This is a genomic window from Flavobacterium sp., assembly GCF_017744675.1.
Classification (GTDB): Bacteria; Bacteroidota; Bacteroidia; order Flavobacteriales; family Flavobacteriaceae; genus Flavobacterium.
The window spans coordinates 288,358-403,700 of the sequence record NZ_JAGIAV010000006.1; the positions used below are offsets into that span (position 1 = coordinate 288,358).

The window sequence follows — 115,343 nt, forward strand, 5'->3', positions numbered from 1 at the left end:
AAATAAAAATGCTCCAATAGCAAAAACTAGTAAACCTGTGATAATACTGTTTTTGTAACCAAACCTTTTAATTAGCATTCCCGCAGGAATCGCCATAATAAAATAAGCAAAGAATACAGAAGTATCGATAAGAGTAGATTGGCGATTGTTTAATTCACACGCTTTCTTCAAGTGCGGAATCAAAACAGAATCAAGATTATGGGCCATTCCCCATAGAAAAAATAGGCATGTAACTAAAATAAAAGGAAGAAGATATTGTTTTTGATTTCCTCCTTCTGTTGGCACTTCGTGTTGATCGCCAGCTTGGTTTGTAATTTGCATGGTTTAGATAGTTTTTTAGTTTTTTTTGAGTTGTTAAGTTTCTAATTGCTTTTATACATCAGCTCTTTCAAAGGAATGCCTAAATTAGGTTGGTTTGGAAGAGGACTTAAATTTTGCTTTTTGGTTTTGAAATATAGTGTTTTATTTACACTTCATCAAAAGAAATACCGCCATTTTTATTGCTGATGTAGCAGGCTTCCACAACTTTCATGGTACCTAATACATCTTGCACGCTCGCAGATAATGTAGAGTCAGAACCTTCTTTAAAACGCATCAGATTAGACATTGCTCCAATAAAAGCTTCTGGAAACCAAGAACCTTCCAGTTTAACTTCTGTCCATTGGTATTCGTTTTCGCCTTCTTTTATTGGCAAAGCATATTCGAAAACATCAGGAAGTCCGTCAGGATAATTCATTAGCAAACCCATTTTTGCTTTAATGGCACCTTTTGTTCCTTCCCATTTGATGTAACTTTCTTCGTGTTTCGGACCAAAATGATGATCGTGGTTTGTATTGATTACCACATGCATATCTTCACCATAATCTAAAATAATAGTAGATCGGCTTGATGATAATTTTTTAAGCGGATGCCTAGCCGTTTTTGCCATTACACTTTTCGGATTTCCTAGAAAAGAACGAATGCAATCAATGTAATGCACACTGTGAAAAAGAATCTCCAATCTTGGATGCTCTTTAATCAGCGGAAACAATTCCCAAGGCGTATTTACAGTCACTTTAAATTCAAAATCATATAACTGACCCAAGATTCCTTTGTTAATTAAATATCGCGCAGCGCTTATAAAAGAAGCAAATCGCAACTGAAAGTTAATTGCGGCAACCAGATTTTTTCTTTCGCAGACTGCTACAATTTCGCGAGCTTGAGCCAAATCATTCCCCATTGGTTTCTGAATCAAAACCGCAGCCCCGTCAGGCAATTGTTCTAAAATTTCGATGTATTGATCTGGTAAGACCGTAATATCATAGACGGCGTTTGAGGGTGCATTTTTAACAGCTTCGGCCACATTTTCAAAAACGTGATCGATTTTAAATTCTTTCTGTAAATCGTATGCTTTTGAAATGGTTCTATTGGTAATGCCAAAAACTCTAAAACCGGCCATTTTATAAGCAGGCAAGTGGGCATCTTTTACTATACCGCTTGCCCCGATAATGATGATTGGCTGTTCTTTTTCAGGTAATAAAGGCTTATAAGGAATATTCATTTTTTTAATATTTGATGTTAATCGCTACTTTGTCAAATTTGAAACTTTTACAAAGTTTTCTACTCTATTTGTGAATAGATTTATAGCGATAGTGGGTAATATGTAATCGATTGTATTTATAAATGTAAAAAGTACAATTACAAAAGTAGGAATAAGATTGATATGAGCAAGAAATCCTCTATTTTAAAAAATATTTTTTTACATAAAATGGCAATTTGTGTCTTAAATTTTACAAAACAAATAAAAAAAGTTACAGAAGTTTAAAGTTTCACTACTTTTTTACGAAGAAAATAAAATATATCTCGGATATTAATTTTTAAAAAGTATTTTTGTAATTGTACTTTTTACATTTATTATTTTTGATACGGATTTTTTGACAGATGTTGAATTTGATGAATGAAGAACAGATCTTAACGGATAGAAAATAGCTTTTTGTTTTTGAAAAAGAGGCAAAACGAAAGCGCTTGGTAAGAAAAAACAAACTAAAAATAAAATGCATGCAAACAGAAAGTTGTAGCATATCAAAGTAAAAATTAAGAAAGTATAAGATGAAATATATTGTTTGCGAAAAACCGCAGGAATTTCTACTAAAAGAAACAAATATGCCAGAACCAAAAGAAGGTGAGGTTTTATTAAAAATTAAAAGAATTGGAATTTGTGGGACTGATATTCACGCTTTTGGCGGAACGCAGCCGTATTTTGAATACCCAAGAATTTTAGGCCACGAATTGGCTGCAGAATATGTAAAAGGGAATACCGAAGATTTTAAGCCAGGAGATAAAGTAACTTTTATTCCGTATTTCAATTGCGGAAAATGTGTTGCCTGCAGAAACGGATTGACAAATTGTTGTGTAAATATCAAAGTTTTTGGAGTGCATATCGATGGCGGAATGGCCGAATATGTTTCGATTCCAGAGCAGTATTTACTGTACGGTCAAGGTTTAGATTATGATGAATTGGCTTTGGTTGAGCCTTTGGCAATTGCAGCGCACGGAGTTAGAAGAGCGGCTGTAAAAGCTACAGATACGGTTTTGGTGATGGGAGCAGGGCCAATTGGAATTGGTTTAATTCAGTTTGCTAAAATTGCCGGAGCAAAAGTCATCGTAATGGATATCAATGATTATAGATTGAATTTCTGTAAAGAGCAACTGCAAGCAGACGAAACAATTAATCCGTTGAATGATGATGTTGCCGCAAAATTGGCTGAATTGACTAACGGCGATATGGCAAATGTGGTAATTGACGCGACTGGAAATCAGAAAGTAATGAACAGCGCCTTCAATTATATTTCGCATGGCGGAAGATTTGTTTTGGTCGGGCTTCAAAAAGGCGAATTAAGTTTCAGTCATCCTGATTTCCACAAAAGAGAATCGACCTTGATGAGTAGCCGAAATGCAACCATCGAAGATTTCGAATATGTAATGAAATGTTTGAAAGAAGGAAAAATCGATCCGAAAAAATACATTACGCACAGAACAAGTTTTTCTGAAATGATTAATGATTTTGGAAGCTTAATTGATCCTAAAAACAATGTGATCAAAGCGTTGATTGAAATTGATTAATTTGTGAAAAGTGAAAAGTAATATGTGATATGTGGCTTTTGTTTTAAAATACAAAGTGGCTCTATTTTAGATTCCGCCTTTCACATCTTACATCTCACAAATAACATCTAACATAAAAAGAAATGGATTTAAACTTAAAAAATAAAATTGTCGTTGTTTCTGGTTCGGCTGGAAAAGAAGGCAGTATCGGAGAAACGATTGTAAACAGATTAGCAGATGAAGGTGCGATTCCAGTTTTGGTAGATCGAAACGCAAGAGGTTTTGAATATGTAGAAAGACTTCAAAAAAGAGGCGTTAATTCCTTATTTGTGCAAACAGACGTAACTGATCCTGTTGCAATGGAAAGTGCTGTAAAAGTAATCGGAGCTAAATATGGAAGAATCGATGCTATAATTAATAATGTTGGTGTGAATGATGGCGCAGGATTAGATTCGAGCTACGAAGATTTCATGAATTCTTTGAAATTGAATGTGGCAAGTTATTTTCTGTTAGCTAAATATTCATTGCCCTATTTGAAAGAATCAAAAGGGAATATTCTAAATATTGGTTCAAAAGTGGCTTTGACAGGTCAAGGCGGCACTTCTGGTTACGCTGCTGCGAAAGGTGGAGTTTTGGGCCTAACAAGAGAATGGGCAGTCGATTTGATTCAGTTTGGAATTCGTTCGAATGCTATTATTATTGCCGAAAGTTATACGCCAGCTTACGAAGATTGGATTAGGACATTGCCAGACGGTCAAACGGTTTTAAATAAAATCAATAAAAGTATTCCGCTGGAAAGCAGAATGACCAAAACAGAAGAAATTGCAGATACGGCACTTTTCATCATTTCAGAAAAATCATCGCATACTACTGGACAATTTGTTTTTGTAGACGGAGGTTACGTACATTTAGACCGCGCATTAATCAGTGATGTTAACTAAGAAATTATGAGTAAAAGAATTGATTCCCATCAGCATTTTTGGAAATTTGATCCCGTTCGCGATAGCTGGATTGATGGAACGATGCAGAACATTCAGAGAGATTTTCTTCCTGAGGATTTACAGCCAATTTTAAAAGAAAATCAATTTGAAGGCTGTGTTGCAGTTCAAGCAAGCCAATCAGAAGAAGAAACAAATTTCTTATTGGATTTAGCATCTAAAAATGATTTCATAAAAGGCGTTGTCGGCTGGATAGATTTGAGAAATGAAAATATTGAAGAACGTTTGCAATTCTTTTCTAATCAAAAAAAACTGAAAGGATTTAGACACGTTGTTCAAGGCGAACTAGACGATTTTATGTTTGGAGAAGCTTTTAGAAACGGAATTCAAGCTTTAAAAACATTCGATTACACTTACGATATTTTGATTTTCGAAAGACAATTGCCAGCAGCTATCAGTTTGGTTCAGGATTTCCCGAATCAGCGATTTGTGATCGATCATATCGCAAAACCTGACATCAAATCAGGAAGCATTAATTCTTGGAAAAAAGGCATCGAAGAAATTGCAAAATACGACAATGTTTGGTGCAAGATTTCCGGAATGGTCACAGAAGCCGACTGGAAAAACTGGAAACCAGAAGATTTAAAACCATACTTAGATGTAATATTTGAAAATTTCTCAACCGATAAATTGATGTACGGATCGGATTGGCCTGTTTTAAACGTAGCTTCCGATTATAATGAAGTGGTAAAAATATTAGAAGATTATATTGCAGGATTTTCAATCGAAGACCAGAATAAGATTTGGTTTGAGAATGCGAAAACATTTTACAAGCTATAATTTTTTTTGAACCATATAAGTGATATAAGTTCATTTAATTAAATGCAAATAAAAAATCTCGCAAAGACGCCAAGTCGCAAAGTTTTAATATTTTTTGGACGTAACATTTGCGATTCGCCTTTCTAATATTAATAGGATCCTCTTTCAGCCGAAATGACAGAATTGCCGAAATTCTATCTTTTTTAAACATAGCCCACGGTTTCAACCGTGGGGACACAGGATGATTACGTTACGTACCCAAGGTTGAAACCTTGGGCTATGTTTATAAAGAATTTCGCAAAAAGAGACGCCAAGTCACAAAGAATAAAAAACTTGGCGTCTTTGCGAGAACTAATTAAGAACCGGGCTAAATTGAACTTCTATCACTTATATGGTTTAAAAATTAAAATTTAACCGCTTTCTTAGCAACATCCTTCCCAATAGTAGTAGTTTTAGATAAGCCACTTAAATCGATATTTTTACTTGCTCCGCCATCAATTGTAATTGCATTTGAAGAAGTAGGATTGAACTCAACATTCTTTAAAGAAAGATTCTGAGCGTTGTAGATTTCAAATGCATTTTTAGCCGCTATATCTAATTTTAGATTGCTGATTTTTATTCCATTTGCATCAATTATAGAAAAGCCTTTGTCTGCTTTTGCGATCAAATTGGTAATCTCGATATTTTCTAAATTCATTTCAGGAAGACCTTGCAAAAATACCGCTTGTTGAGCACCTCTAATGGTAATATTTTTGATTGAAATGTTTTTAAACTGAGGCGTTTCTTCGTTTACAGGAACTAGTTTTGTAGTTTTCGTATTTCCGCCTTCAGCCAATGTTTCTGCAATTGATTTTCCGCCATAATACAAGTCAAAAGAAATAGCTTGAGACGGAATATCAGTCATAAAAACATCTGAAATAAAGATATTTTCTACAACTCCGCCGCGTCCGCGTGTGCTTTTGAAACGAAGTCCGACATCAGTTCCCATAAAAGTACAGTTTGAAACGTGCAGGTTTTTTACACCGCCCGACATTTCGCTTCCAACAGTAACGCCGCCGTGACCATGATAAACAACATTATTTTTTACAATAATATTTTCGCACGGAACACCTCGGTCACGTCCGTCTTTATCTTTTCCAGACTTAATGCAAATCGCATCGTCGCCCACGTCAAAACTTGAATTTTCAATCACAACGTTTTTACAAGATTCAACATCAAGTCCGTCACCGTTTTGTGAAAACCACGGATTTCTAACCGTTACATTTCTAACAATTAAATCTTCAATTAATAAAGGATGAATATTCCAGGCGGGAGAATTTTGAAAAACCGGTCCGTCAAATAGTACTCTTTTGCTGTTTTGAATGCTCACCAAAACGGGACGAAGAAAATCGTGAATTGCTTCAAAATCTTCCTTTGTTTTTAAGTCAGGTCGCACATTTTGATCTGCGCCTTTTGCACCTTTCATATATTGTTCAGAAGGATACCAACTGTCTTTCTTTTCGTTTAAAACTCCACCAGAAGCTACAAATTTCTTCCATTGTTCGTCTGTCAGTTTGCTTTTCTTTACTTGTCTCCAAGCTTCGCCAGAACCATCCCAAACACCATTTCCGGTAAAAGCTATGTTTTCAAGGTTTTTACCATAAATAGGAGAGATGCATCGCCAAGTATTTAAACCTTCAAAACTGGTTTCGATAATGGGGTATAAAGTTTTATCTGTAGAAAATTTGATTAATGCACCAGTTTGGGCATGAAGTTCGATGTTGCTTTTTAAAATGATCGGACCAGTAAGCCAAATTCCAGGCGGGATAATTAATTTTCCGCCTCCTTTTTTAGAAAGCGCCTCAATTGCATCTGCAAAAGCTTTTGTATTCAAAACATAACCGCCATTTACTGCTCCAAAGTCTTTTAGATTTACTGTATTAGCAGGAATTACAGGTTCATTAACTTTTGGCATTTTGAATTCGACATTGGCATAAGTATCGTAAGATGTACTTTGAGCACTTGCATTTTGCAAACTCAGACAAAGCATAATTGCCATTCCAAGAGAAAAGAGATGTAGTCGGTTGGTTTTCATTGTTAGTAATTTTTTGGTGTCATTTTTATCTATGTGAAAAATTCTATCTCGCATAAATAATAACAGTTAAATGTAATCGATTACACAAATCTATTAAAAAATTTAAAAGATAGCCACGAATTCACGAATTTAATTTCTAAAATCTTTGCTATTATTTATTCGAATTAATTCGAATAATACTAGACAAAGTATATAAAAATAAAATTCGTGAATTGCTTCGCCTGTTCGCTATCGCTCGAGTCGTGGCGAAAAAAAAACTCAAACAGGAGGGTACAGGATACATATATCTTTATGTTCAAGTAAATTGGACGAATTATTTGGTAATAGTGTTAAAAATACATTTATGTATGAATTATAGATGCTTAAAATTAACTGCCTAATAATTTTTTACCAAAAAAAATCAAAATATTAAATAATGCGTTTGAATTCATTTACTAAAATCCTGAGCTTCTTTTTAATCCTCTGCGTTTCGTTTTCTATAAATGCTGGTGAAATATGGGTTTCTCCAAAAGGGAATGATAAAAACTCGGGGACAAAAGAAAGTCCGCTGGCAACGGTTCACATGGCGATGAGAAAAGCCAGAGAACTTCGTCGTTTAAAAGATTCTTCTATAAAAGACGGGATTCGTATCATCGTGATGAACGGAACGTATTATTTAAATGAACCTTTATTCATTAGACCTGAAGATTCTGGAACAGCAGAAAGTCCAACCACAATTGAAGCTGATGCAAATGCAAAACCAATAATCAGCGGCGGAATCGAAATCAAAAACTGGACAAAATCGACAACCGTTATCAACGGACTTAAAAAAGGTGCAGTTTGGGTGGCAGATGCTCCTAAAAAAGCCGGAAGCCTTATCGATTACAGACAATTATGGGTAAATGGTAAGAAAGCCGTAAGAGCCAAAAATACTTCCGGAACCACAATGGAACGTATTCTGTCTTGGAATCACGAAGAACAGACTTGCTGGATTCCGTTTAAAGATAAATCGGTTAAGTTCGAACCGGGAATGGAAATGTTTATTGTACAATGGTGGTCAAATGCCAACCTGCGAATCAAAAATATTGAAGTACAGAAAGACAGTGCTAAACTTTCGTTTGAAGAACCAGAAAGCCGTATTCAGAGCGAACATCCTTGGCCAGCACCGTGGATTTCTAAAAACAACGGAAATTCGGCTTATTTCTTAAACAATGCTTTTTCACTTTTAAACGAACCTGGAGAATGGTATTTGGATAAGAAGAATGCTAAGATCTATTACATTCCAAGAGCTGGAGAAGAAATTAATTCGGTTACGGTTATGGCTCCAGTTTTAGAAAATTTGGTTGAAGTAAAAGGAACAATCGATTCACCTGTGCATCATTTTAGATTTAAAGGAATTTCGTTTCAATACAGCAATTGGCTTCGTCCTTCGCAGCAAGGTCACGTGCCGTTGCAGTCAGGTTTGTATTTGTTAGATGCTTACAAATTGAAACAGCCGGGCACTCCAAATCAGGCGAATTTAGAGAATCAAGCTTGGGTAGGAAGACCTCGCGCAGCGGTTGAAGTCAATTATGCGAATAACATTCAGTTTAAATCCTGCCGTTTTGAGCATTTGGCTTCGACAGGTTTAGATTTAAATAAAGGAACAAATCACAATACTGTGAAAGGAAATTTATTTAAAGATATTGGCGGAAGTGCCATCAATGTTGGGATTTTCTCTGAAGAAGCTTTTGAAGCGCATTTGCCTTTAATCATAAAAGATGAAAGAGAAATGTGTTCTGATGAAGTGATTGCTGATAACTTAATTACCAACGTAACCAATGAAGATTGGGGAACTCTGGGAATCAGTGCTGGTTTTGTTAGAAATATTACCATTGAGCACAACGAAATTTCAGATGTATCGTACTCTGGAATCGCAATGGGCTGGGGTTGGACGCATACGCCAAATGTGATGCAGAACAATAAAATACTAGGAAATAAAATTCATCACTACGCGAAACATTTACACGATGTTTCTGGAATCTACACACTTTCCGCACAGCCAGGAAGCCGAATTGAAGAAAATTATATTGATAAAGTTTATAACAGTCCGTATGCACACGATCCGTTTTTATGGCTGTATTTGTATACCGATGAAGGAAGTGAAGGGTTTACCATTAAAAACAATTGGATTGCTGAAAAGAAAATCCTTAAAAACCATAACGGTCCAAAAGGAAATATCTGGGAATACAACGATCCTTATGTAAGCACTAAAATTAAAGATGCTGCAGGAATTAGAGCGCCTTACAAAGATCTAGAAAAAGAAGTGGTAATCGACGAAAAATGGGGATTGCAGGAAATGCCAAAACCGTATGCAATCGAATTAATCGGTTCTGATTTTGATATCGAAAAAATCAAATCGACTTTAGTTGGATTTAGAATCGTGGGTCAGGAATTGTACCAATGGAAAAATCATTTGGTGATTTACGGAAAAATGAATCAGCCGGAAAGAACAAAGCGAAAACTGGCGAGTGCTTTTCCTTCTTTAGAAATAAAAATCTATGAAGATCTGGTTTACGATTTCCAAAACTTCGAAAGATGCAAAGATTCAAAACCAGCCTCAGATTGGGAAAATGTGGTTTTAACAGCGAATCTACCTGCTGATGAAAAACTGCAAAAGGAATACGTAGAATATCACAAAACGCAATTCGAGAAATGGCCAGAAGTAGCAAAAGGTTTCTGTAATGCCGATTTCCAACAATTGCAAGTCTTTAAAAAAGACCGTCAGTTAATCTTGGTCATCAGTATTCCGAAAGGGGAGAATCTGGATAAACTAAATCCGAAAACAACACAAAACAATCCTCGTGTAGACGATTGGAATGCCTTAATGAAAAAATACCAAAGCGGAATCGATGGTACAAAACCAGACGAAACTTGGATTTTCTTGAATAAAGTAGAAACAAAATAAAAGAGATAGCCACGAATTCACGAATTATTTTTTTTACAATCTAAACGGAATATTAATTCGAATTATTCGAAAAAATAATCGCAAAGATTTTCAAAAAATAATTCGTGAATTCGTGGCGAAAAAAAAACTATCAAAAACCTAAAATAACAACCAATGTTAAAAATAGCCATTCTGGGACTTGGAGAAGGACGAAGCACCATGTCGGCGGCTTTAGAAAGTTCAAAATTAGAACTTGTAAAAGTGTGCGACAGAAATGAAGAAATCTGCAAGCAGAGAGCAAAGGAATTCGATTTTCATTCGTACACTACCAATTACGATGATTTACTAAACGACGATTCAATTGACATTATCGCAATTTATACACCAGACCATTTGCACGCACAGCACGTAAAACAAGCATTATTGCATGGAAAACACGTCGTTTGTACAAAACCGTTTATCGATGATCTTTCTGATGCTAAAGAATTGTTAGAACTAAGCAAATCGACAGGAAAAAAAGTTTTCATTGGACAAAGTTCCCGTTTCTTCGAACCAGCAAAAAGACAAAGAGCCGATTATGAAGCTGGATTAATTGGAGATTTAATTACCATTGAAGCCCAATATCACGCTGATCATAGATGGTTTTTAAAGAAAGAATGGTCTTTATTGCAGTCCTTTAAATGGCTTTATGGAGGTTTGAGCCATCCTGTAGATTTCATCAGATGGTATCTGCCAAACATTCAAGAAGTAATGGGTTACGGAATGATCAGCGCTAACGGACAATCGGCTGGATTGAAAAATGAAGATACTATGCATTTTATCTTCAAAGCAACTGACGGAAGAATTGCACGAGTAAGTGGTGTTTATACTTCGCCAACTCAGCCAGCGCAACGTGACAGCGGCATGAGTACCATTTTAAGAGCAACAGAAGGAGCAAGCCAAGCCGATTATCACGAATTGCGTTATGCAGTTACGGATAAAACGGGTGAAGAAAAAGTGATTACTTGGGGCGATAGCACTTTAAAATATTATTTCCGTTTTGAAGGACAAAGTCATCACGGCGGAGAATACCAGAATTATTTAGAATATTTTGTAGACAGTATCGAACAGAATTTCGAAGCGTATCCAAATATGGAAGAGGGAATTGGAACCGTAGCTTTATTGCAAGCAATGGACAAATCGCTGCAAACTGGAATGCCGGTTAAAATTGCCGATATTCTTAACGAATACGGGCTATGAACAGTATCTACAATAAATTAACGACACTTGATTTTGTAATTGTGGCTGGTTATTTGGTCGCATTATTAATCATTGGTTATGTGGTAAGTGTCAAGCAGAGAAAGAAAAACGAAACGCTTTTCCTAGCTGGAAATTCATTAAACTGGTACAGCATTGGGTTTAATATGTGGGGGACAAATGTTGGTCCGTCTTCTTTATTAGCCTTTGCCAGTATTGGTTATGTAACGGGAATTGTAGCAGGAAATTTCGAATGGTACGCTTTTGTTTTTTTACTGCTTTTGGCGATGGTTTTTGCACCACGTTATATTGCGAGTAAAGTAAGCACCATGCCCGAATATATGGGAAAACGCTATGGCGACAGTACCCAAAACATTTTGGCTTGGTATGCTTTGGTAAAAATTCTGGTAAGCTGGTTGTCTTTAGGATTATTCAGCGGAGGCGTTTTAGTGCGTCAGATTTTGGGAATTCCGATGTGGCAGAGCGTTACCGTTTTAGTGATTTTCTCTGGAGTTTTCACTTTTGCTGGAGGATTAAAAGCAATTGCTAAAGTCAATGTTTTTCAAATGATTCTGCTGATTGTAGTTTCATTAACGCTTTCATATTTAGGATTGCAGAAAGTGGGCGGAATCGAAGCTTTAGCAGCAAAAACACCATCTAATTTTTGGAATTTAGTTCGCCCTTTTGATGATGCTCATTATCCGTGGCCTGCCATTTTATTAGGATATCCCGTTGCTGCAGTTGCTTTTTTCTGTACCGATCAATCGATGGTGCAGAGTGTTTTAGGAGCGAAAAACTTAGAACAGGGACAACTTGGAGTGAACTTTATCGGATGGCTGAAAGTGATGGCGCTTCCGTTATTTATTTTACCTGGAATTTTGTGCTACGCTTTATATCCAGAATTAGGAAGCAACTCCGATTTGGCTTATATGACAATGGTTACAAACCTTTTCCCAAGCGGAATGAACGGTTTGGTAATTTGCGTTATGATTGCCGTTTTGGTAGGAACAATTGGTTCTTCGCTGAATGCTTTAAGCACCGTTTTCACGAATGATATTTATGTAAAGAAAATCAACCAGACAGCGACTATTAAAGATCAAATTAGAATTGGGCGTTTAACGATTGCTGCAGGTTGCGTATTTGCGATTTTGATTGCCGTTGCAATTGACAATATCAAAGGACAGAATTTATTCAACATTTTTCAGGCGGTTTTAGGTTTTCTGGCGCCTTCGTTATCTGTTGTCTTCCTTTTGAGTGTTTTCTGGAAAAGCACTACTAAAAAAGCGGTTAATGCAACACTTTCTTGGGGTTCTGCTTTTAGTTTATTTGTTGGTGTCTTATATCTGTGGATTTTCCCAGCCGATAAATATCCAGTTTGGCCTCACTTTTTATTGATTTCGTTTTACATTTTTGCGGTGCTTTTAATTGCTGCAGTTATTATTTCTTTAGTGGATAAAAATCCTGAGGTTAATGTTTCAGATGAAACGGATATTCCTAAAACTAGTAAGAAAGTGAAGTTGTTGTTTGGATTGTTGGGGTTGGTGATTTTGGCTTTGTATTTGATTTTTAATGGGAATTAGAATTTAAAATTTCATATAAATTATTTGAACGCTTTCTCTTAAAGGAAGCGTTTTTTTATATATTTATAAATGATTAAAATGTATGCAATTTTGTATGTATACAAAGATATTAAATAGTAGTGATAAGCATTGAGGAATTTTTTAAAATAAGAAATGATAACAATTGAAAACTTAGAATTAGACGAGGATAATATAGAGTTTAATTATGCTTATGATTTTGTAAAGCATACAGATAAACTTGTTTATTTGACTGGAAAAGCTGGAACAGGAAAAACAACTTTTTTAAAATCATTAAAAGATAACACATCTAAAAAGGCTGTTATATTAGCTCCAACTGGAGTTGCAGCAATAAATGCTGGAGGGCAAACAATTCATTCTTTTTTTCATTTGCCTTTTGGACCATTTGTACCTAATGATAAAAGATTAAGATTGAATAAAGAATTTGACGATTTGGATAGCACAACGATTTATAATACTTTTAAATACAATGATGATAAAAAAACTATTATAGAAAAACTTGAACTTCTCATTATTGATGAAATTTCAATGGTAAGATGCGATACACTTGATGTCATTGATAGAATATTAAGAGTTTTTAGAAAAAAGAGATTTTTACCATTTGGAGGTGTGCAGGTTATCTTGATTGGCGATACATTTCAGCTTCCTCCGATTGCAGATTTTGAGCAGTGGCAAATTTTAAAAAATTATTATGACAGTCCTTTCTTTTTTAGCTCAAAAGTTGTTGTTGAAAATAGGCCAGTTTATATTGAGCTTAAAAAAATCTATCGACAAAAAGAGCAAGAGTTTATTGAATTATTAAATAAAATAAGAGTAAATCAAATAAATGAATTTGAGCTTAATGAATTAAATAAAAAGTATAATCCAACTTTTTCATCGAATGGAATCGATAATCATATAATTCTTTCAACGACAAATGCTCAAGTAAATCAAACTAATGCTACAAAATTACATGAATTAGAGACTGAAGCTAAATTTTTTGAAGGAGAAGTTATTGGAATTTTTCCAAAAGATAGTAAGGGAAATTTTGTATTACCTACAGAACAAAACTTGCATTTGAAAATTGATGCTCAAGTGATGATTTTGAAAAATGACTCTGGAGATCTTAAAAGATATTTTAATGGAAAAATTGGAAAAATTTCATCACTTGAAGAGAATAGAATAATTGTTGAATTTGCTGATCAAAGTAAGGTGCAAATTGAAAAAAAATCTTGGAATAATATACAATATATTTGGAATAAAGAAAAGAGAATAATTGAAGAAAAAATAATAGGAACTTTTACACAATATCCTTTAAGATTAGCTTGGGCTATAACTGTACACAAAAGTCAAGGGCTAACATTTGATCGGGTTTATGCTGATTTAGGTTCTGCATTTGAAGATGGTCAAGTTTATGTTGCTTTGAGTCGTTGTACTTCATTTAGTGGTCTTGTCTTAAAATCACAAATTCCAAGAAATAAAATAAAAACAAACAGCAAAGTTCTTGAATTTGCTAAAACTGAAACACCTAATACTTTAATAGTTGAAGAACTGAATTCTGGTAAAGCAGATTATTTTTATAGAAAAATCAGGGAAGATATTAAAATATCAAATTTTCATGAAGTATATAATAATTTTATTAAAGCCCTAAGGTTTAGAAATGATATTGAAACAGATATTTTTAGAAAGTACTTTATTACAACTGCCAATAAGTTCGTTTCATACAAATCAAAACAAGAACGATTTTGCATTGATCTTAAAGATATAAAATCAAAAAATAAAGAAATTAAATCAAAGTTGTTTATCAATGAAAATGAAAACATTGAATTAAAAAATAAAATCGAAGAACAGAACAGAGGATTGAAAATTTTGTTAGACAAAATTAACGATTACGAAATAATAATTAAAAATGAATTAGAGAAAAGTAAATATTTAAATAGTGATATTGTACAGTTAAAAATTGAAGTAGATTCAAGTAAGACTGAAAATTTGACTTTTAAAGAGAAAATACGACATTTAGAAAATAAAAAAAATGAATTAAAAAGGATTAAAGAAACTAAAATATTAGAAATAAAATCTTTAAGTATTGATAATGTTAAGCTTGAAAGTAAGGTATTGCACTTTGAAAATGAAATTGTAGAACTTAAAACCAAACTAAATATTTTAGAAGATAATAACCGAATAATGAAAAATGAGATCGAAAGACAAAAAAAAATTAAATGGTATCATAAATTAATGGGAAATGAATGATTATTAAATTTTTATGACCTAACTAAAAGACTTTTCTTATTTCGTAGAAACCAACAACTCCCGAATATCAACCTTCAAATATTTAGAAATCTCATAAAGTGTTTCAATAGAAGGTTGAGCTTCATTTGTACACCAGCGCGAAACAGTAGACACCGTTTTACCTAAATGATTGGCTAAATCTTTACTTTTTCTATTGTTTTCAATTAAAACAATCTTTATTCTATTTAACTTCGGTTTCGACACAATGTTAATTTATTGCTATTTCATGCAAATATCTTATAATTTAAATATAATAAAAAATGATATTATAAATACTAAAAATTGCCCTAAAACAATAATTTATAGTCTTATAAATATTATTTATATTAAAATTCCTACTATATTTGCTTTTTGAAATAAATAATAAAATGAAACAATCAGCAAAAAGACAATTAAAAATTCATAGAAAATACATTTCAAGATCATATAGTCGTTATGTTATATTTCCTGAAATTCGTCTTTGCGGAAAATGGCTTCAGGAACTTGGTTTTAATTGCGGGAATTCTGTTACGGTTGAGCAGGAAAAGAATAAAATTGTTATCACATTAAATAATGAAATTGATATAAAGTAATTTTTAAAATAAAGATATCTGGTTTTCTGAATTGCCTCCAGTTTTAACTGGAGGTATAAAACAAGAATAGAAAAAGGCTTCAGCCAAAATATCTACAATTTGGCTAAAGCCTTTGAGCTCTGATTATTTTTTCATCCAGCTAAAGCTGGACGCAATTGAATCATAATATTTAAAATAGACTTTGTGTCTTAGTGCTTTAAAAATAAAACTGTTTTTATTATCTAAGACTCTAAACCACTTTTGCTATTTGTGTGTTTACACGAATATTATTAGGAGCGTCCAAACCTGGATTTTCATAAGTGGTGAAATCTAAATTAACACCCGGTCTAAAAATTAGGCAGTGTGTTGAACCTCCAAAATGGAACATTCCTAGCTCGTCACCTTTCTTTACAATGTCGCCTGCTTTTACTGTTATCTGACAGCTTGAAACCTCTGCCATACCCACAGGTATTACACACATAAGTCCAATCGCTGGGTTATTTGCCTCGATAAATATAAGGGCTCTGGTCGCAACTGCTGTTAAAAAGGGTTGTGAATTGTTAGGTGCGCTCGAATCAGGTCCATCTGGATTGTAGAAACCTTGATATAAATTTTCTAAATAATAAGTACCGTTTACAATTTCCGTTTTTACGATTTTTCCGTTTACAGGACTGTGCCAGCGGTGGTAGCTCAAAGCACTTAAAAAGGCTTGGTAAACTGTTCCACCATCAAACTGAGGTGCTAATTCATCAAAATTCATCATGTTTTCTAACGAATACGGTTGCCCTTTCAGCCAAAATTGATCAGACAAAGAGACATTAGTAGCCACTTGCAATGGTGCCGACTCACAGGCATTTGTAATAATCGAATCGTCATTAGGCGCGGTAACAGGGCGTACATTTGGGCAAAATAATCTTGTGAAAAAATCGTCCCAGCTTTTGAATCCGTAATATGGATCTGTAGGATCGGACTGAAAAACATCAGAAAATGTGGCGTAAGGAGGAATAGGATTTGGTTCTAAACCTAAAGCTCCTTGGGCAACTTGCATCATTTCAGATTGAGCTAATTCGCTCAACCATGCAATTACGTTCTCTGAAGGATCATTTTCTATTAAAACGTATCTCGAATCTTCCGAAACCAAAAATTTAGACCAATAGTTTAGTATTTTCTTCAACTGTTGATTTACCAATGCATTTGAAAAAACATCATACCCAAAATTGGTTGCCATTGGCCAAGCTAAAAGTGCATTGATAGGAAAACCAATCATACCCGCAGGTGTTTGATTTCCAGGAGCGCTAGTTTGGTAAGCTTCTGGAGCAGTTTGCATGATTCCGTTGAGTAAAACAAGGAAATCTTCAAAAGTCATAGGTTCTGGTTCCCAAATTAACGGAGTTTGCTTTTTTAAAAAATGAGCTTCGGCAAACATTCCCTGTACATTCGCATACAAAACAGGGTCTGAATATACTAGATTTTGAAATTCGGCAATTTGAGGAATAAGTGGTGTTGGATTTTTTTGTGTAAAGTCCTTTATTTTTTGAATCCAATTTTCAATAATTTGTGGGTCTTGGGGTAACCAGCTTCCCAGCAATTGTTTTGCTTTGTTGAATGTAGTTGCTTCCATAATTTTTTAGGTTAAATTAATATCTAAGGTATTTCAGAAAACAATTCGAAAATTTTAATTTGTTACAAGAGCGTATTTTTGTGTTACAAGAGCTTGTTTTTGTGTCATAAGATCTCATATTGATTGAAAATTATCTGTTTTTTTATGAATTGTCTCTAGCTAGAGTTGTTACTACACTTCAGTATTTTAAAATAAACTTGGCACTTACATCTATATATAATTTTATTTGGTAATATATTATTAAGTAATAAAATGATTACATTTTTTACATGTAATATGTTTTTATTGTAGTTTTTGTATTACATTTGTTTCGTTATCAAACAAAATGTTTAACGATAAAAAATGTAGATTATGTTAAAGAATATTTTAGGCCTTTTAGTTTTTTTTCTAGTAAGTTTCAACTCCATTATTTCCCAAAATCAGATTTATGTAACCCGTGTTAAAAATTCAGATAATAGTCTTGAATTTAAATATACTAAGGTAGTGCCAGGTAATTTTTTTATAGAGTTCAACTTAGAAAATATCTCAAATGTTGATGATGTGTCAGCATTTAGAAAAATTTATAACCTTAATCTTACTAGCGATTCAGGTACGCTTTTCAAGCTTTATCCTATAGATAAAGAAAAACCAATTAACTGCTCTTACAGTTATAGCTATTCTAGAGGACTTATTAAACCTCAAATAGATAATTCTGTTGCTTATCTGCTTCCGTTTAAACCAAATAAAACGATAACGATTAATGAATCGAACAGATTTAATGTAAAGCCTGAAATATGGAAAAATTATCTTGTGTTTTCTAAAACAAAAGATACAATATACGGTATGAGAAAAGGTATCGTTACTGATATTAGAAAAATTGCACTGGACAATAACGGAAATACTGTTTTTAAAACAGAAATTATTGTTGATCATGCAGACGGAACAAATGCATCGTATATTGGATTGGATGATAAGTTATTGGCTGTAAAATTGAATGACGAGATTTTTCCTGGTACGCTTCTTGGCGTAATGGATGATATCATGGACAGTGGAAAAAATCGCAACTTTAAATTCAATATTTATTATTTTTCAAATGAAGAAATAGATGGATTAGACGGAAAAAATATCAAAATAATTGAAAGATCTGTTATGCCAGTTTTTTATACCTCTGAAGGCTATCAAAATTTAATTGCTGATAAAAAGTATACTGTGAAATATGCGGACGAAGTTTTGTTTAAAGAAATTACTCCGCAAGAAAAAACAAAATACAAGTCTTAAATACAAGCTGTGTTAGAACAAAAAAAATGCTCCAAGATTCTGGAGCATTTTGTTTTTTATAAAAAGTTTAAGAAGCTTTTTTTCTTCCTTCAATATTTGGCAAGAATCCAGTAATTACACCAATTAACGGCAAGAATGCACAAATTTTAAATACATATTCTATACTTGTGGCATCGGCGATTTTTCCTAAAACAGCAGAACCTAATCCGCCCATTCCGAAAGCGAATCCAAAGAAAAGACCAGCTACTAAACCAACTTTTCCTGGCATTAATTCAGTTGCATAAACTAAAATTGCAGAGAAAGCAGAAGAAAGAATCAACCCGATAATTACAGATAAAGTTCCAACCCAAAATAAAGAAACATACGGTAGCATCAAAGTAAAAGGCGCAACTCCAAGAATAGAAACCCAGATTACATATTTTCTCCCAAAACGATCACCAATTGGTCCGCCAATTAAAGTTCCTGCTGCAACAGCTCCAGAGAACAAGAATAAATATACTTGCGATTGCTGAATAGAGATATGAAATTTATCAATCAAAAAGAAAGTATAGTAGCTCGTAATACTACTCATGTAGAAGTATTTAGAGAAAATTAAAACCAATAAAATGATTAAGGATGCAATTACACGGTTTTTAGATAAATGATGTGTTTCAATTTTCATTGCTGCTTTATTCGCATTTCTTTCAGATAAATGGTTTGTGTACCAAATTGCAATTCTGTACAAAGTAAAAACGCCAATTAATGCAATAATGCAAAACCAAGCCACATAACTTTGTCCGTTTGGAATGATGATAAATGCGGCTAATAAAGGTCCGATAGCACTTCCTGCATTTCCTCCTAATTGAAAGATAGACTGCGCCAATCCTTTTTTTCCTCCCGAAGCTAAATGTGCAACGCGTGAAGATTCTGGGTGAAAAATCGAAGATCCAATGCCGATCAAACTTACTGATAATAACAAGAATGTGAAGCTAGTAGCGATTGAAACCAGAAATAATCCAGTCATTGTAAAACACATTCCAACAATTAACGAATAAGGTTTTGAATTTTTATCGGTATACATTCCTACAAATGGCTGAAGGATAGAAGCTACGATTTGGTAAGTAAAAGTGATGATTCCGATTTGTGTAAAACTTAATCCGAAATTGTCTTTAATAAGCGGATAAATTGACGGAACTACAGCTTGTAAAAGGTCATTAATTAAATGCGAAAAGCTAATTATAAAAAGTATCGAATAGGTTGTTTTTTTTATTACTTCTGGTTGTACTTTAACGGTTTCCATGAGTGTTTTTTAGGTTAATGGTATTATTTAAAATTACAGCTGTATTAATTTTTTACAAAATTGAAACAAATAAGGATGTCGAAATTGCTATATTTGGACAATGAATAATCAATATCGGACATATAGAGTAGCAACCGATCATGGATACAAAATTGATCCATCAATACCTGTTGTAGGTTATACTGAAATGGTAACCAATGAAATGTGCTTCTCACATTCACATCCAAGAGGGCAATTAATTTACGCAACACGAGGTGTAATGAATGTTGTGGTGGGAAATAATATTTGGGTTGTGAATCCGCTTCAGGGGTTGTGGCTCCCCAGTGGAGTAGAACATCAGGTAACGTTTCAGAAAGATGTCAATTATTATAGTGTTTTTATTGATCCGTCTGTGATGGAAGGATTGCCAGCAAATAGTTTTTCATTTGATATTCCGATGTTTTTGAAGCAATTGGTTTTCAAAATAATTTCTTTTGGAACAAGCGGCAATTTAACAGATTCGCAAAGAAGAATAATTGCAGTTTTTCTGGATGAATTAGCCTTAATCGTTCCAAGTGCCACTTTCCTGCCAACTACAAACAACGAGAGACTTCAAAAAGTAGTGGAACTCTTAATGAATGATGTTTCAAGCAAACAAACAATTGATTATTATGCTGAACTTTCTTTTATGAGCAGCAGAACTTTATCGCGTCTTTTTATTAAGGAATTAGGAATGAATTTCAGCGATTGGCGTACGCGAATGAAATTATTAGAAGCCATTAAAAGATTAGGCGAAAAACAATCTATAAAAGAAATCGCTCTAGATTTAGGTTACGAAACGGCTAGTGCTTTTATTTATATGTTTAAAAAGCATTTAGGAACGACACCTTCTAATTACATTTTAGAAGATGAAAATGAGTCTGAAAAGCTTATTGCTTAGATTTTAAATATGCAATTGAACGCTGATGAAACGGATTTACTTCGTAAAGACGCGGATTTACACGGATTGTAATTATATCAACGCAGCAAGCTTTGTCAAAGTTTAAAACTTTGACAAAGCTTTTGATGGTGAACAAAAAAAAGAAATCCGCGTTTATCCGCGTCTTCGCGATAGCGAATCCGTTTCATCAGCGTCCCATAAAAAATCGTAACATCATTTATTTTAATACTAAAAAAGTGATAACTCATAATTTTTCCCTTAAAAAATTATCAAAAAGTATTGTTTTTTATGAAATAGCAGGATAGTACAGGGTGTGAAATGTGATGGGAACACTTAACTTTAGTCCCAAAATAAACTTACTATGTTAAACCGCTTTTCCATTTTTAACCTTTTATTGGTTCTTATTATTTTCTGTCCTTCCGTTTCTTTGTCAGCGCAAGAGAAATCAAAAGAGGCGACATGGATTTGGTATCCAGGCGATTTCGAAGTTTGGTTAAGCAATAAAATGCAGGTAAGACGCACAGAACGAGAAGCAGTATTTCCGCCACTTTGGCAATATTATAGTCCTTATGCTTTGGTAACTTTTCAAACAGAAGTGGACATTCCAAAACCAGACGTGGTGAAAATCTTCTCAGAAGGACCTTTTCAATTACTTTTAGATGGCGTTCAGATTTACGGACAACCAAAATCAATTACAGTTCCTGCCGGAAAACATAAAATTTCCTTTAAAGTTTACAATCAAGAAGTCTTGCCAGCCATTTATATTTCGGGTCAATATGTTAAATCGGATGCTTCTTGGAAAGTAACCAACGAAGATAAACTTTGGATTGACGAAGCAGGAAAAGCACAGCAATCGGGTACGCCATGGGTTACTGTTGGTTCTTGGAATTTTAATTCACCAGAAAGTAAACCTTCAGAATTCAAACTAACAACAAAACCTTTAAGTGCGAAAAAAAGAGAAAAAATAGCAGGTGGTGAATTGGTCGATTTTGGAAAAGAAACTTTTGGATATATTAAAATTCACGGTTTAAAAGGAAAAGGCAAGATCGCACTTTATTATGGTGAATCTCGTGAAGAAGCGTTGGATTCTGCTAAATGCGAAACATTAGATCATTTATTTTTTGATGGAAAACAGTCTGAAACGTATACGCACGATAGATCAAAAGCATTTCACTATGTTCAGGTTCAAGCTGATGCAGGGGTAAAATACGATTCGATTTCGATGCTTTATGAATATCTGCCATTAGATTATCGTGGTGCATTCAAATCTTCAGATCAATTATTGAATAAAATTTGGGATGTGTCGGCTTATACGATGCATTTAACGTCTCGTGAATTTTTTATAGACGGAATCAAACGCGATCGTTGGGTTTGGTCTGGCGATGCGTATCAAAGTTATTTAATGAATTATTATTTATTCTTTGATTCGCCTTCAGTAGAACGAACGATGTCAGCGCTTCGCGGAAAAGATCCCGTAACAGCTCACGTAAATATCATTATGGATTATTCCTTGTATTGGTTTGTGGGTGTTTATGATTACTACTTGCATACTGGCGATACTAAATTCATTAAAACCTATTATCCAAGAATGAAATCGCTTATGGATTTCTGTTTAGAAAGAAGAAATAAAAACGGATTCTTAGAACCTCTTGAAGGCGACTGGGTTTTTATTGATTGGGCTGACGGATTACCAAAAACAGGCGAGGTTAGTTTCGAACAAATGCTTTTAGCGAGAAGTTTAGAAGCGATGGCTGTTAGTGCTGAAATCGCAGGTAAAAATGAAGACCAAAAACAATATCAAAAATTAGCAGCTGATTTAAAGACAAGCTTATTTGATGTCTTTTGGGATAAAAAAGAAAACGTAATGAAGCACCAGCGTATCGATGGTAAAATGCAGAATATTGTAACCAGATACGCCAATATGTTCGGTATTTTTTTCAATTATTTTACGGAAGAACAAAAACAAAGTGTAAAAAATAAAGTGTTGCTGAATAAAGATGTTCTTCAAATTACAACGCCATACATGCGTTTTTACGAGTTGGAAGCCTTGTGCGCTATGGACGAACAAAAATTTGTTTTAGATGAAATTCGCGATTATTGGGGCGGAATGCTAAATCTGGGAGCTACTTCATTCTGGGAAAAATACGATCCAAAACAAAGCGGAAAAGAGCATTTAGAAATGTACGGTCGCCCTTATGGAAAAAGCCTTTGCCACGCTTGGGGAGCAAGTCCGATTTATTTATTAGGAAAATATTATTTGGGTGTAAAACCAACCGCTCCAGGATATTCAGAATATGAAATCAAACCAAATTTAGGAGGTTTAAAATGGATGGAAGGAAAAGTGCCAACACCAAACGGAGAAGTTGCGGTGTATTGCAGCACTAAAGAAATTAAAGTAAAAGCAGGCGAAGGAGAAGGAAAATTAATTTTCAAAAGTGCAAGCAAACCAAAAGCAAATTCTGGTACGATTACAGAATTAGCAAAAAATAAATATCAGTTGATTGTAAAAGCGAATGTGGAGTATGTAGTGAGTTATAAAGCGATTTAAGTTCTTAGTGATTAGTGTTTAGCGCATAGTTTATAACGCACAGTTTGTCATTGCGAGGAACGATGCAACCTCACTAATAATTACGCAATGTTTTATATAGCAAATGGGATTGCTTCGTTCTCGCAATGACGCAAAAACTAAAAAAAAAATAAAAACCAATGTTTTCAATAAGTACCAAATACAATTTCAAATTAAACACAACCATTTTCTTTGTGCTGACATTTTGCGTTCAAGTCACAGCCCAAAATACCGCATGGAAACCAGCTTCATTCGAAATCATAAAATCAAATTACAAGACTTTCAAAACGACTCAATACGCTCACGTTTTTTCAGGAAGCAAACACAATATTGTTCGTTTAGCACCAGAATTGCAAGGGGTGACAGGAATTGAACTTCCTTTAGATAAATATAAAAACGGAACTAATACTCCATTACAATTAAAATTTAAAGAACCTGTAACGGTTTTGGTTGGTGTTTTTCAAGATAAGAGCACTGAATATCTTCAATCTGAAAATTTTAAAGATGCCAAATTGGTTTTAGAAAATGGAGTTACAATTACGGGATTGCCTCCAGTAAATGTTTATGCACTCTCTTTTTCAAAAGGAATTCAAATTATAAATCCAAACGGGAAAGGATTATTTGCTATTTTGGGAGTTGTAAAAGCTTCCGAAAGTCTAAAATCAAGAGATGCAAAATTACCAGACGGAAAACTTTGGAATCCAACATTTATCGTAGAAGGATTTTCAGATGAAAAACCGCTTTTCGAAATTATTGGTGGAGAAAACAAACCCGTTATCGACGAAGGAATGACTGGTACAGAAGGAATCCAAGGAGGTTTTGAAGGTGGACGTGTAGTAAAAGTGGGTGATACCTATCATATGTTTCCAACAGAAAGAGCAGGAGAAAAAGGCGTTGATTATTATTATGATCGTGTAAAAACCAAAATCGGACATTGGACAAGTAAAGATGCAATCCATTGGAAAAGAGAGTCTACGATTTATCAAGCAAGCGGAACTTACGCTGTAACTGAAGACGACAACCCAATGAACGATCGTCGCGCTGCGATTTGGTCGTATATGCCTGTTTTTAATGAAAAAGCAAACAAATGGTACGGTTACTATTTGGCGTATACTGTTAATAAAGAGATAGAACCAAATCACTCATTTGGAAGAATTTGGCGTTGTGAATCGACGGTAGAGGGAATCGAGGGAATCGGCGGTCCGTATAAAGATATGGGAATCATTATGGAACCAGGGTTAGATTCTCAGCCTTGGGAAGGTCGTCAAGGTGTGGCTTCTTTTTTCCCATACCAAGTAGGCGACAAGTATTTCGGATTTTACAGTGGTGCATATCCGTTTAATTCTTGGGCAGATTATCCGAAGAAATCAGGAAAAGGCTGGTTTGTGGCTTTAGCCGAATCCAAAAGTTTAGAAGGTCCTTGGTTGAGAATGAACAAAGGTTTGGAACCCATTAAAACTATGCACCCGCTTTTTGTTGAAAATCCAATTGTAAGTCAATTACCAAACGGTTTGTACATCGCAATTTTCGACGGAGGTCCAGACGGCTGGGGACATCATTTACCAAATATGATTGCGTATTCGTTATCAGCAGACGGAGTTAATTGGGCGGAAGCGCATTATTTGCCAATCGAAACCAAAGTAGAAAAATGGTGGGATATTATGAGAACTCCGCTTTGCCTAATCCCAGAAGGAAACGATGTTTACACGATAGTTTATAATGCAATCGATTTGAAAAGAAGATTTCATCCAACAGGAATGGTAAAAGTAAAATTGAATAAAGACGTGATGGAATCGAAGTTAAAAGAATTGAAGAAGTAAGACGGGGGTAGAGGAAAGAAGCAAGATGCAAGATTTTTTTTGTATTAAGAAGATAAAAGATCAGCTAAATCTGCAAAATCTGCGAGAGAAAATAAAAATAATTTCACGCAGATTTTAGGAGATTGAAGCAGATAAACACAGATTATTTAAAAAAAAAATCTAATTAAATCGGCATAAATCCTTTTAAATCTGCGTGAAACAAAAATAAAAAACTTTGAGTCTTAGTGCCTTCGTGGCAAAAGCAAACAAAACATAACCAAAAAATGAAAATTAAATATCTCCTTATTGCTGTTTCAGCGCTTTTTATAAGCAGTTGTGCAACCAAATACAAAAAAAGAGAAATCACCGACAGCGTCATGCAGGAAATTTACGAAGAAGTAAAAACGCCTTACAAATACGGTTTGGTGATGGTGCCAACAGACAACTCTTATAAAATGGATTGTCCAAGTGTTTTTAGAAAAGATGGCAAATGGTACATGACGTATTTAATTTATGACGGAAGAGGATATGAAACTTGGTTAGCAGAAAGTGATAATTTGCTAGACTGGAAATATTTAGGAAAAGTAATGTCGTTCTCAGAAAATGAAAAACACTGGGACGTCAATCAAAAAGCTGGATATATTTCGCTGCAAGATATGACTTGGGGCGGAAGCTACGAATGGGAAAAATACGATGACAAATATTGGATGAGCTATTTCGGAGGAGACAGCAAAGGTTACGAAGCAGGCGTTTTGTCAATCGGAATGGCATATACGAAAGAAGCTCCGACAAAATCACACGAATTTCAAAGATTAGAAAATCCGGTTTTAACACCAAAAGATAAAGATGCTAAGTGGTGGGATAATAGCACAATGTATAAAAACAGTGTAATTCGTGATAAAGATAAAGTAACTGGACACAATTTTATCATGTATTATAATGCCCGTGGTGACAGCATAAATCCTGCTAAAGGCGCAGAACGTATTGCTATGGCGGTATCAAACGACATGAAACACTGGGAGCGTTATGGCAATAAACCGCTAATCAATCATCATAAGGGAATTTCGGGAGATGCTTATATTCAACGTATTAACGATACTTGGGTAATGTTCTATTTTGGAGCTTTCTGGACAGGTTGGAATCAAGGTGCATTTAACCGTTTTGCCGTTTCCAATGATTTAGTAAACTGGACCGACTGGAAAGGAGACGATTTAATCAAGTCGTCTGAACCCTACGATGATTTGTTTGCCCATAAATCTTTTGTGGTAAAACATGATGGAGTAGTATATCATTTCTATTGTGCAGTGAACAAAGCAGAACAAAGAGGAATCGCAATAGCTACTTCTAAAGATTTAGGAAAAAGCAAATTGAGTTTTGTGGCTCCGCCGGAGAAGAAAAAGAAGAATTAAATACAAAGTACAAAGTACAAAGTACAAAGTACAAAGAATTAAGATATAGTACGTTTTAAACCTGACAGGTTTTAAAAACCTGTCAGGTTTAATAATCACGAAATAAAACACCCAGTTTGTCATTTCGACGAAGGAGAAATCTTCACAAGTAACTCCATAATGCGAGTCAATCTTTGTAGAGCTCCTCGCGGAGATTTCTCCTTTGTCGAAATGATAAAAAAGCGAGTAAAAAATATAAAAGAATGTCCAAGTCAGTTCAAAATAATCACTTTTCAAGGTTTCGATTTTCGATACCAAAATCAGTATTCACATTTCACATTTTACTTCTCACAATTTTCACAACCCAAGCACAATCCGTAACGGGAGAACCTGCAGGAGTTCCAGAACTTCATAAGAAATACGAATTTGCACCTTGGGAAGATCCAACGATAACAAATATCAACAGACAGCCGTCTAGAGCGACTGCTTATTCTTACACAAGTGTTGAAGACGCATTAAAAGGCGACAGAACCAAAAGTAGAATCCAAATGCTGAATGGCGATTGGGATTTTAAATATGCAGTAAACTTAAAAGAAGCCTCAAAAGATTTCTATAAAAACACTGTTTCAGGCTGGGATAAAATCGAAGTGCCATCCAACTGGGAAATGAAAGGTTATGATAATCCGATTTATAAAAGTGCCGTTTATCCGTTTAGACCTATAAATCCGCCTTATATTCCTAAAGATTATAATGGAGTTGGTTCTTACCAAAGAAGTTTCACCGTTCCTGAAAACTGGAAAGATATGACGGTTACGTTACATTTCGGTGCTGTAAGTTCAGGTTTTGAAGTGTGGTTAAACGGAGAATTTTTAGGATACGGAGAAGACAGTTCTCTGCCATCAGAATTTGATATTACACCTTATTTAAAAGCGGGAGAAAATGTAGTTTCAGTTCGCGTAATTCGTTGGACAGATGGTTCTTATTTAGAAGATCAGGATCACTGGCGTATGAGCGGCATCCAGCGTGAAGTTTTCATTATGGCCGAACCAAAATTACGTATTCAGGATTTCTTTGTTCAAACGAAACTGGACAAAGAATACAAAGACGCGATTTTCAAATTAAGACCAAAAGTAGAAAATTTGACAGGAGAAAAAATCAAAGATTATACGATGAATGTTCAGTTGTACGATGCCAATAATACGGCAATATTCAAAGAACCGCTTCAAAGACCTGTAATTGATTTAATCAACGAAAGTTATCCTCGTTTGGACAATGTTCGCTTTGGATTCTTTCAAGAAAACATTAAAAATCCAAAAAAATGGAGTTCAGAAGAGCCGAATTTATACACAATGGTAATTTCGATAAAAGACAAAAACGGAAATGTTACAGAAGCGAAAAGCTGTAAAGTCGGTTTCCGTTCTATTGAATTCTCGAAAGAAAACGGAAAAATGCTCATCAACGGAAAAGAAACGTATGTCTATGGCGTAAACCGTCACGATCATCATCCAACAAGAGGAAAAGCCGTTACAAGAGAAGATATCAAACAAGATATTACGACGATTAAAAAGTTCAATTTCAATTTTATACGTACAAGCCATTATCCAAACGATCCTTATTTTTACGAATTATGCGATCAATACGGAATCATGGTGATGGACGAAGCCAATCAAGAAACGCACGGAATTGGCGGTAAATTAAGTAACGATCCGCAGTGGACAAATGCTTATATGGAGCGTATGATTAGAATGGTAGAGCGTGATAAAAACCATCCATCGGTTGTAATGTGGAGTTTGGGTAACGAAGGTGGAAAAGGACCAAATCACGCAGCAATGTCGGGTTGGGTTCACGATTTCGATATTACGCGTCCCGTGCATTATGAGCCAGCGCAAGGAAATGCAAAATTAGAAGGTTATATCGATCCGCTTGATCCAAGATATCCAAAAACAATCGATCACGCCTATCGATTCGAAAATCCACAAGATGATTCATATGTCGATATGGTAAGCCGTTTTTATCCAGGCGTTTTCACACCGAAATTTTTAGTAGATCAAAAGAAAGATACGCGTCCGATTATTTTCGTTGAATATTCTCATGCCATGGGGAATTCGGTTGGAAATTTAAAAGAATTATGGGATGAATTTCGTTCGCTTCCAAGAGTTATTGGAGGTTGTATCTGGGAATTTAAAGATCAAGGTTTAGTGAAATTTGATTCGAGATCAGGTCAGAATTATTTTGCTCACGGAGGAGATTTTGGAGAAAAATACCATGACGGAAATTTCAATACAAAAGGAATTGTAGATTCTAACGGAAAACCAAAAGGCTCAATTTTTGAAAATAAATGGGTCTATCAGCCAGCGATTTCAACTTTAAACGGAAATCAATTAGAAATTAAAAATCGTCAGGCGGTTAAATCTTTAGAAGGATATATTCCTGTTTTGAAAGTATTGGAAAACGGAAATGTAATCAAAACTCAGATTTTAAAACCTTTAAAAGTAAAAGCAGGGCAATCGACAACAATAGATGTAAGCTCATATCTTCCAAAGATGAAAAATGATGCCGAATATCTTTTGAATATTGAATTTCAGCTTTCAGCAGATGAACTTTGGGCTTCAAAAGGATATGTGGTTGCTGAAGATCAATTTCAGTTGAAAAAGAAAGAAGCTTTAGTTTTGAATGCTAAAAAAGAAGTTTTAAATGTTTCTGAATCGGATTCAGAATTTAAGATCAAAGGAAAAACTTTTGATATTACGATTGGAAAAACAAACGGAGCTTTGAGCTCGTATGTTTTCAACGGAGAAGAACAGGTTTTTGCGCCGTTGCTGCCTAATTTTGTAAGACCGCTTACAGACAACGACAAACGTGGATGGAAATCGCAAAAGCTGTTGAAGCAATGGTACAAAGCGAAACCAAAATTGGTTAATGTGAAAATCGATAAATCGGCTTCTGAAATTAAAGTGATAAGCGATTACGAAATTATAAAAGACAGCGCAAGCGTAAACGTAGTATACAACATCAGCCCAGACGGAGTGATAAAAGTAGATTACAGTTTGAAAGCTTCAGACAAACTGCCAAACCTTCCAAAAATCGGAATGCAGATGGGAGTTCAAAGAAAATTCGATCAGATTTCGTGGTACGGAAAAGGAGAATTGGAGAATTACAGCGACAGAAGTTTTGGCTCGTTTGTTGGGAAATATTCGCTTCCAATTAATGACTTTATCGAACATTATCCAAAACCGCAAGAAAACGGAAACCGATGCGATGTAAGATGGATGGCATTGACAACTCCGCAGAAAAATCAAGGTTTTATGGTAGTTAATGATGACAAAGTTTTAAGTATGAGCGCTTGGCCTTACACACAGGAAAACTTGAGTGGAGCAGTTCATACTTATGATTTAAAAGATCCAGGATTTTTGACTGTAAACATCGATTTAATTCAGATGGGAGTGGGAGGAAATGACAGCTGGACAATTGTAGCTCAACCAATTGAACAATATCAGATCAAATCTGGAAATTATCAATATAGTTTTTATTTAACGCCTTTCAGCGGTTCGAAGAATCAGTTAGAAAATAGTTTGAAGAAGTTTAAGTATTAATGAAGTCATTGTGAGGAACGAAGCAATCTCAAGACATAAGCAACTAAGCGTGATTGCTTCGTTCCTCGCAATGACAAAACAATGACAAAATGTTTCAAAAAAAACACCTCTTTTTTATCCTTCTTCTCGCAAGCTTCGTCTCTGGGCAGGAAGTCCATAAAAAAGAATCTTTTGAGCCAACACTAGAATCCTCCAAAACTTGGGTGTATTGGTATTGGATGAAATCGGCGTATTCTAAAGTTGGAATCACGGCCGATTTAGAAGCCATGAAACAAAACGGAATTGCAGGCGCTTATTTAATGACCATTAAAGGTCCAGCAAATCCGCCATTGATCGATCCGCCGGTTTTACAGTTGACTCCTGAATTTTGGGATATGATTAACTGGGCTCTTAAAGAGGCAGATCGTTTAGGTTTAAAACTCGCTTTTCATGGAGCCGACGGATTTGCCGTTGCAGGCGGTCCGTGGATTACACCTGAAATGGCGATGCAAAAAGTAGTTTGGTCAACGACAGAAGTTTTAGGAGGGAAAAAAGTCGCTTCAAAACTTCTTGTTCCAGAGCATTACAAAGATTATTATAAAGACATTGCAGTTTTTGCAATTCCGATAAAAGAATATCAAACTACGTCTCAAATTCAATTACCTAAAGTAACGACATCAAACAATTCTGATGCTTCGTTTTTGGCTGATCCGAAGAAAGACGAAAACTTCAAATTGGCAGATGCAGGTTGGATTCAATACGAATTTGCCCAGCCTTTTACCTGCAAATCGATTGTAATTGAAACCAAAGGAAGAGATTATCAGGCGCAACGTCTGATTGTGGAAGTTAGCAATGACGGAGTTCATTTCAAATTTCATGAAAGATTGATTGCACCGCGTCACGGCTGGCAGGATATGGATTTTCCAAATACGCATACGATTACGCCAGTTACAGCAAAATATTTCAGATTTGTTTATGATCCAATTGGAACAGAACCAGGTGCAGAAGATTTGGATTTTGCGAAATGGAAACAAAATCTGAAAGTGAGTAAAATTACGCTTTCAAATCAGTCCTTAATCAATAATTACGAAGGTAAATCAGGATCAATCTGGCGTTTGACTCCAGAAACAACGGAGAAAGAAATTCCGAATTCAGATGCATTTAAAAAATCAGAAATCGTTAATATTTCGAGTTTTGTGGATGCTGAAGGAAATCTAAATTGGAAAGCGCCAAAAGGGAAATGGAAAATTATCCGAATGGGGCATACTTCTACAGGACACGAAAATGCAACAGGTGGAGCAGGAAAAGGTTTAGAAGTAGATAAATTTAATCCAGAATTAATTCGTTTTCAACTAGATCATTGGTTTGGGGAAGCGGTTCGTTCTGCTGGTCCTGAATTGGCTTCAAGAGTTTTGGCAATTCTTCATTTTGACAGCTGGGAATGCGGAAGCCAAAACTGGTCTTCAGTTTTTCAAGCCGAATTTAAAAAGAGACGCGGTTACGATATTGTTGAATATCTTCCTGTAATGGCAGGGATTCCAGTAGAAAGTGCCGATTTCTCAGAGAAAGTTTTATACGATATTAGAAAAACAATTGCCGATTTAGTGGCAGATAATTTCTACGGAACTGTCGCTCAGATTGCCAAAGAATATAAAGTCAAATTAAGTTCTGAAAATGTCGCTCCAACCATGATGAGCGATGCTTTGTTGCATTATAAATATGTAGATTATCCGGGCGGTGAATTTTGGCTGAAAAGCCCAACACACGACAAACCTTTCGATATGGTCGATGCCATTTCGGGCGGACATATTTATGGGAAAGACATTATTCAGGCTGAATCTTTTACGGCTTTGCGAATGGATTGGGACGAGCATCCAGGAAATCTAAAAACAACTGCAGATCGCAATTATGCTTTAGGAATTAACCGTTTATTCTATCATGTTTTTGTACATAATCCGTGGACGGATAGAAAACCGGGAATGACTTTAGACGATATCGGAACTTTTTTCCAAAGAGATCAAACGTGGTGGAAACCCGGAAAAGCGTGGTTTGATTATTGTCAAAGAGTGCAGTTTCAATTGCAGAAAGGAAAACCTGTAATTGATTTGGCGGTTTTCATTGGTGAAGATTTTCCTTCGCGTTCTTTCGTTCCAGATCGTTTGGTGCCGTTTATTCCGAATGTTTTTGGAAAGGAAAGATTGGAAAACGAGAAAATCCGTTTAGAGAATGAAGATCAGCCGACTGCAAAAATGCCGAAAGAAGTGACCTATTCTAAAAACATCACCGATTTGTCGCAATGGATTAATCCGCTGAATGGTTATCAATACGATTCCTTTAACGCTGATGTTTTAATCAACAGAGCAAAAGTCGTAAAAGGAAAAGTAACTTTTGAAGGCGGAATTGAATATGGAGCTTTACTGTTTCCCGGAAGTCATAAAATGGCGCCGAATAAAATGTTGTCTTTGGCTTCCGCCGAAAAAATCCTGCAATTGCTAAAAGATGGAGCAACGATTTTTGTGGACGAAAAACCAACTATTCAACCGGGAATTCAATCAGAAGCCGATAAAAAGAAATGGCAGCATGTGATTGATGAGATTTGGAATAATTCTAATTCCACTTCATGGAAAATTGGAAAAGGAACCGTTGTCAAATTACCCTATTTAGGAAATGATTTTGCTTCCATCGGAATCACGCAAGATGTTTATTTTCCAAACTTAAACAGAGCAGATGCTGAAACAATTGCTTGGGCGCACAGAAAAGCAGATAACGAAGAAGTCTATTTTCTTTCGAATCAAAAAGAGCAAAAAAGAACATTTGATGCTTCCTTTAGAATAAATGGAAAAGTGCCTCAATGGTACAATCCCGTTACGGATAAAACATCGGCTTTAGCCAATTGTAAAATAGAAAACGGAAGAACGATTGTTTCTTTGACTTTAGAAGCTAATGAATCTGGTTTTGTGATTTTTAAGGAAGAAACCAAAGAAGTTTTAGCTCAAGGAAAACCAACTGAATTTGAAAAAGTTCAGGTTTTAGATGAAAATTGGGAACTTCAGTTTGATCCTGAATTTAAAGGCCCGAAAGAAGTCATAAAAACAAATAAACTTTTTGATTGGAGTACTTCTGAAAATGATCAGATTAAGTATCATGCAGGAACTGTGGTTTACAAAAAAGAGTTTGTTTGGAAAGGAAAAGACACCAACAAAATATGGCTGGATTTAGGCGAAATCGCCAATATTGCTGAAGTTTCAATTAATGGTAAAGATTGCGGAACACTTTGGACTTTTCCATTCAAAACAGATATTTCGAATGCCTTACAAAAAGGGAAAAATACAATCGTAATAAAAGTGACCAATACATGGGCAAATCGTTTAATAGGCGATCAAAAACTGCCAAAAGAAGAAAGATTAACCTGGACAACAGCACCATTTAGATTGGAAGGAAATCCATTGCTAAAAGCAGGATTATTAGGACCGATTGTAATTTTAAAAGAAAAATAATTTTTTTTCGCCACGACCGAGCGATAGCGAACGGACGAAGGAATTCACGAATTTTTTATAATCAGATTTGAGATTAATTCGTGAATTCGTGGCTAATAAAACACAACGAAAATGAGAAACTCAATTATAGCATTTGTGGTTGCTTTAGCAAGCCTTCAAATCAATGCAAAAATCAAAATGCCAGCATTGTTTACAGACAATATGATGTTGCAACAAAAATCAAACGCGCCAATTTGGGGCTGGGCAGAAAAGAATGCAAATGTCATGATCAAAACATCATGGAATTCTAAAATTTACAAAACAAAAGCCGATGCTTCGGGCAAATGGAAAACAGCATTGCAAACGCCAACAGCAGGCGGACCATTTACAATTGAAGTAACAGAAGGAACGGAAAAAGTAACCATCAAAAACATTTTAATTGGTGAAGTCTGGCTTTGTTCGGGACAATCGAATATGGAAATGCCATTAAAAGGTTTTCAAGGACAACCAGTAAAAAACGGAAACGAAATCATTGTAAGATCAACTAACAAAAACATTCGTTTAATTACGATTCCGCGTGCGACGGTTTTAGAACCAAAAGACGATTTCGAAGAAAAATGGGAAGAAGCTTCTCCAAAATCAACTTCCAATTTTAGTGCGACGGCTTGGTATTTTGGTTCGCTTTTACAGGAAGTTTTAAATGTCCCAGTGGGATTGATTCATGTTTCTTACGGAGGTTCAAGCATGGAAGCGTGGATGAATGCGGAAATGCTGAAAGATTTTGCAAGCGCTAAAATTCCGACTACAAAAGAAGAATTGGCTAAAGATCCGAATCGTGTTCCGACAACTTTATTTAATGGAATGCTTTCGCCTGTTATTGGTTATGGAATAAAAGGTTGCATTTGGTATCAGGGAGAATCGAATTACGAAAGAGCAAATGAATATACAGCTTTAATGAAAAAGATGGTAAGCAGTTGGAGAACAATGTGGAATCAAGGAGATTTTCCTTTTTATTTCGCTCAGATTGCACCGTTTAATTACGCTTCATTTCACCCGAAAGATTATTTGGAGAAATACAATTCGGCTTATTTGAGAGAGGCACAGTTTAAGGCTTCAAAAGAAATTCCGAATTCGGCAATGGCAGTTTTAATGGATGTTGGAGAAGAAAACAACATTCATCCAATGGACAAGGAAAAAGGAGGAAACCGTTTAGCTTTTCAGGCTTTAGCAAGAACCTACGGAATTGAAGGTTTCGAATTCGAAAGTCCGAAATACAAGAGCATGGAAATTAAAGACGGTGCTGTAACCGTTTCTTTTGATGATGTCGCTAACGGAATTACGTCTTACGATAAAGAAGTGACAGGTTTTGAAATAGCAGGAGAAGATAAAGTTTTTTATCCTGCAAAAACGGTTGTAAGACGAAAATCAGTGGTTTTAACTTCTGATAAAGTGGCTAAACCAGTTGCAGTACGTTATTTATGGAAAGATTTCGCTAAAGCGGAATTATTTAGCGCAGGAGGTTTGCCGGTTTCTTCTTTTAGGACAGACGAGTGGTAGTTATGAGTTATAAGTTATGAGTTATGAGTTATGAGTTTCCACCTAGTTTGTCATTTCGACGTAAGGAGAAATCTCCGCAAGTAGCTCTACAAAGATTGAATTATGTCTCCCGCAGATTTAGCAGATCTTGCAGATAAAATTAAATCAGCTAATCTGCGAAATCTGCGAGAGAAAAATAAAAAATAATACCTGCAAGATTTTGAAAACTTTGCAGGAAACGAAAATGATGAAATACTTTAAATACATACTTCTCTTCACCACGCTTTGCATCAAAGCACAGATTCCTGTACTCGATAGTTATAATCAAGTTTGGACAACACAAAGCGCAAATTCATCAGAATCTATGCCTTTGGGCGGCGGTGATATTGGTACGAATGTCTGGGTCGAGAAAGGAAATTTGTATTTTTATTTTTCACGAAGCGGGACTTTTGACGAACATAATACTTTATTGAAATTAGGTCGCGTGAAAATTACTTTAAGTCCGAATCCGTTTGAAGGGGCAGCTGGTTTTCGTCAGGAACTGAAACTAAAAGACGGTTATATTTTGGTCGGACAAAATGACACTAAAATCAAACTTTGGGTGGATGTTTTTAAACCGATTATTCATGTCGATTTAGAAAGCAAAAATCCGCTGAAAATGACGGCTTCTTATGAAAGCTGGCGCCATCAAAACCGTATTTCAAAGGGAAAAGAAAATAATGCTAATTCCTATAAATGGGCACCTCAGGGTGATGTTGTCATTTTTAAAGATTCGATTGCTTTTGAAAATAACGGACTTAAATTCTATCACCGAAATCGCGAACAAACTGTATTTGATGTTGCTGTAAAACAGCAGAAAATGGAATCGGTTAAAGATCAAATGTTGAATCCGATTGCGAATTTGACTTTCGGTGGATTCATGAAAGGCGATAATTTAAAACCAGACGGAACGTATCGAGGAAAATATCAGGATACCGATTTCAAAGGTTTTAATTTAACGAGTACTAAACCTTCAAAAAAACATTCGCTAGAAATTTATTTAAACACAAGTCAATCAGATTTTTCAACTTGGAATAATGACTTGCAAAGTTTGATTTCATCGAATAAAAAAACAGCAAAGCAAGCCGAGAAAAACACGATAAAATGGTGGAACAATTTCTGGAACCGCAGTTTTATTTTCACACAAAAAAATCAATCTGCAGTCAAAGATTCCGTTTATCAAATTGGGCAGAATTATCAATTGTTCCGATACATGCTAGGATGCAATGCTTACGGAAAATATCCAACCAAATTCAACGGCGGACTTTTTACGGTTGATCCTGTTTACACGAATAAAGAGTTGAATTTTACACCTGATTTTAGAAATTGGGGCGGAGGAACGATGACAGCTCAAAACCAGCGTTTGGTTTATTTTCCGATGGTAAAAAGCGGTGATTTTGACATGATGAAATCACAATTGGATTATTATGTAAGTCTTCAAAAAAATGCCGAATTACGCAGTAAAGTCTATTGGAAACACAACGGAGCATCGTTCACAGAACAATTAGAAAATTTCGGACTTCCAAATCCAGCTGAATACGAATGGAAACGTCCCGCAGGTTACGATCCGGGAATGGAATACAATGCTTGGTTAGAATACGAATGGGACACCGTTTTAGAATTCTGCCAAATGATGTTACAGCAGAAAGAATATGCTCAAGAAGACATTCAGAAATACAACCAATTCATTATTAGCTGTCTTCGTTTTTTCGATGAACATTATCAATATTTAGCGAAACAAAGAGGTCGAAAAGCCTTAGACGGAAACGGAAAATTAATTCTTTTTCCGGGTTCAGCTGCTGAAACTTACAAAATGACGAATAACTCAAATAGTACGATTTCGGCTTTACAAGTTATTACAGAACAGCTTTTAAATCTTTCGCAGAAAGAATTATCAAAAGAAGATGTTGATTATTTGAAAGCATTTCAAACGAGAATTCCGCCTTTGAATTTTGGGCAGATTGAAAATCATAAAGTTTTGCTTCCTGCGAAGACTTGGGAACGTGTTAATAATTCAGAAGTGCCCCAATTGTACCCTATTTATCCGTGGGGAATTTACGGCGTTGGTAAACCAGATTTAGAAACCGCTTTGAATACATGGAAATATGATCCTGATGCTTTAAAATTCAGAAGTCATGTGGGTTGGAAACAAGACAATATTTTCGCTGCTCGTTTAGGATTGACCAATGAAGCAGCAAAATACAATACGTTGAAAATGGCGAATTCTGAACGACGTTTTCCTGCGTTTTGGGGACCAGGTTTTGACTGGGTTCCAGACCACAATTGGGGCGGTTCGGGAATGATTGGCATGCAGGAAATGCTTTTGCAAGAAACAGCTGGAAAAATCTATCTTTTTCCAGCTTGGCCAAAAGAATGGAATGTTCATTTTAAATTATATGCAAAACAAAATACTACCGTTGAAGCCGAATTGGTTAATGGAGAAGTAAAGGTTTTAAAAGTAGTTCCAGAAGAAAGAAAAAAAGACATTATAAACCTGATTGGAAAATCAGAAACTGAAAAGATTAAACTAACTATTACCACACAAAAATGATTAAGAAATTAATAAGTGCTTCGGTTCTTGCGATGCTTTTGGCGACCAACGGGCAAGCACAGAATACCGACAAACAAGTCGTAAAAGTCGATTTTGACTTTTTTCAAAGACGATTAGAAGAAGTTCACGATCCGAGTTACGATTCGTGGGTAATTAATGAAAACAAAGAAGACCAAAAAACTTTTAATGGAGTCACCTTTAAGTTAAAAGGAAACTTTACTTCAAAATGGTACAAGGTCGGAATGAGTGCTCCATATTACAATAGATTAGGTTCTGACGGATTGGTTACAGCCGAAAATTTAGAACTGAAAATTAGCGGTTTAGTAGCAGGAAAACATACGCTGTTGACCTTTCATAATGCATTTGATGTCATTACAGGAAAAACTTTTTCACCGATTAAAATCTTTGTAAACGGAAAACTTCAGGAAACCGTAAATGCGAGTCAGAGAGCCAATGCTAAGGTGGATGCTTCGATGGCCTATATTTCATTCAACACAGAAAAGGGAAAAGATGTAATTGTTCGTTTTGAAATTGATCCAACCAACAATCCAGATGTTGTAAAACAAATTGTGGTTAACGGTTTTGAAATCGATACACCAAACTTGATGAATCAGGCACGCACTCCAGAACCAAAAAACAGAGACGAACATGTTGAAGTTAATAAAAATGTTATTTTAAAATGGGATGCTCCAAAAAATGTTGTGGCGCATAAACTGTATTTCGGTTTAGATCAAAATGCGGTGGCAAATGCAACAGAATCTTCAAAAGAATTCAAAGGAAAATTAACTGATAAAAATTTCTCTGTTTCAGAATTGTATAGTGGTTCAACCTATTATTGGAGAGTAGATGAAGTCGATAGCAACGGTCAGGAAACTTTAGGAAATGTTTGGTCGTTTAAGCCTGCTCAATTGGCTTTTCCGGGTGCTGAAGGTTACGGACGTTATGCTGTTGGAGGACGTGGCGGAAAAGTAATCGAAGTTACAAATCTAAACGATGACGGCCCAGGAAGTTTACGTGATGCTATTAATCAGGAAATTGGACCTAGAACGATTGTTTTTAATGTTTCGGGAAATATTAAACTGGCTTCGAGATTGGTTGTGAATCAGCCTTATATTACCATTGCGGGACAAACTGCACCAGGCGAAGGAATTACGGTTACTAGAGCGCCAATTGGATTAACGGGAGATGACGGAGTTATTCGCTTTTTGAAGGTGAGAATTGGTGGTGGAAAAACGTTTGACGGAATGGGATTAACGGGCGCTAATTTTAGTATTATCGACCATTGTTCCATCAGCTGGACTATTGATGAATCGTTTAGTTCCCGTGGTGCGCATCATATTACTTTGCAAAGAACTTTAATTTCTGAGGCCTTAAACGTAGCGGGACACGATAAATACGAAGCAGGAAAAATGCACGGATATGCGGCAACAATTGGCGGAGATATCGGAAGTTTCCATCACAATCTGTTGGCTCACAACGAAGGTCGTAACTGGAGTATTGGCGGTGGTTTAAGCGGCGACGGATTTTATACTGGAAGATTGGATATTCGTAATAACGTAGTTTATAATTGGGGAAAAAGGGCCACAGACGGTGGTGCAAACGAAGTTAACTTTGTAAACAACTATTATAAACCAGGAGCTTCAACTAAGATTTTTGTGGCTTTGAATGCACAGCATGAAGGCGTTGGAAAAGGAATGCAGCGTTATTACTTTGATGGAAATGTCATGCCGGGTTATTTTGATGAGAAAACACAGGACAAAGGCAGAAAATTTACTGTAACCAATAAGGAGAAAGTGGAGTATGAAACTTTCGTAAATAAGCCGTTTTTTGAATCTTATGTAAATACACAATCGGCTAAAGGAGCTTATAAAAATGTACTTTCAGATGTTGGTGCAAATCAGCCGTATTTTGACAAACACGATAACCGAATTATAGATGAAACTTTAAAGGGAACATATACTTATAAAGGAAGTAAAAGCGGTTATGGCGGAATGATTGATAGTGAAGAAGATGCTGGAGGATGGCCAAATTTTCCGTCAGAAACTCGTTCTGCAGATTGGGATACCGATCATGACGGATTGCCAAACTGGTGGGAAAAAGCTTTTGGTTTAAACGAAAATTCACCAGCAGGAGATTTCTCAGATGCAAATTCAGATGTTGATAAAGACGGATTCACACAACTGGATAATTATTTAGACTGGCTGGCTCAACCTCATTATTTTATCAATTTAAAGGATAAAAAGGTTTTAGCTGCTTCCGATCTTTTCAAAGGATACGACAACAAACCCGTTTATACTTTAACTGAAGTTAAAAACGGTAAAGTAAGTTTAAAAGGAAAAGAAATTCAGTTCACTTCCGAAAATAAAGGATTTGCATCATTTGTACTAACAGTAAAAGATGCTGATGGAGATTCGATGAGCAGAACTATTAATTTCTTTGTGAAGTAAATATTTAAACCATATAAGTCATATAAGAAATTTTAAGTTTTACTTAAATGAACTTATATCAATCTGGTTAAATTGGAAAAAGTTTAGTTTAAATGAACTTATATGACTTATATGGTTCAAAATTATAGTAGAATGAAAAATTTATTAAATGCTTCCCTTAGCTTATTTTTTATTAGTGTTGGAGTAGTGGCTCAAAACAAAGGTTTGGTTGCGAATTCACAAAGTCCGTATTCTAAATTGCAAAGCGTAGGCTTACAAGATGTAAAATGGACCAACGGATTCTGGAAAGAACAATTTGATGTAGAAACTAAAAACACTTTGCCATACATGTGGGATTTGTATCATAGCGAAACTTCTCATGCTTATAAAAACTTCGAAATTGCGGCAGGATTAAGCAAAGGAACTTTCAAAGGACCTTCTTTTCATGATGGTGATTTCTACAAGATTTTTGAAGGAATGGCAGCGACTTATGCTGTTACAAAAGATAAAAAACTTGATGCTGAAATGGATAAAGCCATTGCGCTTTTCGCGAAAGTACAGCGTAAAGATGGTTATATTCATACTCCCGTTTTAATTGACGAACGTTGGGGAACGTTAGGCCCGGAAGAAGTTAAAAAACAACTGGGTTTCGAGAAATACAATATGGGACATTTAATGACGGCAGCTTGTATTCATTATCGTGCTACTGGAAAAACAAATTTCTTGAATATTGCCAAAGGAGTTGCCGATTTCTTATATGATTTCTACAAAAAAGCATCGCCAGAATTGGCTAGAAATGCGATTTGTCCGTCTCATTATATGGGAATTGTCGAAATGTACAGAACCGTAAAAGATCCGAAATATTTAGAGTTGGCTAATAATCTGATTGACATTCGCGGAACTACGAATGATGGAACCGATGATAATCAAGATAGAGTTCCGTTTAGACAGCAGACCACCGCGATGGGGCACGCTGTAAGAGCTAATTATCTATATGCAGGAGTTGCAGATTTATATGCAGAAACGGGAGAAAAGAAATTATTAGACAATTTAGAATCTATTTGGGATGACGTTACATACCGTAAAATGTACATTACAGGAGGCTGTGGTTCGTTATATGATGGAGTTTCACCAGACGGAACTTCTTATGATCCAACTGTGGTGCAGAAAATTCATCAGGCGTATGGAAGACCTTTTCAATTGCCAAATGCAACGGCTCACACCGAAACTTGCGCGAATATTGGGAATGTATTGTGGAACTGGAGAATGCTTCAAATTACTGGAGATGCCAAATATGCTGATATTGTAGAATTAGCGCTTTATAACAGTGTACTTTCCGGAATGAATTTAGAAGGAGATAAATTTTTGTACAACAATCCGCTGAATGTGTCAAACGATTTGCCTTTTCACCAAAGATGGGGAAATGTACGTGAAGGTTATATTGCATTATCAAACTGTTGTGCGCCAAACGTAACCAGAACGGTTGCCGAAGTTGGAAATTACGCTTATAACCTTTCAAAAGAAGGTTTATATGTGAATTTATACGGAAGTAACAATTTGAATACAAAAACATTAAGCGGAGAAGCATTAGAAATTGAACAGCAATCGAATTATCCTTGGGACGGAAAAGTAACTTTGAAAATTGTTAAAGCGCCAAAAGATTTACAGGCTCTCTTTTTAAGAATTCCTGGTTGGAGCCAGGACACAGAAGTTTTAGTTAATAATGTGAAAGTTTTAGATCAAATCGTTTCAGGAACTTATTTGAAATTAAATCAAAAATGGAAAAAAGGTGATGTGATCGAATTGAATATGACAATGCCTGTTGAATTGATGGAAGCGAATCCGTTAGTGGAAGAAGTGAAAAATCAGGTGGCTGTAAAACGAGGTCCTTTGGTGTATTGTTTAGAATCAGATCAGTTGCCTGCGAATACAAGTGTAAATGATGTGATTTTGAACCTGAGTTCTGATTTTAAACCTGATTTTACGGAATTGAAAAACAGAAAATTAGTTACAATTGAAGCGACTTCAAAAATTGCTGCTGATAATTCTTGGAATAAAACACTTTACAAACCTATTTCAACAAAAGACGGAAAATCTTTGACTGTAAAATTGATTCCGTATTTTGCATGGGGAAATAAAGGACAAGGAGAAATGACGGTTTGGATGTCGCATTAATCAAACAATAAAAATACTAGAATTTACAGTTTTTAAGAATTATTTTTTGATTTAACATTATTAGTTAAAGTATTATATTTTTTTTACAAGTTATATATTTAACAAAAATGAATTATTTGTATATATATTCTTAGTATTATTTTTATTTTAAGACGTAATAGTTTATATATTTACTTTTGTTTAATAATAAGAAATGACTGCCTTAATAAAAACAAATTGCATAAAGCTTTTTCTGTTGACAAGTGCTCTATTTTTGAGTTTGGTTTATAATTACAATGCAGATTTTTGGATTCAGAAGGAATTTGAATACTACAGGTTATTTTTTGTTCTTGTCACTAGTGCTTTACTTTTTATAATTTGTAGCAAACCTGTAAAGTTGGGTAAAATCGATATCCTCATTGTTTCGGTTTTAATTTTAGTGTTGCTTTCGCGTGTTTTCAGATTGCGATCTTTTAATGATATATACATCTTAAATACAATATCTCTTCTAATTTATTATCTCTCAATTAAAACAATTAGTTTAGATAAAGAAGAAATCATATACTATTATAATTGTGTCATTGGAGTAGGGCTTTTATTATCATTTTATAGTTTACTTCAATTCTATGGATACGTTGACTCAGGGAATTATTATTGGAAAATGTTGGGTGGTTTTTCTAATCCTGCTCCTTTGGGAGGATTTATTGCACTTGTTTTAACTTTAGTACTTTATCAGCTTTTTCAAAAAGAGACGATACAAAAATATTCAAGATTACTGCTTTATGTTTTAATCACTCTCTTTTTGTTGTTTGTGCTTATTAAAAGTGCTTCAAGAGCAGCAATGTTGTCAGTACTGGTTGCTTTTTTCATTTTACTTTTAGCAAAAGGTATTATAAAATTGAAAAAATTAAGGTATGTTCTTTTCATAATACCTGTCTTTTTATGTTTGATAATTTTTCATAAAGGAATGGATTCTGTCTATGGTAGATTACTAATATGGAAAATAACATTTTTATCATTTTTAAACAATCCTATTACAGGTATTGGATATGGCTTTTTTGGAGCGCATTATCTTGATTTTCAGTCTGAATACTTTATGAATGGAGGAACAGATCGGGAGATGCTTCTTGCAGGGTTTACTGAACAGACATTTAATGAGTCTTTAAAATTTTTAATTGAAAATGGTCTTACAGGAATATTGTTAATCCTTTTATGTCTTTTGTGGATTTTAAAATCAGATGAAAGTTTTTGGATTTGTGTGAAAAAAAATTCATCATTAGCTTCATTAACCTTTTTTTCGGCAATTTTTGTTTTTTCACAATTGTCATTTCCGTTTCAATTTTTATCATTTAAATTACTTTTTCTTAATCAGATTGGTTTGCAAAAATATTCGCCAGTTGTATTTGTAAATTTTGATATAAAAAACAGATTACAAAAGCTATTATTTTGTCTAGTAAGTGCTATAATACTTTTTTTGGTCAATTATAAGTACGAAGGTTTTAGATTTTGGAAAGAAGCAAGTGAATCACAATTTTCTAATCCTGAATTATCACGTACTCTTTATAGTAATGCTGCTTTAAGGTTAGGAAATGACGCAGGATTTTTAATTAATTATGCAAACTCTTTAGAAGAAACGAATCCGAAAGAAGCATTAGTTTATTACGAAAAAGCAAAACTTTTTTCAGGCGCTTCAATACTATATAAAAAAACTGCAAATCTTAATGAAAAGCTCAGAGATTATAAGTCTGCAGAGAATGATTATTTAAGAATTCATTATGTTTCTCCTCATTTGTTTGTACCACTAGAGCAATTATTAGATTTCTATAATAGAAAACATGATGCAAACAAGTCTGCTTATTATGCAAAAAAAATTTTAGAAACTACTATAAAAGTTCCGAGCCCAGAAGTAATGCGAATCAAGCAAAAGGCAAGGAATCAATTAACTTTAAAATAATTAATAACCAAACCTTATAATTATGATGAAAAATTTACAAAAAATTCAAATTCTTTTTATGTTCCTGTTATTAGCATCTTGTGCAGCTGATAAAGTTGAAAAAGATGAAATAGAAGTAACTAACCCCAAAAATGTTTGGGTTTATAATGGAGACAATATAGTTTTAAAAAATGTTATTGAAGAGCTGAAAGAAAGTGAATATGCTGCATCATTGGAAAGAAGGCTTTCTAAAAATGAAGTATTATGGCAAGAAGCAAAATTTTTGTTAATTGAAAACAAAAAAAGAATTCTTGTGCCTTTTTTAAGTACTGATAAAGAAAATGTAATAGGAGTACTTGCTTTAGTTAAAGACGGTAAAGGGAAAACTACTTTTGATATGACTTCTCGTACGCAATTAAAGACAACTAACAAACTGCCTTTTTGGAATAAAGGAACGTGGAGGGGATATTTTATGGCTTTGGATGCAAAAATTTTAGGAATAAAAAATGGAAATCCAGGATTAGTTCAACGAAAAGCAAGTGAAGAAAAGTTATCTGAAATGTTTGGAACATCTACTGCTAAATCACTTAAAATTTGTGCTCAACGTTGGACAGGTTTTTATGTGTCATTCTATGCGACAGAAGAGGAATGTGATGGAGATCTTGAGTCAACATATTGCTATTACACTACCAGATTAATCGTACTTCCTGAATATGAACAGGTTTGTTGGGAAGATGATCAACCTGCTCCACCAGATCCACAGCCACCGTTACCTGGTATTGAGAACCCTGAGAACCCTAATTCTGGAGTGTTTTATAATAATATGAATTTTTCTCCAGCTACATTTTTAGGTTATGTGAATGCAGAAACATATGAAATAAGTCCACCCGTTATTAACAATATTTATGGCGAAGGCTGTACAACAAATGTTAAAATTGTAACAAATGTTTTTACTTTGAATATCGAAATAGAGCAACTACTTAATAGAAGTTCAACTATTCCATTTTATTATGTAAATGGAGTATCTCCATCACCTTTAACTAATTTTTCGTCGCATTGGGTAGATTCAAATAATACGGATCATTGGATGGGATCATATAATAATTATTTTGAAAATTCAATTTCAATAGTAGAATATGAAGGAGAAAATAAGTATAAAGTTAATGGAGGCAGTATATTATACAATGTTCCTGTCAAATATAAAATTGAAATAAATTCTCATACGGGAGAAATTTTATCAATTACAAGAATTGATTAGTAAAAAGTTTTTTTAGTTTAAAACAAATCTTTATTGACAAAACCAAGTAGGTGTAACAATAACAGAAGTTCCAAATGTTAGCAAGTTTGGTGCTTCTGTTATTTATAATACAAAATTCATGAAATACTTTTTTATAATATTCTATCTTGGATTTAATTGTTATTCACAAATTGATAGAAGTGCTGTAGTCAAAGCAATTAAAGACAAACCAGAGTTAATGTCTGTCGTCAATCACTATAAAAAGAAAGGAAATCAAGATAAATTGCAGGCTGCACTATTTTTAATTGCAAACATAGGTAGTAAGGGTACCGTTTTAATAGATTGGGTAGATAATAAAGGTGCTATTGTTAATTATAATATATCTAATTTCAAGGATGAAACATCCCAAAAAAAATGGTTAGATTCAATTGCTAAAACTAGAGGGAAATTGCAAGAAAGAGAAACTTTTCTTCCTGATTCAAAACATATTTCTGCTCAATTTTTAATAGAGAACATTGATAGCGCATTTGAGGTAAAAGAAAAAAGTCCTTTTTGTAGAAATATATCCGATGCTGATTTTTACGAATATGTTCTACCGTACAGAGTAAGTAATGAGAGATTAGAATGCTGGCGAAAGGAGATCTTAGATGATTTTTCGCAAGAACAAAAAGATTCTATTTATAGTTTCACAAATGTTCTGGCTGCCACAAGTTATATCAACAAAATTTATCAAAAACGTTTTAAATTTGGTGGAAGCAGATATTTTTCTCGAAAAAAAGTTCCTTCTTATTCAGAATTATTACTTGACAAGGAAGGCAAATGTGATGATATGTGCAATTTAGCAGTTTTTGCACTTCGTGCCTTTGGAATTCCTTGTGGTTTTGATGGTATTCGATATAAAAAAGCTTCTGAAGATGTAGGACACGGTTGGTGCTTTGTATTGGATGTAAAAAAACAAAAAAAATATCCCTTTGATGCTTTGACCAATAACGGCCCAGGATTTTTTAATTTGCCCTATAAAAATGCACCAAAAGTCTACAGAAGACAATTTGAAATAGCACCAGAAAATTCAATAAAAAATGACTATAAACTGATTCATCCAGATTTTTTTGAAAACAATAATCTTGATGTAACTTCAGAGTATTTCGAAACAGCAAATATCGAAATACCATTAGAAAAAAAATATCGGGAAGCTCTTTATCTATGTATCTGGAAAAATAATTGGTGGAGACCTGTTGATTATTCATATAATCCAGATCAACCAACTGCAATATTTGAGAATGTAGCCAAAGATAATTTGTACTGCGTTACTAAATTTCGCTATTCTGTATTGCAAGAATTAAATGAACCTTTTATTATCAATAAATTTGGAGAAATAATTTATCTAAGTTCTTTACATCCTAAAAACAACACTAACTTAAATAATTATGTAAATAAGGAATTAAAAAATGCTAAGAACGATGTCAAAATCTTAGAATTTGGAACAAATAATGAGCTTTGTCGAAAAGTAAGACAAGAAAATTTAAAAAAAGATGAATGGAGTATGGTCTCAAATTTATCATTAACAACAAATACTTTATATCATTTTGTCGATGAATCAAATAATACGAGAAAAGTATTTCTTCTTAAAGATGATGGCAGTGTTGATTGGTATTAATTTCAATCAATATGTATTTAATAAGCGATATTGCAATTAAGAAAAAGTTGATGAAATACATTATAACCCTATTTTTTACTTTTAGTTCTATTTTATCAGCCCAAACGCTCGATAACAAATTAGCATTAACCGTAGCCCAAGACGGTTCTGGAGATTTCAAAACCATTCAGGAAGCGATCAATAATGTAAAAGACAATTCAGAAAAACGCGTGATAATAACTATAAAGCCAGGGAAATATGTGGAGAAGTTAGAAATTCCAGTTTCTAAATCCTTCATTACTTTAAAAGGAACTGACAGAGATAAAACCATTATTTCATTTGATGATTATTCTGGAAAACCGCTTCGCGAACCAGATCCGTCAGGGAAAAAGGAATTTGGGACAGGAACTTCCTATTCTTTCCTGATTAAAGGAAACGATTGTACACTTGAAAATTTAACTATTGAAAATACAGCAGGAAGAGTAGGACAGGCTGTGGCACTTCATATTAAAGGAGATAGAGTTATCGTAAGGAATTGCAATCTTTTAGGAAATCAGGATACGCTTTATTTATCTGAAGGAAATACTCGAACCTATTTTGAAAACTGTTTCATCAACGGAACAACCGATTTTATTTTCGGCGCAGCAACTGCTTATTTCTATAAATGTACCATCGAAAGTTTAATCAACTCTTATATTACAGCAGCTTCGACTCCGCAAGGACAATCTTATGGTTTTGTTTTTACCGATTGCAAGCTTACTGCGAAAGACAAATCGGTTGACAAAGTATTTTTGGGAAGACCTTGGAGGCCATATGCCCAAACTGTTTTTATCAATACAGATATAGGTTCGCATATTATTTCAGAAGGGTGGAATGCATGGAGCGATGCTAGATTTCCAGATAAAGATAAAACAGCGTATTATGCAGAATTTGGAAGTAAAGGTGCAAGTACTAAATATGTATCTCAACGTGTTGCATGGTCGCATCAATTAAAGAAAGAGGAGATCAAAAAATACGATAGAGATTTGGTTTTAAACGGATGGAATCCAAATAAGTAAGCTCATATTTAGTTTTAAAATTTTCATAATTGGAACGTGCTCGGTTGTAATACTGAGCATTTTTAGTTTTATGCCATTTTTATTAGAATTCTATAGTTGCTCTCTAAAAGATTAAAGCATCTGCTAGTGTGGCCATCTAAAAAACGAAAAAAAGCCATTTGAATTTCGTTGGTCAGAATTTACGTTTAAAAATATAAGCTTCTTCTAAAAAATATTAACTTTTTTTTTGGTGTAACCTGTATGTTTCAGAAAGGCTCTTTTGTAAGTTTTTTTATCTCAAAAAAATATACTTTGAGTATTCCTCTCTATCGTTTTCGTAAAAAACAGCATTTTATAAGCTCTTATTTATCAGCTATCATAGAATAGAGTTTTAAAGAATATATACTATATGTTTATTTTTGATAATAATCTTATCGTTTTTCGTTTGAAATGGGTTCTTAAATTTTGATTTAAGCAAACATTTGTCTTAAATATTTTAGTTCGTCCATTTTTTCCATTTGTTTTTTATTAATATTGTTTTTTTTGAGTGTTTTTTTTGATATAAACATGATTAAAACAGGATACAGCAGGACGGTTCTAATATGTCATCGTCATATTTTTGGAATATTAAAATAAATGTGTTTTAAACATTTAATGAAATTGATTTAAGATTCCATTAAGAATTTGTTAAGTGACACATTAAACATGACTAACTAACATTAATAACCTAACCAAAAAAACATTTATGAAACAAGCACTTATAAAAAGATGTAGTTTTCTTTTGTTTACACTGATGAGTGTATTGAGTTATGCTCAAAGTAATCAAGTTACAGTAACGGGAACAGTTACAGATCATCTCGGCGGACTATTGCCTGGAGTTAATGTAACGGAGAAATCTACTAAAAATTCAGTGACGACAGATTACAATGGAAAGTATCAGATTAAAGTTAAAAGTGGAGGAACCTTAGTTTTTTCTTTCATTGGAATGAAAAAAATAGAAATTCCGCTTAATAATCGTTCGATCGTTAATGCAAAAATGGAAGACGATTTTAATCAATTAGAAAATATAGTTGTAGTTGGTTATGGTAGTCAGAAGAAAAAAGAACTTACTGGAGCTATTGCTACTATCAAGCCAGATGATGTAATGGATTTGCCAGTAACTAATTTATCTGATGCCTTAAAAGGATTAGTTCCAGGTGTTAATGTTACGAGTGGAACTGGCCGTCCGGGTGAAGCAGGAAGTATTTCGATTCGTCAAACATTTAGTTTGTCTAAAGATGGTGGTTTTAGTACTCCTTTAATCATCATTGACGATATGATCCAAGTTGATCCAAGTAATGGTAAGCCTACATTAGAGCAGTTTAATAGACTAGATCCTTCTGAGATTGAGAGTATTACGGTATTAAAAGATGGTTCTGCAGCAATTTATGGTTCGCGTGCTTCACAAGGAGCAATTGTTGTTAAAACAAAACGCGGTAAAGCTGGTAAGGCAAAGTTTTCGTACAATAGCCAATTTGCAATAAATGATGCAGTTAGCCACAGTAAAGTATTGGATGCTTATGAGTTTGGAGTTTTCAGTAATAGATTCTTTAAATCGAGAGTAGCTGCGCCTGCTGTAATTGATCCAGCCACCATATATTCAGATGTAGAATTAGAGCAAATGAAAGGCTTAAATTATAACTGGTTAAAAGAAGCTTGGAAACCAGCTATTCAGCAAAAACACTCGTTTAATGTTACTGGAGGTACTGAAGATATTACCTATTTTGCAGGTGCAACTTATTTGACACAAGATGCAAACTTAGGAAATCAAAAATATGATAAATGGAACTTCCGTACAGGTATCAACGCAAAAATTGCTAAGAATTTAGATTTTTCTGCTTCTGTTTCTGGGAATGTTGGTACAGTTGATAAATCATTTACAAAAGCGTCATCAAACATTAGTGATGGTAGTTATGCTTCTGCTGCTGGTGGAGAACAGGCAGATTACGGATTCTTATTGCATATGCCACAGTATGTGCCTTGGGAAACCAATATAGATGGTAAAAATTATTATGTTTCTCCTTTTCCCAATTCAAACAAAAACTTTGGAAGTGCGAATGCAAATAATAATATTGCAGGGTGGAATTATTTTGCCAATTTGAATAATGGTTCACATCAAGTTACCAATGATAATACATTCAACGTAAATGCTTCGTTAAATTATAAGCTTGCGGCTGTTAAAGGATTATCTTTTAAAGTAACGTATTCAAGAAATCAAAGTTCGGCATATACAGAGCAAATTCAATTGCCATATGATTTAGCTAGAATTAGAGATTATCAACTTCAAGATAAACACTTAGCAAGTGCTGCTAATCCTAGTTTTTATAATGCTACAACGAATCCAACAGGTAGTTATATTCTAGAGACGAATGTAAGAAACTCAAGAGTTTATTATAATAATACAGACGGTAAAAGTACTCAAGGAGATTTTATGATCAACTATGACAGAACTTTTGGAGACCATCAAATTGGAGCAATGGTAGGTGGAGAGGCTTCTGAAATATACAATACATTTACGCGTTTGGCTTATGAGAACACAGGAAAAGATTACTTGGGAGATTATCGTACTGCAGGAACATTAAGCACTTCTAACAGTCAAGCTACAAAAGTTGAAGGAGGTACACTGTCTTATTTTGGACGTTTAAATTATAGCTATAAACAAAAATATTTGTTTCAGTTTATTCTTCGTAGCGATGCTTCAACAAAATTTGCACCAGAGCATTATTGGGGAACATTCCCATCTGTTCAATTGGGGTGGGTAATGTCTAAAGAAAGCTGGTTTGAAAAAAGTGTGCCATGGGTTGACTTCTTTAAAATTCGCTACTCTATTGGTAAAACGGGAAAAGATAATATTCAGCCTTGGAGATGGGAACAATATTATGATCTTATCGTAGATAAAGGTTTTCAGTTTGGACCTGGTACTGCAACTAGCGGTGGTGGATTTAATGGGAATGGTTTAACTCCTAGAGTAAATCCAAATAGAGATGTTACATGGGACACTACTATAAAAAACAACGTTGGAGTTGATATTAATTTGTTGAAAAACAGATTAAGCCTAACTTATGATTTCTATTACGATAAAAATAAAGACATGTTAACAGACATGAGTAGTGCTGTAGGTGTGCCAATTTCTGTAGGAGGAGCATATGCTGAACAAAACTATGGTCAAATTGATGCATGGGGACATGAAATTGCAATTAACTGGAGTGATAAGATAAAAAGTAATATGAGTTACAATATTGGAGTAAACTTTGCTTATAACAATAATGAAATCAAAAAGTATCCTGATCAAGGAAACCTTGTGCCATCAAGCAATACTACACGTGTAGGTTATTCAACATTTAATCCTGTGTGGGGATTTGCAGTATGGAAAGGAACATCAACTGGAGATGGTATTTTGCGTACAGATGAAGATATTGCTAATTACTGGGCATATTTAACAGAGCGTGCTACTGCAGTTGGAGGAGTACCAAGATATTTTGATATCAATTCTATGGCAGGTATGAGAAAAGGATCTTTAGCTTATCAGGATGTTGCTGGACAGCTTACTCCAGATGGAACTTTAGCACCGGCAGACGGACAAATCATGAAAGAAAACGATTATGTGAAATTAGCCAATAGCAGTAGAACTTATAATATTGTAACAAACTTAGGGTTCAAATATGATGCATTTTCTTTAAGAACTCAAATATCAACTTCTTGGGGAGGTGCTAATTTTGTAGATTTAGTAAATCAAGGTACATCATCTGCGCACAATATGTGGTCTCGAGAAAGCTTCTGGAGCGATATGTATGGTGATGATAATCCAAATGGTAAGTATCCAAACGTAGCACAATGGACCTATATGTCTAGTCCATCAGATTTTTGGCAGGTCAGTACTTTCCGTTGCTTTGTTAGAAACTTAAGTCTTAATTATGATATTCCTAAGAAAGTTTTTGCAGATACAAAAATTTCTGGCATCACATTGGGTGTAACAGGTAATAATCTTTGGGATTTATACAATCCTTATCCAAATCATTATAGAAATATGTATGATAACTCTTCTGTAAATTATCCTACACTTAGAACTTGGTCGCTTAACTTTAACGTATCATTCTAATCAAAATTAAAAGAAATTATGAAAACACCATTTAAATATATAACGTTATCACTATTACTTGCAGTAGGTGCTGTTTCTTGTAGTGATGATTTTTTAAAAGATAAGAAAGGTTATGGTTTTTACGATGATACTTTCTACCAAACTCAAGAGCGTGTACAAGCTTATGTAGACAATCAATATTATGATTTTTATAGTGCTTATAAGTCTCCAATTGCTACTATTATTGGATCTTATACAGATACAAACTCAAGATTAACGGAAGAAATAGGAGGTACGCAGGATTTTATCAATCCGAACAAAACACTTATAAACTCAGCTGATGCAAGTGGTTATTATGGAGCAAAATTAGCGACTAGTATTAATAACCATCCTTACAATAGAATTAGAGAATGTAATGCCTTTTTAGAAGATGTAGATGTTAAAGGTGCAAATTTGGATAAAACATTTCGCGATCAGTCAAAAGGACAAATGTACTACCTGCGCGCTATGCAGTACTTTGATTTAATGCGTGTTTATGGAGGTGTTCCTATTGTAACGACTGTTCAAGATGCATCGGCTACTGATCCTTCAATTCAATTACCTAGAGCAAAAGTTTCTGAAGTTGTAGCACAAATTGTTAAAGATTTAGATATGGCCGCAAGTTTATTGCCTGGAAACTGGGGTTCTGGAGCTTATGGACGTTTTACAAAAGGGGCTGCTATGGCACAGAAATCTAGAGTGCTTTTAACATTTGCTAGTCCATTATTCAATAAAAATTGGGATGGATCAAATGAGCGTTGGGAAGCGGCTTTGAAAGCAGGATTGGAAGCAGAAGCTCAATTGACTGCTGACGGTTATGGGTTATATGGAAGCACAGCAAAACAATGGGAACAAATGTTCTTGATTGATAATGCTTTTTGTTCAGAAGCAATTGCAGTGCAACTTTGCGGAATTGGTATAACACAATCAAATAACAATTCATGGGAAAAAGGAATTCGTTTATTAAGTCTTGGTGGAACAGGTGGAGGAGTAGCTGCACCTAAAGAAATGATTGATTTGTTTCCAATGGCTGATGGTAAAAGACCAACTGCCGCAAATGGCTACAACGATTTTACTTTCTTCTTAAACAGAGATCCTAGATTTTACAGAACCTTTGCTTTTTCTGGCTCTAAATGGGGAAGTAAAGAAACTCCTAATAGTGTACTTTGGGCCTACCGTTGGGTAGATGGTGCAAATAAAGCTGGTTTCTCAGATGGTAATACTGCAATATCTAGTCCAGCTTTTGTTAGAAAAATGACTAACATTAATGCTAGTAAAGAAACTAACTTCCAGTATTCTGGAACAGATATTTTTGAATATCGTTACGCTGAATTATTATTGAATATTGCAGAGTGTTATGCAGCTTTAGGGCAGACCAACAATACTTTAAATTATTTAGGAAAAATCAGAAATCGTGTTGGTATACCAGCTGCGAATAATTATGGAATCGGTACATTGTCAGATAAATATCAAGCTATTGAAGCGGTTTTATATGAAAGAAGAGTAGAATTAGCTTACGAAGGAAAACGTTTCTGGGATGTTCAAAGATGGATGCTATATGATAATGAAGTTCTGCCTGGAGTTGTAGGTGGTACTGTTAGTAAATTAGGTTTAACACCAATTAACGGAACTAAACGTACAGGTAACTTTTTGCAATATAGAGTTTCAACAACTTCAGCAACTACAGATCCTTTGGCTAGTGCTCGTGCAAGTATAGTGGCAGACCCAGATGCGGCAAATTTCCAAGCTCAATTAACAACGTTAGCAGCATTTTATAATGCAAACTTTATACGTACAGCATTAGTTACTCCTATGGATAACTTTAATGGAGCGCCAGTTAATATCAAATTCAATCCAAACTATTATATTAATGGTTTAAATACAACGGCTTTAACTTCAAATCCTTGGCTATTACAAACTATTGGTTGGAATGATAACTTTGGTGGACTTGGAACCTTCAACTACCAAGAATAATTTTTTTACAATAAAAAAACAGAAATAACATACAAAGCTTTTCACCTGTACTTGTCAAAAGATACAGGTGATTTGTTTAAAAAGAATTACCACAACTAGAAATTAACATGAAAAATTCCGCATTATTTATCGCATCTCTGCTTTTTTTAGGAAGCGCAAAATGCTTTGCCCAGTATCCAAAAATTAGTCCAGAAGTTCAAGCGCAGGAAAAAGCAATTAAAGAAGAAGCTCAAAGACTTTCTGACGAAGCTTGGGAAAAAGCTTTAGTTGTTATTGAAGAAGAAGCAAAACATGGAAAACCATACATTCCGTGGGCATCAAGACCAACAGATTTACCTCAGGCTGAAATTCCAGCTTTCCCGGGTGCTGAAGGAGGAGGAATGTACACTTTTGGAGGTCGTGGAGGAAAAGTATACACAGTAACAAGCTTAGAAGACCGCGGACCTGGAACTTTACGTGAAGCTTGCGAACAAGGAGGAGCGAGAATAGTGGTATTTAACGTTGCTGGAATTATCAGATTGAAAAGTCCATTAATCATTCGTGCACCTTACATTACAATTGCTGGGCAAACTGCTCCCGGAGATGGAATTTGTATTGCAGGAGAATCAACTTGGATTGATACGCATGACGTAATTATCAGACATGTACGTTTCCGTCGCGGAGAAACTTTCGTAGGACGTCGTGATGATGCAATTGGAGGAAACCCAGTTGGAAACATCATGATCGACCACGTTTCTGCCACTTGGGGATTAGACGAAAATATGTCAATTTACAGGCACATGTACAACCCAGGGCCAGGATATCCAGATATTAAAGTGGGAACAGTAAATATTACCATCCAAAACAGTTTATTTGGAGAAGCTTTAGACACTTACAATCATGCTTTCGGAAGTACTTTAGGTGGAGAAAACTGCTCTTTCATGAGAAATATGTGGGCTAATAATGCTGGTAGAAACCCTTCTATTGGATGGAATGGAATTTTCAATTTTGTTAATAATGTGGTTTTCAACTGGTACAACAGATCTACAGATGGTGGAGATTACACAGCAAACTACAACATCATCAACAACTTCTATAAACCAGGTCCTGTAACCGATTTAACTCAGCCAATCAGCTATAGAATTTTAAAACCAGAATCGGGAAGAAGCAAATTGCCATACATGGTTTTTGGTAGAGCTTTCGTAAACGGAAACGTAGTGAACGGAAATGAAAAAGTGACGAAAGACAACTGGGACGGTGGAATTCAGCTTGAAAACAAAAAAGGGGAATTAATGACTTATGATGAAGCGTCAGCATATTTTGCTAAAATGAAAGTAGACAAACCTTTCCCAATGCCATGGTTCAATAAATTTATGACAGCTGAAGAATCGTATGAGTTTGTTCTTAAAAACGTTGGAGCAACGCTGCCAATTAGAGATAAAGTCGACGAAAGAATCGTAAGAACTGTAAAAACCGGAGTTCCTGAATATGCAAAAGGATTAGAGAAAAAGACTTTCTACCAATTCGAACACAGACGTCTACCGATGGATTCTTATAAAAAAGGAATCATTACAGACATTTCTCAAGTTGGCGGATATCCGGAATATAAAGGAAAACCTTATGTAGACACAGATAAAGATGGTATGCCAGATGCATGGGAGAAAAAATACGGTTTAAACCCGAATGATCCATCTGACGCACAAGGAGACTTAAACGGAGACGGATATTCTAATATTGAAGATTACATCAACGGTGTAAATCCCGCAATAAAAGTAAACTGGAAAGATCTAGCGAATAACAAAGAAACATTAGTTAGACCTTTATTAGATTTAAAATAAGAATCAGCGAGATTAAAAACAGCAGAATAAAAAATCTGTAAATCTGCTAAATCTGCGAGAGAAAAAAAATAGCCCGCAGATTAAGCAGATTAATATTGTAATTCATAAAATTTATTAAGATGAAATCAATAAAAACTGTAGGGATTGTAATGATGCTTTTGATGTTTGGAAGCAATATTGCACAACAGCATTTAGATCCAGAATATGTCAAAGTTACCAACGAAAGAGCAGCTAAAATCGTCGTAAAATTAGATTTGAAAAACGAAGCAAAAGAAAAAGCCGTTTCAAATATAATAGCACAGCAATTCAGAGATTTAAGCGAAATTCAAGACGGCAGAGACACTGAAATAAAAAAAGTAAAAGAAGACACTTCTTTAGCTAAAGAAAAACAAAACGAAAAAATTGACAAGCTGAAAGCAAAAGCAGACGAGTCAATTGCAAAATTGCATAAATCGTACCTTAAAAAATTAGGTAAAGAATTATCAGAAGACAAAATTACTGAAGTCAAAGACGGAATGACGTATGGCGTGCTTCCAATTACGGTTGCAGGTTACAACGACATGCTTCCAAACTTAACCGCAGAACAGAAAGAATATATTTATAATGCTTTGGTTGAAGCCAGAGAACACGCAATGGATGCGGGGTCATCTAAAGAAAAACACGGCTGGTTTGGGAAATACAAAGGAAGAATCAACAACTATTTATCAAAGCAAGGTTACGATTTAAATAAAGAAAGTTCAGAATGGCACAAACGCATTGAAGAGAGAGAAAAGAATAAAGGAAAAGATGCTACTTCGAAAGAATAATCTCTTAAAGCCTAACACCAAAAACTATTAACTAGACCACACCATTCATGCAAAATATTTTTCCAAAGCGAACTATAAAAAGAACTTTAATGGCTTTGTCATTTTGCTCCCTTGTGTCATCGGCCTACGCTCAATATCCTGTAATTCCAAAAGAGGTTCAGGCAAAAGCAGATGCTGTTTTAGCTGATGAAGAAAAGAGATTAAGCGAAATCTGGAATGCCAATTATCATATTATTAAAGAAGAAGCAAAACAAGGAAAACCTTATTTGCCGTGGGCTTCTTATCCTAAAGATTTTGTACAAGCCGATATTCCAGCTTTTCCAGGTGCTGAAGGAGGCGGAGCATATACACAAGGCGGACGTGGCGGAAAAATATTTGTGGTTACCAGCCTAGAAGACAGCGGAAAAGGAACTTTTCGTGAAGCATGCGAAGCCGTTGGAGCAAGAACAATCGTTTTTAATGTTTCGGGAATAATTCAGTTGAAAAAAAGAATCAGTATGCGTGCGCCTTACGTAACCATTGCTGGACAAACTGCTCCTGGCGATGGAATTTGCATTGCGGGAGAAACTTTAGAAATTGACACGCACGACGTTATTATCAGACACATGCGTTTCAGACGTGGTGCAACCGAAGTAACAAGAAGAGATGATGCACTTGGCGGAAATCCGATGGGAAATATCATCGTGGATCATTGTTCTGTAAGCTGGGGATTAGACGAAAATATTTCTCTTTACAGACATCAATTTGCCGCTAATGCAAAATCGAAACTAGAGAAATTGCCAGCGTGTAATATCACGATTCAAAATACTATTTCATCAGAAGGTTTAGATACTTATAATCACGCTTTCGGAAGTACAATTGGTGGATTAAATAGTACTTTTATGCGTAACTTATGGGCCGACAACATTTCTAGAAATGCTTCTATCGGAATGTATGGCGACTTTAATTTTGTGAATAACGTAATATTTAATTGGTGGAATCGTACCTTAGATGGCGGCGATTATCGTTCGATGTTAAACATCATCAACAATTATTTTAAACCAGGTCCAATTACGCCAGCAGGAGAGCCGATTGCACATAGAATTGTAAAGCCTGAATCTGGATATATTGAGCCAAAACAATACGGAAGAGCTTATGTTTCAGGAAATTTCATTGTTGGTTCTCCTGAGGTTACAGCAGATAACTGGAATGGCGGAGTACAATTGGAAAATCTTCCAGAAGCTGAAACGGCAGCATTTTTAGCAGCAATCAAACAGCCAAAACCGTTCTCAATGCCTCAGTTTAAAATTATGGGAGCAGAAGAAGCATATGAATATGTTTTAGCGAATGTTGGAGCGACAATTCCGAAAAGAGATGCTGTTGATGAAAGAATTTTGAAACAAGTTCGTACAGGAAAAATCGAAGTAAAAGACGGTTTAGAAAATACAATAGGTAAAGAATTCATCAAAAGAAGATTACCTGCTGATTCCTATAAAAAAGGAATTATAACACATCCAGATCAAGTTGGCGGTTACCCAACTTACAAAGGAAAAACATATAAAGATTCTGATAATGACGGAATTCCAGATGCTTGGGAAAAGAAATACGGTTTAAATCCAAATGATGCTTCAGATGCCAATAAAGATTCAAACGGAGACGGTTACACCAACATCGAAAAATATTTCAACGGAATCGATCCAAACAGCAAAGTAGATTGGACGAAAATCGAGAATAATATTGATACTTTGGCTAAATTAAAGTCATTATTGCAATAGTGATTTAGTTATATAGGAATATTTTCAATGGAAACCTGACAGGTTTTAAAAACCTGTCAGGTTTAATAACACAAAGAATATCCATATAGTTTGTCATTCCGAGGAACGAGGAATCACACAAGTAGGTCGGCAACAGAATGTGAATCCCGCGTGAGATTTCTCCTTCGTCGAAATGACAAGATTGTGAAGAATATAAAATCTAAATAGTATTAAATTGAATCTAATTAATTTAAATAGTACTTCTTTCAAAAACACATTACTTGTAATGTGTTTTGCTCTGTCGTTTAATGCAGACATCACCGCCCAAAACACTTTCCCAGACATTGTAAAAACCAAAGAAGGAAAACTTTCTTTTACAACAGACAGTCAAGGAAATCAGATTCCTGATTTTTCTTTTGCAGGATATATGGCATCAGAAAAAGCAATTCCGAATTTGGGAAACAAGATTTTTGTTTCCAAACAAGAAGAAGATGCCACGCAGAAAATCCAAAATGCCATTGATTATGTAAGCGCATTAAAACCGGATAAATCAGGCTTTCGAGGAGCTGTTTTGTTAGATAAAGGAATTTTCAAAGTAAGCGGAACATTATACATCAGAAAATCGGGTGTTGTTTTAAAAGGAAGTGGAAACACCGAAAATGGAACGGTACTTTTAGGAACAGGTCTAGAAAGAGAAGCCTTAATTCGAATTTTAGGAATAAATGATAAAGTATATAAAGATTCTTTCGAGTTCAATACTACTTACACACCGCTTGGAACGCAGAAAATCCAGTTAAAAAACGCTTCAAAATTAAAAGTTTCAGACGAAATCGAAATCACCAAACCTTTGACAGACAATTTCATTAAAGAAGTAAATATGCAGGATTTCGGCGGAGAAACTTCTTGGATTGGATGGAAAAAAGGTTCGTGGGATATGACTTGGAATCGAGTTGTGACCAAAATAAATGGAAATGAAGTTACATTGAATGCTCCAATTACAATGGCATTAGATGATGTTTTCGGCGCTTCAAAAGTAACCGTTTATTCATGGCCAGGAAGAATTGAAAATACAGGAGTAGAGAATATCTTAATTAAATCAACTTTCAATGCTTCAAATGAAAAAGATGAAGAGCACAGATGGCAAGCGATTAGCATTGAAAACACCAGAAATGCTTGGGTAAAGCAAGTTAATTTTAAACATTTTGCAGGCGGAGCAGTTACAATTTTAAAAACAAGTCAGCAGATTACTGTTGAAGATTGTATCGCAACAGAACCCGTTTCAGAAATTGCTTCATTCAGAAGACATACCTTTTATACAGAAGGTCAGCAAACGCTTTTCCAACGCTGTTACTCAGAATTTGGATATCATGATTTTGCTGTGGGCGGATTTGGAACAACAGGTCCGAATGCTTTTGTACAGTGCGAATCGCATCTTCCATTCAATAACAGTGGAGCAATCGGAAGCTGGGCAACTGGAGTTTTATTTGATATCGCTAACATTGACGGAAAGGAACTAAGCTATAATAACAGAGAACAAGGCGGAAGAGGAGCTGGATGGACAGCTGCAAATTCTGTTATATGGGAATCTTCAGCTTCAAAAGTAGAATGTTATAGTCCGCCAACTGCTCAAAACTGGGCTTTTGGAGTTTGGGGACAATTTGGAGGAAACGGGCATTGGAAGGATGTAAACGGACATATTAGTCCAAGAAGTTTATTCTACGCGCAATTAGAAAACAGACTAGGAAAACTTCCAACACCTGCTTTTATTTATGATTTAGGATCAGAACCATCTTCAAGTCCAACAATCGAAGTGGCGCAAGAATTGACTAAAGCTTCAGTTACAGCCAAACAAAGCTTGCCCGAATGGATTGCAGAAGTTTCAAAACAAAACCCGATTAACATTAATAATTCAGGTTTAAAAAATGCAAATGATTTAAAGAATTCTGCTTCTAATAAATCGGAGAATAAATCAAAAGTTACTATAGAAAATGGCTGGTTAGCTTTTAACGGAAAAGTAATTGCTGGAAAACAAATGAATGTTGCTTGGTGGAGAGGTGATCTTACAGATGATTTCGTAAACAAATCATTACCGCACGTAACTCGTTTTGTACCAGGAAGAACAGGAAACGGATTAACAGACAGAGTTCAAGAAACCGTTGATTATTTAACTGCAAATAACATCATCGCTTTAGAACACAATTACGGTTTGTGGTATGACCGTAGAATGGACGATCACGAACGCGTACGCAGAATTGACGATGATACTTGGCCTCCATTTTACGAACAGCCATTTGCAAGAAGCGGGAAAGATTTGGCTTGGGATCATTTGAGCAAATACGATTTAACAAAATTCAACGATTGGTATTGGAGCCGTTTAGCGCAGTTTGCAACATTGGCAGAGCCAAACGGACAAATGTTAATTAATCAGCAATACTTTCAGCATAATATTTTAGAAGCTGGAGCGCATTGGGCAAGTTCACCTTGGCGTTCAGCAAATAACATTAATAATTCAGGATTTCCCGAGCCACCGCCTTACGCAGGAGACAAACGTATTTTTATGGCGGAACAGTTTTATGATGTTACAAATGCCGAAAGAAGAAAGTTACACCAAGGTTTCATTAGAAAATCTTTCGAAAACTTTCAGGAAAACAGCAACGTAATTCAGTTAACAAGCGCCGAATATACAGGTCCGCTTCACTTTATGGAATTCTGGCTTGATGAAGCTCAAAAATGGAAAGACGAAACTGGTAAAAAAGGCTTGATTGGTTTAAGTGCAACCAAAGACGTTCAGGATGCGATTTTAAATGATGTCAAAAGAGTCAAAACAGTTGATGTAATCGACATTCGTTATTGGTATTACAAAGAAGACGGTTCTGCTTATGCGCCGCAAGGAGGCGTTAATTTAGCGCCAAGACAGCACGCGAGAAAACTAAAAACTGGAAAAGAAACCGACAATCAAGTCTATCGTGCTGTTAGAGAATACCGAGAAAAATACCCTGAAAAAGTGATTTTATATTCAACAGACGGATCTTCTCGTTTCGGATGGCCGGCTTTGATGGCGGGAGCTTCAATGCCGAATATCCCAAAAATTGAATTTACTCAATTTTATTCCGCTTTAAGCGAAATGAAATTAGTTGAAGGAAATACGTTCTCAGACAATCTTTGGAAATTAGAAAACAAAGGAAAAAGCTATCTTTTCTATCTGAAAAACGATCAAGACATCACAATTGATTTAGCAAACGAAAAAGGAACATTTGAAGTATTCGCAATCAATGCTTCAACAGGAAATATAACCAAAAAAGCCAACATCAGCGGAGGGAAACAAGTAACGCTTCCACAAGCCGAAATAAAAGAAAAAGTACTTTTTGTAGTGAAAAAATAAAGGTGAAGTTTGCCACGAATTACACGAATTGGCCCAAATTTAATTTTAAATCAGCTAAATCTGCGAGAGTAAATTTTCACGAAGATTTAAAAAAGATCAAAGTAGATTTAACAGATTTTTAAAATAAATCTGCGCAAATCAGCTAAAATCAGCAAAATCTGCGTGAAATAAAAATACAGGTAGAATAAAAATTCGAGAAATTCGAGAAATTCGTGGCAGAAAAAATAAAAACACAATTCAAAATAAAATATAATGAATCTGAAAATTAAATCTTTATACGCTCTTAGTATAAGCTTTATGTTTACAGCACAAAGCGGATTCTCGCAATCTGCTAAAACAAAAGCATCACTGCCTGAAATCAAAGTATCTAAAAATCAGCATTATTTTGTAGCTGAAAACGAAAAACCATTTTTCTGGTTGGGTGACACAGGCTGGCTCGCATTCGGAAAATTGGATAGACCAGGAATTGAGAAATATTTTAAAGACAGAAAAGAAAAAGGATTCAATGTTGTTCAGGTCATGGTTTTGCATAACATCAATGCTGTTAACGTTTATGGCGATGCTGCTTTAATAAACGAAGACGTTTCAAAACCGTTAATTACGGCTGGAAATGATTTCAAAGATCCAAAACAATACGATTATTGGGATCACGTAGATTACACTTTAGACGTGGCTCAGAAAAACGGAATTTATCTGGCAATGGTTCCAGTTTGGGGAACAAATGTTTCAAAAGGAAATAAAGTAAGTAAAGAACAAGCAACAGAATACGCTCAGTTTTTGGCTAATCGATATAAAAACAGAACCAACGTGATTTGGTTAAACGGTGGAGACACGTATGGAAACGAATTCCAAGATATTTGGAATGCCATCGGAAATACTTTAAAAACGAACAATCCAAATCAGTTAGTAACTTTTCATCCGTTTGGAAGAACCGATTCTTCAGAAAACTTTCATAATGCAAAATGGTTAGATTTCAACATGTTCCAATCGGGACACAGAAGATACGATCAGGATTCTATTAAAACGAACTTCAAAGAAGACAATTATAAATTTGTTTTAAGAGATTTCGACTTAAAACCAACTAAACCAACACTTGACGGAGAACCTTCATACGAAGGAATTCCACACGGTTTGCACGATACTTTACAGCCAAAATGGACCGCAAGCGATGTGCGCCGTTACGGATATTGGTCGGTTTTATCTGGCGCTGCAGGTTATACGTACGGACACAACGCCGTAATGCAAATGTTCAGAAAAGGCGATAAACCAGCTTACGGAAATAAAGAATTATGGACATCAGCCATTAATGCGCCTGGAGCAAAACAAATGGTTTACATCAAGAAATTAATGGAAGAATTTCCATTTTTAGAAGGAACTCCAGATGTTTCGTTAGTTGTTAACCAAGGAGAAAAATACGATTATATTCCGGCCATAAAAGGAGAAAAATATGCTTTGCTTTATACTTACAACGGAAGAATTATAGAAGTAAAACTAGGAAAAATTGCCGGAGATAAATTCGAAGCGACGTGGTACAATCCAAGAAACGGCAAGAAAACCAAAATCGGAACATTTGAAAATAAAGGAACTCAAAATTTCCAACCAGAAGGCAAGAATGAAGATGGCAATGACTGGGTTTTAATTTTGAAGTCAAAGTAGCCATATAGATTGGTCATTGCGAGGAACAAAGCAACCTCACTAGCATAAGACACAAAATTTGATTTTGTAAATGTGGTTGCTTTGTTCCTCAGAATGACAAAAATGAAAATAAAAATCTCTCGCAGATTTTGCAGATCAAGCAGATAAAAAAAATCTTTTTAATCTGTGAAATCGGTAGAAAAAATGAATCTGTACAATCTGCCAAATCTGCGAGAGTAAAATTTTTTTCACGCAGATTTAAAAAAAATTAAAGCAGATTAAACAGATTTATTAAAATTTGATCTGCGCAGATCAGCTAAAATCAGCTAAATCTGCGTGAAACCAAAAAACAACACAACAATGAAAAAAAATATATTAATCATACTCTGCTTCATCACCAGTTTAACAGCATTCGCAAACGACGGCTGGTACAACATCTTAAATGAAGGCGGAAACAACAAAGGCCAAAAATGCACCCAAGCCATTCAGAATGCAATCGAAAAAGCATCAAAAAACGGCGGTGGAACAATTTATTTCCCAGCAGGAGAATACTTAACAGGAGCATTAACGCTAAGAAGCAACATCACGATTCATTTAGATTCAGGAGCGCTTTTGAAGTTTTCAGAAAACTTCGATGATTTCCTGCCTTATGTAGAAATGCGTTACGAAGGAATTGTAATGAAGAGTTTCCAGCCTTTATTTTATGCGAAAGACATTGAAAACATTACCATTACAGGGAGAGGTGTAATCGACGGACAAGGAAAAGCATGGTGGAATGAAGTGTATAGAATCGAAACCGCAAAAGAACCTTTACCTCCAACCAAATACCAAACCATGTGGGAAGAGCAAAACAAAGGTCTTTACACAGAACCATATTACAAAAGAACGGTTGATAAGAAATTCTTCAGACCTTCTTTTTTTCAGGCTTATAACTGCAAAAATATTTTAATTGAAGGTGTTACATTCAAAAATTCTCCTTTTTGGACAATTAACCCAGAATTCTGTGATAACGTAACGGTTACAGGAATTTCGATTTTCAATCCACATTCGCCAAATACAGACGGAATCAATCCTTCTTCTTGTACCAATGTTCATATTTCAAACTGCCATATCAGTGTTGGAGATGACTGTATTACCATCAAATCAGGAAGAGACGGCGACGGACGCAAATACGGAAAAGCGACAGAAAATGTAACCATCACAAACTGTACGATGTTAAGTGGTCATGGCGGAGTAGTAATTGGAAGTGAAATGTCAGGAGGGATCAAAAAAATCACGATTTCAAACTGTGTTTTTGACGGAACCGACAGAGGAATCCGTATCAAATCGGCTCGTGGAAGAGGTGGAGTGGTTGAGGATATTCGCGTTGATAATATAGTCATGAAAAACATCAAAGAAGAAGCTTTTGTATTAAGTCTTTTTTACGATAAAGGCACTCAAGTCGAGCCTGTAACAGAGAAAACGCCAATTTTCAGAAACATTCACATGAGTAATATCACAGCTTCAAATGTGAATAAAGCAGGACAAATTTTAGGAATTACAGAAATGCCAATTCAAAACATCACTTTTTCAAATATCAATATCGACGGAAAAGAAGGTTTTACGGTAAACACGGCAACAGATGTTGAATTTCATGATGTAAAAGTAAACGCAACAGTTGGTTCTTCTTTCAAAATTTCAGATTCAAAAAATGTGATTTTAGACAACGTTGGGTCTTCAACACCAATAAAAGGCGTTCCAGTTATTAAATTAGATAATGTTTCTAATATGTTGATTAATAATAATTTTCCATTTAATCCAACCGATATTTTTATCGAAGCAGATGGAAAAGAAACTAAAAATATTTTCTTGAAAAACAATGTTTTAAACAACGTAACAACGAAAATTAAAAAAGGAGCTTCTTTAGATAAAAAAGCGATTACAGAATAATAAAATTGTCGAGTCAACTTTGTCAAAGTTCTAAACTTTGACAAAGTTTTAAACGGAACACAATATGAAAAAAATATTCATCCTATTAACTTTTTCACTTTTTGCGATATCTTACGCGCAGAAAAAGAAAGACTTGTATCTTTTCACATCATTTAGAGAACCCGCAACAGAAGGTTTGTATTTGGCGTACAGCGAAGACGGTTACAATTGGAAAGGACTAGAAGGATCATTTTTAAAACCAGAAATTGGAGCCAGTAAAATCATGCGTGATCCGTCGATTACAAAAGGAGCTGACGGAACGTACCACATGGTTTGGACAACCGACTGGAAAGGTGGAAATGGTTTTGGCTACGCTAGTTCAAAAGATTTGATTCATTGGTCAGAGCAAAAATATATTCCCGTAATGAAAAACGAGCCTGAAGTAATAAACGTTTGGGCGCCGGAGATTTTTTATGATGATGTAAAAAAGGAATACATTATTATTTGGGCATCGACAATTCCGTTCCGATTTCCGAAAGGAGTGGAAGACGAGAAAAACAACCACAGAATGTATTATGTAACGACTAAAGATTTCAAAACTTTTTCGGATAAAAAATTATATTACGATCCAGGTTTCAGCGTAATTGACTGTGTGATTGTCAAAAAAGGAAAGAAAGACTATGTTTTGGTTTTAAAAGACAACACAAGACCAATGCGAAACATAAAAGTAGCTTTCGGAAAATCGCCTTTAGGTCCGTTTGAGAAAAGCTCTGAACCTTTAACGGAATATTTATCAGAGGGGCCGACAGTGGTTAAAGTGGGGAAAAACTGGCTGTTGTATTATGATAATTACGGTTCAAAAAATTATAAAGCTTTAAGCACTTCAGATTTTGTTCATTTTGAAGATGTTTCTTCAAAAATAAGTCTTCCGGAAGGACACAAACACGGAACGATTACAACAATTTCAAACGAAGCTTTAAAAGGATTAATTGATAAAAAATAAATCTGTAAAATCTGCTAGATCTGCGAGAGTAAAAATTCTCCCGCAGATTTAGCAGATTAGGCAGATAAAAAAGTTAGAAAATTTCACGCAGATTTAAATGATTGAAGCAGATTTAGCAGATAAATATTTAAGATGATAAAAATAAAATCTGCACAATCTGCGAGAGAAAAAAGAGAGATCAGCGCAAATCAGCTAAAATCAGCAAGATCTGCGTGAAACCAAAAATATAAATATGATTACTTTCCAAAACATAAAAACCAACATCATAACCACAGCCACAATTCTTTTGATTGGTACAGCTGTAAATGCTCAAAACGACACCGTTCGTTATGTTGGTAAAACACTTTCAAACATTGATTACCATCACGGAATGTTAAGTCCAGCGGTTGGAGTTCACGCTACACAAATCATGCGTGCAAGCCGCGAACATCCAGAAAAAGCAGACGGTTTTGGATGGACATACAATCACCAGCCGATGATGGCATATTGGAATAATAACTTTTATCTGCATTATTTAAGCGATCCTTCTGGAGAACATATTCCGCCGAGCCAGACTTTATTGATGAGATCTAAAGACGGAGTAACTTGGACAAAACCAGAAGTTATTTTTCCAATTTATAGAATTCCTGACGGATGGAAAAAAGAAGGCGTAGAAGGTGTTGCTAAAGATTTGGATGCCATTATGCATCAAAGAATGGGCTTTTATACTTCAAAAGACAAACGACTTTTTGCTTTGGCTTATTACGGAATCGCGATGGATGAAAAAGACGATCCGAATGATGGAAAAGGAATTGGTCGTGTCATTCGTGAAATCAAAAAAGACGGAAGTTTTGGCGAAATCTATTTCATCAGATACAATAAAACTTGGGATAAATCGAAATCGAAGTTCCCATTTTATACCGCTTCAAAAGACAAAGGATTCAAAAAAGCCTGCGAAGAAATTTTATCCAATCCGTTACTATTACAGCAATGGGTTGAAGAAGCTGATCGTGACGACGAATTGATTCCTTTGCAGAAACCATACAAAGCCTTTAGTTATTATCATTTGCCAAACGGAAATGTGGTTGGTTTATGGAAACACGCTTTAACTTCGATCAGTAAAGACGGCGGAAAATCTTGGGATTATATGCCGTTGCGTGCGCCAGGTTTTGTAAATAGCAATGCTAAAATCTGGGGACAAAAAACATCAGACAATCGTTATGCAACGCTTTATAATCCGTCAGAATACCGTTGGCCTTTGGCAATTTCTAAGAGTGATGACGGATTGAATTATACAGATCTATTGTTGGTTCACGGAGAAGTTAGTCCGATGCGTTATGGCGGAAACTACAAATCTGCGGGTCCGCAATACGTACGTGGCATCACAGAAGGCGACGGAACTCCACCAGACGGAAAAATCTGGGTGGGTTACAGCATGAATAAAGAAGATATTTGGGTAGCATCGATTCCAGTTCCAGTAACTTCGGTGGTGACAGAAAATGCAAACGATGTTTTCAATACGCTTCCAAACGGAGAAGAATTGAAATTCTGGAATACGTATGATCTTGCTTGGGCATCCACAAAAATCGAGAAGAAAGCTGATGGCAAAAAATGGTTGACTTTAAGAGATCAAGATTTTTTTGATTATTCTCGTGCAGAAAGAGTAATTCCTTTCGCAGCAAAAATGGAAGCAGTTTTCACCATAATGCCAGAGCAGAATAATCATGGTTTATTGCAGATTGAATTCCAAAACAAACAAGGTCTGCCTTCAGTAAGATTGGTTTTTGACAGCGACGGACAATTGAAAGTAAAAACGGGAGCACGTTTCAACACAATTGCAAAATACGAAGCGAATAAAACGTACAAAGTTGCGGTAAAATTAGACGCTAAAAACCGTTCGTACACCGTAAAAGTAAACGACGAAAAAGAGTCAACAAAGATATTGTATGCGCCAACAGATGGTTTTGAACGAATTATGTTCCGCACAGGAGAACAAAGATATTCACCAAATCCAGACACAGCTCCAGACACAGACGATTACGACGATCTGCCTCAAACAGGAAAACAAATCCCTGAAGCAGTATTCAATATTGAGTCTTTAGTAACTAAAAAAATGTAAATAGGAATAGCCACGAATTCACGAATTATTTTAATCCCTAGTCGTAAATTTATTTGCTACAGATTGAAATAATTTCACAGATTAATCGAATCGATAACTTCGGTATAAATTCGAAAAATCAAACACAAAGAAAAATTAGAGTTAATTCGTGAATTCGTGGCGGAAAAAAAATATAAAAGTGAAGTTTTTCAAAAACATTGTATTAGTATTTTCTCTCTTAGTAACCTTAGTTTCTAAAGGACAAATTCTGCCTGTACGCTTAAAAACAGAAATGGCTGAAAATCCATTGGCAGTTGTAGAAAATCAACCAAAATTTAGCTGGCAATTAGTTTCAAAAGAATCTGATGCATCACAAGTCGCTTATTTGATATTAGTAGCTTCTTCAGAAGAAAAATTAAATAATGATGATGGAGACATTTGGAATACTGGCAGAGTAAATACAGACAAAAACCTGCATATCGTTTACAACGGAAAACCATTAAAAAGCGAAACCAAATATTTCTGGAAAGTCAAAGTTTGGAATCAAGATGGAAAAGTTTCAAAATGGAGTAGAAACGCTTCTTTAAGAACGGCTCCGTTAGAATCAGATTTAAATCCAACTTGGATCGGAGCAATTACAAAGGCCGACAGTCATTTGCCAGAAGGAAGAAACTTTCATAGTGCCACTTATAAAAGAGAAAAGAAAGATTCGATTATCAACGCTTCTGATTCTCTTTCCAGAAGAAGTATCATGCTTCGCAAACCTTTCGAAGTAGAAAAAGAAGTCAAAGAGGCCGTTGTTTATATTTCAGGTTTAGGACACTACGAACTAACAATTAACGGAAAGAAAGTGGGGAACAGCCAATTTGCACCTTTGTGGACAGATTACGATAAAACGGTTAATTACAATGTTTACGAATTAAGCGCCAAAGATTTTCAAAAAGGCGATAACGTAATTGGTGTTCTCTTAGGAAACGGAATGTACAACACGCTGGCGGAGAGATATACCAAATTCTTCGTGAGTATTGGCCCGCCGACTTTATTCTTTAAGATGAAAATCAAATACAATGATGGTTCAGAAGAAATTGTAAAGTCAGATAGAACTTGGAAATACAGCAAAAGTCCGATTACGTACAACAGCATTTTTGGAGGAGAGGATTACAATGCCAATTTAGAGCAAAAAGGCTGGGGAAGTAAAGGTTTCAAAGATAGAGATTGGAAAAAAGTAGTGATTCAAGAAGCGCCAAAAGGAGTTTTAAGACCGCAGACTGCGCCGCCAGTTACCATCCAAAAACAATATGAAGTTAAAAATGCAAAAGAGCTGAAACCGAATTTCTATGTCTTTGATATGGGACAAAATCTTTCTGGATTTCCAACCATTAAAGTAAAAGGAAAAAGTGGGCAAACTGTTCGTGTTTGGGTTGCGGAGGGATTAAATGAAGCAGGCACAATTGCGCAGGGAAGATCTGGAAAACCTTATTATTACGATTACACTTTAAAAGGTGATGGAGTAGAAGAATGGACACCAAAATTCAGTTTCTATGGTTATCAATATGTTCAAATTGAAAATATTAATTACAAAGAAGGTAAAAATAAGGAGCTTCCAACTTTGATAGATTTAAAATCGAATTTCATTTACAATTCGGCTGGAGAAGCAGGAAGTTTTGAATGTTCGAATGCCATTTTCAATAAAACTCACGAACTGATAAACAATTCGATAAAAAGCAATTTCCAAAGTGTTTTTACTGATTGCCCGCAACGTGAAAAGTTAGGCTGGCTAGAAGAAATTCAGTTGAATGGTCCAGGTTTAATGTTCAATTACAACCTGCAGACTTTCTTTCCTGCAACGATGCAGAACATTTCTGATTCACAAAGAGATAACGGTTTAATTCCGACCATTGTTCCCGAATATGTCATATTTGGTGGCGATTTTACCGATTCTCCAGAATGGGGCGTTACAGGCGTGATTCTGCCTTGGATGTATTACGAATATTACGGAGATGCTTCATTATTAGAGAAATATTTCCCTATCATGAAAAAGTATGTCGATTATTTAGAAACAAAATCTACCAATCACATCGTTTCTCACGGATTAGGCGATTGGTACGATTACGGAACTCATGCTGCTGGATATTCAAAAAACAGTCCGATTGCGCTTTCGGCAACTTCGCATTATTACTATGGAGCTTATTTGACAGCTAAAGCAGCTAAGTTATTAGGCAAAACGGAAGATTTTGAGAAATATGAAACATTAGCTTCTGAGATTAAAACAGCTTTCAACGCAGCATTTTTCAATCCAGAAACCAAACAATACGGAACGAATAGTCAGTTTAGCAACTCTGTTCCAATTTTTATGAACATCGTAGAGCCTCAGTACAAAGAAGCGGTTATGCAGAATTTGCTAGCTGACATTGCAGCAAAAGGCGATCGTTTGACAACGGGAGATGTTGGAAATCGCTACTTATTTCAAACTTTGGCAAGAAACGGCAAGAACGAAACCATGTTTAAAATGCATAATCATTATGATGCGCCGGGTTATGGTTTTCAGATTAAATTTGGCTTGACCACTTTAACGGAACAATGGGATCCTACAAAAGGAAATTCTTGGAATCACTTTATGTTAGGGCAAATTGAAGAATGGTTTTACCAAAGTTTAGCGGGAATTATGTCCGATCCAGAAAAACCGGGATTCAAGCATTTCTTTATTCAGCCAGAAGTAGTGGGCGATATGACTTTCGCGAAAGCGGATTATCAATCGGTTTATGGAAAAATTGCTTCTTCTTGGGAGAAAAAAGACGGCAAATTTATCCTAAGTGTTCAAATTCCAGTGAATACGACAGCAACGATAAAATTGCCTGTTTCTAAGAATTCAGAAATAAAAATTAATGATAAAAGGGCTAAAGCAAGTTATAATGAAAAGAATAAAAAGCAGATTTTAGAATTAGGATCTGGAATTTATACAATAGAATGCTCAATATAATGGAACGCGAATAACACGGATTCGCTACACGAAAACGCTGATTAACACGGATTTTTTCTTTTTTAAATAATAAAAAAATCCGTTTTTATCCGCGTCTTTACGAAGTAAACCCGTTTCATCAGCGTCCCAACACATAACAATATTAAAATGAAAGATTTAAAATACATCATCTTAGTTTCCATTTTCGCTTTGACATTTGCCAATGCACAAAGCACTTCTGATACTAATTTTAGAAAACCAGTGTCAGAAACTCTGAGGAAAATTGAGACTATTTTTAATGTCACAATCAACGATGACAGAGGTTTGTTAAAAGGAAAAGAGCTGGATTATGCCGATTGGAGAATTGAACCTGGAAATCTGTCGCTTTCGTTGACCAACATTTTAGCTCCATTCGAATTGATGTATTTCAAACAGCCAGATGGAACGTATATTATTCGTAAATATGAAAACCATAAAGTTTCAGTCGATAAAGGAAAAGAACGCTTGTTTTACTTAGAAAGCCTTTACTCGAACAAAGAAGAATGGGAAAAACGTAAAACGGAGTTAAAAGCTTGTATGATAACCTCATTTGGATTAGAAAAGGCTCCCCCAATGCCAAAATCTAAACCACTTTTAACTCCAAAAAGAATTTACAAAGACTATAGTGTAGAGAATATTGCTTTGGAAATTTTACCTGGAGTTTATGCAACGGGATCGATTTATAAACCGTATCCACTAAATAAAAAAGCGGCTGTTATCTTAACTCCCGACGGGCATTTTGGCGATGGAAGATATAGAAAAGACGAACAGTACAGATGTGCCATGATGGCCAAAATGGGAGCAATTGTAGTGGGGTATGACTTATTTGCTTGGGGAGAATCGCTATTGCAATTTCCCGAAGAAACGCACAGAAACAGCATTGCATCAACAGTTCAGGTGCTGACAGGAATTCGTTTCTTAGATTATTTAGAGACCGTTAAAAATGCTGATATGACAAGAGTTGGCGTTACAGGAGGTTCTGGCGGAGGTTCGCATACGATGTTTTTAGCTGCTATTGATGACCGTGTAAAAGTTTCAGCTCCAGTTGTAATGGTTTCGTCTCACTTTTCAGGCGGATGTCCATGCGAAAGCGGACGCGGAGTTCACTTATGTGGAAACGCAACAAACAACGCCGAAATATCAGCCATGATGGCTCCAAAACCGCAATTGATTGTTTCAGATGGAAAAGATTGGACGTTTGCAGTTCCTGAATTAGAATTTCCGTTCATTCAGAGAACTTATGAATTATACGGGAAGAAAGATTTAGTGGAGAATGCTCATTTTGCGAAAGAAGGACATGATTTCGGAATCTCGAAACGTATGGCTTTGTATCCGTTTATGGCGAAATATTTAGATTTAGATTTGAATAAAGTGAAAAACGACAAAGGCGAAATCGACGAGTCGACTTGTGTTATTGAACCAAAAGAAAAGCTGTTTGTTTTTGGAGACAAAGGAGAAAAACTGCCAAAAAATGCTCTAAAAGACATCAACAAATTATATGAAATGTTCGGAGAAAAGAATCTGAAAGTTTACGAGGTTAAGAAATAAGTTGAGATAGCCACGACCCGAGCGATAGCGAACAGGCGAAGCAATTCACGAATTTTATTTTGATATAGATTGCGGTGATTATCTCAAATTTAACCAAATAAAATTCTCACGATAGATTTGGTAAAAATTAGAGAAATAAACCACAAAGTAGAATTAGAGAAAATTCGTGAATTCGTGGCGAAAAAAAAATAAGTATGAAGTTAAAATTTAAAATAACAGCAATCTGTCTTGGAATTTTTTCGTTGACTGCAACGGCACAAAACGACTTAAAATTATGGTACGATAAACCAGCAGCAATCTGGAACGAAGCTTTGCCATTAGGCAACGGACGTTTGGGTGCAATGGTTTTTGGTGATCCAGCAGTTGAGCGTTTGCAATTGAACGAAGAAACCATTTGGGCGGGATCTCCAAACAGCAACGCACACACAAAATCAATCGGAGCTTTACCAAAAGTAAGGCAGCTTATTTTTGATGGAAAATTTGATGAAGCGCAAGATTTGGCCACGAAAGATATCATGTCGCAAACCAATGACGGAATGCCGTATCAGACTTTTGGAAGCGTTTATATTTCATTCGCAGGACATCAAAAATACACCGATTATTACAGAGATTTAGACATCAGCAATGCTACGGCAAAAGTGAAATACAAAGTAAATGGTGTTGAATTTACAAGAGAAATTCTAACTGCATTTTCTGATCAAGTGATTGTGGTGAAGCTTTCGGCGAGTAAACCAGGTCAGATTACGTGTAATATTTTCATGAACAGTCCGATTGATAAAACGGTTGCTTCGACAGAAGGAAACCAGATTATACTTTCAGGAGTTGGGACTAACTTTGAAGGCGTAAAAGGAAAAGTAAAATTTCAAGGAAGGCTTACCGCTAAAAACAAAGGCGGAGAAATCGATGCAAGCAATGGCGTTTTAAGCATCAACAAAGCTGATGAAGTTGTTTTGTACATTTCGATTGCAACTAACTTTAAAAACTACCAAGATATTTCTGGAGATGAAATTGCGAAAAGCAAATCGTTTTTAGATCAGGCTTTGCCAAAAAGTTTCGACGAAATCAAAAAAACGCACGTTGATTATTACCAAAAATTTTTCAACAGAGTTTCTTTGGATTTAGGTTCTAATGATTTAGTTAATAAACCAACAAACGAAAGAATTAGGGATTTTTCGAAACAATTCGATCCGCAATTGGCCGCTTTATATTTCCAATTTGGTCGTTATCTTTTAATTTCAAGTTCTCAGCCGGGCGGACAGCCAGCAAATCTGCAAGGAATTTGGAACGATATGGTTACACCACCTTGGGATAGTAAATACACGACAAACATTAACGCCGAAATGAATTACTGGCCAGCGCAGGTAACGAATCTTCAGGAAATGCATGAACCGTTTGTTCAAATGGCTAAAGAATTAAGTGTTACAGGTGCAGAAACAGCTAGAATGATGTACAATGCCAGCGGATGGGTTTTACATCATAACACCGATATTTGGCGTGTTACAGCTCCGGTTGATTCAGCTGCTTCAGGAATGTGGCCGACTGGAGGTGCTTGGGTTTGCCAGGATTTATGGGAAAGATATTTATATACTGGAGATAAAAAGTATTTGGCAGAAATTTATCCAATAATGAAAGGCGCTGCCGATTTCTTTTTGGATTTCATGATTGTAGATCCAAACACAGGATATTTAGTTGTCGTTCCATCAAGTTCTCCAGAGAACACACACGCTGGCGGAACAGGAAAAGCGACAATTGCATCTGGAACAACAATGGACAATCAGCTGATTTTTGATTTGTTTACGCATGTTATGGAAGCTTCTGCATTGGTTTCACCAGATGCTGCTTATGCGAAAAAAGTGAGCGGTGCTTTGGCAAAAATGCCTCCAATGAAAATTGGAAAACACAGTCAGTTGCAAGAATGGCAAGACGATTGGGATAATCCAAAGGACAATCACAGGCATGTTTCGCATTTGTACGGATTGTATCCAAGCAATCAGATTTCACCAATCAAAACACCAGAATTATTTCAAGCAGCCAAACAATCACTGATTTACAGAACAGACGAATCTACAGGCTGGTCAATGGGGTGGAAAGTGAATTTGTGGGCGAGATTATTAGACGGAAATCATGCTTATAAATTAATTCAGGATCAATTGCATTTAGTAACAGCAGATCAGAGAAAAGGAGGAGGAACGTATCCGAATATGCTAGATGCGCACCAGCCTTTTCAAATTGACGGAAACTTTGGATGTACAGCAGGTTTTGCCGAAATGCTCATGCAGAGTCAGGAAGGAGCGATTCAATTATTGCCTGCTTTGCCAACGGTTTGGAAAGACGGAAGCATAAAAGGTTTAGTAGCAAGAGGTGGTTTCGTAATCGATATGACATGGAAAAACAATAAAGTTTCGACTTTAAAGATCTATTCGAGAATTGGTGGAAACTGTCGTTTAAAAGTAGAGAATACATTAAGCGGTTCTTCAATCAAAAAAGCAAAAGGAAAAAATCCAAATCCTTTGTTTTATGATGTTGAAGTGAAGAAGCCCATTATTTCAAATGAAGCAAAACTAGAAAAAGTAAAACTGCCAAATTATAATATTTACGATGTGAATATGAAAGCGGGGCAGACGTACATTTTTACGGGAAATTAAAAATATTTTAAAACCATATAAGTGATATAAGAAAATATAAAGTAAAGCTTAATTGAACTTATATGACTTATATGGTTTAACTTTTAAAGATTGAATTCTAAATGTTGACAAATTTCAAACATAAAATAATAGCACTTACCATCATAATTACTTGTTTAAATATAAGTTGCAAATCTGGTGCAGGATCTTCACAATTAGGAAAATCAGCTATTTTAAAAGAAAAAGATTTCAAACATTATGTTGATTATTTCAATACGATGGAAGATGAAAACTTAAAATTTGCGATTCCGAATGACAGTGCTTGGACTTGGATGGAAAAGAATATTCCGTTGTTTGAATGTCCGCAGCAAAACTTTGAAGAAATCTATTATTTCAGATGGTGGAGTGTTCGCAAACATATCAAAAATACACCGCAAGGATTTGCGATTACAGAGTTTTTAGTAGACCGTTCGTATGCTGATAAATACAATATGATTAGTTGTGCTTTGGGGCATCATATTAATGAATTCAGATGGGTTCATGATCCAAAATATATCGAGCAAGATATAAAAATTTGGTACCGCGGAAATGATGGAAAACCAATGAACAAATTGTATAAATTCAGCAGTTGGACAGCCGATGCTTTATACAATCGTTATTTGGTGAATAAGGATGAAAAATTCTTATTGGATATGTATCCAGACATGGTTACAGATTATGCCGTTTGGGAAAAAGACCGTCAGCGCAAGGATGGGTTGTTTTGGCAACATGATGTAAAAGACGGAATGGAAGAATCCTTAAGCGGCGGACGAAAAGTGCAAAATGCAAGACCTACGATTAACAGTTATATGTATGGAAATGCTGTAGCGATTTGTAAAATGGCTGAAATGAAAGGTGATAAGGACGTGGAAGCAAAATTCAAAGCTAAAGCTGATGATTTGAAGCAATTAGTCGAAACGAAATTATGGAATCCAAAAAGTGAGTTTTTTGAAACTTTAACGCAAAAAGATACGCTGGCACAAGTTCGTGAGGCGATTGGATTTATTCCTTGGTATTTTAATCTTCCAGAAAAAGGAAAAGGATTTGAAAAAGCTTGGGAGCAGGTGAAAGATGAAAAAGGATTTTCGGCTCCGTTTGGATTGACAACCGCAGAAAGAAGAAGTCCACGTTTTAGAACTCACGGGACAGGAACTTGTGAGTGGGACGGTGCGATTTGGCCTTTTGCAAGTTCGCAGACTTTAACGGCAATGGCAAATGTTTTAAATAATTACAATCAGGATTTTGTAGCAAAACCAGATTATTTCAAACAAATGGAACTGTATGTGCAGTCGCAGTATTATAGAGGAAAACCCTATCTTGGCGAATATTTAGACGAAACGACGGGTTATTGGTTAATGGGCGACAGAGAAAGAAGCCGTTATTATAATCACTCGACTTTCAATGATTTAATGATTACAGGATTGGTTGGTTTACGACCAAGAGCTGATGAAAAGATTGAAGTGAATCCGTTGATTCCGCAAGAAAAATGGGATTGGTTTTGTTTGGATAAAGTTTTGTATCACGGCAATATTATTACTATTCTTTGGGACAAAACAGGAGAAAAATATAAAAAAGGAAAAGGCTTTAGAGTTTTCAAAAACGGAAAAGAGATTGCGTTTTCTGAGAAATTGGAAAGAGTGATTTCTAAGTAAATCGAATTGTTTCACGCAGATTTTAAACAGATTTTAGCAGATTAAAATGGATTTTTTATTCTTAATCTTGTTTCATATCAAAGAATAAAATCTGCGAATATCTGCTTAAATCTGCCAAATCTGCGTGAAATAAAAATCATCGCAAAGACAATAAAATAATACCATGAAAAAGTTTTTTTTACATCTTACCTTAATCATTTCACTTTTCACCATTTCGGCGAAAGCCCAAAACAAAATCATGATGAGTGATTTAAAATGCGAAATGCTGACCAATCCAGAAGGAATTGACGTTTTACAGCCAAGACTAAGCTGGAAAATAAAAGCAGACGTAAACGATGTAAAGCAAACAGCATATCAAATTATTGCTTCTTCTAGTTTAGAAAAACTAAACGCAGGAAACGGTGATTTATGGGATAGTGGAAAAGTAGAAAGCGACGCTTCTGTAAACGTAATCTATAACGGAAAAAAGCTTGAAAATAGACAAGATGTTTTCTGGAAAGTAACTGTTTTTACCAATAAAGGAGAAATTCAATCGAAAGAAAATGCACATTTCAGCATTGGGATTTTGACTTATGCCGATTGGAAATCTACGCGATGGATTGGTTATGAAAAAGCTTCTCGGGGCGATAGTATTTCGCAGTATTCGAGATTGTCAGCACGTTATCTTCGAAAAGAAATCAACCTGAAAAAGCAAGTCAAAAATGCCAAGGTGTATATCATGGGAATGGGCTTGTATGAGTTGTACATTAACGGAAATAAAATCGGAGATCAGGTTTTAGCACCAGTTCCGACAGATTATACCAAGAATATAAAATACAATGTTTTTGATGTGACTTCGCAGTTGCAAGAAGGCAAAAACATGTTAGGAACGATTTTAGGAAACGGACGTTTTTTTACCATGCGTCAGGATTACAAACCGTATAAAATCAAAACTTTTGGTTACCCGAAAATGGCTTTGCAGTTGTTTGTGGAATATACAGATGGAAGCAAAGAGGTCATCAGAACCGATGATACTTGGAAAATTACAACTGACGGACCAATTTTATCCAACAACGAATACGACGGAGAAGAATATGATGCCCGCAAAGAAATGAAAGGCTGGAATACCGTTAATTTTGATGATAAAAAATGGCTCTCGGCAGATTATGTTCAAGAACCAGGTGGATTCTACGAAGGGCAGATGTCGGCTAACATGAAAGTGAAGCGCGAAGTAAAACCGATTTCGATAAAACAGACTCCAAAAGGAACTTATATCTTAGATATGGGACAAAATATGGTGGGCTGGCTGCAGTTGAAAGTAAAAGGAAATAAAGGCGACAAAATCATAATGAAATTTGCTGAATCGCTTCAGCCAGATGGTTCGCTGTACATTGCCAATTTACGTGATGCGAAAACCACAGATATTTATACTTTAAAAGGCGAAGGAGAAGAAATTTGGGAACCTTGTTTTATTTTCCACGGATTCAGATTTGTTGAAATTTCGGGATTTACCACACAACCAACTGTAGAAAATTTTGTTGGAAAAGTAGTTTATGATGACATTCAAACCACAGGAACTTTTGATTCTTCAAATCCAATAATGAATCAGATTTTCAAAAATGCATGGTGGGGAATTAGCGGCAATTACAAAGGAATGCCAATTGATTGTCCGCAAAGAAACGAACGTCAGCCTTGGTTGGGAGACAGAACGACTGGAGCTTACGGCGAAAGTTTCTTATTTGATAATCAGACTTTATATGCAAAATGGTTAGACGATATTAAATACTCGCAAACTATAGACGGCGGCCTTCCAGATGTGGCACCTGCTTTTTGGCGTTATTACGGCGACAATGTAACATGGCCAGGAACGTATATCACGGTTGCAGATATGTTGTATCAGCAATTTGGTGATGAAAAAGTGGTCGAAAAACAATATCCATACATGAAAAAATGGATGGATTATATGGAAGAGAATTATTTGGTTGATGATTTAATGACAAAAGATAAATACGGTGATTGGTGTGTTCCGCCTGAATCTTTAGAATTAATCCGTTCCAAAGATCCTGCTCGTTTAACAGATGGCGAATTGATTTCTAGCGCATTCTATTATCAGCTTTTAAATATCATGAAGAAATTTGCTGTCATTGCCAATTCAAAAAATGACATTCAGCATTATGATGATTTAGCTTTGAGAATCAAAAAAGCATTCAATGCCAAATATTTGAATACAGATAAAAACAGTTACGGCAATAATACGGTTACAGCCAATTTATTGCCTTTGACTTTCGGAATGGTTCCAGACGGACTTCAAACCAAAATATTCGAAAATTTGGTTCATGAAGTTGAAGTCACTAAAAATGGTCATGTAAGCACAGGCGTTATCGGAACACAGTTTTTAATGCGAACGTTAACCAATTTCGGGCGCGGCGATTTGGCTTTCAAATTAGCATCCAACAAAACCTATCCAAGTTGGGGTTATATGGTAGAAAACGGAGCAACAACTATTTGGGAACTTTGGAACGGAAACACCGCAGATCCAGCGATGAATTCGCAAAATCACGTCATGCTTTTGGGCGATTTATTGATTTGGTATTACGAAAATATGGCGGGAATAAAAAGTAATCCTGAAACTCCAGGTTTCAAACAAATTATCCTGAAACCCGATTTCAACGCTGGATTGACGTATGTGAATGCTTCTTACGAATCGGTTTATGGAACGATCAAAAGCGACTGGAAAAAAGATAAAAAGGCTTTAGTTTGGAATATTAGCATTCCTGCGAATACTTCTGCTGTTGTGCATCTTCCTGCGAGCGATATTTCAGCTGTTTCAATCAACAAACAGAAATTAGATAAGACTTCATATGCCTATTCTTCAGATAAAAATCAAGTTATTGTAACACTTTCGTCAGGAAATTTTGCGATAAGCGTTAAATAAGCTCCATTTTCAGTATTTCGGGACAGTACAGGATACATTGTTAAGTTTTGGGTGTTATTTTTACACTTAATAAATATTTTTCCATAAAATAATAGTAGGAATGTATTTATTATCGAAAATTTTAATTCATAATAAAATTTAGAATGAAGATAACAAAATTAGCATTTGTATTGTTTGGACTTTTCCTTTTAGGAAGTTGTAAATCGGCTTTAGAAAAAAAGACTTGGAAAGAAGGTATTTTAGTAGATCAGTTTGTTTACGATAAAGCGCCATATCCGTCTTGTCATGCGGTTACAATTGTCGAAGCTACAAATGGTGATTTAGTTGCTTCTTGGTTTGGAGGAACTCACGAAAGACACCCAGACGTTTGCATTTATGTGGCCATCAAACCAAAAGGGAGCGATACTTGGAATGAAGGCGTAAAAGTGGCTGACGGAGTGATGAAAGAAGGCCCAAGATTACCAACTTGGAATCCGGTTTTGTATCAAATTCCAGGTGGCGATTTAATGCTTTTCTACAAAATAGGACCAAAACCATCGGAATGGTGGGGCGTAATAAGAACTTCATCTGATGGGGGAAAAACGTGGTCTGAAGCTCAAAAAATGCCTGACGGTTTCTTAGGACCAATCAAAAATAAACCAGTTTTATTAAGCAACGGAACTTTATTATGTCCGTCAAGTATTGAAGGCGACGGATGGAGGCTTCGTATGGAATCTACTCCAGATTTTGGGAAAACTTGGGTAATGGGCGATACGCTTCCAAGAGGAAAACAAAAAATCAATGCGATTCAGCCGAGTATTTTATTTCATAAAGATGGAAGTATTCAAGCGATTGGAAGAACCAGAAATAGAGCGATTTTCAGCACATTTTCAAATGACAACGGAAAAACGTGGTCAGATATTGAGTTAATCGGACTTCCAAATAACAACTCAGGAACAGATGCTGTAACTTTAAAAGACGGAAGACATTTGCTAGTCTATAATCACGTTCTTCCTCCAGGAAAAGAAGCAAAAGGACCAAGAACGCCTTTGAATGTTTCGGTTTCGAAAGACGGAATTCACTGGAATGCAGCTTTGGTTTTAGAAGATTCAAAAATCAGTCAATATTCTTATCCTTCCATGATTCAAAGTTCAGACGGAATGGTGCATATTGTTTACACTTGGAGAAGAGAAAAGTTGAAATACGTAAAAGTTGATCCGAGTAAATTAGTGGCACTTCCGATCAAAAACGGTGTTTGGCCAGGTGAAGAAGGAAAAGTAGTAACCGCAGTAAAAGCGGAAGAAGAGTAAAAGAAAGTTCGCCACGAATTTCACCAATTTCCACAAATTTTTAAAAATAGTAATTCGTGAAAATTGGTGGAATTCGTGGCAAAAAATATATGAGCATGAAATCTAAAAAACATTTATTAATTGCCTTCCTTGTTGTTCTATCAACAACATTCAACAGCTGTGCAATGGCTCAGTCTTCAAACAAAAAGCAAAAATATAAGGTTGCGGTTTGTGACTGGATGATTTTGAAAAGACAAAAACTAGGAGCTTTTGGTCTGGCAGCTGAATTAAAAGCAGACGGAATCGAACTAGACATGGGAGGTTTAGGAAACAGACCAACTTTTGACAGCAAACTGGGCGATTCTGTAGAAAGACAAAAATTCTTAGATAAATCAAAAGAAACAGGAGTCGGGATTAGCTCCATTGCCATGTCTGGATTTTACGCGCAATCATTTGCTACGAGAGAAATCACACCCATGATTAACGATTGTGTTCAGGCAATGAAAAACATGAAAGTTAAAGTAGCGTATTTACCATTAGGAACGCAAACTGATTTGGTTAAAAATCCAGAATTGCGACCAGAAGTTATTAAAAGATTGCAATGGGCAGGAAAAGAAGTGGGGGAAATTGGCGGTGTAATTGCCATTGAAACTTCTTTAAGCGCAACAGAAGAGAAAAAACTTTTGGATGAAGTTGGTTCAAAGTACATTAAAAGCTCTTTCAACTTTGCAAATGCTTTAGACAACAAAAGAGATATTTCTTCGGAATTAAAGATTTTAGGAAAGAAATACATTGCGCAAATTCACGCTTCAAACACCGATCAATTTTGGTTAGAAAATGACCCTGCGATCGATATGCCAAAAATAAAACAAACTCTAGACGAAATGAAATGGAGCGGATGGTTGATCGTAGAGCGTTCTAGAGATGTGACACAAGTTCATAACGTAAAAGCTAATTACGGAGCAAACGTAGCTTATTTGAAGAAAATCTTTCAGAATTAATAAAAATATTGGTGAAAATAGGTAAAAGTTAAACAGCACATTTTTTCACTATAAATCTGCGAAATCTGCTAGATCTGCGAGAGTTAAATTTTTCCCGCAGATCTAGCAGATTAAGCAGATTGTTTTAAATAGAATACCCAAAACAGCATGCCATGAAATATTTACAATTACTTTTTTTATGTTTTTATGTCTCTTTCGCGACAGCGCAAAACATTACTATTGTTAGTGATGCCAATTCGCCAAGAGCAAAATTTGGAGCAGAGAAATTATTAGAAACGCTTTCAGCAAAAGGCTTTACCGTTGCTTCTGCCGATAAATTAAAAAGTTCAAAAGATAAAGTAATTGTTATTGGAGAAAAAAGAACTGAATTTTGGAAAAAGAATGCGAAAAGCGCTAAAATCGATGATAGCAAATTAACTAAGAAAGAAGGTTTTTTAATTCGTTCTCAAAAGAATATCATTTACGTTGAAGGAACAGATGCGAGTGGTACTTTGTACGGAGCTTTAGAATTGGTAGATAGAATAAAAAGTTCAGGCCAGCTTCCTTCTGAAATTAATATCGAAGACAGTCCAGAAATGGTTTTACGTGGCGCTTGTATTGGAATGCAGAAACCGGTTTATCTTCCAGGGCGCGATGTTTACGAGTATCCGTATACGCCAGAAACTTTCCCTTGGTTTTATGATAAAGCACTTTGGATAAAATACTTAGATATGTTGGTCGACAACCGCATGAATTCTTTGTATTTATGGAACGGCCACCCATTTGCTTCTTTAGTAAAATTGAAAGATTATCCGTTTGCAGTTGAGGTAAGCGACGAAGATTTCAAAAAGAATGAAGAAATCTATAAATTCCTGACCGTTGAAGCTAATAAAAGAGGAATCTGGGTCATTCAGATGTTTTACAATATTCTTGTTTCTAAACCTTTTGCAGAACATTACAACATTAAAACGCAAGATCGTTCCAGACCAATTACACCATTATTGTCTGATTATACTAGAAAATCTATTGCGGCTTTTATCGAAAAATATCCAAATGTTGGTTTAATGGTTTGTTTGGGAGAAGCAATCAATACCGTTGATGATGATGTAGAATGGTTTACCAAAACGATTATTCCAGGGGTTCGAGACGGTTTACAAGCATTAGGGAAAACAGAAGAACCGCCGATTATTTTACGTTCTCATGATACAGACGGACCTTTGGTAATGGAGAAATCGCTGCCATTATACAAAAACCTTTATACAGAAAGCAAATATACGGGAGAGTCTTTAACGACTTATACACCAGGCGGGCCTTGGGGTGAAACGCACAAACAATTGAGCGCTTTGAAATCAATTCATATTGAAAACGTTCACATTTTGGCCAACTTAGAGCCTTTTAGATATGGTTCTCCAGATTTTATTCAGAAAACGGTAAAAGCAATGCACAGCGTGCACGGAGCAAATGCATTACATTTATATCCGCAAGCTTCTTACTGGGATTGGCCGTATTCTTCGGATAAAACAAAATCAGGCGAACGTTTGTTAGAAATGGATCGCGATTGGATTTGGTACAAAGCTTGGGCAAGATATGCTTGGGACAGTAAAAGAGACCGAAATGAAGAAGTAAAATATTGGGATAAAGATTTAGCAACGAAATTTGGAACGACCCAAGAAGCAGCCAATAATATTTTAAAAGCGTATGAAGAAACAGGAGAAATTGCTCCAAAAACGTTAAGACGTTTCGGAATCACAGAAGGAAACAGACAGACTTTATTGTTAGGAATGTTTGAAAGCCAATTGGTGAATCCGTCAAAATGGAGAGTGTATCCAGGTTTCCACGAATCTTGCGGGCCAGCAGGCGAATTGCTTTTAGAATATGCTAAAAAAGAATGGAACAAAGAACCACATTCTGGCGAACTTCCAACGCAGATTATTGCTGAAATTACAGAACACGGAAGATTGGCTGTCGAAGCCATCGACAAAGCGGAACCAAGCGTAACGAAAGAAAAAGAAGAATTTGCGCGTCTTAAAAATGACATGCATGCGTACAAAGCTTTTGCCGATTTCTTTTCAGAAAAAGTAAAAGCAGCGTTGTTGGTTTTAAGATACAGCTATTCAAATGATATTGCCGATTTAGACAAAGCAACTCCTCATTTAGAAAAAAGTTTAGAATATTACGAATTATTGGTGAAGCTAACGAAAGATACCTATTACTATGCCAACAGTATGCAGACAGCACAACGTAGAATTCCGATTGGAGGAGACGACGGGAACAACAAAACTTGGGCTGAATTATTACCGCATTACGAACGTGAATTGGCTAACTTCAAAAGAAACCTAGAAAAACTAAAATCTTCAAAAGATGGAAAAGTAGAAAGCAAAGAAGGAAAACCTTGGAAAACGGCAGAAGTAACTTTTATCGATGAAAAACCGGGAAGTTATTTGGTGAAAACAGGAACAAAAGTGTACGGAACAGATATTTCTGAATTGACAAAAATAGCTCCAGAACTTCAAAACTTAAGGGGATATTCGTTTGTAGAAAACGATCAAAATGAAAAAGGAACACACTTGAAGTTTAGAAATACAAAAGCGGTTAAATTAGTAGTTGGGTATTTCAATTCAGATCAAAAGAGATTTTTATTGCCTCCTAGTTTAGAAACCGATGCAGCAGGAAATGCTCACGGTCAAGCCGAAGTGATTCTGGCAAGTGCGATTAATTTAAAAGATTTGCCTCGTGTAAACATTCACACCTATACTTTCCAACCAGGTGAAAATAAATTAGATTTAGGAAAAGGAAAAGTATTGATTTTAGGTTTTATAGATGCAGACCAGAACATTACACCGCGTGATGTTGGATATATTGATGCAGGAGAGAAAGCAGCAGTGGATTGGTTGTTTTATTAATCTACGTTCCTGCAAGGTTTTCAAAACCTTGTAGGTATAAATAAAGTTTAGAATTAAAAGAATAATTTGGGCGTGTCCCTCCGGGTCGGGCTTTCGGCTATATCTTTTATTCCGCTCCGCTACATAAAAGGATACCGCCTCAATCCCTCACGCAATTCAACATAAAGTTAAACCTGACGGGTTTTCAAAACCCGTCAGGTTTGCTCAAAGAATAAACACAATCTTGTCATCCCGAGGAACGAGGGATCTTCACAAGAAACTCTACATAGTTTGTCATTTCGACCGAAGGGAGAAATCACACAAGAATTTCCGTTCAGAAATTCACCAACCTTTGTCGAGCTTCTTGTGTGATTTCTCCCTTCGGTCGAAATGACAAAAATGGGTAAAATAAAAACTTAAATTACCTTATATAACTTATATGGTTTTTAAAAATATGAACAGAATAGTTTTTTTTATTTTTTGTTTTTTCACAAGTTTTTGCTCTGTTTGGAGTCAGGGCAAAAGTTCAGTTCGCAAAGAAATTTCGCTGAATTCATCTTGGGAGACCGTAATGTTGGATAATCTTCCGCTGAAAGAAGAAGATTTTGTAGAAAATCCAAAAACTGATTCCAATTGGCAAAAGGTTAGTGTGCCTCACAATTGGGATCAGTATTATGATTTCAGAAGAACAAAACATGGAAATTTACACGGTATTGCATGGTATAAAAAAACATTAAAACTCGATAAGACTACCGCTGGAAAAAGGCTCTTTTTATTTTTTGAAGGCGTTAGTTCTTACGCGACAGTTTGGGTAAACGGAAAAAAAGTGGGCGAACACAAAGGTGGACGAACCACTTTTACGCTTGATATTACCAAAGCAGTTTCTTTAGAAAAAGAAAACCAAATTTTGGTAAAAGCATCGCATCCTTCTTTTATTGCCGATCTTCCTTGGGTTTGCGGAGGATGTTCTGGCGAATGGGGATTCTCAGAAGGTTCTCAGCCAATGGGAATTTTTAGACCTGTTTCTTTAATCGTTACAAACGATGTTAGAATCGAACCTTTTGGCGTTCATATCTGGAATGACAAATCGGTTTCCAAACAAAAAGCGATTTTACTGACTACGACAGAAATAAAAAACTACGGAACTTTAGATCGAAATCTAACCATTGAAAATGTTCTTTTTGATGCTTCTGGAAAGAAAGTTTCAAGCTCAAAAAGTACCGTTAAAAATGCGTCAGGCGAAATAAAATCTATTGCTCAGACTTTGCCCGAAATTCAAAATCCGAAATTGTGGTCGCCGTCTAATCCGTATTTGTATACATTGGTTACTTCTGTTTCTGAGAATGGAAAAATAATCGATCAATTAACAACGCCTTACGGAATTCGTTGGGTAAGCTGGCCAGTAAGCCGTGACGGAAAAGACAATCGTTTTTTTATTAATGATGAACCCGTTTTTATAAACGGTGTCTGTGAATACGAACATCAAATTGGAAATAGCCATGCTTTTTCAAACGAGCAAATTCATGCCCGAATCGAGCAGATTAAAGCAGGCGGATTTAATGCTTTTAGAGAAGCGCACCAGCCTCATAATTTATTGTATCAAAAAGAATTAGACGAAAACGGAATCTTATTTTGGAGTCAGTTTTCTGCACATATTTGGTACGATACGCCAGAATTTAAAGAAAATTTCAAAATCTTATTGCGAGAATGGGTTAAAGAACGCAGAAACAGTCCGTCAGTTGTAATGTGGGGCCTGCAGAACGAAAGTACAATTCCAGCAGCATTTGCGGAAGAATGCACGCAGATTATCCGTGAAATGGATCCGTTATCGGCTTCACAAAGAATCGTGACAACTTGTAATGGTGGAGAAGGAACAGATTGGAATGTCGTTCAAAACTGGTCAGGAACGTACGGCGGAGATCCGTTAAAATATCATTTGGAAATGACGACTCAGTTGTTAAACGGAGAATACGGCGCATGGCGTTCTGCCGATTTGCATACAGAAGGCGAATTCGATCAAAAAGGAATTTTAAGCGAAAACCGTTTTTCTCAGTTAATGGAAATTAAAGTTAGAGAAGCTGAATCAGTTCGAGATAAAATTGCAGGGCAATTCAACTGGCTTTTTGCTTCGCACGAAAATCCGGGACGTGTTCAAAACGGAGAAGGATTTAGGGATATTGACAAAGTCGGGCCCGTAAATTACAAAGGACTTTTCACGATTTGGGGCGAACCTTTAGATGCATATTACATGTACCGCGCTAATTATGTTTCCAACAAAACCAATCCGATGGTGTATATCGTTTCGCATACATGGCTAAATCGTTGGGAAAAAGCGGGAATCAAAAACGGAATCGATATTTACTCGAATTGTGATGAGGTAGAATTGTTTAATAATGTGAATAAAGTTTCACTTGGAAAACTAAAAAATCCCGGAATCGGAAAGCATTTTCAGTTTAACAATGTCAATATTCAGTACAATGTTTTATACGCTGTTGGATATGTAAACGGAAAAGCGGTTGCCAAAGATTATATTGTTTTGAATAATCTTCCGAAAGCGCCAAATTTAGATTTTTTAACTCCTGATAAAACGAATATTTTAAAAGCAAAAAGTGGTTTAAATTATATTTACAGAGTAAATTGTGGTGGTTCTGAATATACAGATAGTAACGGGAATACTTGGTTCACAGACACGCACAAAAGCGGACAAAATACTTGGGGATCATTATCTTGGACCGATAATTTCGAAAAATTGCCAGACTTTTTTGCAAGCCAAAGAAGCAGTTTTGATCCTGTTAACGGTACAAAAGATCCAGAATTATTCCAGAATTTTAGATACGGAGTTGATAAATTGCGTTATGAGTTTCCGGCACCAGACGGAGAATATGTAATCGAATTGTATTTCTCAGAACCATGGTACGGAACTGGTGGCGGATTAGACTGCAAAGGTTGGCGATTATTTGATGTTGCAATTAATGATACTATAGTTTTAAAAAATTTCGATATTTGGGCAGAAGTTGGACATGATAAAGCTTTAAAAAAGACTTTTAAAGTAAAAAGCACTGGCGGAAAAATTAAAATTTCATTTCCAAATGTAAAAGCGGGGCAAGCCATAATTTCAGCAATTGCAATCGGAACAAAAGATTATCATGCAAGACCAGCTAGTGAATCTTCTAAAAATATTGAAAATCTGTTTTTAAGCCATTATGATAAATCAATAAATAGAGTTGCTTCGTGGCTGGATCTTAATTCTAAACAGTATTCAAATTCTGAGGTTGTTTTTACCGAATTGCCTTCTGAAATATTTGGTGCAGATTATTTACAATTTTCTACCGATTCTAAAGTTTCAGGTTCGTTTACAGCAAAAGAAGAATCCACAGGTTATGTTTTAGTTGATGATAAAATAAAGTCATTAAAAGGGCTTTCAGATTATAAAAAGATAGAAGAAAAAGCGAAAAACAGCAACGGAATTTCTTTTGATGTTTTCACTAAAAAAGTAAAGAAAGGCGAGAAGGTTCTTTTTGATAATGGGGAGACAATTTCAACAATTGTAGTTGTTCCAACGTATGATATGGGCGAAAAAGACGATTCAAGGCCCGTTGTAATTATTGAAGCCGAAAAAACAAAAACAACAGGAACAGGAATTGAAAAAGGAAATTTCAAAAAAGCTGATTATGTTGAGTTCACAAAGAAAACCAATAATAGTATTGAGTTTGAGGTAAAACCTGGCGTTGCAGGAATTTATTTAATGCGTTTCCGTTTTATAAACCGAAATGAAACACCAATGAAAGTAAAATTCAAAATGGAAGATGCATATGGAATTTTAATGCGAAACGACACTATTGAATTTTTTCCTTCACCAGAAAAATGGAAAATTTTAAACACGACATCGGGAGGTTATATCAACGCAGGAACGTATAAAATAACTTTGGAAGGAGATGATTTGAAAGGGTTGCTGTTGGATAATTTTGAATTTCAGTAAATAAAAATAATCTCGCAAAGACGCAGAGTCGCTAAGAAAATTAAACCATATAAGTGATATAAGTTCAATTAAGCCAAACTTAAATTTTCTTATATCACTTATATGGTTAAGAAAAAAAACTTTGCGACTCTGCGAATTTGCGAGAGAAAAAATAAAAGTATGCTTAAAAAAATTACACTTGCATTATTGTTTTCGGCATCAATTTTTGCACAAAAACAAGCTAGAATTGTCGAAGACTTCAACAAAAACTGGAACTTCAAATTAGGAGATTATCCGGAAGCAATAAATGCGAATTTTAATGTGTCAGATTGGAGAACGCTTCAATTGCCGCACGATTGGAGTATCGAAGGCGCTTTTGATAAAGAGGCTAAAACCAAACAAGCGCAAGGATTTTTACCTGCAGGTAAAGGTTGGTATCGCAAAGTTTTTACAATTCCTGCCAGTTGGAAAAGCAAAACAATTTCGGTTGAATTTGATGGTGTTTTTAAGAATAGCGAAGTATTTTTAAATGGTAAATCATTAGGAGTCCGCCCAAATGGTTATATCTCTTTTGGATATGATTTGTCTCCTTATTTAAATTATGGACAGGCCAATATTATTGCAGTAAAGGTTGATAATGATGCTCAACCCAATTCAAGATGGTATACGGGTTCTGGAATTTATAGAAATGTGAGATTGGTGGCAAGTGAAAAATTGCATGTTGGAAAGTGGGGAACTTTTGTCACGACACCTGAAGTTTCAACAAAGAAATCGCAAGTGCATTTAGAAGTTACAATCAATAATGACAATGATAGCGCTAGAGAATTTACATTGGTGACTTCGATTGTAGATGCTAAGAATAAGGAAGTAGCGAATAAGACTTCTACAGAAAAAATCGGTGCTAAAACTTTTGAAACTAAAGTGCATAATCTCGATGTTCTAAAACCGCAATTATGGAATACTGAAAATCCGTATTTGTATAAAGTAATTACTAAAATCTACGAGAAATCGGTACTAGTTGATAATTATGAAACTCCACTTGGATTCAGATATTTCAGTTTCGATTCTGAAAAAGGATTTTCGTTAAACGGAGTTCCAACAAAAATTTACGGAGTTTGTCTGCATCACGATAATGGCGCTTTGGGAGCTGTAGAAAACATTCATGCCGTTAGAAGAAAACTGACTTTGATGAAAGAAATGGGCGCAAATGCGATTAGAATGTCTCATAATCCGCATTCTTTAGAAATGATGCAATTGTGCGACGAAATGGGATTCATCATTCAGGACGAAGCTTTTGACGTTTGGAAAAAGAAAAAAGTAACCAACGATTACCACAAAGATTGGGATGCGTGGCACAAACAAGATTTAAAAGATTTTATCAAAAGAGACCGCAATCATCCATCGGTAATGATGTGGAGTATTGGTAACGAAATAAGAGAACAGTTTGATAGTACAGGAATTGCCATTACTAGAGAATTGGCTAAAATTGTAAAATCTTTAGATATAACACGTCCTGTAACTTCTGCTTTAACTGAAAATGTTATAGAGAAAAACTTCATTTATCAATCAGGAGCTTTGGATCTTTTGGGATTCAATTACAAACACGAAGATTATAAAGATTTCCCAACGAAATTTAAAGGACAGAAAATATTGGCTTCAGAAAGTGTTTCGGCTTTAGAAACGCGTGGACATTACGATCAATCGGATGTTATTAAAGCTTGGCCAACCAAACACGGAGCTCCATTTGATGGCAATGCAGATTGGACGGTTTCGGCTTACGATCAGGTGAAATCGTATTGGGGCGCAACGCACGAAGAGAACTGGAAAACCATCAAAAGTCAGGACTTCATGGCGGGAACTTTTATCTGGACAGGATTTGATTATATCGGAGAACCAGATCCGTATCCGTTTCCTGCGAGAAGTTCGTATTTCGGAATTGTGGATCTAGCCGGACTTCCAAAAGATGTGTATTATATGTACCAAAGCGAATGGTCGAATAAAACAGTTCTTCATATTTTACCGCATTGGAACTGGAAAAAAGATCAAGAAATCAACGTTTGGACGTATTACAACAATGCCGATGAAGTAGAATTATTCTTAAATGGAAAATCTCTTGGTAAAAAATCGAAACAAAATGATGATCTGCATATTTCGTGGAAAGTGAAGTTTGAACCAGGAACCTTAAAAGCGGTTTCAAGAAAGAATGGAAAAGTAGTTTTAGAAAAAGAAATTCACACTGCAGGAGAAGCTTCTAAATTGGATTTAAAAGCAGATAAAACAGAAATAAAAAACGACACTTACGATTTGGTTTATGTAACAATTTCGATGCTGGATAAAGACGGAAACCTAGTTCCAAACGCAATGGATTTAATTAATTTTGAAGTGACTGGTGGAGGAAAATTAGTTGGAGTTGATAATGGTTATCAAGCCAATTTGGAGTCTTTTAAAGCGAATTCTTGCAAGCTTTTTAACGGAAAATGTGTTGCAATTATTCAATCAAACGGAAAGAGAGAAAAGATTCAGTTCAAGGCGACAACTGGAAATTTAGAAGCTTCTGTTATTGAAGTAAAAGTAGATTAGATTTTTTGCTCGCAAAGTCGCGAAGACGCAAATTTTTTTTAAACCATATAAGTTATTTAAGTAATTTTAAGTTTTTGGCTTAATTAAACTTAAATAACTTATATGGTTTAATTTTTACAATAAACTTTGCGTCTTAGCGACTTTGCGAGATCCTTTATATATTTATAAAAAAACAAAATGACACCAACATTCTTTACAGATCAAAAAGATTTTAGAAAATGGTTAGAGAAAAACCATCAGAAGGAAAAAGAACTTTTGGTTGGATTTTATAAAGTTACCAGTAAAAAGCCATCGATGAGTTGGCCAGAATCTGTAGATCAAGCGCTTTGTTTTGGTTGGATTGATGGTGTTCGAAAGTCGATTGACAAGGACAGTTATACAATTCGTTTTACGCCTAGAAAACCTTCCAGTATTTGGAGTGCCATTAATATTCAGAAAATGGAAGATTTGACTAAAGCAGGTTTGATGACCGAGGCGGGTTTAAAGGCTTTTAGCTTTAGAACAGAAAATAAGTCTAAAATCTATTCTCATGAGAAAACACCAGTTCCACTTTTGGAAGCTTACGAAAAGGAATTTAGAAGCAATAAAATAGCTTGGGAGTTTTTTGAGAAACAAGCACCATCCTATAAAAAAGTGATGGTTCATTGGATTATGAGTGCCAAACAGGAAAAAACGCAACTGTCAAGACTTGAGAAAACAATTGCCGAAAGCGAGAAGCAAAAAAGAGTGATGTAGCAAAATCGAATAAAAATGCTTATTTTAGTGATTGACTTATAGTTCATGCACTATGAAAGTAGAAAATACCACTACAATAAAAGGGGAGATTTTGCTAGGAATTATTTTTGCCCTAGAATTATATGCTTTGCCTGTTCAATTTTATCTGCTGCTAAAAGGGTCTGAATTTACTTTTTTCAGTGCTGCAGTACGTTTTTTTAGTTTCTTTACCATTTTGACAAATAGTATCGTTTTCATTTGCGGAGCTATTTTATTCTTTGGAGGAAAATCTAAATTAAATTCATTTTTTAGAAAATGTACTACTCTTACTGCCATAACAGTTTATATCCTTATTGTCGGAATCGTTTTTAATTTGCTTCTTCGTTCCATCGTCGATTTAAAAGGTCATCACCTTATTGTGAGCGAAATATTTCATACCGTTGTCCCAACCTTATTTTTCTTTTATTGGCTATTTTTTGTCAGTCCAGAAAAGATTTCTTTTAAAGTTATTTTGTTTTGGTTGGTTTATCCGATCATTTATATCATTTATACTTTGTTTCACGGAATATTGACCAATTTTTATCCCTATCCTTTTATTGACGTAACTAAACTAGGTTTTAAAACCGCTATTGTAAATGGTGCATTTGTTTTAATCGCTTTTGTGGTTTTGTCAGTTATTTTAATTTCTATTTCTAAAATCAGAACCAAGAGAATTTAAATTCTGTTGTTGGTCAAAACTCTATTTGATAGATTTTTTTAGACCTTCTAATTAGAAATTGGTAAAAAATAACATGCTTTTCTTTCTCCTGGAATTTTTCTATCAACTTCCGATTTCAACAATTTGATAGATCAAAAATATCGTGATTTTTGTGTCTAAACTTCATTTTTGAATTATAATTATTTATTATTTAAGGTGTTAATGTAAAAAGTCATCGTCTGAATGCCCTGTAATTATTGGGTTAACTAATTAATTAGTATAAATATTAATCAATTAGTTTTGCTACTAATTTATTAGTAGTTATATTTGTCAAAAGATTTCTACTATGATAAAATTAGCCAAACGAGAAGAACAGATCATGCAGGTTTTTTGGGATTTAAACAAAGCATTTATTAGAGATATTATTCCATTATTGCCAGATCCAAAACCACATTATAATAGTGTTGCGACAATTGTCAAAATACTAGAGGAAAAAGGGTTTCTAAATCGGGAAACAATAGGGAATATGCATTGCTTTTTTCCAGTAATTCAGAGAGAAGAATACCAGCAATTTGCTCTAAAAGATATTGTAAGTCAGTATTTTGATAATTCGTATCCACGAATGCTTGCCTTTTTTGCCAAAGAACAAAAATTAACCGAAAATGAATTGGAAGAAATCGTAAACATGATTAAAAAAGATTCTATATGATACCTTATATTCTATACACAGCGCTTATTCTTTTTGCCTGCCTTATGTTTTATAAGCTGCTTTTGCAGAAAGAAACTTTTTATAATCTGAATAGATTTGTTTTGCTTGCCTGCATGTTAGTGGCTTTTACTCTGCCACTGCTTCCAATTCCGCAACAATTTTCGCTTCAAAAACAGAAAGTAACTGCAGCTATTCCTTCTATTAAAAAAGTAACTACAAAAGAATCAACTGCCGAACTGAAAACACTTCCTGTAAATGAAGTTTTAATAAATGAAACAAAGCAGCAATTCAATATGGCTTTGGCGATGCAGTGGCTGGTTTATTTGTATTGGTTTGGAGTTATTGTTTTTGCATTTAATTTCTTGATGCAAGCGGTTATATTGTTTTACAGAGCGTATACATCAGAGATTATTCGGGATGGAAAATTTAGGATTGTCGAAATAACGGGTGATAAAGCACCCTGTTCTTTTGCTAATAATATTTTTATAAATCCTGAAAAATACGAGTGGGAAACGTACAATCAGATTTTGCTGCACGAAAAAATTCATATCGAGCAAAAACATACCATTGATCTTTTGCTGGCAGAAATTGTACTTGTTTTTCAGTGGTTTAATCCTTTTGCTTGGCAATGGCGAAAAGCATTAGAAAGTAATCTTGAATTTTTGACCGATAACGAAATGCTACAACAAGGCAGCGTAGAAAAAGAAAGTTATCAATTTAGCCTGCTTAAAGTAGCGGCGCCACAATTTCCTTTGAGTCTTACAACTAACTATAATCAATCATTACTCAAAAAACGAATCATTATGATGAATTCAAAAAAATCAAACGTAAACACTACATGGAAATATTTTTTCCTGTTACCATTATTGGTATTGTTTGCCTGCCTTTTTAATCAACCGGCAGCGCAAAGTCAGACGCTAACTTCGAATTCTAAAAACGAAGAAACTAAAGCGAATGCAAACACTCAAAAGGGAATTGAAACTGAAGGAAATTGGTTTGCCACAATCAAAGGCAATACGGTAAATGTGCAATTTCAAAACGATGAACATAGCAATTCTTCCAGTACTTTTGATATTAGCGAGTTTAGCGGATTATCAAAAGATAAACAAGGAACATTTTCTCTAACACGTGAAGCGGGAACAATGAATTTTACCGGAAAATTTGAAGGAAATACCGGAATGGGAACGTATAAATTTGTTCCTAATAAAAATTTCACCAAAGAAATGGCTGCACAAGGCGTTACATTGGCAGAAGATACTGATCTTATGGTTTTCTTTATGGTAAACATAAAAACGTCGTATGTAAAAATGCTGCATAAAAAAGGGTATAAAGATGTAGACAAAGACCAATTAATTCCGTTGGCGGCTTTAAACGTAAGTGAAGATTACATCAATTCTATTAAAGATGCTGGAATTGGAAATATAGATGTTGAAACGCTGATTCCTTTTAAATCTTTAAATATCGATAAAGCTTTTATTGAAGATATTATTAAATCGGGTTACAAAAATGTTTCGCCAGATAATCTGATCGCTTTAAAATCTCAGAATATTGACGGAAAATATATTAATGATTACCGTTCTTCAGCAAAAACAAAAAAGAATGAAAATGCGCATGAAGATGAGGATAATATCATTGCTTTCAAATCTTTAAATATAGATAAAGCTTTTATTGATTCATTCAAAAAGGCGGGTTATAATGATCTTTCAAACGATGATTTAATTGCTTTAAAATCTTTAAATGTAACTCCAGAATATATTAATCAATTTGAAAAAGTAGGTTATAAAAACATTTCGTCTGAAAATCTGGTTGCTTTAAAATCGCAAAATATCACAGTAGATTTAATTAAGGAATATAAGGATCTAGGTTTTTCAGATCTAGATTTAGATGATGTTGTGGGGGCAAAAGCAGTTGGAGCAACGCCAACTTTCATTAAAGCTATGCGAGAAAAAGGACATAACTTTAAAGATATTGGAAAATATATAGCTTTAAAAGCAGTTGTTGGCAACTAAGCTGCTATTGCTTTTGATAATTAAAGCAATACATTTTTTTCTGTAAAATAAAATATTCAAGTTGTAAGACTACAATCAAAATAGGAGCAAAGCCCAGATCTTTAGATCTGGGCTTTTGTTTTTAAGCATCAAAAAGACAAAAGTTATAATTATGCCCAGCGGCTTGGTCAAATAAAATCATTTTAAACCAAAACACTTTAAAATCTGCTGTTGGTCGAAATTCTGTTTGATAGATTTCAATTTGTACTACATTTATGTTTTATAGACCATTTTAAAGCAGATTAGCAATGAAAAAAATATTCCTTTCCTTATGTCTTTTTGGTGTAATTTCTAATGCTTCAAGTCAGGAATTGGCAAATGCTCCAAAGCCTTTTGGACCAGTTCCAACGCAGAAACAAATCGATTGGCAGGAAATGGAATTTTATGCTTTTGTACACTTTTCATTAAATACTTTTACCAATAAAGAATGGGGTTACGGAGACGAATCGCCAGAACTTTTTAATCCGTCGCAATTAGACGTTCGTCAGTGGGCACGCGTGGTGAAAGAAGCAGGAATGAAAGGAATTATTCTCGTTGCCAAACATCATGACGGCTTCTGCTTATGGCCTTCAGCGTATACAGAACGTTCTGTAAAGAATTCCCCTTGGGAAAATGGAAAAGGCGATTTGGTTAAAGAATTGGCTGCAGCTTGTAAAGAATACGATTTAAAATTAGGTCTATATCTTTCGCCTTGGGATAGAAATCATCCGCAATATGGGAAACCTGAATATATTACCTATTTCAGAAATCAGTTAAAAGAATTATTGACCAATTACGGCGATGTTTTCGAAATGTGGTTTGATGGTGCCAATGGCGGAGACGGTTATTACGGAGGTGCAAATGAAACTAGAAAAATAAACACACTAACCTATTATAATTGGGATGAGACCTATAAATTGATCTATAGTCTTGCACCAAAAACCTTAGTTTGGGGAGTTGGACCTTCAGAAGCAAGATGGATTGGAAATGAGGAAGGTCGTGCAGGAAAAACAAATTGGTCTTTGCTACGTCAGAAAGACGAATTGGCTGGAAAAGTGCATTACACCGAATTTATGTCTGGACACGAAGATGGAGAAAAATGGGTTCCTGGCGAAGCCGATGTTTCGATAAGACCGGGATGGTTTTATCATTCGGTTGAAGACGATAAAGTGCGTTCGCTTGACGAAATGGTTGATATTTATTACGAATCGATTGGGAGAAATGCAACTCTATTGTTGAATCTTCCAGTTGACAGACGCGGTTTGGTTCACGAAAATGACGAAGCAAGATTAAAAGAATTGGTTGCCACAATTAAAGCCGATTTTAATACAGAATTATTAAAAGAAGCGCAAGTTCAAGCATCCAATACAAGAGCAGTCGATTCTAATTTTGGACCTCAAAATGTGATTGACGGAAATAAAGATACGTATTGGGCAACAGACGATAAAGTAAAACAAGCTACAATCGAATTTACATTTAAAAAGCCAACTGCACTGAATAGAATTTTACTTCAAGAATATATTAAACTTGGACAACGCGTAAAAGCTTTTTCGGTTGAAGCAAATGTAAACGGACAATGGAAAACGATTGCCAATGAAACTACAATTGGTTATAAAAGAATTTTACGTCTAGATCGTGTTACAGCTTCTGCGCTTAGAATTAATATTTTGGATGCGAAAGCGGGATTTGTGATCAGTACAATCGAAGCATATAATGCTCCATCTTTCGTTAGAGAACCTCAAATTTTTCGTGATAAAAATGGTTTGGTTACAATTAAATCGGAAGATGGAAATGCTGTTTATTATTCGCTTGACGGAAAAAATCCTTCGGAGAAAAGCACTTTATACAAAGCTCCATTCGTATACAATAAAGAAGTAGAAATTAAAGCCATTTCGAGAAATACAAAAGAGAAAATCAACAGTGCGGTAAAATCGGCTAAATATGGTGTTTCTAAAGAAAAATGGAAAGTAATTTCGGTTTCTAGTGGTGACAGTAAATCTGTAGAGCGAATAATTGACGGAAATGCAGATACAGATTGGAGTTTTGGGAATGATGAAAACAAGTTGCCTCAAACTGTTGTTATAGATATGGGAGAATTGATAAGTATTAAAGGTTTTACTTATACGCCACAACAAGTTGGTAATAATTTAAATTTGATTTCAAATTATGAATTGTATACAAGTGTAGACAGCTTTTATTGGGACAAACAATCAGAAGGAGAATTTTCGAATATTAAGCATAACCCAATTGAACAAGTTAAAAGTTTTACTGCAATAAAAGCAAGATTTTTGAAATTTGTCGCTACAGCTGCGGTAGGAAAAGCACAAACAGTTTCGATTGCTGAAATTGGTGTTGTTGAGTAAATTATTAGGTTCTAAAGAACAATTTCATTCCGTAGGAATGTTTCGTCGGTAGAAACAAAATTGCGTTATGATTATACGTTCCGTAGGAACGTTTGATTAAAATCTTCGATTATCCGCGTTTTCGCAAAGCGAATCTGTTTTATCAGCGTACTATTTCATTCTTATTTTGTCTTTTGCCGAAGCGCAGTCGTTATTAGTCGAATTTTTGAGAGCAACGGATTATTTAATTCTACTTTTATCTTAGAAATTAAATGGCAAGGCAAATGATTAAAGAAGATATAGGTTTTAGAGAAGCAGGAAAATTTGAAGAAACTCGTTTTGAAAAAATTCACAACGTTATTTTCGAATCATCTCAAGAAGCTTCTTTACTTGTCGCTCAGGAAATTGCCAATTTAATTCAGAGAAAAAACGAACTAGACGAACCTTGTGTTTTAGGTTTGGCTACGGGTTCTTCGCCAATTAAGGTTTACGAAGAATTGGTTAGAATGCACAAAGAAGAGGGGTTGAGTTTTGCAAATGTTGTGACTTTCAACTTAGATGAATATTATCCGATGGATAAAAATGATATTCAGAGTTATTATCATTTTATGCACGAGCATTTATTCGATCATGTGAATATTCAGCCAGAAAATATCAATATTCCAGACGGGCAGGTGAGTGCCGAGGAATTACAGCAATATTGCATCGATTACGAGATGAAAATCAAATCTTATGGAGGTTTAGATTTTCAGCTTTTAGGAATCGGTAGAACGGGACACATCGGGTTTAATGAGCCAGGTTCTCATGTGAATTCGGGAACCAGAAGTATTACTTTGGATCATATCACGCGTGTTGATGCAGCTTCCTCTTTTTTAGGAATTGATAATGTTCCAAGAAAAGCCATTACAATGGGAATTGGAACCGTAAGAAATGCAAAAAGAATCGTTTTGTTGGGCTGGGGAATCAGTAAAGCAGACATTATAAAAAATACAATCGAAGGAGAAGTTTCTTCGCACGTTCCGGCTACGTATTTGCAAGAGCATAACAACACAACATTTGTTCTCGATACAGAAGCTTCGTCTGAATTGACACGAGTAAAAACGCCTTGGCTAGTAAAATCGTGTGTTTGGACAGACGAACTAAAATTAAAAGCGGTGGCTTGGCTAAGTGAACTAACGAAGAAACCTTTCCTTAAACTGACGGATAAAGATTATAACGACAACGGAATGTCAAGTCTTTTGACGGAGGAAGGAACTGCATACGATTTGAACATTAAGATGTTTAATAAAATGCAGCAAACTATTACAGGCTGGCCAGGCGGAAAACCAAATGCTGACGATACGTACAGGCCTGAACGTTCTACTCCGGAGAAGAAAAGAGTCATTATTTTCAGTCCGCATCCAGATGATGATGTGATTTCGATGGGAGGAACATTTGACCGTTTGGTAGAGCAGGGGCATGAGGTTTATGTAGCTTACCAGACTTCTGGAAATATTGCAGTTTCTAACGAAGAAGCTTTAAAATTTGCAGAAATTTCAAAAGCGGTGAGTCCAGATTCTAGAGTTGCTCAGGAAATAATTGATTTTCTTAAAAACAGAACTGGGACAGAAATCGATTCGCCTGAAGTTAGAAAATTAAAAGGATTAATTAGAAGAAGCGAATCTTTTGGAGCAACACGCTACATTGGTTTGCCAGATGCTAACGTAAACTTTTTGGATCTTCCGTTTTACGAAACAGGAACGGTTAAAAAGAATAATCTTTCAGATGCAGATATCGACATTATGTGCGATATTATAGAAAGAATAAAACCGCATCAAATTTATGCCGCTGGAGATTTAGCAGATCCGCACGGAACTCATAAAGTATGTTTAGACAGTTTGTTTGAAGCTTTAAAGAGATTAAAACACAAAGACTTTATGAACGATTGCTGGGTTTGGCTGTACCGAGGCGCATGGCATGAATGGGAATCGTACCAAATTGACATGGCAGTACCAATGAGTCCTGACCAAGTTTTAAAGAAACGACATGCAATTTTTTATCACCAGTCTCAAAAAGACGGCGTTATGTTTCAGGGTGATGATAGCAGAGAGTTTTGGGTACGAGTTGAAGACAGAAATAGATTGACTGCAGAAAAATATCACAGCTTAGGATTGGCAGATTATTCGGCGATCGAAGCGTTTAAAAGATATCACTTTTAGTGGTTTTGCAGCAATAAAGATAATAGACTATTTCATGGTTTATTTTGGTTAGTTACCTATAATTGAGAGAAAATGCGGTCGTGGTTGGCCGCATTTTCGTTTTCTTTACTTTTTTACGTTTTTTTTACCGCAAAGCACGCGAAGATTTACGCAAAGTTCGCTAAGGTTTTTTTTGCGCAGAGTTCGCAAAGTTTATTTTTGAGATTTTTGATAAAAATAAGAAGTTCGCAAAGCTTAACGAAATAGCTTTGCGAACTTCTTATTCTCAATTCTGACACAATTTAGAAATAAATCTTTGCGAACTCTGCGTAAAAAACTCTGTGCGCTCCGCGTAAAAAAAACTTTGCGAACTTTGCGTAAATCTTTGCGCTCTTTGCGGTTAAAACTATATAGAAGAATTCAATATTTTCTGTTTGACTTCGTCGATATAAGATCTTCCTATTACGTAGCGGAGTCCTTCAATTTCTATGCTGTTTCCTTCAACGGCGTCGATTTTGTCAATCGCAATTGTGTACGATCTGTGGATTCTGATAAAATCTCTTTCAGGCAATAAACTTGTAAAATCAGATAAAGTGCTGTGGATGATAAATTTTCCAGAAGTAGTACTGATTTTTAAATAATCTTTTAAGCTTTCGATAACTAAAATTTCGTTCAAGAAAATTTTCTTCATTTTTTTCTTATCGATTTTCACGAAAATAAAAGGATTCTCTTTGCTATTTTCCTGTGGAGTTTTAGTGGTGTTATTTAATCGTTTATTGATTTTGTTAACCGCTTTCATCAATCTCGGAAACTCAATTGGTTTCACCAGATAATCTAAAACGTCAAGTTCGTAAGTTTCGATCGCAAACTGATCGTAAGCACTTGTAATAATAAGCAAAGGAGGATTTTCTAAACTTTTGATAAAATTAATACCGTCCAAAACAGGCATGTTGATGTCTAGAAAAATTACATCTATGGCATTGTTTTTTAAGAAATTTAATCCTTCAATAGAATTGCTGAAGGTGTTTATTAATTCTAAATCTTCAATCTGTTCAATATAATTTTTAATAACGTTTATTGCCAATGGCTCATCATCGATAATTAAACACTTTATTTTCATTTGTACTGGTTGTTTTGGGCCGATATGTGATATTTGTAGGTATTGTTTTAGAAATAGCTAAAAGCGAGGGCTATACAACTTTTATAACTAGTTTAACGACAAAAATATTCTTTTTATTTTTAAATGAAAGCTTATAGTCATTTTTATTATATCCTAATTCAAGTCTTTTTTTTACGTTCTCAATACCTATACCACTTGACTTGTTAAAATTATCTTTATGTACGGTAAATTCGGGCATTGGGTTTGAAACCGTGAAGTATAAAAAATCTCCCTTCACTTTAAATCTGATGTCAATTAGAACATTTCCTGTGTTTTTGTTTACGCCATGTTTAAATGCATTTTCGACGAAAGTCAAAAGTAAAACAGGCGAAATTTCTTTATCGTGAATATCTCCTGAAATAGACATGTCAACTTCCAGACGTTCTCCGTTTCTAATTCTTTCCAAATCCAGATAATTCTGGATGCACATAATCTCATTTTCGAGAGTCTGTTTTTTGCCTTTTGTTTCATAAAGCATGTAACGCATCAACTCAGAAAGCTTCAGAACGATTTTGGGTGTTTTATTTGATTTTTCTACAGAAAGCGAATAAATATTATTTAAGGTATTAAAGAAAAAGTGCGGAGAAATCTGCGACTTCAAGAATAGCAATTCGGTTTCCAATTGCGATTTTTCTAAATCGGTTACACGTCTTTGCTCTTTCATAAAATCCAAAGTGATTTTAATTGCCGTAACAAAAGTCATTACATACAATTCGCCCATCATCATATCTATAGTATAATTGAGTGTAAGCGTATTGATGGTTTGCGGACCTTCAGGCCAAACGTTGTGTGTAATGAGCAAATAAGTCAGATTAAATTTAATCACAACCATCACAAAAATTGCCGATAATACGGTTACTATATATAGGAAGTATTTTTTTCGATAAATAAAGTAAGGCATTAAAACCAAAATATTCAGATAACACAAAGCCATGTGAATTGGGAAACCGAGTAAAGTGGTTTTTAACGAGTAAACATAATCGTTAAAATAGCTTCCCCAACGGAATGTATTGAATACAAAATACGTCAGCCAAAAGTAAACATGATAACGTATAGGTAAACTATAAGGTTTGCTTGAGTTGAAAATCATAATCGTAGAAAAAAATGTCGTTTGTTACTATTTTTTGATGTTTAGAGCTGTTTAAATGTCGTCCGTCTAAAAATATTTTGGTAAAAGTTGAATTTATCTAAATTTAAAGTTAAATTAATATTGTTTTGATATGAGGAAAATTACGCTGCTTTCTCTAACGGTAATTTTTACTGCAAGTTGCAAAATAAATGTAGATAAAAATCAACATAAACAAAGTTTTGCAACAAATTATGTAGATCCTTTTATAGGTACTGGAGGCCACGGACATACGTATCCTGGTGCAACGGTTCCGTTTGGGATGCTGCAAGTGAGTCCAGATAATGGAATCTCGAGCTGGGACTGGTGCTCGGGCTATCATTATTCTGACTCTATAGTTTCTGGATTTAGTCATTTACATTTAAGCGGGACAGGAATCGGTGATTTGGCAGACATTTTATTTATGCCGACAAACAAAAAGTTAGACTTAACCGCCAAGGCCACTTCACGCGATTTCCTACCGTATAAATCAAAATATAATCATGTTAACGAAAAAGCAATACCGGGTTATTACCAAGTTTTTCTTGAGGATCCTAAAATCAATGTAGAATTAACTTCTACGCAAAGAACCGCCTACCATAAGTATACCTATACTAATAACGACACACAATCTGTTGTTATAGACTTAGGTTTTGCCATTAATTGGGATAAGGCAACAAAAACGGGCATTACAATTGAAGACGAAAATACGATCAGCGGTTACCGTTTTAGTACAGGGTGGGCAAAAAATCAGAAAGTGTTTTTTGTAGCGAAGTTTTCTAAACCCATTACAGAATCTATTATTACTGCTGATAAAAGAGTAGTTTCGGCTAAAACTGCTGAAGGCGAAAATACAGCTCTTCAATTATTCTTCGATTCTAAAAACTCTAAAGAATTAGGTGTAAAAGTGGCACTTTCGTCTGTAAGTATCGCTAATGCGAAAGACAATTTAGATAAAGAGAATCAGCAATTTGAAAAAGTAAAAACTGATGCTTCTGCAATTTGGAACAAAGCTTTAAGCAAAATTACAGTTGAAACTCCAGTCGATTCTCTAAAAACAATTTTCTACACCGCTTTATATCACGCTCAAGTGGCACCAGTAACATACAGCGATAAAAACGGACAATTTAGAACAGAAGACGATAAAATTGTTACTTCAAAAAATTATACGGCTTATTCTACTTTGTCACTTTGGGATACCTTTAGAGCTGAAAATCCGCTGCTTACTATTTTAGATCCGAATCGAGTTTCTGATATCGTGAATTCGATGTTAGCGTATTACGAAACCAAAAAGATACTTCCGGTTTGGACTTTATATTCTAATGAAACCAATACGATGACAGGATACCATTCGATTCCCGTTATTGTGGATGCGTATTTAAAAGGCATAAAAGGTTTTGATGCTGAAAAGGCTTTTGAAGCTATGAAAGCAACCATGATGCAAGACGAACGCGGATTGAACTTTTATAAAAAATACGGATACATTCCATATAATCTACTAGACGAATCGGTTACCATTACTTTAGAATATGCTTATGATGATTGGTGCGTGGCGCAAATGGCAAAAGCTTTAGGGAAACAAGCCGATTATGAGTTTTTCTCTAAACGTGCCAAAGCTTACGAATATTTATTTGATGCGAAATCTGGCTTCATGAGAGGAAAATCTAAAGATGGAAAATCTTGGAACGAACCTTTCGACCCAAAACATTCAAACCACAGAGAACACACCGATTATACAGAAGGAAATGCTTGGCAGCACAGCTGGTTTGTGCCTCATAATGTAGACAATTTTATTAAACTTCACGGTGGAAATGACATTTTCACCAAACGTTTGGAGCAGTTATTTACTGAGAGTTCTGAAATTACTGGAAACAACGTTTCTGCAGATATTTCTGGTCTAATCGGACAGTACGCGCACGGAAACGAGCCAAGCCATCACATTGCATATATGTTTAATCATGCGGGTCAGCCTTGGAGAACGCAATATTGGGTTCGCCATATTTTAGATACACAATATAATACGACTGCAAATGGTCTGAGCGGAAACGAAGATTGCGGACAAATGTCGGCGTGGTATGTATTCAGTTCAATGGGATTATATCCAATGAATCCAGCTTCTGGCGAATACGAAATTGGAAGTCCGATTTTCAATAAATCAACTCTAAATCTTCCAAACGGAAAAACTTTTGTGATTGAAGCAGAGAATGTTTCAGAAAAGAATTTCTATATCCAATCGGCTACTTTAAACGGAAAAGCATTTAATAAAACAGCAATTTCTCACCAAGAAATGCTACAAGGCGGTGTGCTTCATTTTGTAATGGGAGCGCAACCAAACAAAAACTGAGGTCTGAACTAACTAATTCAAAATAAATAATTTAATGAACATAATAGACGTATCAATCATTTTAATCTATATCGTACTCTCGGTTGGTATAGGAATCTGGATTTCAAGAAAAGCATCAAAAGGACTGGATGATTATTTCCTTGGCGGGAAATCTATCAAATGGTATTTTTTAGGATTGAGCAATGGCTCAGGAATGTTTGATGTTTCAGGGACTTCCTGGATGATTGGGGTTTTATTTTTGTATGGCGTAAAAAGCTTCATGTTTATGTGGCTTTGGCCAATTTGGAATCAGATCTTCGTTATGATGTTCCTCGCAGTCTGGATTAGAAGATCGAAAGTAATGACAGGTTCCGAATGGATTTTAACTCGTTTTGGAAGTGATAAAGCAGGGAAAGCGTCGCATATTATTGTTGCTATTTTTGCGATTATTTCTACCATCGGTTTCATCGCTTATTTCTTTGTTGGAATTGGCAAATTTGTAACCATTATTCTTCCTTGGGATTTAACAGTTCATCTAAATGGCGGTGTTTTCCTAACTTCAGAACAAGCTTATGCTTTGTTAATCATTTTCTTAACTACAATTTATACCGTTAAAGGAGGAATGTTCTCTGTAGTTGCGACAGAGGTTGTGCAATATTTAATTATGATTGTAGCAGGAGTTTTAATTGCTGGTTATGCTTTTATTAATTATACAGATATTCAAATCAATTCGGTTATTACACCAGAATGGAAAAATGTTTTCTTCGGATGGCAATTTGAAACGCAATGGAGCGATAAATTCGAAACTTTCAACAGATTAATTGATACGGAAGGTTATAAAATGTTTGGCGCTTTCATCGGAATGACGCTTTTCAAAGGATTCTTCGCCAGCGTTGCAGGTCCAACTCCAAGTTACGATTTACAACGTGTTCTTTCTACAAAATCAGTAAAAGAAGCGGCTTATATGAGCGGTTTTACCAACTTGATTTTATTCATTCCGAGATATTTATTAATCACAGGAATTGTGGTTATTGCTTTAGTAAATCTAGCTCCAGAATTAAATTCAAACGTAAATTTAACCGGTGCCGATTTAGAATTATTGATGCCCAAAGTGGTTAATCTTTATATCCCAGTTGGAATTAAAGGAATTCTTTTGGCTGGTCTTTTAGCGGCTTTCATGTCTGGATTCTCAGCTTTTGTAAATGCAGGGCCAGCGTATATTGTAAATGATATTTATAAAAAATATTTCAAACCAGTTGCTTCAAACAAACATTATATCAAAGTAAGTCAGATTTCTTCTTTCTTGGTTGTTGGTCTTGGTGTTTTCATGGGATTCTTCGCAGATTCTATCAACTCCTTAACACTTTGGATTACAAGTGCGCTGTATGGAGGTTACGTGGCAGCCAACTTCCTAAAATGGATCTGGTGGCGTTTTAACGGATGGGGTTATTTCTGGGGAATGGTCGGCGGATTAATCGCAGCTTCTCTTCAGTTCGTTTTAGATCAGAATAAAGCAAATTTAGCAGCTGGAACATTCCTGCATGATCTTTCGCAAGTGCCTTCGATTTACTTATTCCCATTAATTTTCGGAATGTCGATTTTAGGTTGTCTTTTAGGAACATATTTAAGCAAACCAACCGATATGGAAGTTTTGAAATCTTTCTACAGCAATGTTAGACCCTGGGGATTCTGGAATCCAGTTTATAAAGAATTAAAAAGCGAAGATCAGTCTTTCCAAAAAAATAATGATTTCTATTTAGATATGATGAATTGTGTTATCGGTATTATTTGGCAGTCAAGCATGATTTTGCTTCCAATTTATTTCATTATCAGAGATTATCCAAAAGCTGGAGTGGCTTTGGCAGTTTTTTTGGTGACGACGACAATATTAAAATTTACTTGGTTAGACCGGGTTCGAAAGATAGAAGAGTAGATTTTTAGAAGAAAGAAAATAGAAGAAAGAAACAAGATTTCTTGGGTTGAGAATAAAATTAAACACATAGAAATATAGGCTTTCTTTTGCTTAAAAAAGGAAATAGAAAGAAACTAGTTTCTAACACATAGCTTTGAACAAAGTCCATAGGAACGCATCGGAAGTCTACAAAGATTGGCGACAAAGATTGCGGAAATTCTAGAGTGATCCTTCCTTCGTCAGGATGACAAAAACAAAAAACAAACAAAAAACAAACAAAAAACTAATAAATAAAAAAACAATAAAATGAGTACTATTCCTTGGCAAGACAGACCCGAAAACAGTAAAGATGTAATGTGGAGATATTCTGAGAATCCAATTATCGACAGATATTCGATTCCTACGTCAAACAGTATATTCAATAGTGCAGTTGTACCTTTTGGAGATGGATATGCTGGGGTTTTCAGATGCGATAACAAAGCGGTTCAAATGAATATTTTTGCTGGTTTCAGTAAAGATGGTATCAATTGGGATATCAACCACGAACCAATCGAGATGAAATCTGGAAATACAGAAATGATCGAATCGGCTTATAAATACGATCCGCGTGTGGTTTGGATCGAAGACCGTTATTGGATTACTTGGTGTAATGGTTACAACGGACCAACAATTGGGATTGGTTATACATTTGATTTTAAAGAATTTTTCCAATGTGAAAATGCCTTTTTACCATTCAACAGAAACGGAGTTTTATTTCCACAAAAAATTAATGGCAAATATGCTATGTTAAGCCGTCCGAGTGATAACGGACACACTCCTTTTGGAGATATTTGGATTAGCTATAGCCCAGACATGAAATATTGGGGAGAACACAGATTGGTAATGAAACCAAGTCCGTTTGAGCAAAGCGCTTGGCAATGTACAAAAGTGGGTGCAGGACCAATCCCGATTTTAACTAACGAAGGGTGGCTAATGATTTACCACGGAGTGATCAATACTTGCAACGGTTTCCGTTATGCAATGGGTTCAGCACTTTTAGATGTTGATTTTCCAGATCAGGTAAAATATAGAACTCAGCCTTATTTGTTAGGACCAGCAGAGACTTATGAAATGGTTGGCGATGTTCCAAACGTAGTTTTTCCTTGCGCGGCTTTACACGATATTGAGGAAGATAAATTAGCTGTTTATTACGGAGCGGCAGATACTCATGTAGCGATCGCTTTCGGAAAATTAAGTGAAGTAATTCAGTTTACAAAAGATAATAGTTTATAATATAATGATGCATAGTAGAGGTAAATTATTGTCCCTGTTCGTAAGTCTTTTTTCTTTGATGATGTATGCACAAGCAGAAAAGGAGGTCAGCCCTAAAAGTTATATTGCGTATAAAACTTCAAATGAAATTGTTATTGACGGAGACGGAGCAGATAAAGCTTGGGAAAAAGCAGCTTGGACAACTCCTTTTATCGACATAGAAGGCGTTGAAAAACCAAAATACAATACTCAAGTCAAAATGCTTTGGGACGATAATTGCTACTATATTCTGGCAAAAATAGAAGAGCCTCACGTTTGGGCCAATCTAAGACAACGCGATACCATTATTTTTTACAATAATGATTTTGAGGTTTTTGTTGATCCAGATAATGATACTCACAATTATTACGAATTGGAAATTAACGCCTTAAACACCGCTTGGGATTTATTCATCAATAAACCTTACAGAGAAAAAAATACAGTTTTAAACGACTGGAATATCACAGGTTTAAAATCGGCTGTGAAAATTGACGGAACTTTAAATAATGCATTAGATATCGATAAAGGCTGGACATTAGAAATTGCCATTCCGTGGTCGGTTTATAAGACATCGTATTTTGATAATATTGTTCCGAAAGATAAATTCTGGAGAGTCAATTTCTCACGTGTGAATTGGCAACATTCCGTTGTTGACGGAAAATATGAACGTAAAAAAGATTCAGAAGGAAAATTTCTCCCAGAATACAATTGGGTTTGGTCGCCTATGGGAGTGATAAATATGCATGAGCCCGAAAAATGGGCTTATGTATACTTTTCATCAAAAGAAAGCGATGATAAGTTTTCAATTCCGCAGGAAGAAAAGGTAAAATGGGAGCTGTATACATTGTATCGCGCTCAAAAAAGATATTTCGAAAAGAATAAATCTTGGGCAAAATCGTTGCAAAACATCAGTAAAAAAAATATAGTGGTGGATGGAAAGACTTTAAAACCAGTTTTAGAAAATCATTCGTCAGGATTTAATATCTTGGTAAAAAGTCCTTTTTCAAACAAAACCTTAATAATTAAAGAAGATGGTAAAATTATTACGAACGAATAAGTTACAGAACTTTTCAAAGATTGTAGTTTTGGCGCTTTCGCTGAGTTTATTCTCCTGCGGACAAAAAGAGGCTAAAGCAGAAGAAAACGCAAAATTTACTTTTGGAGTTTGGACTACTGCCGATGCTAAAAAATCGGATGCAGATTATTCTAAAGAATTCAAAAAATACAAAGACGGCGGCATCGACGAAGTTTTAATTAACACGCAAACCGATCCGAAACTATTAGCAAGATTAGTTCCGCTTGCAACAAAAGAAGGACTAAAAGTGCATGCTTGGATTATGGCCATGAACCGCCCAAATGATTCAGTGGCGTTACAGCATCCAGATTGGTATCAAGTAAGCAAAGAAGGAAAATCTTGTTTTGATAACCGTCCGTATGTAGATTATTACCAATGGCTTTGCCCAACTAAAGAAGCATCTAGAAACCACGTTTTAGGTTTAGTTGAAGGTTTAGCAAAAGTAGAAGGAATTGAAAGTGTACATTTAGATTACATTCGTTTCCCAGATATTTTCTTGCCAATTAGTTTGTTGCCAAAATACAACTTGGTTCAAGATGTAGAATTGCCACAATTTGATTTCTGTTATTGTGATGCTTGTGTAAGCAAATTCGAAAAAGAACACCACAAAAATCCAAAAGAAAGCCACAATACTTCGATTGATATGGAATGGAAAAATTTCAGATTAAATGCAGTAAAAGCAGTGGTTGACGATGCTTATAAAATCGCTCATAAATACAATAAAAAGCTAACAGCTGCAGTGTTTCCTTATCCAGAAATGGCAGACCACATGGTGCGTCAGCGTTGGGATAAATGGAATATTGACGAAGTATATCCAATGATTTACCACAGTTTTTATGATGAAGAAATTGACTGGGTGGGTTATGCAACGAAACAAGGAGTAGCAGATTTAGAAGGAAAAGAGACGAAAGTTAATACAGGAATTTATATTCCAGGATTAAAATCGGATGCAGAATTGAAAGAAGCCATTTTACTGGCTAAGAAAAATGGTGCAACGGGAGTTTCGTTTTTTGACGGAAATGCTTTATCAGATAGTAATTTAAAAACGATTGCTGCAATAAAATCCGCGTTATAGTCGATTTTAGTGGGATTAAAAATTATTACTGATTAATTTAGCAACATTGAAGAACATTTAGTTTCTGAAAGTTGAATTTAAACCAAAAGACATGTCAAATAGAAGAGATTTTATTAAAAAAACCACTTTAGGCACCTTAGCCATTAGTTCTGTTTTGGGTGTAAGCGGATTTGCTGCAAATCACGAAAATGAACCACAAGCAGAAGAAAAAGAAAAAAAGCAGACCAAGCCGATTATCATTTCGACATGGAATCACGGTTTGCCTGCCAATAAAGAATCTTGGAAAAACTTAAAAGAAGGAAAATCAGCTTTGGATGCAATCGAAGCTGGAATGAAAATACCTGAAGCTGATCCGAATGTCCGCAGTGTTGGTTATGGAGGATATCCGGATCGCGAAGGGAAAGTGACACTAGATGCCTGTATAATGGATCACAACAGCAATTGTGGGTCTGTATGTTTCTTAGAAGGAATCATGCATCCAATTTCTGTTGCAAAAAGAGTACTGCAAAATACGCCTCATGTAATGTTAGCAGGGCAAGGTGCGTTGCAATTTGCTTTATCAGAAGGATTTAAAGAAGAAAATCTTTTAACTCCCGAATCTGAAAGAGACTGGAAAAAATGGCTGGAAGAGTCAAAATACAAACCAGTTATCAATATAGAAAATCACGATACCATAAGCATGCTAATGTTAGACCAAGATGGCAATCTTTCAGGCGGATGCACCACTAGTGGCGCGGCTTGGAAAATGCACGGACGCGTCGGTGACTCCCCAATAATCGGCGCGGGTCTTTTCTTGGACAACGAAGTGGGAGCGGCTGCGGCAACAGGTTTGGGAGAAGCCGTGATTAGAACTGCGGGAAGCGCCATGGTGGTCGAATTAATGCGTCAAGGGAAATCGCCTTTTGATGCTTGTAAAGAAATTACAGAACGTATTTACAACAAACATAAAAACCACAAAGACATGGAGTACCTTCAAGTTGGTTTTATTGCTTTGAACAAAAATGGCGAATATGCTGGTTACAGCTTAAGATCAGGTTTTAATTATGCTGTTTCTGATGATGCAAAAGGTCACAGAATGGAAGACGCGAAATTTAAAATGTCTTGGGAGAAATAATTTTGCCAAAAATGGATGGATTAAAATCCATCCCTACAATATGTTTCGAGCCGAAGGCTCTTTTGCAGGAGTTCCGTAGGAACGAATCATTTTGTAGCAACGGATTTTAATCCGTTGAACGTTATGTGCATTTATACAAAGTGAAACGCCTTTTTTAAGCTTAAAAAAAAACTATGTTTCTATGTGTTTAAGAAATAATCACAAAGAGAAACCAAAAAACAACCAATGAAAAAAATACTATTCATATTAACCTTAATTGCTTCAATTTTCTCTGTTCAAGCGCAGAAAGTTTACACGGAAAGTGATATTCATATCATCCCGAAACCAAGTCAGACTCTTATTAAAACAGGTGTTTTTGAATTTACAAAAGATACAAAGTTTGTCGTAAACGGTGATTTCCAAAAAGATGCGGCAAATGCTTTGGCTTCTAAATTTGAAGTGGCTGCAGGATGGAAACCAGAAACGACAACGAAAGCGCCAGCGAGCAATTTTGTTCAGTTTAAAGTAGATCCGAATTTAAAGAATGAAGCTTACGTTTTAGATGTAAATCCGACAAGTATAGTGATTTCTGCGAAAGGAAATGTCGGCTTTCTGTATGGATTAGAAAGCGTAAGACAATTACTTCCTGAGGCGATTGAAAGCAAATATGCAATTACTTCTGCAAAATGGCAGATTCCGAGTTTAACGATTAACGACGAACCTCGTTTTAAATGGAGAGGTTTAATGTTGGATTTGTCTCGTCATTTCTTCGATAAAAATTACATTATAGCTACAATCGATCGTTTGGCGATGCATAAGATGAACGTGTTGCATTTGCATTTGGTTGATGATCAAGGTTGGAGAATCGAAATTAAAAAATATCCAAAACTAACAGAAGTTGGGGCTTGGAGAGTAGATCAGGAAAACACAAGCTGGAACGCCAGATTAACAACAAATCCTGATGAAAAAGGGACTTACGGCGGATTCTTGACTCAAGATGAATTAAGAGAAATTGTAAAATATGCTTCGACAAAAGGAATCGAAATTATTCCAGAAATCGAAATGCCGGCACACGTAAGCAGTGCGATTGCAGCTTATCCAGAATTGGCTTGTTTCAATCAGAGAATTGGTGTTCCGTCGGGAGGAGTTTGGCCTTTAACTGATATTTATTGTGCAGGAAAAGAAACGACTTTTGAGTTTTTGCAAAATGTAATTGATGAAGTCATTACAATTTTCCCATCAAAATACATTCATATTGGTGGCGATGAAGCGACTAAAACCAATTGGGCAAAATGTCCGCTTTGCCAAAAAAGAATCAAAGACGAACATTTAAAAGACGTCAACGAATTGCAAAGCTATTTTGTAAAACGTATGGAAAAATACATCAACTCAAAAGGTAAAAAAGTTATCGGTTGGGATGAAATCTTAGAAGGCGGTTTAGCTCCAGATGCAACGGTAATGAGCTGGAGAGGAATGAAAGGCGGAATTGAAGCTGCAGATCAAGGTCATGATGTGATAATGTCTCCAGAATCTCCTTGTTATTTCAATTTCTACCAAGGCCCGCAGAATGAAGAACCTTTGGCTTTTGATGCTTACAATCCGTTAAGTGAAGTGTATAAATTTGATCCTGTAGTTTCAACCATGACGCCTCAAGAAGCAGCTCATGTTTTGGGTGGACAAGCCAATTTATGGGCAGAACATATTGCAGGACCAAAAGATTCAGAATATATGATTTTCCCAAGATTGGCGGCATTATCAGAAACGTTATGGAGTCCGAAAGAGAAACGCAATTGGAATGATTTTACAACGAGATTGTTTTCTTTATTTAAACGTTACGATTATTTGGGAATCAATTATGCGAAAAGCGCTTATTTGGTAACAGCTTCTTCAACAGCAGATTTGCCTAATAAACAGATTAAGGTAGAATTGAAAAATGAGTTTCCTAATCCAGATATTCGTTATGTTTTAGGAAACCAAAGCATTGATCACCATGCTATAAAATATACAAGTCCAATTGCAATAAAAGAAACCACGGTTTTAAAAGCGTCTTTATTTCAAGATGACAAACCAGTAGGAAAGACATATACTGATACTATAGTTTTTCATAAAGCATTTGCGAAAAAAGTGAAATACTTAACGCCGTATAATTCAAATTATAAAGGAGACGCCAATACAATGGTAAACACCATTCGCGGAAGCAAAAATTTCCATGACGGACAATGGCAAGCTTGGCTGGTTAACGATATGGAATTGGTAATTGACTTAGAAAAAGTAGAAAGTATCGAACAAGTAAAAGTTGGAGCTTTAGAAAGTCAGGGAGCAGGAGTTAATTTTCCAATCGAAGTTAAAGTTTTAATTTCTAATGACGGAATTAAATACACTCAAGTAGGAAAACTTATGCGTCCGTATGCTGTAAATGCAGTTCCAGAATTGAAAGAATTTAAAATCAATTTCCAAAAGCAAAATGCACGCTTTGTAAAAGTAATTGCAGGCAACTTAAAGAAAAGTCCAAAAGGAGAAAGTTCTTGGCTGTTTGTCGATGAAATTTTAATTGATTAATTATTTTAAAAAATGAATAAGATACTACTTAAGCTCGGGATATTATTGATTTGCGTGATGCCATTTTTTAATTGGGCGCAAACCAAAGGATTTTCTATTTCTAATGGAGAATTTCAGCAAGACGGGAAAATTATTAAAATACATTCAGGAGAAATGCACTATGAGCGTATTCCTAAAGAGTATTGGCGACATAGATTGCAAATGCTTAAAGCTATGGGAATGAATACTGTTGCAACCTATGTGTTTTGGAATTATCACGAAATAGAGCCAGGTGTATGGGATTTTAAAACAGGAAATAGGGACTTAGCAGAGTTCGTACGTATTGCCAAAAGTGAAGGCTTGTATGTAATTCTTAGGCCAGGTCCGTATGCGTGTGGTGAATGGGAATTTGGAGGATATCCTTGGTGGTTGCAAAATAACCCAGATTTAGTAATTCGTACCAATAACAAAGCATTTTTAGAAGCTTGTAAAACGTATCTTGAACATTTGTATGCAGAGGTAAAAGGGCTTTTCGCCAATCAAGGAGGGCCAATTATTATGGTTCAGGCTGAAAATGAATTTGGTTCGTATGTTTCTCAAAGAACAGATATTAAAGCTGAGGATCATAAAGCATACAAAACAGCAATTTACAATATACTTAAACAAACTGGATTTCCAGAGCCTTTTTTTACTTCTGACGGAAGTTGGCTGTTTGAAGGCGGTACGGTCGAAGGTGTTTTGCCAACAGCAAATGGAGAGTCAAATATTGATAATTTAAAGAAGCAAGTAGATAAATACCATAAAGGACAAGGGCCATATATGGTGGCAGAATTTTATCCTGGCTGGTTGGATCATTGGGCAGAACCATTTGTTAAAATTGGATCAGAGGAGATTGCAAACCAAACTAAAAAGTACCTTGATGCAGGTGTTTCTTTTAATTATTATATGGCACATGGCGGTACTAATTTCGGATTTACTTCTGGAGCAAATTATAATGAAGAAAGAGATATTCAGCCTGATATTACAAGCTATGATTATGATGCTCCAATAAGCGAAGCAGGTTGGGCAACACCAAAATTTATGGCTATACGTGAAGTAATGCAAAAGTATTCTAAAACAAAATTAGCATCGATTCCAGAGAAAATTCCAGTTATAAAATATCCTAATCAGCCTATCAAATCTAGTATGGATGTTTTAAGTTGGATAAAAAAAGAAAAACCTGTTGTAAATGACCAGCCCTTAACATTTGAAAAATTGGGTCAAGGGCATGGATATGT

The 115,343-nt window shown here is 35.3% G+C and carries 65 protein-coding genes (2 of these 65 only partly in view); 57 read left to right on the top strand and 8 right to left on the bottom strand.

Annotation, left to right across the window (positions count from 1 at the left end; genetic code table 11):
• On the bottom strand, positions 1 to 321 hold the 5' portion of the coding sequence (fucP, locus tag J7574_RS19950; protein ID WP_290972841.1) for an L-fucose:H+ symporter permease. It extends 984 nt beyond the left edge of the window; only the first 321 of its 1,305 coding nucleotides appear in the window; it begins with the start codon at positions 319 to 321; its stop codon lies beyond the left edge, outside the window.
• A gap of 145 nt (positions 322 to 466) precedes the next feature.
• Positions 467 to 1,540 (bottom strand): Gfo/Idh/MocA family oxidoreductase, encoded by a 1,074-nt coding sequence (locus tag J7574_RS19955; RefSeq protein WP_290972844.1) that lies wholly within the window; start codon positions 1,538 to 1,540, stop codon positions 467 to 469.
• 548 nt (positions 1,541 to 2,088) lie between these two features.
• Between J7574_RS19955 and J7574_RS19960 the strand changes: the two genes are divergently transcribed.
• The 3 genes from J7574_RS19960 (at position 2,089) to J7574_RS19970 (ending at position 4,859) form a co-directional block, all read left to right on the top strand.
• Positions 2,089 to 3,102: a zinc-binding alcohol dehydrogenase family protein gene (locus J7574_RS19960; protein WP_290972846.1), complete on the top strand. Its 1,014-nt coding sequence runs from the start codon at positions 2,089 to 2,091 to the stop codon at positions 3,100 to 3,102.
• 122 nt (positions 3,103 to 3,224) lie between these two features.
• Positions 3,225 to 4,022, top strand: coding sequence for an SDR family oxidoreductase (locus J7574_RS19965; protein WP_290972849.1), 798 nt, complete (start codon positions 3,225 to 3,227; stop codon positions 4,020 to 4,022).
• Positions 4,023 to 4,028: 6 nt separating this feature from the next.
• Complete coding sequence (locus J7574_RS19970; protein ID WP_290972852.1) at positions 4,029 to 4,859, top strand: amidohydrolase; 831 nt, start codon at positions 4,029 to 4,031, stop codon at positions 4,857 to 4,859.
• A 382-nt stretch (positions 4,860 to 5,241) separates the two neighbouring features.
• On the opposite strand, the gene J7574_RS19975 is transcribed toward J7574_RS19970, so the two are convergent.
• On the bottom strand, positions 5,242 to 6,912 hold the full coding sequence (locus J7574_RS19975) for a glycoside hydrolase family 28 protein (RefSeq protein WP_290972854.1): 1,671 nt from the start codon (positions 6,910 to 6,912) through the stop codon (positions 5,242 to 5,244).
• 415 nt (positions 6,913 to 7,327) lie between these two features.
• Between J7574_RS19975 and J7574_RS19980 the strand changes: the two genes are divergently transcribed.
• The 4 genes from J7574_RS19980 (at position 7,328) to J7574_RS19995 (ending at position 14,880) form a co-directional block, all read left to right on the top strand.
• Complete coding sequence (locus J7574_RS19980; protein ID WP_290972856.1) at positions 7,328 to 9,838, top strand: L-rhamnose mutarotase; 2,511 nt, start codon at positions 7,328 to 7,330, stop codon at positions 9,836 to 9,838.
• Between the two features lie 153 nt (positions 9,839 to 9,991).
• Entirely contained in the window at positions 9,992 to 11,056 is a 1,065-nt protein-coding gene (locus J7574_RS19985) for a Gfo/Idh/MocA family oxidoreductase (RefSeq protein WP_290972859.1), read from the top strand.
• Positions 11,053 to 12,633: a sodium:solute symporter gene (locus tag J7574_RS19990; protein WP_290972862.1), complete on the top strand. Its 1,581-nt coding sequence runs from the start codon at positions 11,053 to 11,055 to the stop codon at positions 12,631 to 12,633. Before J7574_RS19985 ends, J7574_RS19990 begins: the two co-directional genes overlap by 4 nt.
• Before the next feature lie 153 nt (positions 12,634 to 12,786).
• Entirely contained in the window at positions 12,787 to 14,880 is a 2,094-nt protein-coding gene (locus J7574_RS19995) for an ATP-dependent RecD-like DNA helicase (RefSeq protein WP_290972865.1), read from the top strand.
• Between the two features lie 36 nt (positions 14,881 to 14,916).
• Here the strand turns inward: J7574_RS19995 and J7574_RS20000 are convergent, their stop codons facing one another.
• Entirely contained in the window at positions 14,917 to 15,123 is a 207-nt protein-coding gene (locus tag J7574_RS20000) for a helix-turn-helix transcriptional regulator (protein WP_290972868.1), read from the bottom strand.
• A 164-nt stretch (positions 15,124 to 15,287) separates the two neighbouring features.
• Between J7574_RS20000 and J7574_RS20005 the strand changes: the two genes are divergently transcribed.
• A complete protein-coding gene (locus J7574_RS20005; RefSeq protein WP_290972869.1) occupies positions 15,288 to 15,491 on the top strand; it encodes a SymE family type I addiction module toxin in 204 nt (67 codons plus the stop codon).
• 229 nt (positions 15,492 to 15,720) lie between these two features.
• Here J7574_RS20005 and J7574_RS20010 read toward each other — a convergent pair whose 3' ends face one another.
• On the bottom strand, positions 15,721 to 17,091 hold the full coding sequence (locus J7574_RS20010) for a phosphatidylserine decarboxylase family protein (protein WP_290972872.1): 1,371 nt from the start codon (positions 17,089 to 17,091) through the stop codon (positions 15,721 to 15,723).
• Positions 17,092 to 17,442: 351 nt separating this feature from the next.
• On the opposite strand from J7574_RS20010, the gene J7574_RS20015 reads away from it, so the two are divergent.
• Entirely contained in the window at positions 17,443 to 18,348 is a 906-nt protein-coding gene (locus tag J7574_RS20015) for a hypothetical protein (protein WP_290972875.1), read from the top strand.
• 67 nt (positions 18,349 to 18,415) lie between these two features.
• Here the strand turns inward: J7574_RS20015 and J7574_RS20020 are convergent, their stop codons facing one another.
• A complete protein-coding gene (locus tag J7574_RS20020) occupies positions 18,416 to 19,627 on the bottom strand; it encodes an MFS transporter (protein WP_290972878.1) in 1,212 nt (403 codons plus the stop codon).
• Between the two features lie 100 nt (positions 19,628 to 19,727).
• Between J7574_RS20020 and J7574_RS20025 the strand changes: the two genes are divergently transcribed.
• From J7574_RS20025 to nagB, 40 genes are all read left to right on the top strand, one after another.
• A complete protein-coding gene (locus J7574_RS20025; protein WP_290972881.1) occupies positions 19,728 to 20,546 on the top strand; it encodes a helix-turn-helix transcriptional regulator in 819 nt (272 codons plus the stop codon).
• Positions 20,547 to 20,907: 361 nt separating this feature from the next.
• Positions 20,908 to 23,094 (top strand): alpha-rhamnosidase, encoded by a 2,187-nt coding sequence (locus tag J7574_RS20030; protein ID WP_290972884.1) that lies wholly within the window; start codon positions 20,908 to 20,910, stop codon positions 23,092 to 23,094.
• A 158-nt stretch (positions 23,095 to 23,252) separates the two neighbouring features.
• Positions 23,253 to 24,932, top strand: a complete 1,680-nt coding sequence (locus J7574_RS20035; protein ID WP_290972886.1) for a hypothetical protein — start codon at positions 23,253 to 23,255, stop codon at positions 24,930 to 24,932.
• A 263-nt stretch (positions 24,933 to 25,195) separates the two neighbouring features.
• Entirely contained in the window at positions 25,196 to 26,320 is a 1,125-nt protein-coding gene (locus J7574_RS20040) for a glycosylase (protein ID WP_290972888.1), read from the top strand.
• Between the two features lie 242 nt (positions 26,321 to 26,562).
• On the top strand, positions 26,563 to 29,892 hold the full coding sequence (locus tag J7574_RS20045) for a glycoside hydrolase family 2 TIM barrel-domain containing protein (protein WP_290972891.1): 3,330 nt from the start codon (positions 26,563 to 26,565) through the stop codon (positions 29,890 to 29,892).
• 89 nt (positions 29,893 to 29,981) lie between these two features.
• Positions 29,982 to 33,368: a glycosyl hydrolase gene (locus tag J7574_RS20050; protein ID WP_290972894.1), complete on the top strand. Its 3,387-nt coding sequence runs from the start codon at positions 29,982 to 29,984 to the stop codon at positions 33,366 to 33,368.
• A gap of 111 nt (positions 33,369 to 33,479) precedes the next feature.
• Positions 33,480 to 34,904 (top strand): sialate O-acetylesterase, encoded by a 1,425-nt coding sequence (locus J7574_RS20055; protein ID WP_290972897.1) that lies wholly within the window; start codon positions 33,480 to 33,482, stop codon positions 34,902 to 34,904.
• Positions 34,905 to 35,127: 223 nt separating this feature from the next.
• Positions 35,128 to 37,473, top strand: a complete 2,346-nt coding sequence (locus J7574_RS20060; protein WP_290972900.1) for a DUF5703 domain-containing protein — start codon at positions 35,128 to 35,130, stop codon at positions 37,471 to 37,473.
• Complete coding sequence (locus J7574_RS20065; protein ID WP_290972903.1) at positions 37,470 to 39,920, top strand: T9SS C-terminal target domain-containing protein; 2,451 nt, start codon at positions 37,470 to 37,472, stop codon at positions 39,918 to 39,920. The genes J7574_RS20060 and J7574_RS20065 overlap by 4 nt, the downstream gene beginning before the upstream one ends.
• A 132-nt stretch (positions 39,921 to 40,052) precedes the next feature.
• The gene (locus tag J7574_RS20070; RefSeq protein ID WP_290972906.1) at positions 40,053 to 42,074 is read left to right on the top strand and encodes a glycoside hydrolase family 127 protein; all 2,022 of its coding nucleotides are present in this window, start codon (positions 40,053 to 40,055) and stop codon (positions 42,072 to 42,074) included.
• Positions 42,075 to 42,267: 193 nt separating this feature from the next.
• Positions 42,268 to 44,007, top strand: a complete 1,740-nt coding sequence (locus J7574_RS20075; RefSeq protein ID WP_290972909.1) for an O-antigen ligase family protein — start codon at positions 42,268 to 42,270, stop codon at positions 44,005 to 44,007.
• A gap of 22 nt (positions 44,008 to 44,029) precedes the next feature.
• On the top strand, positions 44,030 to 45,244 hold the full coding sequence (locus tag J7574_RS20080) for a hypothetical protein (protein ID WP_290972912.1): 1,215 nt from the start codon (positions 44,030 to 44,032) through the stop codon (positions 45,242 to 45,244).
• Between the two features lie 118 nt (positions 45,245 to 45,362).
• Positions 45,363 to 46,880: a transglutaminase domain-containing protein gene (locus J7574_RS20085; protein WP_290972915.1), complete on the top strand. Its 1,518-nt coding sequence runs from the start codon at positions 45,363 to 45,365 to the stop codon at positions 46,878 to 46,880.
• 11 nt (positions 46,881 to 46,891) lie between these two features.
• Entirely contained in the window at positions 46,892 to 47,917 is a 1,026-nt protein-coding gene (locus J7574_RS20090; protein ID WP_290972918.1) for a pectinesterase family protein, read from the top strand.
• Positions 47,918 to 48,641: 724 nt separating this feature from the next.
• The gene (locus tag J7574_RS20095) at positions 48,642 to 52,034 is read left to right on the top strand and encodes a SusC/RagA family TonB-linked outer membrane protein (RefSeq protein WP_290972920.1); all 3,393 of its coding nucleotides are present in this window, start codon (positions 48,642 to 48,644) and stop codon (positions 52,032 to 52,034) included.
• A gap of 18 nt (positions 52,035 to 52,052) precedes the next feature.
• Positions 52,053 to 54,026, top strand: coding sequence for a RagB/SusD family nutrient uptake outer membrane protein (locus J7574_RS20100; protein ID WP_290972923.1), 1,974 nt, complete (start codon positions 52,053 to 52,055; stop codon positions 54,024 to 54,026).
• Positions 54,027 to 54,133: 107 nt separating this feature from the next.
• Positions 54,134 to 55,843, top strand: coding sequence for a polysaccharide lyase (locus J7574_RS20105; RefSeq protein WP_290972926.1), 1,710 nt, complete (start codon positions 54,134 to 54,136; stop codon positions 55,841 to 55,843).
• A 119-nt stretch (positions 55,844 to 55,962) separates the two neighbouring features.
• On the top strand, positions 55,963 to 56,649 hold the full coding sequence (locus J7574_RS20110; protein ID WP_290972929.1) for a DUF3826 domain-containing protein: 687 nt from the start codon (positions 55,963 to 55,965) through the stop codon (positions 56,647 to 56,649).
• Positions 56,650 to 56,696: 47 nt separating this feature from the next.
• Positions 56,697 to 58,403: a polysaccharide lyase gene (locus tag J7574_RS20115; RefSeq protein WP_290972931.1), complete on the top strand. Its 1,707-nt coding sequence runs from the start codon at positions 56,697 to 56,699 to the stop codon at positions 58,401 to 58,403.
• A 214-nt stretch (positions 58,404 to 58,617) separates the two neighbouring features.
• Complete coding sequence (locus tag J7574_RS20120) at positions 58,618 to 61,764, top strand: DUF6298 domain-containing protein (RefSeq protein ID WP_290972934.1); 3,147 nt, start codon at positions 58,618 to 58,620, stop codon at positions 61,762 to 61,764.
• A 252-nt stretch (positions 61,765 to 62,016) separates the two neighbouring features.
• The gene (locus J7574_RS20125; RefSeq protein WP_290972937.1) at positions 62,017 to 63,420 is read left to right on the top strand and encodes a glycoside hydrolase family 140 protein; all 1,404 of its coding nucleotides are present in this window, start codon (positions 62,017 to 62,019) and stop codon (positions 63,418 to 63,420) included.
• 339 nt (positions 63,421 to 63,759) lie between these two features.
• Positions 63,760 to 65,328 (top strand): glycoside hydrolase family 28 protein, encoded by a 1,569-nt coding sequence (locus J7574_RS20130; protein ID WP_290972939.1) that lies wholly within the window; start codon positions 63,760 to 63,762, stop codon positions 65,326 to 65,328.
• 64 nt (positions 65,329 to 65,392) lie between these two features.
• Entirely contained in the window at positions 65,393 to 66,310 is a 918-nt protein-coding gene (locus tag J7574_RS20135; RefSeq protein ID WP_290972942.1) for a glycoside hydrolase family 43 protein, read from the top strand.
• Positions 66,311 to 66,542: 232 nt separating this feature from the next.
• Positions 66,543 to 68,408 carry a six-hairpin glycosidase gene (locus J7574_RS20140; RefSeq protein WP_290972945.1) on the top strand — a complete coding sequence of 622 codons (1,866 nt, stop codon included), beginning with the start codon at positions 66,543 to 66,545 and terminating at the stop codon, positions 68,406 to 68,408.
• Between the two features lie 178 nt (positions 68,409 to 68,586).
• Entirely contained in the window at positions 68,587 to 71,367 is a 2,781-nt protein-coding gene (locus tag J7574_RS20145) for a glycoside hydrolase family 78 protein (protein ID WP_290972947.1), read from the top strand.
• A 147-nt stretch (positions 71,368 to 71,514) separates the two neighbouring features.
• Complete coding sequence (locus J7574_RS20150; protein ID WP_290972950.1) at positions 71,515 to 72,933, top strand: acetylxylan esterase; 1,419 nt, start codon at positions 71,515 to 71,517, stop codon at positions 72,931 to 72,933.
• A 194-nt stretch (positions 72,934 to 73,127) separates the two neighbouring features.
• Positions 73,128 to 75,578 carry a glycoside hydrolase family 95 protein gene (locus tag J7574_RS20155; protein WP_290972952.1) on the top strand — a complete coding sequence of 817 codons (2,451 nt, stop codon included), beginning with the start codon at positions 73,128 to 73,130 and terminating at the stop codon, positions 75,576 to 75,578.
• Between the two features lie 101 nt (positions 75,579 to 75,679).
• Positions 75,680 to 77,248 carry a glycosyl hydrolase family 65 protein gene (locus J7574_RS20160; protein WP_290972955.1) on the top strand — a complete coding sequence of 523 codons (1,569 nt, stop codon included), beginning with the start codon at positions 75,680 to 75,682 and terminating at the stop codon, positions 77,246 to 77,248.
• Positions 77,249 to 77,411: 163 nt separating this feature from the next.
• The gene (locus J7574_RS20165) at positions 77,412 to 80,162 is read left to right on the top strand and encodes a glycoside hydrolase family 78 protein (RefSeq protein ID WP_290972958.1); all 2,751 of its coding nucleotides are present in this window, start codon (positions 77,412 to 77,414) and stop codon (positions 80,160 to 80,162) included.
• Positions 80,163 to 80,305: 143 nt separating this feature from the next.
• Complete coding sequence (locus J7574_RS20170; RefSeq protein ID WP_290972962.1) at positions 80,306 to 81,451, top strand: exo-alpha-sialidase; 1,146 nt, start codon at positions 80,306 to 80,308, stop codon at positions 81,449 to 81,451.
• Between the two features lie 95 nt (positions 81,452 to 81,546).
• Positions 81,547 to 82,431 (top strand): TIM barrel protein, encoded by an 885-nt coding sequence (locus J7574_RS20175; RefSeq protein WP_290972965.1) that lies wholly within the window; start codon positions 81,547 to 81,549, stop codon positions 82,429 to 82,431.
• 152 nt (positions 82,432 to 82,583) lie between these two features.
• Complete coding sequence (locus J7574_RS20180) at positions 82,584 to 85,313, top strand: hypothetical protein (protein WP_290972967.1); 2,730 nt, start codon at positions 82,584 to 82,586, stop codon at positions 85,311 to 85,313.
• 433 nt (positions 85,314 to 85,746) lie between these two features.
• Positions 85,747 to 89,271: a malectin domain-containing carbohydrate-binding protein gene (locus tag J7574_RS20185; protein ID WP_290972969.1), complete on the top strand. Its 3,525-nt coding sequence runs from the start codon at positions 85,747 to 85,749 to the stop codon at positions 89,269 to 89,271.
• Between the two features lie 159 nt (positions 89,272 to 89,430).
• Entirely contained in the window at positions 89,431 to 91,830 is a 2,400-nt protein-coding gene (locus J7574_RS20190) for a sugar-binding domain-containing protein (RefSeq protein WP_290972973.1), read from the top strand.
• Between the two features lie 177 nt (positions 91,831 to 92,007).
• Positions 92,008 to 92,565, top strand: a complete 558-nt coding sequence (locus J7574_RS20195; RefSeq protein WP_290972976.1) for a YdeI family protein — start codon at positions 92,008 to 92,010, stop codon at positions 92,563 to 92,565.
• 52 nt (positions 92,566 to 92,617) lie between these two features.
• Complete coding sequence (locus J7574_RS20200; RefSeq protein ID WP_290972978.1) at positions 92,618 to 93,262, top strand: Pr6Pr family membrane protein; 645 nt, start codon at positions 92,618 to 92,620, stop codon at positions 93,260 to 93,262.
• A gap of 325 nt (positions 93,263 to 93,587) precedes the next feature.
• Entirely contained in the window at positions 93,588 to 93,950 is a 363-nt protein-coding gene (locus tag J7574_RS20205) for a BlaI/MecI/CopY family transcriptional regulator (RefSeq protein WP_290972981.1), read from the top strand.
• Positions 93,947 to 95,959: a M56 family metallopeptidase gene (locus J7574_RS20210; RefSeq protein WP_290972984.1), complete on the top strand. Its 2,013-nt coding sequence runs from the start codon at positions 93,947 to 93,949 to the stop codon at positions 95,957 to 95,959. The genes J7574_RS20205 and J7574_RS20210 overlap by 4 nt, the downstream gene beginning before the upstream one ends.
• Positions 95,960 to 96,246: 287 nt before the next feature.
• Positions 96,247 to 98,340 (top strand): alpha-L-fucosidase, encoded by a 2,094-nt coding sequence (locus J7574_RS20215; protein ID WP_290972987.1) that lies wholly within the window; start codon positions 96,247 to 96,249, stop codon positions 98,338 to 98,340.
• A 263-nt stretch (positions 98,341 to 98,603) separates the two neighbouring features.
• The gene (nagB, locus tag J7574_RS20220) at positions 98,604 to 100,517 is read left to right on the top strand and encodes a glucosamine-6-phosphate deaminase (protein WP_290972989.1); all 1,914 of its coding nucleotides are present in this window, start codon (positions 98,604 to 98,606) and stop codon (positions 100,515 to 100,517) included.
• A 385-nt stretch (positions 100,518 to 100,902) separates the two neighbouring features.
• On the opposite strand, the gene J7574_RS20225 is transcribed toward nagB, so the two are convergent.
• A complete protein-coding gene (locus tag J7574_RS20225; RefSeq protein WP_290972992.1) occupies positions 100,903 to 101,616 on the bottom strand; it encodes a LytTR family DNA-binding domain-containing protein in 714 nt (237 codons plus the stop codon).
• 70 nt (positions 101,617 to 101,686) lie between these two features.
• On the bottom strand, positions 101,687 to 102,745 hold the full coding sequence (locus J7574_RS20230; RefSeq protein WP_290972995.1) for a sensor histidine kinase: 1,059 nt from the start codon (positions 102,743 to 102,745) through the stop codon (positions 101,687 to 101,689).
• 130 nt (positions 102,746 to 102,875) lie between these two features.
• Here J7574_RS20230 and J7574_RS20235 point away from each other — a divergent pair, with 130 nt between their 5' ends.
• The 8 genes from J7574_RS20235 to J7574_RS20270 all read left to right on the top strand — a co-directional run.
• On the top strand, positions 102,876 to 105,104 hold the full coding sequence (locus J7574_RS20235; protein ID WP_290972997.1) for a GH92 family glycosyl hydrolase: 2,229 nt from the start codon (positions 102,876 to 102,878) through the stop codon (positions 105,102 to 105,104).
• A 34-nt stretch (positions 105,105 to 105,138) separates the two neighbouring features.
• Positions 105,139 to 107,016, top strand: a complete 1,878-nt coding sequence (locus J7574_RS20240; protein ID WP_290973000.1) for a sodium:solute symporter family protein — start codon at positions 105,139 to 105,141, stop codon at positions 107,014 to 107,016.
• Between the two features lie 285 nt (positions 107,017 to 107,301).
• Complete coding sequence (locus J7574_RS20245; protein WP_290973003.1) at positions 107,302 to 108,267, top strand: glycoside hydrolase family 130 protein; 966 nt, start codon at positions 107,302 to 107,304, stop codon at positions 108,265 to 108,267.
• A gap of 7 nt (positions 108,268 to 108,274) precedes the next feature.
• The gene (locus J7574_RS20250) at positions 108,275 to 109,342 is read left to right on the top strand and encodes a carbohydrate-binding family 9-like protein (protein ID WP_290973132.1); all 1,068 of its coding nucleotides are present in this window, start codon (positions 108,275 to 108,277) and stop codon (positions 109,340 to 109,342) included.
• The gene (locus J7574_RS20255; RefSeq protein WP_290973006.1) at positions 109,317 to 110,435 is read left to right on the top strand and encodes a putative glycoside hydrolase; all 1,119 of its coding nucleotides are present in this window, start codon (positions 109,317 to 109,319) and stop codon (positions 110,433 to 110,435) included. Before J7574_RS20250 ends, J7574_RS20255 begins: the two co-directional genes overlap by 26 nt.
• Before the next feature lie 91 nt (positions 110,436 to 110,526).
• Positions 110,527 to 111,549 (top strand): isoaspartyl peptidase/L-asparaginase family protein, encoded by a 1,023-nt coding sequence (locus J7574_RS20260; RefSeq protein ID WP_290973009.1) that lies wholly within the window; start codon positions 110,527 to 110,529, stop codon positions 111,547 to 111,549.
• Between the two features lie 225 nt (positions 111,550 to 111,774).
• Positions 111,775 to 114,087, top strand: a complete 2,313-nt coding sequence (locus J7574_RS20265) for a glycoside hydrolase family 20 protein (protein ID WP_290973012.1) — start codon at positions 111,775 to 111,777, stop codon at positions 114,085 to 114,087.
• 12 nt (positions 114,088 to 114,099) lie between these two features.
• A protein-coding gene (locus J7574_RS20270) for a beta-galactosidase (RefSeq protein ID WP_290973015.1) crosses the window boundary here: on the top strand, positions 114,100 to 115,343 show its 5' portion. The gene runs 607 nt beyond the window's last position; 1,244 of the gene's 1,851 nt are visible here — the first part of the coding sequence; its start codon is at positions 114,100 to 114,102; its stop codon lies off the right edge, out of view.

Bases quoted from the DNA above. Each gene is read 5' to 3' on its own strand.
- J7574_RS19955 (WP_290972844.1), bottom strand. From the start codon at position 1,540: ATGAATATTCCTTATAAGCCTTTATTACCTGAAAAAGAACAGCCAATC.
- J7574_RS19960 (WP_290972846.1), top strand. From the start codon at position 2,089: ATGAAATATATTGTTTGCGAAAAACCGCAGGAATTTCTACTAAAAGAA.
- J7574_RS19965 (WP_290972849.1), top strand. From the start codon at position 3,225: ATGGATTTAAACTTAAAAAATAAAATTGTCGTTGTTTCTGGTTCGGCT.
- J7574_RS19970 (WP_290972852.1), top strand. From the start codon at position 4,029: ATGAGTAAAAGAATTGATTCCCATCAGCATTTTTGGAAATTTGATCCC.
- J7574_RS19975 (WP_290972854.1), bottom strand. From the start codon at position 6,912: ATGAAAACCAACCGACTACATCTCTTTTCTCTTGGAATGGCAATTATG.
- J7574_RS19980 (WP_290972856.1), top strand. From the start codon at position 7,328: ATGCGTTTGAATTCATTTACTAAAATCCTGAGCTTCTTTTTAATCCTC.
- J7574_RS19985 (WP_290972859.1), top strand. From the start codon at position 9,992: ATGTTAAAAATAGCCATTCTGGGACTTGGAGAAGGACGAAGCACCATG.
- J7574_RS19990 (WP_290972862.1), top strand. From the start codon at position 11,053: ATGAACAGTATCTACAATAAATTAACGACACTTGATTTTGTAATTGTG.
- J7574_RS19995 (WP_290972865.1), top strand. From the start codon at position 12,787: ATGATAACAATTGAAAACTTAGAATTAGACGAGGATAATATAGAGTTT.
- J7574_RS20005 (WP_290972869.1), top strand. From the start codon at position 15,288: ATGAAACAATCAGCAAAAAGACAATTAAAAATTCATAGAAAATACATT.
- J7574_RS20010 (WP_290972872.1), bottom strand. From the start codon at position 17,091: ATGGAAGCAACTACATTCAACAAAGCAAAACAATTGCTGGGAAGCTGG.
- J7574_RS20015 (WP_290972875.1), top strand. From the start codon at position 17,443: ATGTTAAAGAATATTTTAGGCCTTTTAGTTTTTTTTCTAGTAAGTTTC.
- J7574_RS20020 (WP_290972878.1), bottom strand. From the start codon at position 19,627: ATGGAAACCGTTAAAGTACAACCAGAAGTAATAAAAAAAACAACCTAT.
- J7574_RS20025 (WP_290972881.1), top strand. From the start codon at position 19,728: ATGAATAATCAATATCGGACATATAGAGTAGCAACCGATCATGGATAC.
- J7574_RS20030 (WP_290972884.1), top strand. From the start codon at position 20,908: ATGTTAAACCGCTTTTCCATTTTTAACCTTTTATTGGTTCTTATTATT.
- J7574_RS20035 (WP_290972886.1), top strand. From the start codon at position 23,253: ATGTTTTCAATAAGTACCAAATACAATTTCAAATTAAACACAACCATT.
- J7574_RS20040 (WP_290972888.1), top strand. From the start codon at position 25,196: ATGAAAATTAAATATCTCCTTATTGCTGTTTCAGCGCTTTTTATAAGC.
- J7574_RS20045 (WP_290972891.1), top strand. From the start codon at position 26,563: ATGTCCAAGTCAGTTCAAAATAATCACTTTTCAAGGTTTCGATTTTCG.
- J7574_RS20050 (WP_290972894.1), top strand. From the start codon at position 29,982: ATGTTTCAAAAAAAACACCTCTTTTTTATCCTTCTTCTCGCAAGCTTC.
- J7574_RS20055 (WP_290972897.1), top strand. From the start codon at position 33,480: ATGAGAAACTCAATTATAGCATTTGTGGTTGCTTTAGCAAGCCTTCAA.
- J7574_RS20060 (WP_290972900.1), top strand. From the start codon at position 35,128: ATGATGAAATACTTTAAATACATACTTCTCTTCACCACGCTTTGCATC.
- J7574_RS20065 (WP_290972903.1), top strand. From the start codon at position 37,470: ATGATTAAGAAATTAATAAGTGCTTCGGTTCTTGCGATGCTTTTGGCG.
- J7574_RS20070 (WP_290972906.1), top strand. From the start codon at position 40,053: ATGAAAAATTTATTAAATGCTTCCCTTAGCTTATTTTTTATTAGTGTT.
- J7574_RS20075 (WP_290972909.1), top strand. From the start codon at position 42,268: ATGACTGCCTTAATAAAAACAAATTGCATAAAGCTTTTTCTGTTGACA.
- J7574_RS20080 (WP_290972912.1), top strand. From the start codon at position 44,030: ATGATGAAAAATTTACAAAAAATTCAAATTCTTTTTATGTTCCTGTTA.
- J7574_RS20085 (WP_290972915.1), top strand. From the start codon at position 45,363: ATGAAATACTTTTTTATAATATTCTATCTTGGATTTAATTGTTATTCA.
- J7574_RS20090 (WP_290972918.1), top strand. From the start codon at position 46,892: ATGTATTTAATAAGCGATATTGCAATTAAGAAAAAGTTGATGAAATAC.
- J7574_RS20095 (WP_290972920.1), top strand. From the start codon at position 48,642: ATGAAACAAGCACTTATAAAAAGATGTAGTTTTCTTTTGTTTACACTG.
- J7574_RS20100 (WP_290972923.1), top strand. From the start codon at position 52,053: ATGAAAACACCATTTAAATATATAACGTTATCACTATTACTTGCAGTA.
- J7574_RS20105 (WP_290972926.1), top strand. From the start codon at position 54,134: ATGAAAAATTCCGCATTATTTATCGCATCTCTGCTTTTTTTAGGAAGC.
- J7574_RS20110 (WP_290972929.1), top strand. From the start codon at position 55,963: ATGAAATCAATAAAAACTGTAGGGATTGTAATGATGCTTTTGATGTTT.
- J7574_RS20115 (WP_290972931.1), top strand. From the start codon at position 56,697: ATGCAAAATATTTTTCCAAAGCGAACTATAAAAAGAACTTTAATGGCT.
- J7574_RS20125 (WP_290972937.1), top strand. From the start codon at position 62,017: ATGAATCTGAAAATTAAATCTTTATACGCTCTTAGTATAAGCTTTATG.
- J7574_RS20130 (WP_290972939.1), top strand. From the start codon at position 63,760: ATGAAAAAAAATATATTAATCATACTCTGCTTCATCACCAGTTTAACA.
- J7574_RS20135 (WP_290972942.1), top strand. From the start codon at position 65,393: ATGAAAAAAATATTCATCCTATTAACTTTTTCACTTTTTGCGATATCT.
- J7574_RS20140 (WP_290972945.1), top strand. From the start codon at position 66,543: ATGATTACTTTCCAAAACATAAAAACCAACATCATAACCACAGCCACA.
- J7574_RS20150 (WP_290972950.1), top strand. From the start codon at position 71,515: ATGAAAGATTTAAAATACATCATCTTAGTTTCCATTTTCGCTTTGACA.
- J7574_RS20155 (WP_290972952.1), top strand. From the start codon at position 73,128: ATGAAGTTAAAATTTAAAATAACAGCAATCTGTCTTGGAATTTTTTCG.
- J7574_RS20160 (WP_290972955.1), top strand. From the start codon at position 75,680: ATGTTGACAAATTTCAAACATAAAATAATAGCACTTACCATCATAATT.
- J7574_RS20165 (WP_290972958.1), top strand. From the start codon at position 77,412: ATGAAAAAGTTTTTTTTACATCTTACCTTAATCATTTCACTTTTCACC.
- J7574_RS20170 (WP_290972962.1), top strand. From the start codon at position 80,306: ATGAAGATAACAAAATTAGCATTTGTATTGTTTGGACTTTTCCTTTTA.
- J7574_RS20175 (WP_290972965.1), top strand. From the start codon at position 81,547: ATGAAATCTAAAAAACATTTATTAATTGCCTTCCTTGTTGTTCTATCA.
- J7574_RS20180 (WP_290972967.1), top strand. From the start codon at position 82,584: ATGAAATATTTACAATTACTTTTTTTATGTTTTTATGTCTCTTTCGCG.
- J7574_RS20185 (WP_290972969.1), top strand. From the start codon at position 85,747: ATGAACAGAATAGTTTTTTTTATTTTTTGTTTTTTCACAAGTTTTTGC.
- J7574_RS20190 (WP_290972973.1), top strand. From the start codon at position 89,431: ATGCTTAAAAAAATTACACTTGCATTATTGTTTTCGGCATCAATTTTT.
- J7574_RS20195 (WP_290972976.1), top strand. From the start codon at position 92,008: ATGACACCAACATTCTTTACAGATCAAAAAGATTTTAGAAAATGGTTA.
- J7574_RS20200 (WP_290972978.1), top strand. From the start codon at position 92,618: ATGAAAGTAGAAAATACCACTACAATAAAAGGGGAGATTTTGCTAGGA.
- J7574_RS20205 (WP_290972981.1), top strand. From the start codon at position 93,588: ATGATAAAATTAGCCAAACGAGAAGAACAGATCATGCAGGTTTTTTGG.
- J7574_RS20210 (WP_290972984.1), top strand. From the start codon at position 93,947: ATGATACCTTATATTCTATACACAGCGCTTATTCTTTTTGCCTGCCTT.
- J7574_RS20215 (WP_290972987.1), top strand. From the start codon at position 96,247: ATGAAAAAAATATTCCTTTCCTTATGTCTTTTTGGTGTAATTTCTAAT.
- nagB (WP_290972989.1), top strand. From the start codon at position 98,604: ATGATTAAAGAAGATATAGGTTTTAGAGAAGCAGGAAAATTTGAAGAA.
- J7574_RS20225 (WP_290972992.1), bottom strand. From the start codon at position 101,616: ATGAAAATAAAGTGTTTAATTATCGATGATGAGCCATTGGCAATAAAC.
- J7574_RS20230 (WP_290972995.1), bottom strand. From the start codon at position 102,745: ATGATTTTCAACTCAAGCAAACCTTATAGTTTACCTATACGTTATCAT.
- J7574_RS20235 (WP_290972997.1), top strand. From the start codon at position 102,876: ATGAGGAAAATTACGCTGCTTTCTCTAACGGTAATTTTTACTGCAAGT.
- J7574_RS20240 (WP_290973000.1), top strand. From the start codon at position 105,139: ATGAACATAATAGACGTATCAATCATTTTAATCTATATCGTACTCTCG.
- J7574_RS20245 (WP_290973003.1), top strand. From the start codon at position 107,302: ATGAGTACTATTCCTTGGCAAGACAGACCCGAAAACAGTAAAGATGTA.
- J7574_RS20250 (WP_290973132.1), top strand. From the start codon at position 108,275: ATGCATAGTAGAGGTAAATTATTGTCCCTGTTCGTAAGTCTTTTTTCT.
- J7574_RS20255 (WP_290973006.1), top strand. From the start codon at position 109,317: ATGGTAAAATTATTACGAACGAATAAGTTACAGAACTTTTCAAAGATT.
- J7574_RS20260 (WP_290973009.1), top strand. From the start codon at position 110,527: ATGTCAAATAGAAGAGATTTTATTAAAAAAACCACTTTAGGCACCTTA.
- J7574_RS20265 (WP_290973012.1), top strand. From the start codon at position 111,775: ATGAAAAAAATACTATTCATATTAACCTTAATTGCTTCAATTTTCTCT.